Here is a 115,343-nt window from a genome sequence, read left to right as displayed (position 1 = left end):
TCTGTGTAGTCCAAGATACAAATCAAGCTGTTGTAGCAGTTGTGATTTAGGCAGTGCAAACTGCTCATTACTCAGCAAAATTGTCGCAAGTAAATTAACTGAATTCAGTGCTGCTGAGTTATTTATCTCAGTCATGATGACATCAGCGAGATCGGCAACTTGCTTGTTCAGCCAAGCAGGCTTTTGAGTTTCGGTAGGGTGAATAGAACCACGCCAATCTGGTTGATGCTCATTTAAAAATTGGTTGACTGATATCGGATCGCCGAAATTTAAATACCCTCTACCATAGTTTTTAAGGTTCTTAATCGCCTTAAAAATACCAAAAATAGACTCATTTTTCTTACTGTTGCCAGCCAGCTCTTTGAGGTAGGTGTTGATCTCCATAACATGTTCGTAGCCGAGATAAACGGGCACTAATGATATAGGTCTATCAATGCCGCGAAGCATAGATTGCAGTGTCATTGCCAGCATCCCCGTTTTTGGTGGTAGAAGACGACCGGTACGACTGCGACCACCTTCGGTATAAAACTTAACGGAATATCCTTTGATAAATAACTGACTTAAATATTCCTTGAATACCGCGGAATAGAGTTTGTTACCCGAAAAAGAACGGCGAATAAAGAAGGCACCACTACGACGGAAAATCGGGCCCGCAGGGAAAAAGTTGAGATTAACGCCAGCTGCGATATGCGGTGGTACTAAACCCTGATGGTAAATCACATAAGTTAGAAGCAAGTAATCCATATGGCTACGATGACATGGCACGTAAATGATCTCGTGTCCTTTGTCTGCAAGCGCTTGTACTTTGTCTGAGTTATTAACTTCAATACCATTATAAAGCTTGTTCCACAGCCAAGTGAGGGCCCTGTCAGCTACGCGCACCATGGCGTCTGAATAGTTTGCGGCTATTTCGTCTAATAACCTAAGTGCTTGTAATCTTGCTTCTTCTTGACTTAGACCTTTTGCCTTTGCTTCGTCAGCAATGGCCTTTTTAATGCTTTGCGACGCTAAGATAGAATTAAATAGCTGCTCACGTGATGGCAATTTGGGGCCCGTAGCAGCCAATTTTTGACGACGGAAGTGCACGCGTGCAACGCGCAGCAGCTTATGTGGCAGTTCGTCAACGTCGGCTTTATCATTTAACAATTGATTGAGTTCAATCGGGCGGGAAAATCGAACAAAGTTATCCCTGCCTGAAAACAAGACCACAAAGCATTTGCGTAGCCAGCTTGGAGTTAATGAGTTGGATAATAAAGTTCCCACACCTGGCTTTTCTTTACCTGGATTACGACCCCACAATATGGTGACCGGAATAACTTGCGCATCGGTATTGTCGTCATCTTTTAAGGCTTCAAAAATTGCTTTGCTATGTTCAAGCGCATCACTTGGTTTATGACTATTACCAAAGACACTTGGCGGAGTCTGGATCCCAACAAAACGATTGAGCTCTTTATTGCCAATTCGCGCTTTTTGAGATGGTCTTGGTAAACCAAGCTTTTTACACATAACGTCTAGCGCTATCATGTCTGATACCGAGTCGAGTCTCGCTACATAGAATGTGGGAATGCTGGGATCTAGCTCGTAATCCTCGATGGGATGCTCTGGCAATACTTTACTTTTAACAAAAAGCCAGTTGCTACAGCGAGCGATGGTTGTAAGCAAATAAGAAAAAATCTGCATGGGAATACCGAACAATTATCATTAGCCATAGAATACCAAGATTTAACTGGACTGACCATTTACAAAGGCGTCATCCATGTTTTCTTGTCACAATATTTCTTTATAGAAGACTAACAGAAGCGAATGCTTGAGTAGAGTGAATTTTGTTCTATATGCTTTGTGTGAGTGAAATATTATGTATGTTCAATGTGCTTTATCTGCGCGACAGCGCCCACGGATCCGAGCGATAAAATTACTTTGTATTAGTTGTTGCATTTATCACCAATATCACTATAATATGCAGACTTTCTTGACCATAGCGTCTAGGAAAGTAAATGAAAGGTCTGGATTTCAGGCCCTATGAACAGGAACTCCAATTGTGAGTTCAACGGTAGAAATAAATTAACAACCGACTTCTCAGGAATAATTGAGTTAGTCTCGGTCGTTTTTTTATGCTCTTTTTAAATGCTCTTTTTATTTTGAGGTTTAAGAATGTCAAATCAACGCATTCGTATTCGCCTAAAAGCTTTTGACCACCGTTTGATTGACCAATCAACGGCGGAAATCGTGGAAACAGCGAAGCGCACTGGTGCACAGGTTCGTGGTCCAATCCCACTACCTACGCGCAAAGAACGTTTCACAGTATTGATCTCTCCGCACGTAAACAAAGACGCGCGTGATCAGTATGAAATCCGCACCCACAAACGTCTGATCGACATCGTAGAACCAACTGACAAGACTGTAGACGCTCTAATGCGCCTAGACCTTGCTGCTGGTGTTGATGTTCAAATCAGCCTGGGTTAATCGGAAGATTAGAGAGGTTTTAGGAAAATGGCATTAGGTCTAGTCGGTCGTAAAGTGGGTATGACACGTATCTTCACTGAAGATGGTGTATCTATCCCTGTGACAGTTATCGAAGCGACTCCTAACCGTGTTACGCAGATCAAATCTGACGCAACTGACGGTTATAACGCGCTTCAAGTTACTGCAGGCGAGAAAAAAGCAAGCCGTGTAAACAAACCAGCAGCGGGTCACTTCGCTAAAGCTGGCGTTGAAGCGGGTCGCGGCCTGTGGGAATTCCGTCTTAACGGCGGTGAAGGTGAATTTGAAGTAGGTTCAGAGCTAACTGTTGAACTTTTCACTGAAGTGAAAAAAGTAGACGTTACTGGTACTTCAAAAGGTAAAGGTTTCCAAGGTGGTGTTAAGCGCTGGAACTTCAGCATGCAAGACGCAACTCACGGTAACTCTCTATCTCACCGTGCTCCTGGTTCAATCGGTCAAAACCAGTCTCCTGGTAAAGTTTTCAAAGGTAAGAAAATGGCCGGTCAAATGGGTAATGTTCGTTCAACGACACAGAACCTTGAACTAGTACGTGTTGACGCAGAGCGTAACTTGCTTTTAGTTAAAGGTGCAGTACCTGGCGCTATCGGCGGTGACGTTATCGTTAAACCAGCTGTTAAAGCATAAGTCCTGGAGATTTAGTGATGGAATTAGCAATTAAAGGCGCTGGTGCGCTTGAAGTTTCCGAAGCTACTTTTGGACGTGAGTTTAACGAAGCATTGGTACACCAAGTAGTTGTTGCTTATGCAGCAGGTGCTCGCCAAGGTACTCGTGCTCAATTGACACGTTCTGAAGTACGCGGTGGTGGTAAGAAACCATTCCGCCAAAAAGGTACTGGCCGTGCACGTGCTGGTACAATCCGCAGCCCAATCTGGCGCAGCGGTGGTGTGAGCTTTGCAGCTAAGCCGCAAGATCACAGCCAAAAAGTTAACCGTAAAATGTATCGCGGTGCGATCAAGAGCATTCTTTCTGAGCTTGTTCGTCAAGATCGTCTAGTAGTTGTTGAAAACTTTGGTCTAGAAGCACCAAAGACTAAAGAACTAGTAGCTAAGCTTAAAGAACTTGAGCTTAAAGACGTACTAATCGTGACTGAAGAAGTAGATGAGAATCTATTCCTTTCTGCACGTAACCTGTACAAGGTTGACACGCGTGACGTAGCTGGCATCGACCCAGTAAGCCTAATCGCTTTCGATAAGGTTCTGATTACTGCTGCTGCTGTTAAGCAACTTGAGGAGGCGCTAGCATGATCCGTGAAGAACGTCTTTTAAAAGTAATCCTTGCTCCACACATCTCTGAGAAGAGCACTGTATCTGCTGAAGAAAACAACACTATCGTTTTCAAAGTAGCTAAAGATGCAACTAAAGCTGAAGTTAAAGCAGCTGTAGAAAAGCTTTTCGAAGTAGAAGTAACTGGTGTTCGCACTCTAAATGTTAAGGGTAAGACAAAGCGTACTGGTATGCGTTTTGGCCGTCGTAGCGATTGGAAAAAAGCATACGTTACTCTTAAAGAAGGTAGCGAGCTAGACTTTGTCGGCGGCGCCGAGTAATAAGGGGAGTTAGAATTATGGCACTTCAAAAGTGTAAACCAACTTCTGCGGGTCGTCGTCACGTCGTTAAAGTGGTTAACCCTGATCTACACAAGGGTAAGCCTTACGCTCCGCTATTAGAGAAAAACTCTAAATCAGGTGGTCGTAACAACAACGGTCGTATCACGGTTCGTCACATCGGTGGTGGTCATAAGCAACACTACCGTGTAATCGACTTTACACGCACAAAAGATGGCATTCCAGCTAAAGTTGAGCGTCTAGAGTACGATCCAAACCGTAGCGCAAACATCGCTCTTGTATTATATGCAGACGGTGAGCGTCGTTACATTATTGCACCTAAGGGTCTTAAAGCAGGTGATGCAATCCAATCTGGTGTTGATGCACCAATCAAGGTTGGTAACACACTACCTATGCGTAATATCCCTGTAGGTTCTACTGTACACAACGTTGAACTTAAACCTGGCAAAGGTGCACAAATTGCACGTTCTGCTGGTGCTTACGTACAGATCCTTGCTCGTGAAGGTCAATACGTAACACTACGTCTTCGCTCTGGCGAAGTTCGTAAGGTTGAGTCTGATTGTCGTGCGACTCTTGGCGAAGTAGGTAACGCAGAACACATGCTACGTTCACTAGGTAAAGCTGGTGCAAATCGTTGGCGTGGTATCCGTCCTACAGTTCGTGGTGTTGCCATGAACCCGATTGACCACCCACACGGTGGTGGTGAAGGTCGTACTTCTGGTGGTCGTCACCCTGTATCTCCATGGGGCGTACCTACTAAAGGTTACAAGACTCGTAAGAACAAGCGTACTGATAAGTTTATCGTACGTCGTCGTACTAAATAATAGTTGAGGAATTGCCATGCCACGTTCTCTCAAGAAAGGTCCATTTATTGACCTACACTTGCTGAAGAAGGTAGAGAAAGCGTTGGAAAGCGGTGACAAGAAGCCAATTAAAACTTGGAGCCGTCGTTCAATGATCATACCTAACATGATCGGATTGACCATCGCTGTCCATAATGGTCGTCAGCACGTTCCTGTGTTCATCACAGACGAAATGATCGGTCACAAACTGGGTGAATTTGCACCTACACGTACTTACCGCGGTCACGCTGCGGATAAGAAAGCTAAGAAGCGTTAATCGGAGGGTATGATGGAAGCATTAGCTAAACACAAATTCGCCTCTGGTTCGGCGCAGAAAGCACGTCTAGTGGCAGATCAGATCCGTGGACTTCCGGTTGATCGCGCGCTAGAAATCCTGGCGTACAGCCCGAAGAAAGCGGCTGTATTAGTTAAAAAAGTACTTGAGTCTGCTATCGCGAACGCGGAGCACAACGAAGGTGCTGACATTGATGAGCTTAAAGTGGCTAAAGTATTTGTAGACGAAGGTCCTACAATGAAACGTATTATGCCACGTGCTAAAGGACGCGCAGACCGCATCCTTAAGCGTACAAGCCACATCACTGTTGTGGTATCGGATAGCTAGGAGATATAAGTAATGGGACAAAAAGTTCATCCTACTGGTATTCGCCTAGGTATCTCAAAGCCTTGGGTATCTACTTGGTACGCGAATACAAAAGATTTCTCTGAACAGCTTTTTGGCGATCACAAAGTACGTCAATACCTTACTAAGGAATTGAAAAGTGCTTCTGTAGCTAAGATCGTTATCGAGCGTCCAGCTAAATCAATCCGTGTAACAATTCACACAGCTCGTCCTGGTGTTGTTATCGGTAAAAAAGGTGAAGATGTTGAAAAGCTTCGCCAAGCTGTAACTAAGCTTGCTGGTGTACCTGCGCAAATCAACATCGCAGAAGTACGTAAGCCAGAGCTAGATGCACAGTTAGTTGCTGACGGTATCTCTTCTCAGCTAGAGCGTCGTGTTATGTTCCGTCGTGCTATGAAGCGCGCAGTACAAAACGCAATGCGTCTAGGCGCGAAGGGTATCAAAGTTGAAGTAAGCGGCCGTCTTGGCGGTGCTGAAATCGCACGTTCTGAGTGGTACCGTGAAGGTCGTGTACCTCTACACACTCTACGTGCTGATATCGACTACGCAACTTCAGAAGCTTTGACCACTTACGGTATCATCGGTGTTAAGGTTTGGATCTTCAAAGGCGAAGTAATTGGTGGTCTTCCACTAGTTCAAGAGCAAGAGAAGCCAGCTAAACGTGCGCCGAAGAAAGCTAAAAAAAGTGCTAAGTAAGAGGTAGCGACTAATGTTACAGCCAAAACGTACAAAATTCCGTAAGGTACACAAAGGCCGCAACCGTGGTCTGGCTACCAGCGGTAACAAAGTTAGCTTCGGTTCTTTCGGCTTGAAAGCGACTGGCCGTGGCCGTATGACTGCTCGTCAAATCGAAGCAGCTCGTCGTGCTATGACACGTCACGTCAAGCGTCAAGGTAAAATCTGGATCCGTGTATTCCCAGATAAGCCAATTACAGAGAAACCGCTTGAAGTTCGTATGGGTAAAGGTAAAGGTTCTGTTGAATACTGGGTTGCTGAAATTCAGCCTGGTAAAGTACTTTACGAGATGGAAGGTGTTTCAGAAGAGCTTGCTCGCGAAGCATTCGACCTAGCTGCTCGTAAATTACCTTTCAAAACAACATTTGTAACTCGGACGGTAATGTAATGAAAGCTAGCGAACTTAAAGACAAAAGCGTAGAAGAGCTAAATGCTGAACTTCTAGAGCTTCTTCGTGAGCAGTTCAACCTGCGCATGCAAGCGAGCACTGGTCAGCTAGCTCAAACTCACGAGCTTAAGAAAGTACGTCGCAATATTGCGCGTGTGAAAACGGTTATTAACCAGAAGGCAGGTGCATAATGAGCGATAAGATCCGTACTGTACAAGGTCGTGTAATTAGCGACAAAATGGACAAGTCAATCGTTGTTGCTATCGAGCGTCAGGTTAAACACCCGATCTACGGTAAGTTCATCAAGCGTACAACTAAGTTGCACGCACACGATGAAAACAACACAGCACTAGCAGGTGACGTCGTGACTATTCGCGAATGTGCGCCAATCTCTAAGAAAAAATCTTGGACGCTAGTTGACGTGATTGAACGTCCTAAGAAAGCTTAATTTTAGTTTTTAACTAAATTAGACTTTTATAAAGCCCCAGCATCTGCTGGGGCTTTTGCGTTTCTGGATAATTTTTATAAATAGCTATCGAACGTCAGATTAAACACCCGATCTACGGTACTCTTTATAGAAAGAAAGCATCAAGCGTACAACTAAGTTGCACGCACACGATGAAAACAACACAGCTACTCACAGGTGACGTCGTGACTATTCGCGAATGTGCGCCAATCTCTAAGAAAAAATCTTGGACGCTAGTTGACGTGATTGAACGTCCTAAGAAAGCTTAATTTTAGTTTTTAACTAAATTAGACTTTTGTGTTTTAAAGAGAATAAATAATAGCACTCTCTCGGTCATAGCGAATTTTTGTCGTGTAATAAGCTCTATCCCGTTCTAACTAATATTACCCATTAACAAATCTCTGCGCCTTTTAAATGCAATAAGCGCGATATATCGGCATCCCCAAAGTTGTTTTTTAATCGGTACATACCTTTACTAAATGGTGAACAACGTCAATTATTATTGTATTAAACACAAGTACCATCTGTTCGTGCGTCTCGTGCAATGGCTACTAGACTATCCGTGAAGACGACGTTTAGGGTTGTTATATGCTTACAAAGTTAAAGTTAGGTCAGCAATTATCGGTTTCATTTGGAATTATGATTGTACTTATGATCATGCTATCTGGTGTGGCTTATGTTGGGTTAAGTGGTGGCTTTGGTAACTTTGTCGAATATCGCAGCTTGGCCAGGGCAAGTAACCTAGCGAGTAGTTTAGAAGCAAACTTATTGTCAACCAGAGTCAACGTCTTAAATTTTCTCAAGCAGCAGTCTCAAGAAGATGTACGCCAATTTGAACAAAAGACTGAGCAATTACATAAAGATTTCCTCGAAGCGAGAAAGGTCCTAACCACACCAGAGTTAGTAGCGCTAGTAGAGAAAAGTGAGGAGGCTTTAGTCGAATATGAAGCAACCTTTAAACAGATCCTAACGCTTTACCGTCGCAGAGATACAGTTGTTAACGACACATTGGATCAAATAGGTCCTCAAATGCGAAAAAATGTCACTCAGTTAATGGAGTTAAGTGTCGAACGTAATGACTTTCAAGGATTAAATGTTGCTGCTCATATGCAGGAAAAGTTGCTACTAGGGCGATTATTTGTCAGCAAGTTTTTAGTTAGTAACCAGCCTGAAGACTATGAAAGAGCAATGAAAGAACTTAAGCAAGAAAAGGACTTACTAAACCAATCTAGATTGGAATTTACCGATGACACAGCCAAGCAACTACTAGCAGATACTGAGTCACTTGGGGATCGTTACTCTCCGGGGGTAAACGAAGTTCAGCGAATTATCACAGAGAGGAATCAGTTAATAGCCGAATCACTAAATAAAAATGGTCAAACTATTGCAGATTATTTAGCACGTATTAAAGAATCGATAAAAGATAAACAAGACGAATTGGGGCCAGTTGCTCAAGCGCAAAGTGAAAACACCGTGAATACAATTATTGTTGTTGCACTTGCGGTGATCTTTTTAGGCTGCTTTCTGAGTTGGTATATCACCCGTATAATCAAAACCCCAATTGGTGGGGAGCCAAAAGAAATCGCGGAAGTGGCATCAAGGATTGCCAGTGGCGACCTCACTATACAATTTGACAGAGGGGAATCAGTCAGCGGTATTTATTTGGCAATGCGTGATATGGCTGACAAACTAAAAGCCATCATTGCAGAAATTCAAAGCTCTACACATGCATTATCTTCCTCGTCGGAAACACTTAGTGCTATCACTGCTCAGTCTAAACAGGGGGCGGACAACCAAATGGAGCAACTCAGTCATAGTGCTGTTTCGATGAATGAAATGGCTGCCACGATTGCTGAGATAACCCAAAGTGCTCAACTCGCAGCGGATGCCGCAACCGATGCGGATTCTCAATCTAATTCAGGTGTTCAAGTTGTCGTTGCAACACAGCAAGCAATGGAAGGTCTAGTGGGTAAAATAGAAAATGTGAGCCAGACCATTGAGAATCTTGAACAAGAAACAGAGTCGGTAGGCTCTATTTTGGATGTCATCAGGGGTATAGCGGAGCAAACTAATCTGTTAGCGCTCAACGCAGCAATTGAAGCCGCAAGAGCTGGCGAACAAGGAAGAGGCTTTGCCGTAGTGGCCGACGAGGTAAGAAGCCTTGCGAGTCGCACCCAAAAGAGTACAGACGAAATTCAAGAGATGATCTCTAAGTTGCAAAATGAAGCGAAGCGCTCCGTTGGCATGATGCGAGAGAACGTTAAAGATGCTAAAGATACAGCGGACAAGTCGGCGAAAACGGATGAAGTGTTACAAGCGATTTCTTCATCTGTGAGTACGATTAAAGATATGAATCTGCAAATAGCCAGTGCTTCTGAGGAGCAAAACACGGTTACACAGCAACTTTCGCAAAGTGTGACAGAAATCAGCGAAACCGCGCAAGAGACAGCAACGGGAGCCGAGCGCGCGTCAGATGAAGCATTGTCGCTGCTGTCTTTATCCCGTGCACTGGATAAATCGGTGAGCAGTTTTAGGTTATAAGTGGTGATAGGCTGTAGCACTAAAGTGTGCTGTCTTTTTACAGTACAGCCGTTATGCTAGAGTAAACAATAAAAAATCATCACAGTTATGTTTTCTATCGGGCTGATCAGTCTTATTGCGCTGCTGTATTTAGCGCTTTTATTTACCATTGCATGGGGCGCAGATAGGGCGAGTACTAAGTTTAGGTCTTATCGTGCCAAGCAAGTTACCTATGCCTTGTCACTTGGGGTGTATTGCACCTCTTGGGCGTTTTTTGGTACTACCGCGCAAGCTGCAAATAATGGTTGGTGGCTTGCCCCAACTTATGTTGGCACGATTTTACTATTTATATTTGGTTGGCAAGTCTACACACGAATTGCTGAAATATGCCGCCAGCAGCAACTCACTTCCATGGCGGACTTTATTGCCACTCGTTACGGTAATTCTTCTAGTCTGTCTGGACTCATCTCTCTGATCTCTGTCATTGCGGTTGTGCCCTATATTGCCCTTCAGCTTAATGCTACTAGCGCCAGTATCGGTATGCTAACAAGCGACACCCAGCGGGTGAGTGTCGCGTTTTGGCAGGATAGTACTTTTTATATCACCTTGCTGTTAGCCCTTTTTGCTATTTTGTTCGGCACGCGTAGGCTGAGACCCAGTGAGCATAACCCAGGGTTGATGACTGCAATCGCCTTTGAGTCATTAGTTAAGTTACTGGCGTTTATTGCCGTTGGTGTCTATGTCTGTTTTGTGCTCTTTGAGTCACCCTCTCACTTATTTAACCAAGCGGAGCTGCAGGGAATTACCAAGCAAATAGAGGCATCGGCTAGCCCAACCTATGTTTATTTAGTCCATGTTCTTTTAGGGGTATTGGCAACGCTTTGTTTACCGAGGCAGTTTCATACCTCTTTTATTGAATATGATGAACAAAACCAGTTTAAGACCGCACGCTGGTTGTTTCCTGTTTATTTATTGCTAATTAATTTGTTTATTTTGCCAATCGCCTACGCCGGGCTGGTGTATTTTAATGGTCAAGATGTTGGCTACGATACGTTTGTGCTCGCCTTACCACTGGGATCTGATGCGCCTGTAGTCGCTTTGATAGCCTTTTTAGGAGGGTTCTCTGCGGCGACGAGCATGGTGATAGTCTCAGCCATCGTGCTATCTATCATGATCACCAATGACTTTATCAATCAATTTTTGTTGCGCCGCTCGCAGTTAAATTCGAGCCATAGAGGTTTATCTAAGTTTAATCTGCTCAATGCTCGACGGGTGGTTATTGTTGGCATTTTATTACTGAGTTATGCCAGTCATCGCGTGCTTGCTGAGGGCAACACGTTGGCCAATATGGGGCTCATGTCATTTGCTTTGGTTGCGCAGTTTGCGCCTGCGATGGTGGTTGGTTTGTGGTGGCGTGGGGCATCATGCTTAGGTGCACAATTGGGGATTGTGACAGGTTTTGCAATTTGGTTTTACACGCTATTGTTACCGAGCCTCATTAGTGGCTTTAACTACGAAATTCAATGGCTGAGCGCGGGGCCTATGAATATCACATGGTTAGCGCCTTTAGACTTTTTGGGCCTGGGGTTAGACAGTACGAGTCAGTCCGTGCTGATCTCTTTAAGTGCAAATTTGTTGGTTTATTTGCTGGTGCCGTTTATTTCATCTGCACGTCTTGCTGAGCGCTTACAAAGCAATAAATTTGTAATGCCGTCCAAATCTGCACAATCCGCAAACACGGTATTGAGTTACCAAGACTTGGCAACATTACTGCAGCGCTTTAGCGAGCAAGCACGTGCGCAGCAGCTTGTTGAGCTTCATTTTCCTAAAGAGCCTGCAAACTGGAAACAGGCAGCGCCATTGCAAGTTGAAAATATGATCGAGCGGGAGATGTCGACGCTCGTTGGAGGGGCATCTGCGAAACTGATTTTAGATGTCGCCAAAGATGAAAAACGCCAGCCTTTAGAGCAAGTTGCAGAATTTGTCGATGAAGCGTCACAGGTGCTACGTTTTAATCGCGACTTACTGCAGTCGACGATAGAAAACGTCAGTCAGGGGATAAGTGTAGTAGATAGCCAACTGCAATTGGTCGCTTGGAACCAGCGCTACGCAGAAATGTTTAATTATCCAGACAATGCGTTGTTTATCGGGCGTCCTGTGGCTGAGCTTATTCGTTACAATGCGCAGCGTGGACTATTTGGTGATGCCGATGTCGAGCAGCAAGTAGAGAAGCGTCTATCACATTTACGACGAGGCAATGCGTATCGCTACCGCCGCGAGCATCACGATGGTCGAGTGTTTGAAATGCAAGGTAACCCATTGCCTGGAGGTGGATTTGTAACGACCTATACAGATATCACCGAGTTTGTAAAACAACAATCCTTACTAGAGCAAGTTAATGTCAATCTAGAAGAAACGGTTGCGGCAAGGACCAAAGAGTTGATAGACGCCAACCGTGCTTTATCTTCTGCGAAACGCCAAGCGGAACATGCAACGGAGAGTAAGACCCGCTTTTTCGCTGCAGCGAGTCATGATCTGTTACAGCCATTTAACGCAGCGAGCCTGTTTTGCTCATTGATGAGTGAAAAGGCCCAAGGGACCGACTTAGCTGAGCTTTCGCAAAGCATCAAAAGTTCATTGGCAAGTGCTGAAGAACTGTTGTCGAGCATTCTTGAACTCACAAAATTAGAGGCTGGGGCGTTTAAGGTTAACCGCTCGCGCTTTGCATTGTCGTCACTGCTGGAACCATTGGAAAATGAATATGGGGCGGTTGCGAAAGACAAAGGGTTAGCGTTTGCGGTGCAGGTTTGTGATGTCATGCTCTACACCGATAAAGCTCTCCTAAAAAGGGTATTGGGGAACTTACTGAGTAACGCTATCCGTTACACTGAGTCTGGTACGGTAAGACTTATCGCTGAATGTCAGGGGGAGAGTGTTTCTATCATTGTTGAAGACACTGGCGTGGGCATTGCAAAGCAAGATCAGGACGCCATATTTCAAGAGTTTAAACAGCTGCATAGTAAAGAGCTGGCGCAGGGGTTAGGACTTGGACTTGCGATCAGTAAACGAATTTGCGAAGTGTTGGAAATACCCATCACCCTTGGCTCACAACTTAATAAAGGCACGCAATTTACCTTAACACTGCCAAGTTATGGAATGCAGACGGATCAAAAGACCGAAGTAACCGCTGACAAGCCCAGCGGTGATTCGCAATTATCGGGTCTGTCTATTTGGTTGCTAGATAATGATGCCAACGCGCTTAATGCACTATCTCAAGTATTACTGAGCTGGGGGTGTCAGGTGGCCGTAGCGCGAGATGAGGCAGAGCTTAGCGCGCTGCAAGCAACGAGCCGGGCTGATATGCTGATCGCGGATTATCAGCTTGATCATGGTGTCACTGGACTTGAGGTAATAGCAGCGCTTGCGCTTGATGATATGGCAATCATTATTAACACAGCTAACCACGACGAGGCTATTCGAGAGCGAGTGAGTGATGCAGGGATCCCATTACTCTATAAGCCACTCAAAACGCCTGCCCTAAAGCGCATGATTAAGCGACTAATCTAGTTGTTTATGTGCTCGCTTCATCGTCGAGATGTACATCCGTAGCCAGCTGATTAAAGAGGATCCCAGCTTGGGTGCGGTTATACACATTGAGCTTTTTTAAAATAGCTGAAACATGCTGTTTGATGGTGGTCTCTTGAATCGACATTGCATACGCAATCTGCTTATTCAAAAGGCCGTCGGCAATCATGGTTAATACTCGATATTGCTGGGGAGTTAGCTTTTCTAAATTACGCGCAAATTGCGCTTGTTCGCTGTCATTTTCAGGTGCGATATCCACGATTTCGGGTAACCAGGTTTCTCCTTCAATAACGAGCTTGATGGCACCACTGATCACCTCTAGTGAGGAAGACTTGGGAATATAAGCGCTTGCCCCGAGGGCAACGCATTGGCTAATAATGGCTGCCGATTCGTTGGCTGAAACCATGATCACCAATATGTCTGGATACTGATTTCTTAACCGGGCAAGACCCTCGAGACCTTTCGCACCAGGAATAGATAAGTCCAAAAATACTAGCTCTGTCTCAGGATGCGCGAGCAACATCTCGAATAAGCTGTCTAAGGTACTGGCTTCTTTGATGGGATCATGACCAATCGCTTGTGCAGCGGCTTGTTTGAGTGCGCTGCGAAATAATGGGTGGTCATCAGCGATGATTGCTTGCACCTGAGACATCCTTAACTAACTCCTAGTATCCGTTGTTATAGGGTATTTCCAAAACTACATCAAGTGATTGAGATAGCGAGGCTCCCTTGCAGCCTCGCTTGCGGTGCTAAAAACGATAACCCACGGTAAGCGAAACGGTTCTTGGGTCGCCAAAGTAGCCTATCAAGGTATTATCACCACCAAGCCCCGGCGTGTACTTACTCACATTACTCGGATCGCTCGGGTCTGGTGTCACGAACTGATAGCCTCCTATCATATATTCTTCATCGGTCAGGTTTTTCCCATGAAGACCAACACGCCAATTGCCATCTGTGCTATACCAATTAATACTCAGATTGACTAAACCATAGCTATCCTGCGTCAGTAGGCTATCTTCCTCAAATAAGACATAATCACCACGATGGTAGTAGCTAGCATTGAATACCCAATCGCCAATATCACTGTAGAGTTTGTATGTCGCCCCAAGGTTAAAAGTTAAATCAGGGGTGTTAGAAATACTAAAGCGGTCTGATTTGTCAAATGTCGCGCCTGTGTCTGGGTTAGTATCGAGTACCTCTTCGAAGTCGCTGTCTATATATCCTATCGCGGCGTCAAAACTCAGCGCCTCTGTAGCGACATAGCTCAGTTCGGCTTCAATACCATTTGCTGTAGACTTACCGATGTTGCCAAGTCGTTGGTTTAGATCGGCAGAGGTTGCACCGGGCAATACGGAAATATATTGGCGGTCTTTGTGATCTAACGTGAATAGCGTGATATTGGCTCTTAGATTATCGTTCCACTCGCTTTTCATACCGATTTCGAATGAATCTACGATTTCAGGATCTGCAGCAGGCTCTGCGGTGCTGGCTCTGGGGTTGAAGGTGCCGGATTTAAATCCTTGAGCATAGCTGGCAAAGAACATAATATCGCGGTTGTATTGATATTCCACTCCCACTCTTGGCGTAAACCGTGACCAATCTTCTTCATCATCAAGCACTGACGGTACTAGCTCACCTGCAGGGCGTGTATAACCTGGGATCCAATTTGATTCGGGATACACGACATCAAAGACCAAACCGTTGCTGACTTGTGCCTCTTTGCTGTCTTTAGTGTAACGAGCGCCCAGTGTGAGCGACCACTGCTCTGCTAAATCAATGGTGCCTTGAATATAGGCGGCTTTACTATTTGAGTTGTTACAGCCACTAACTTCTCGCGTAAGACCGGAGGCACCTAAGCTTTGTCCTAACACTTCCAAAATTGCTTGGAATTGGCCGCATGACTCGCCATCGTAATAATATAGACCTGAGACAAATTTGTAGCCGTTACCTGCATGGCTTAGCTGTATCTCATGCGTGGTTTGCTCGTCATCATAAATGGCGGGTACATCAAAGATCCGCAGTGGCGTATTATCAAAGTCGATATTGGTCGGGGAGTAACTATCTCGGCTAGCACCGATGTATTTTATTGTGGTGGCGTCAGAAAGATCCCAGCGAGCGGTCAAACTATATCCCTCAAGTTCGACTTTATTCCAGGTTGGCATACTGGTGTAAGAATCAAATACGCTGTCAGGCACGGGGGCGTCAGTCAGTAAGCTCGGCAACAAGCGATAACCTCCTTTAGAGTTGGAGTCATCGTCGGTTTTATCCCATGCTAAACGGAAGAACAAATCATCGCTTGGACGATATTCCAAGGTTAACCGTGCAGCTTGAATTTCTTTATTGTAGTTTTCCTTATCTTGGCCGGGTAGCGTTGAAACCTTGAATTCACCAAAGCCATCTCGATTCAAAGTGGCAAAGCCATAACCTAAGTAGAGTGTGTCTTCTACGAGCGGCAGTTGACCTGTGATCTTAAGATCGCGTTGATTATAACTACCAACCGTCCCCTCCACGTTAAATGTCGCATCGCCAGACATTTCTTTAGTGACATATTTGATTGCGCCACCAATGGTGTTTTTGCCGTATAGCGTTCCTTGCGGTCCTCGTAGTACTTCAATCTGTTGTACATCAAGCAGATCGAGTACAGCCCCTTGCGGCCTTGCCAAATAAATGTCATCGACGTAAATACCGACACCGGGTTCATAACCCCATAATGGATCTTGTTGCCCGACACCACGAATAAAAGCAGTGAGGGTAGAGTTAGTGCCACGGCTAGCTTGAAGTGTGGTATTGGGTGAAAACTGTTGGACTTCAGAGAGGACCGAAATGCCATTTTCGAGTAGATCGGTTTCACCGATAGAAGTCACTGCAACTGGAACGGTTTGAAGGTTTTCTACCGTCTTACGCGCCGTGACTTCAATGCGTTCTAGCTTGCCTTCTGATTGTGTTGCTTGTTCTGCTGCCGCTGGGCTGACTTGAGTTGCGAGTGTAATAGCCAACGCGATAGCTGAATATCTAGGTTGGTAAATGTTCATCCTGTGGTCCCTATTATTGTCATTTTGGGTGCTTGTTGTCACACCAAAGCATAGGGGAGTTGTAAAGTTTTTCTATTAGTACCTTAGTACTAATGCCTTGATACGCTAGGATTAACACGGGGTGTAGGGCTTCTATAACCTTAGTACTATGGTTTTTATTGCGCCTGCACGCCACACTGATATTCATCAACAGTATGCCCAACACATCAACTTATAACGGGCATTAATAACAATAAAAGGAAGCCCTTATGCTCAGTATGCTTGGACTGGCAGGAGGACTTGGCCTGCTTATTTGGCTAACTCTCCGTGGCGTAAACTTGTTTATCGCAGCTCCTCTGTGCGCTTTATTGGTCGCATTAACGAGTGGCGTTGCGCTATTTCCCACAGAAGCTGTAGAAAGCAGCTTTCTTACACTCTATATGGATGGCTTTGCTGGCTTTTTGAGTGCTTGGTTTTTCATGTTTTTGCTTGGCTCTTTGTTCGGTAAGTTCATGGAAGACAGCGGTGCTGCCGACAGCGTGGCACGCTATATTGTCGACAAGTTAGGTATGAAGCATGCGGTATTAGCGGTGGTGATTGCCTGTGCTGTGTTAACGTATGGTGGTGTGAGTGTTTTTATTGTCGCTTTCTCTGTCTATCCTATGGCGCTCAGCTTATTTAAAGATGCCAATTTACCAAGGCGCTTTATTCCCGCAACTCTGGCCTTCGGCTCAGTCACCTTTACCATGACTTCGGCAGGCTCCCCTGAAATCCAAAACTGGATCCCAATAAAATATTTAGGCACTTCGCCTTATGCGGCTTGGGAAGTCAGTCTAGTGGTCGCCACATTTATGGCCATTACGGGTTATTGGTGGTTGAAAAAGATGATAGCCAAAGCGGTGGCAAATGGTGAGCACTTTGAGGCGAAAGAAGATGACCCTGAAATCCATGAACGTAACTATCCTCATCCAATCACTGGTGTACTGCCTTTAATCGTGGTGTTAATTTTATCTTTTACACTTCATGATGTGCTGCAGCAAAGTGCACTCATTGTAGCGTTGCTAGGCGGTGTACTCAGTATTGTCGCGATTAACTTTAAGCATTTTCACAACATGGGAGCCGCGATTAACCTAGGTACAACAGGTGCGCTAGTTGCTATCGGTAATACCAGTGCCGTAGTGGGTTTTGGTGCGGTAGCAAAAAACACCGAGGCATTTCAATTAGCGGTCGAGATGATGACACAGATGCCGGGTAATGAGTTACTTGGCGCCGCGGTGGCGGTAAGTGTAATAGCCGGTTTAACCGGTTCGGCATCCGGTGGGCAAGCCATTGCGTTACCTTTAGTGGCACCGCACTACATTGATGCGGGTGTCAATCCAGAACAATTACATCGTGTTGTCGCTATTAGCTCAGGCGCTTTGGATACCTTACCGCACAATGGCTATGTGGTCACAACCATTCGTGCCATCTGTAAAGAAACACATCAACGAGCATATTGGTCCATGGCTGCGTTGACTGCGGTCGTACCGCTGGTGGGGGTTGCCCTCGCATTAACCCTATTCATCTTATTTTAACGGAGAGATACAGCAATGAAGCGGATTTTCCTGTTACTTTTGTTCGTTGCCAGCAATATTGTCTATGGCAGTGAGACAAACAAACCTATGCTGGTTGAAAAGCGGGCATTTACACTCGCGCACTTTACTACAGAGTCTGGAGTCAGCATTCCTGACGTTAAGGTCGGCTGGGAAAGCTATGGCAAGTTAAATACCGACAAAAGCAATGCAATTTTGATCACGCATTTCTTTTCTGGCACATCTCACGCCGCGGGCAAGTATCGAGAATCTGACGTATTGGCAGGTTACTGGGATGCCATTATCGGCCCGGGCAAAGCGATAGATACTAACAAATACTTCGTGATAAGTTCAGATACTTTGGTCAACGCAAATTGGCATAATAAAGATGTGATCACAACGGGCCCTGCATCCATTAATCCAAAGACGGGCAAACCTTATGGCTTGGATTTTCCCGTGGTGACCATCGGTGATTTTGTTGAAGTGCAAAAGCAACTACTGGATAGCTTAGGTATCGACAAACTACATGCGGTGATGGGCGCGTCTATGGGGTCTTTCCAAGCGTTAGAATGGTCAGTGCGTTATCCGGAAAAAGTGTCACGTTTAATTCATGTGATTGGCGCGGCAAAGATGGATGCTTGGACCGTTGCGGCGTTAGAGAAATGGGCTTTACCTATCCGACTTGATCCAAATTGGCAGGGCGGGGACTACTACGACGGGGAAAGGCCGCTTGCTGGACTCACGGCCACGATGCTTAATATTACTCAAGACGCGATGCACCCCGCTATTTACAACGCCAGTTTTCCAGGCTTTATTGTGCTTGATCCCAAAGCAAAACAAGATATTCGTCAGCTTCCTAAACTCAGCCAAACGCTAGCCACGCGCGCACGAGCGAGAGCTGAAACGCAAGATGCGAATTCAATCTTGTATTTAGTCCGCGCCTCGCAATTATACACCGCAGGCATGCAAGGTAATTTTGATAGCGCTATCGATAAAATCACAGCAAAGGTTTTATTGATGCCTGCAAGCAATGACTTGTTATTAAGGCCTGAGCCCATTCGTAAGCTAGCAGAAACCCTAAAAGCCAAGAATAAAGACGTGCAGATCACAGAGATAGAAGGTGTTTGGGGACATTTAGACGGTATTTTTTCAATTCAATCACAGGCTGACACCATTGCTCAGTTCTTAGCAAAATAATCAAGGAGCGACGATGAAGACGGCGTTGATCACAGGGGCTGCAAGTGGCATTGGTCGCTATATCGCGATGGCCCTGAGCAAACAAGGTTACAGCTTAGTGCTCGTAGACTTGAACTTAGCGCAAGCACAGACGGTAGCCGAGTCTATCGTCAGTGACGGAGGAAATGCACAAGCGTTTGCGCTCAATATCGCTAATAAGCAAGACATCGCTGACTTTATCCGTCAGCACGATAACATTGATGTGCTTATCAATAACGCAGGTGTGCAACATGTTGAAGCTCTGGAGCATTATCCAGAAGATAAATGGCAATTGCTGCAAGACGTGATGCTAACTGGCCCTGCCATGTTGTGTAAGGCAGTATTGCCGCATATGCGCAGAGGAGGCTTTGGCCGCATCGTCAATATTGGTTCTATCCACGCTTTAGTCGCTTCTAAATATAAGTCTGCTTATGTCGCTGCAAAACATGGGTTAATGGGATTTGGCAAAGTATTGGCGCTTGAAACCGCGGACTGCGATATCACCGTGAACACTATTTGCCCCGCTTATGTAAAAACCCCATTGGTAGAACTGCAAATTACCGCGCAAGCGAAACAGCATGGGATTAGTGAAGATGAAGTGATAAACAATATTATGTTGGCGCCAATGCCGAAAAAGGCCTTTATAGGGTTGGATGAGATTGCCCATGCTGTCAATTTTTTACTCGCAAATGAGTCACGCAACATTACTGGCCAAGCCATTGTGCTGGACGGCGGCTGGACAGTGCAATAGGAGGAATGATGGCTGGATTTGATAAGGTAGTCGTAAGCTACGAAGAAGCAATGGCAGGACTTTGCGATGGCATGACCGTGATTGCGGGGGGCTTCGGTTTGTGCGGGATCCCTGAAGGTTTGATAAGCCAAATACGCCACATGGGCACAAAGGACTTAACCGTGGTTTCTAATAACTGCGGAGTAGACGGGTTTGGTTTAGGGGTTTTGCTTGAGGACAAGCAGATCCGTAAAATGGTGGCTTCCTACGTGGGAGAAAACGCCTTGTTTGAGCAGCAGTTATTGAGCGGTGGATTGGAAGTTGAATTAACTCCACAAGGGACACTTGCAGAAAAGATGCGCGCAGGTGGAGCTGGGATCCCCGCTTTTTATACCGCAACAGGCGTTGGTACACCCGTTGCTGAGGGCAAAGAGGTAAAAACGTTTGGTGATAGAGAATATATTTTAGAGCCGAGTATTACGGGAGACTTTGCCATTGTAAAAGCGTGGAAAGCAGACCGTTTTGGCAATTGTGTTTATCGCCACACCGCCATGAACTTTAATCCAATGGCTGCAACGGCTGGAAAAATTACCGTCGTTGAAGTGGAAGAAATTGTAGAGCCCGGCGAAATCGAACCGAGCCAAATTCATACCCCCGGAATTTATATCGACAGAGTGATTCTAGGACAGTTCGAAAAACGCATCGAAAAACGTACTGTGAAGGAGCAAGCATAATGGCATTAACCAGAGAGCAAATGGCCATGCGAGTGGCGCAGGAATTAAGAGATGGGTTTTATGTCAACCTTGGCATTGGGATCCCCACGCTGGTGGCCAATTATGTGCCACAGGGCATGGATGTGATGCTGCAATCGGAAAATGGCTTATTAGGCATGGGCGCTTATCCGACCGAGCAGGAAGTGGATGCGGATATGATCAATGCAGGTAAGGAAACCGTTACGGCCCGTACGGGAGCCGCCATTTTTAGTTCGGCAGAAAGCTTTGCAATGATCCGTGGCGGTCATGTGGACCTGACGGTGCTTGGCGCTTTTGAGGTAGATCAGCAAGGTAATCTTGCCAGCTGGATGATCCCAGGTAAGCTTATCAAGGGCATGGGTGGCGCGATGGATCTTGTCGCTGGGGCTAAAAATATAATTTGCACCATGACGCATGCGAATAAACAAGGCGAGTCCAAGCTGCTACAGCACTGCAGTTTACCGCTCACCGGCGTAAACTGTATCAATAAGATAGTAACCGATCTTGCGCTGCTTGAAGTCAAAGAGGGTGCATTTCATTTACTTGAGCGAGCTCCAGGTGTTAGCGCCTCGGAAATTCAAGCCAAAACCGCAGGCATGTTGATTTGCCCAGATGACGTACCGGAGATGGTGTTTAGTTAGGATTGAGCTAAAGCTGAGTTACCACGCTATGCATGCAGCTGGCTGTAACGCGAGCTGCGCTACATTTGTCATTCTGCGCTGCTGTCACAAGGTGGCTTGTAATCAACATACCTTCTCAGTTATCTAAAAGTCCTATTTTTCCCCTTAATTATCGCTCAGCTGCTTAGTATGAAGAAAATGCACTTTTATCTAGGGCCTGTTGACCTTTGCTGTTTGATTTTTGTTCTCCTGAGTGTGTTTTGGTCGCGACGCTCGACTTGCCGCCTAGTGATCTAGGCAAAAGTTGAGCAACAATGAACAAAGCGCACTCAGGTGAACCCAAAGGGCAGCGCTTGATTGGCATTTCTTCTGTGTTGCCCCACAAGGATGTGGGGTAAGGTGACTTTGCAGGAGCACAAAGTCTTTATCGCCTGACTCACATAGAACAACTATGCTACGCAGGCTCTGCCTTGTATAAATACCAATCAAACTGCTGCAAAAACAAACTTGAAAGATAAACAGGCCCTAGTACTTTATTATTGATTGTGGTTACGATTTGTCACATAATTTGCGCCGCGTTTCAACGCGCTCTCAGCTGGGTTGTCGAGAGTTAATAATCACGTAAAGGAACTATATAATGACAAAAAATATCGTGCGTTTAGCACTAGCCTCTCTATTTACTATCTCTTTGACTGCTTGTGTTTCAACTTCTACTGAGGTTAAACAAAATATGGCATATGAATTTCCAATCACACTCTCAGCTCAACAACCTGTATTGATATTCCCGGTTTCGCTACATGGTGTTCCAGGAAACGACCGTGAAGTGGGTTTAGCAATTACCGCTGGCGTAACGGGAAAACATGGTGCGTCTGTTGTTTCAAGTCAACAGTTATATGATGTGGTTGGTAACTTGTCTTGGACTGTGGGTGAAAACATGCGTAGACATGTTAATCAAGGTAATTATGCACTTACAGGTTCGGCTCAGCGCATTGCAGATGATCTTACAGGTGCAATACAAAAGCTGACTAAGACGCTAAAGTCGACAGGAGTGATCAAAGATAATGGGTTTAACTTTAACAGAGTGATCGTACTGCATGTTGATAGTTCTGGTGGGATCCCAGTACCGGGTGTAAATCGTGTAACGGCATTTGGCGGGATCATTGATTTGGAGAATCAAGCTGTAGTGTCTTACATAGAAAAAGACTTGGTACTGGCTGATGGATATGATGCTGTATTGGCGCAAATGCCAATGGAAATGAATGGCATCATTGAAGATCTTATCAATAAAGGTTAAGCGTCTGGCTTTACAAACAAAATGACCACGATATCAGGAGGCAATTTCCTGATATCGTGAGATTTATCCTCGCTGATGCTATCTGTTACGCTCTACGTGCATTCATCTCAGCAATAAACTTGTTCGAATCTTCAATAGAACGGTTCATATCTGCGATTAGGGCGCTAATATCACGCTTTAACCCCGTAAACTCACCTTTAATAGCGCTTACCGCTTGTGCATTTAAGTTGTGTTTAAGGTACAGCACATTATCTTGTAGTGAGTCGAGCACGGGCTGCATTTTGGCTTCACTGCTGCGCATTGAGCGAAGTAAGCGTTCAAATTGGCGTTGTGTTTGGCTTAATTGCTTAGCACTCTCGCGTTTTAAGTTTGCACTCGAATATTGCTCAAGTTCATCTTGCCATTCGTCAAATAGCGCATTAGCCACGTCTTCCACTTTGTCTATATTGCTACTTACTTCAGCAGCAGCGGCAAGGGATGATTGGTAGTCATCGTTAAGCAGGTTATAGGCTTCTTGTAATTCACCACCGTTAAAATTAATTAAGGTGGTGAGTCTTTCCAATGCCGATTGAAACTCTTTTTGTGATTCCTCTTGGGACTCCTTGGTTTCTTCGACACGATCAACCAATATCTCGCGTTTATGCACACCAAACTTTTCCATGGTGGCGTAATAGGCACTTTGGCAGCCAGTAACGAGTAAAAGTAACACTGCGCTTAAGGTGAGTTTCTTCATTTGCACTCCCGGGCTCTAGAAGGTCAATAATCAGTAAGTGGCCACGTGACCATTTAGCACTATAAATTATGGCGGGGATTGTTATGATGTGTAAAGTGATCCATGAATATTAACTTGATTATGATGCAAAGAATAACCGAAATGAAGGTCGTAGCACTGCGATTCTTACATTCTCAGCCTAGCTGGTGGCGCCGCTATAGTAAGCGGTGTATTGAGGACCAGATCACGGTCAACGCGGGCTATTTAGCGTATGTCACACTGTTATCGTTAGTCCCCTTAGTTGCGGTTGGTGTAGCAATTTTTTCGGCGTTTCCTGGATTTGAAGATACGCGTTTTGCAATTGAAAACTTTGTGTTCAATAACTTTGTGCCAACATCGACGGACACCATTAAAGAGCACATCAGTGCGTTTACTGGCAACGCGAATAAGATGACAGCTGTAGGGGTGAGCTTCTTGGCCGTCGTGGCTTTGTTACTTATTCGTAATGTTGACACCACACTCAACCGAATTTGGCGAGTGAAGCAAAAGCGCCCATTGATGATTTCGTTTGCGATTTATTGGATGGTGCTCACGCTTGGCCCTGTGCTATTGGGCGCGAGTATTGGTATGACATCTTATATCGTTTCTTTAGTGACATTTGCCGATCAAGGGATCCCAGGATTTAGTGGTGCACTAATTAAGATGTTGCCCTATTTAATTTCTATGGTTGGCTTCATCATGCTCTATACTTTAGTACCAAATACCAGTGTGTCATTTCGAGCCGCGGTTCCTGGCGCTTTGTTTGCAGCTTTGTTATTCGAGCTAACGAAAAAAGGCTTTGCATTATACATTAGCCATTTTCCCTCATACGAAGTTATCTATGGGGCGCTCGCAACAGTACCTATTCTTTTTGTTTGGGTATATTTATCTTGGATAGTGGTGTTGTTAGGCGCAGAGTTTACTGTGTGCTTAACCCAAGATATGGAAGCCGCAGGACTAGATACAAGCTCGGAGTTTGACCCACCAGACGCGCAGGGACTTTAGCTTTTACCGATAGCGGTTAGCTTAAGCCCCCAAGGGGGAATTATGAGCTTATTGTATCAACATGGCGATGCATTGCGTCGCTTTCATCTCGCGGTAGGTGAAGGACATCAATTGGGCATAGAGGAATATGGCTGCAGTGATGGCACACCACTTATCATGCTGCATGGTGGCCCAGGTCAGGGCCATTGTCGTAATGTACTTGGTTATTTCAATCCGCAAAAATACCGCATCATCCTGTTTAGTCAGCGAGGCTGTGGCAACTCAACCCCAACTGACTTTAACAATATAAATACCGCGAATCTGCTGAAAGACATTCACACCATTCGTGCGCATTTAGGACTGCAAAAGGTTGTACTCGCCGGAGAGTCTTTCGGTGCCATGTTGGCACTTCTTTATGCTGAGCAACATCGTGAAGATGTCTTGGGGATAGTGTTGTGGTCGAGTTTTTTGGGTAATGAGGCGGATCTTCATTGGCTTTATGGTAGCCAAGGTGCCCCCGCACAAATTTATCCAGAGCAGTATCTTGCCTTTGCACAGGGAGCGCAAACCATAGAATCCTTGCTAGACCATTATCATTCGGCACTTTTTGGCGAGGATGAGTTACTCAAAAGAAAAGCAGCACAGCGCTGGTGTGAGTGGGATAACCTGATCACAACGGATAGCGATACGCAAGGTATTAGGCTCTGCAAAGCAGACAAACAGCTCAGTAAAGCACAGCATATGGTGCATTTTTTTAGTCACCAGTGCTTTATCAAAAAAGAGCAAATTACAGCCGATGCACATCAGCTCAATCACTTACCTATCTGGTTTATTCACAGTCGGCATGATTTAATGTGTCGATACGCACCGGTTCATCAGTTAGCACAAAGCATTAAGGCGCAGTTGTTGATTTTGAATGGAGTTGGGCATTGTAGTGCTAACCCCGTTTATGCAGAAGCAATAAGGCGAGCGGCTGATCTATTACTGTGCAAAATTCAGCATCATTAGCAGTCACAAGAGGTAGGTAGTGCAGGGACTAATTCAAAGGGTCAGCGAAGCAAAGGTAGAAGTAGAAGGTGAGGTTGTAGGCCAAATTGCTCAGGGGATATTGTTACTATTAGGCGTTGAAAAGTCGGATACGGAGCAAACGGCGGATAAGTTACTGCACAAGGTAAGTAACTACCGTATTTTTACTGACGACAAGGGGAAAATGAATTTAAGTTTAAAAGACATTGAAGGCGAACTATTAGTTGTATCGCAATTCACCTTGGCGGCAGACACCAAAAAAGGCATGAGGCCAAGTTTTTCGAGCGCAGGAACGCCTGAGCAAGCGAATACACTCTACGAATACTTTGTGGCTAGAGCCAAGGCCGCAGGGTTGAAAGTCGCGACAGGGCAATTTGCTGCGGATATGAAGGTGAGTTTACTGAATGACGGCCCAGTGACTTTTAACTTTAATGTTGAATAGTGATTTGACGTAAAAACTAGGGCCAGCCAGTGTTAGCGCTTAACCTCGATAATCATATTGGCGTAGTCCGGCACCTTTTCGATAAAGGGCTTTTTACCAAAGTTGGTAATTAATAAGTGTTGAAGTTGCTTGAGCTGCGACTCATGCTCAGTTAAAAAGTTGATATACAGTCTGCCCCCATCATTAATAGCAGCTCTGAGTAGGCGATAAAACTGGTGTTGAAACAAGAAGATGGGAGGCTCAAGTTCGCTAAATAAATCGAGCACAATCCAATCGTAGCGTTTGCCTTGTTGCAAGGCTTTAAATACATCAACACAATTAACATCGCACAAAGGGTCGCCACCAAAGTAGCGTTTGTAACAATGGATCACATCTGGGTTGTTATCTATTGTAGTAATGTGACAATTTGGATAAGTGGCATTGAGGTAATCACGGATGGCACCTGCGCCAAGACCCAGCTCCAGTACGCTAGTTGGCGGGGCGACTTGCTGCCAGCGACTCGCGAATGTTTTTAAATGAGGAAATAACAAGTGCTCCGGGTGGTTTAACTCCACAACGGATTGTAATGTGTTGTTTATCAGAAGCCATCTTAACGATTTCTCTTGCCGCACTTGGATGCTATTTCTGCCTTGTTTATGCCAATATAGCAAGTGTCCTAGCTGGTGGCTTCGGTCCACAAAATCGTTGCTGATAGTGCCTGAATGCGTAATAAATTCTCCCATGATAACATCATCATAGACGAGGATTTTGTGAATGCCAGCTTGTCCACCAGTTTTTACACTAAAGGATAAGTGTTTTGGCGCATTTTATTCCCTACACTTAGCTTATCTTGTAGGGTGTATCCGTACGAGATTCAAAGTCATTTAACAGGCTAATAACAAAACAGGAGTCAGTGATGTTTGAGGTAACTTCACCACAAAGCAGCGAAGATTGGCAAGCCTATTACCAGTTACGCTGGCAGGTGTTAAGAGCGCCATGGGATCAACCTCGTGGCAGCGAACAGGATGATTTAGAACAAGAAGCTGAACATCGCTACATTAAAAATAATGATGGTGAAGTGCTAGGCGTAGCTAGGCTCCATTTTAACAATCATAAGCAAGCACAAGTACGTTATATGGCCGTTGCAGAAGGGCATCGAGGTCATCACTTAGGTAGCCGTTTGCTACATGAGCTTGAGGTTATTGCTTGGACGCAAAAAGCAGAAGAGCTGGTTTTGTATGCTCGAGAGCGCGCGTTATCATTTTACGAGCGTCATGGCTACGAAGTGGTTGAAAAGGCACACTTAGCCTATGGCGATGTGCAGCACTGGAAGATGGTAAAACAACGTCCTACGGAGCCGGGCTGGTTCAGGCAGCCAGATTGGACCCATGTATTACAAAATACTTGGCGCGAGTCTATTCCAATCAGTGATGCGATGGGGATTAAAGTCGAAAGCTATACCGACTGGCAGTTTTCCACTAAGGCTGATTTAAAAGCGAACCTCAATTTACACAACTCGATGTTTGCAGGCTCTATATATAGCATGGCGACGCTAACGGGCTGGGGGGCGACTTATTTAGCACTTAAAGAGCTTGGTTTAGAGGGAGATATTGTGTTGGCTGACGCCAATATTAAATACCTTAAACCTTTAACCACGGCACCAGCGGCAACGGTTACCATTGCGGACTGTGAAGGTGAATTAAAAGCGCTAGAGACGGCTGGCAAAGCAAAATATGTGGTGCCAGTGAATGTCTATGATGGCGATATGCTAGTTGCTAAATTTGAGGGACAATTTGTGGTGATTAAACCGCAATAAGCAGAGAATTATTCTCAGCTTCCCATACAAAAAAGCTCTGAGTGTTCAGAGCTTTTTTGTATTCGAATGTGCTTAAAGAATATCAGTGAGCAATACGCCAATACCAAGCCTTTGGGTATGCGTGTTGTAGTCTATTAAGCTTTCGCCGTAGCCATTAAAGTACTGTGCGTAGCCACGCAACCTTCCCCAAATCGGGAATGACCAGTCTAGCTGAATTGCACCGCGATTATCGCTGTTTAAGTTATTGCGCCACATAAAGCCAAACTCATGCTCTTCGTGGCGATATACCCCACTAAACTCAAAGTGACCTAAGTACTCATCGATATTTGGATTGTCGTCTCCACGCGGATCTAATGCATCGTCCTTATCATTTTCCGGTAAGCGGTACCAGGGTTTAAAGCTGAATACAAAGCCTCGGTTTTCCCAAATAAAATTCGCATAGATACGATTCCAAGAGCGGGAGTTTGGTTGACTGCGACCGTTAGATTGATGAGAAATCCCAAGCACAAAGGCCATCTCATCGCCCCACAGCACGTTTTCATCATCTAAAAAGTTAATCCAAAAGATTTCTGGTTCATAGTTGGTTTCACGAAATGGCGAAGACACATCTTTGTTGTACAGCTGCCAATATGATTGCAGCGTAAAAGCAAAATAGATTGCCTGATCTTTATCCGAAAAATTTTTATAAATAGGCGCTTTTAACGAGATTTGGTATTTGGCTTCAAAGTTGTCGATTGGCTCGCCGTCTTCATCGTCAATGGCTTTTAGACCGTCGAATGGTCTGCTGTTGACGTTGGTCATATAAGAAACTGGCAAAATATAGTTACGCTTATGTGGTGTTAATACATTACGGTTTTTTTCCGTTACACGTTCACGCGCCATGCGTTTATCTAATTGGCTTAAGGTATTATCTGCATCAGCCTCGGCACATTCGGTACGTACCTGCTCTATGGTTTTATCTTTTTCTCCAGTTAACACCGCGTTTAGCACGCACTGTTTGACTAAATCGATTTCATCTTCCTGTTGGGCTTCTTGAGCGTAAAGTGGCAAGGTAAGCAAGGCCAAAGCCGGTATTGATAAGTGTGTAAGTTTCATCCTATATGCGCCGAGAGTAAGTACAATTGATTACATTATTAACCAATGATAATGAAAGGGAAATGAATCTCGAAGGTCAAAAATGTCAGAAAGAAAAATACGGTCGAATAAGAAAAAGGTGGCGGCTATCGCCGCCATACCTTAGTAAGCGTTAAGCTAAACAAGCAGAGCTTATTTGCTTTGACTTACTCTCACGCAATAAAAGTACTCAAGTTAAAGCGTTTCAACTTGAGTAAAAAACTTATAAAGCTCAGTACCTTGATTCACACTAGCAGAGGCAAAGTGCAAAATGGCGATGGCATCTTCGTCTAACTTGATCTCATTTAAGGGCGTTTCTGATAAATAGCGCTCCATTCTGAGAATTTTGGCGATGGTTTGACCCGCCTTGATATGCTCTCCAAGCTTTGCCGTGTACTCCACCATGCCTCCCATCGGGGCATAAAAGGCGCGATAATTTTCTAGTCGACAGACGTAACGGGTGATGTCTTGTGGCATAAAGTGCGCGTCTTGAAAGGCCTGTTTATGGTTTAGGTAGCTCAAAATGCTATTAGCGTCATTCAATGCTTCCGCTAAATCAATTTTTTCTTGAGAGCCAAGCTCAACCGTAAACGCTTCGGTTAATACTGGGATCTCTCGGCCTATAGCCTGATAGGCTTGCTGCAAGTTCCACCATGGACAAAAACTTGCTTCATCCATTGCTCCATCAAAGTCACTTGGAATAAGTAACACATGTGGAATATCAAAATATCGAGCGCTGTCTTTTGCATACTCAGGACAATACAGGTGTTTTGCTGAAATTGGTCCAGTGTGTAGGTCTAAAACAATGTCAGCTTCATGAGCTAGGCGCTGTAAACTCAAGGCGATGCGCTTACCTGTTGTCAACCTATCTAAGGGCCCATCAAGTAGTGCCTGGGTACGCTCAACTAATCGTTGGCGAAATTGCTGAGCGATTTCTGTTATTGAAAGCGTCGGATTTTGCTCCACAAACTCGGCAACCAGCGCGGAATGGTTGATGTACATTCGATTCCAATTAGTACCCGTAATTGGATCGAAACGCCCTAAGGTAAACTCACCAGATTTCTGATTACAACCAATCGGGTTTGCGTAAGGCACTAAGGTGATGTTCGCTTTTAATGACAATTGCTTCAACTGTTCCAGCAGTTGATAAATCACTGCATTACCTTGCACTTCGGCACCATGCATATTTGCTTGGATATACACCTTAGGCCCACTGCCATCGCCTTTGATGCGATAGACCGGAATAGTCAAAGGCAAGCCATTGGCAATTTCACCAACCTGAATATGTTGTTGTGTAATGGTATTCATGTTTACCTCAAATAACTTGAAGCGGGCTCTGCTTCACGGACACAGCTGATTTCTCCACCTGAGATGATGTACTCTGCTGGGAGCTCATGACATAAAAAGAACGGCATACTTTCGGTGTAGCCGTAAGCGCCACACTGACTGAAAACAAGCCAATCGCCATCGGCACTGTCGCTTGGTAAGACTAGGGTGCCTAATTTATCCAATGCAGTGCAAAGTGGGCCATGAATATGAAAGTCTGTGGCCTCAGCTTGAGACTGGCGTAACAATTCAGCGGGGAAAGCTTGTCCGGTAACGGCTGGGCGCAGCAGGTGATTGACACCGCCTGCGACAATCAGTTGTTGTTCTCCGTAGTTTTGCTTTTGTTCCACCACAGGGTTGAGATAAAAACCACATTCGCCAACCGCATAGCGGCCTAACTCCATCCATAATTCTTGCACTTGCGTGGCGGTTTTTATTAATGCGAGCGTGTCTAATAATTTCTGCCAATCGAGAGAAGGGCTTTGCCTATCATAGGGAATGCCAAGGCCGCCACCTAAGTCGAGCACCTTTAGAGTAATCCCTAAATCTGCAGCGAGCTGAACTAAAGGTGCAACCATTGCCTGCCAAAGTTCAGCGAGCGTATCGCTGCAGAGCATATTGCCCCACTGGAAAATATGCAGTCCGACAAAGTCTAGGTAGGTGTAGTCACTTAAAGTTAGGGCTTGCCACTGCTCTGCGCCAAGACCAAAAGGAGTCAGCGTATTGCCACCAAGTGGATTGTGCTCTGCTTTATCAAAGCGTAACTGCACCCGCAGTAAAACTTCAAATTGAAGCTCAAACTCTTCGGCCACTTGATTTAACCAGCGTACTTGATTGTGACTTTCAGCCACGAAAATACGTACGCCTTGTGTGGCAAAATGACGGATCTGCTTTAGCGATTTGGCAGGACCTGTGTTGAGCACGCGTTCAGGTGCGATCCCTTGAGATAACACCTGATCAAGCTCGCCGCTAGATGCCACATCAAAGTTAAACCCTGCGTTATCTAGGGTTTTAATGATATGTGATAACGGATTCGCTTTTACGGCATACCAAAGCTTAACGATTTGCTGATCAACTAAGGGCTTAACATGCGCACTTAGCTTATCTAAATCGTAGCAAAAGAATGGCGTATCTTGTTGCTGGATCAATGCCTCAGCTGCAATTCGCTGTGACGTGCTCAACCAAGTCATTAGCGTAGAACCTCTTCCAGCGCCAGTGATGCATCACTTTGTTCATCACGGTATTTTACGATAAGTGCGCATGACATACTTAGTCCTTGCTCGCGCGCCCACTCACTTGAGGCTGGACGAGAGCCTGGGATCACTATCGCGTTTTCAGGGATGGCTTCACCTTTGTCAAGCAAGCGCTCGTTCACGCAGTCATAGACAGGAATACTTGCTGAAAGGCGCACACCCGGTGCTAATACGGCACCGCGTTTAACAACAACCCCTTCAACCAATACACAGCCTGCACCAATAAAGGCATCGTCTTCAACAACAACAGGACTGGCTCCAACCGGCTCTAATACACCGCCCACTTGTACTGCTGCGCTAAGGTGGACATTTTTACCAATTTGCGCGCAAGAACCAACCAACGCATGACTATCTACCATAGTACCTGAATCAATATAGGCACCAATGTTGACATAAGCCGGTGGCATAATGATTGTGCCCGCTGCGACGTAAGCGCCACGTCTCACACTGCTTCCGCCAGGAACCATACGAACGCCATCTTGGGCAGCAAATCCGCGTGGTGCTAAGTTGTCTTTATCAACAAATCCACCCGGGAATTCCGTATTTACGCCATTTCTAAATGCTTCAAGGATCCCTTGTTTTACTTCTACATTAGCATGCCAATGGCCTTGCTCATCCTGTGTTGCAGCACGTACTGTGCCATTTTCTAAATCGTTTAGTAGGGTTAACCAGCTCATGTTTACTGCCTTAATTCCAAGATAAAATCGTTTCGTTCGCGCGAGTGATCGCATCGGTATGGGTGAGTTCCAAATGTGTCAGTGGCGGGCGCAAGTTTGGACTTGTGAGCTTCCCTTGCAAGTGCATTAACACTTTGACTGGTATGGGATTTGCCACTGCAAATAAGCTATTTGCAGCTTCTGACCAAGTGGTAAATAAATTAGGAGAGGTGCCGCTTAACGAGCGCCTTACAAATTCTGCGGTTTGCTGTGGCCATGCATTTGCCGCAACAGACACTAGCCCCGTTGCACCTGCTTGTGCAAAGTAGGGCATTAAGCCATCGTCGCCGCTATAGATGGCGACATCAGGTGCTGCCTGACGAAATGCTTCAAAGGTGGCAATATCACCACTGGCTTCTTTTAGTGCCCACAGATTAGGGTGGCAAGCTAGTTCGCCGAGTAGGTCAGGGGCGATAGCAACGGCACTGCGACCAGGTACATTGTAGAGCATGCAAGGGTTGTGGCTCTCATCGAGTAGTGTGCTAAACCAATGCGTCAGACCAACTTTGCCGGGCTTTGCGTAGATTGGTGAGCCAAGTAAGAGTGCATCAATGGGCTGCGTATTACAAAAGCGCACCCATTGTGTTTGCTGCTCAAGATTACTGCCGCCAACGGCAACCATGAGTGGTACGCTTGGGGCGAGCTGGCAAACAAACTCAACGATTTGTTGCTGCTCTTGTTGGGTAAGCGCAAGGCCTTCGCCGGTACTGCCTAGTAAAAGAATACCGTTACGAGCTTGCTCTTGATCGCGTACAAGCGTCGTTAATGCGCCAAAATCAACCTGATTTTCAGCATCAAAAGGCGTTACTAAAGCAGTCCACAACGGATAGTCAGATAAATTGAATTGTGATTTCATCTCTACCGAACTTAAATCATGTTCGGAGTTAGGAGGGTGTCCAAACTTCGAACTGTTAAAATTCGAAGAGCAATGGACTTAAAAAGGATAAGGCAGCCAATGGCCTTATTTTTCTAAGACCAGAAGCTCTCCACCAAGTATGTTGGTGACAGTCGCTGGGATTCAGCCCAGTCGCCCGAAATGAGTATTAGCAAACAATAACTCAATTTCTCGGCGTATATTCCCCTCACTAAGCTGCAACGGAGTTTGCTCTCCTTCACTTAGTTACCTGAATAACGCACCTCTTCCAGCCCTCAGTTTGACGCCGTAGCATCAAACTATCTAAATAGGGTGAACGCGCATTGAAACATTTTGGCCGTCTAGGTGTCAAGCATCAGACTGTAAATAATACGATTGTTAACTACACTTAGCATTGCAGCTGAGACAATGCGATGAGATGAAAAACAAAAAATATGCCGTTAATAAATAAAGTTAAAAATCGTTATATCGGGGCATTACTAGCTATGGCTATATTGCTGTCGATGGCGATGGGGATTATGCAGTATTTACTGTATCAGCAGAGCCAAGACGCGCACGTAATTAATATTGCGGGTATGCAGCGGATGTTGTCCCAGCGTATCGCGCTTTATAGTGCGCAAGGTAATCATCGAGATAGTGAGGGCCTCCGTCAAGCCATTAATAAATTTGAGATTAATCATGAGTTTTTAACTAAAACAGAAAGTGGTGAGGCCATTTATCTGAATGAAGCCCTTACAGCGCTTTACTACCAAGAGCCGGTGCAGTTGGATTTGCAAAGCAATACTTTCGTCACTTTATCAAGGTCTCAGTTACAGCAATCCACTCCTCAACTGGTGGAACAAATCTTTACTGCATCTCAGCATTTACTCCCAAAACTGAATGAGGCCGTTTCACTATTCGAGCAGCAAGCGCGAAGTAAGACAGAGATGGTGAGGAAAATTGAATTGTTAATTTGGCTGCTCGGACTGTTGCTGCTGTTTATAGAAGCGAAATTTGTATTTCGTCCAATGGCGCGAGAAATTGCTGAAGCACTTAATAAATTAGAGGCGGCAAGAAAGCTTGCCGACGATGCACTACACTCAAAATCACGATTTTTAGCACGCGTTAGTCACGAGCTAAGAACGCCATTGCAGGCTATTCATGGGTATTTAGATGAATATCTGAGTAACAAAGAAATCCAACAGTTACAGCATGTGAAAAGCGCGGTAAGTCAATTGGATGTATTACTTTATTCGGTTCAAGATTTTAATAACCTTTCCGAGCAAGAAGTGGTAATTGAGCGTCATCAAGTCGCGTTGCGAGAAGTAATAAAATCAGCCTGTATTGCCTTTCAACTAACCGCACACAAGAAATCTCTCGCTTTTAATTTGGCATTGAGCAATGAGTTAGATGTGACCTGTTATTGTGATTGTAAGCGTGTTGGTTGGTTGATCAGTGAATTGGTCAATAATGCAATTAAATTTACTGAGCGTGGCAGCATTCAAGTATTTGCGGATCTGGTTGTAGATGAAGATACGCCATATTTAGAATTTGTTGTTGAAGATACTGGGCCTGGGTTCGACTATCAGCAGCTACGAGAAGCTGTGCATAGCGAACATTTTCAAGGGGCGCAGTTAGGGCTTAAACGTTGCCAATTACTCACCTCAGCGCTTGGGGGACGATTAGATTTTATTGAGAGGGAGCCAACGGGTACAAGAGCAACCTTGAGAGTTCCCATTGAAATTGACAACCAACAGACATTGGCTCGTAAAATGAAGCCGGTGTCAGCTCGCATTTTGCTAGTGGAAGATAACTTACTAAATGCGCGCGTGATTGAAAAAATGCTTCAGCCCGTAGCCAAACAAGTAACGCATGTTGAACATGGTGAAGGTGCCCTTGAAGTATATGAGGTGGGTAAGTTCGATATCGTACTAATGGATTTAAATATGCCTGTGATGGATGGCTTTGAAGCCACTGAGCGTTTGAGAGTGCTAGATCCGGCCGTGCCTATTTTGGTCGTGACCGCAAATACTAATGCGGAGGATTTGGATAAGGTCTACGCACTTGGTGCAACGGCTCATTTGTATAAGCCGTTGCACCCGGATGTGCTGCATAGCAAAGTGGCGCTATTACTGAATGAGTGTGGAGACTTAGTCTCGTCTTAAACGAATATTTCCAACCCCGACTTCTGCATCGATGGAATACTGGCCTTGACCACGATAGTCTGTTGTTGAGCCAACCATACTCTTTTCAGAAGTTTCTATGTTGCCAAAACCTGACATTGCCGTTTTACCAACACCTGAATCTAAAGACACCTTTTTGAAATCGGTGGTGGTAGTCTCAATTTTAATTTTTCCTACGCCTACCTCTAAATCAGCAGAGTTATTAAGATCTTGAATATCAATTTTGCCAACACCAACCTCAACATCTAAGGCCAAATTAACAGGCACCTTAACTTGCCAAGATAGTTCATAATCATCCGAATTGATTTCAAGTGAAAGCTTATCCCCCGATGTGTTGCTGTTTAGGGTAGCTTCACTTACATCTGGTTTACCAAACCAACTGTCTGACTCTTTCGGTTCAACCAAAATTTCGACCTCTATGGTGTTGCCGTTGTAAGTTTGTAGATCGATTTTACCTACGGCAATATCCACTTCTAACTCGGCTAGGCTATTGCTTGGGAATGATGCTGTAATGGTTTTTGAATCTTTTGCTTGTGCAGTCATTGCCGCTGCACTTAATGCTAAAACTAACGCTAACTTTTTCATTATTTTTTACCTTTAACGAGAGTGTTTGAAAGGTAAGTCGCAAATAAAAATGAAAAGGTTTAAAAAGATTTTTATTTTTTTAGGGCATGTTGATGGAAGTACTTGTTTAACACGCCCACAAAGTAAACTACTTACCTCTTAGCAAGATAACGCTGAGCGTTATAGTCGGGTGACTGAATAGCCGTTATTTTTAAGTTGCTCAACAAGGCCATATTTTTCAACAAGGTGTAATGCACCAACGGCAATAAACGTTGATTCATTAGGGAGTTGCTTTTTAAGCATTTGCACCCAGTTATTATTGCGTTCAATGATCATCAGTTGCTCGGCTAATTTGCCGTATTTGTCATCCGAAAAACTTACCTGGTAGTAATGCGATAACTTCTCCAAATCGCCGCTTCGCCATGCGGAAACTAAATCCAAGAAGTAGGTATTCAAATCAGACATCTGTGCAAATGTTTCCTTGAGCATAGCGTCACTATGAATACTCAGCTGACTGAACATTTCAAGCTGATATTCTAAGGTTTCAAATTCACCAATTGGGATCTTCTTTTCGTTTGCATAGGCTATTACTTGTTTATCGATGCCATTAGTATCGGTAAATCCAAGCTTTTGATATTCCAGTTGTAGCATAGTTACCATCACGGCCCATGGCGCATAGCGTTCAAATAAGGCGATATCTATTTGCTTTTTCGAAAAGTAGTCTTGTAGCTTCTGATAGACTTCTGCAGAGAGTTGGTCTTTTAGAGTTTGGTTGTTTTTTAACAGCATAAATGGCATGGAGCGCTGTTGGATCGCAAATGGAGAGAGCGCCTCTAAGTTCACTTCAACCATGACTCTATCACTGCTCGCAATGGCGCTTTTTACCTTGGCAGGTAAACCATGCATTTGTTCGTCACCGACGTGGACGGTACCAAATAAGTACGACGTTTTGTTGTCCTTTTCTATTTTCCACAGGCCAACTTCTGCGTTGGCGAGATTGCTGAAAAGGCTTAAGCAAAGATAAATAAATAACAATGGTGAAAATACTTTAACCATAGTAATGATCCCTGTTGGTTTTAAAGGGTCAGTCTGCGATATCGAAATGTGAATGTCACTAAAAAATGAAGTGCGCTTAGGCGGTAGAAAAAATTTCATATAGGGAAATCGAGAAAGTAAATTTTTCGTTATATCGAAACTGAACCAATAGAAAATTCGCATTTTAAAATGTGTGGTTGTTTTAATTCTTTAGTTCTTGGTTTTTTGGTTTTTTTATGCGTTAAACTCAGGTTTTTAATTTTAAATAGCATAGTTTTTTGTGTTGACTTCAGTGTGTAAGGCGCGGTATTAATAGAAAAAGAGGCAGCACAGTGCTTACACTGAATGATTGCCAAGTTTAAATTTACGGAATTCAAGCAATGTTACTAACAGCAACTCTACTAGTCGTGATTATCAACGTGGTGATTATTATTACCGCGGGGGCTGGTTAGTGCTGTAAGAAAAGTATCAGCATAAACGCCCCCCGCACCAAAAGGTTCGGGGGGCGTTTTCGTTTTAGGGCATAAAAAAGGCAACTGAGAGCAGATCATGAGCAATCCAACAACCGGCGCACAACTTGTTATCAAGGTGCTAGAAGAGCAAGGCGTTAAACACGTATTTGGTTACCCAGGTGGTGCCATCATGCCCATTTATGACGCTTTGTATGGCGCGCCAGTTAAGCATTATTTGACTCGTCATGAGCAAGGTGCTGGTTTTGCTGCTGTTGGGTATGCTCGTAGCACTGGCAAGCTTGGGGTTTGTTTCGCCACTTCTGGACCCGGCGCGACGAATCTTATCACCGCACTTGCTGATGCCATGATGGATTCAGTTCCGCTACTGGCTATCACTGGGCAAGTGCCGACCGCTGCTATCGGTTCGGATGCCTTTCAAGAGGTGGATGTACTGGGCATGTCTCTGTCATGTACCAAGCACAGCTACATGGTTGAGCGAGCGGAAGACTTGGCTGAGGTATTACAAGAAGCCATGTACTTAGCGCAGTCTGGCCGACCCGGTCCTGTGTTGGTCGATATTCCTAAAGATATCCAGTTAGCTAAAGTACCTTTTCATCCTTTTGCTGCGCCACAAGACGAACAGCCGAAGGTTTCGCAAACTGAAGTAGCAAAAGCCAATCAATTATTATGTGATGCTAAACGACCCGTTGCCTACATTGGTGGTGGCGTGCAAAGCGCCGATGCGCAGTCACAGCTGATGCAATTTTTAGAAAAGACCCATATGCCGGCCGTATCGACGCTAAAAGCTTTGGGCAGCGTAACCCCAGATTATGATTATGACTTAGGAATGCTCGGTATGCACGGTACTCAAGCGGCGAATCTGGCGGTTCAGCAATGTGACTTGTTGGTATGTATCGGGGCGCGATTTGATGACCGTGTAACGGGGAATTTGGCAAAGTTTGCTGCAGGGGCAAAGGTGATCCATTTAGATATCGACCCTGCAGAAGTGGGTAAACGTAAACCCGCGGCCGCTTCGCTTATTGCAGATTTAAAACAGTCATTGCCGCAACTTGAATGTGTGGTTACGAATAGCGAATGGCTAGAGACCATCGAAGCACTGCAACGTCAACATGCGTGGCGTTATGACTATCCTGGCGAAAAAGTATTTGCACCGTATTTGTTAAATCAACTGAGCCAAAAGCTACCCAATACAGCGGTAGTGTGCTGCGATGTAGGCCAACATCAAATGTGGGTGGCACAGCACATGAAATTCAGTCATCCAAGCAATCATTTAAGTAGTGGCGGTGCAGGCACGATGGGATTTGGCTTACCAGCTGCAATTGGTGCACAGATAGCACGTCCAGATAACACAGTGATCACGGTATCTGGCGACGGCTCCATCATGATGAATATTCAAGAGTTGGCAACTATCCGCCGTAATAACCTGCCAGTTAAAATATTGATATTAGACAACCAAAGGCTGGGTATGGTGAGACAGTGGCAGCAACTCTTTTTTGACGGTCGTTACAGTGAAACCGACCTGTCAGACAATCCAGACTTTGTCTCATTGGCTGCCGTATTCGGTATTCCTGGGCAGACAATTACTCATGCAAACCAAGTAGATGATGCCGTTGACGCCATAGTAAATGCGCAAGGGCCATATATTTTACATGCTTGTATCGACGATAAAGAAAACGTATGGCCGCTTGTTCCACCTGGTGCTGCCAATGATGAAATGATGACGGAGAGCCTTTCATGAAACACCATTTAACCGTTGCAGTAAAACAACAGAGCATCGCAGTGGAGCGCTTTTTACGCGTAGCCAGACATCGCGGATTTCGCTTAACGAATTTGGAATTACAAGGTCAAGATGACTTATTCCACGTCAAAATGACCGTAGATAGTGACAAACCTATCTATTTATTAACCTCACAACTGAGTAAGCTAGTAGAAGTGCAAGCGGTTGACTTGCATACACTACAGAAACAGGCAATTTAGAAGAATTAAGGTAGTTAATAATGACACAAACATCAGAAGTAATTTGGCATAACGGTGAAATGGTTCCTTATTTTCAAGCAACCACCCATGTGCTTAGTCATGCTTTACATTATGGCAGCTCAGTTTTTGAAGGGATCCGTGCTTACGATACGCCAAATGGTCCAGCTGTTTTTCGCTTAACCGATCATATTCAACGCCTCTTTGATTCCGCGAAGATCTACCGTATGGAAATTCCTTTTACCAAAGAGGAAGTAATCGCAGCGTGTAAAGAGACTATCCGCGCAAATGACTTTACCAATGCTTACCTTCGTCCATTTGCATTTTTAGGTCATGTGGGTCTTGGTTTAAATCCGAAATCGCACCGTGCAGACATGACAGTCGCTGCGATGGAATGGGGTGCATACCTTGGTGAAGAAGGCTTAGCGCAAGGTGTTGATGTGTGTGTTTCTTCTTGGAGTCGCCTCGCACCAAATACCATGCCTACTGCGGCTAAAGCGGGTGGTAACTATTTATCTTCACAGCTTATTTCAGGTGAGGCGAAGCGTAATGGTTATGTTGAAGGGATCGCGCTTGATGTTAATGGTTACCTGAGCGAAGGTGCTGGTGAGAACTTATTTGTTGTGAAAAAAGGCGTGCTTTATACCCCGCCAACCACAGCTTGTATTCTACCCGGGCTCACGCGCGACACTATCATCCATTTGGCGAAAAAACGCGGTTATGAAGTACGTGAAGAGCCGATTGCTCGTGAAGCGCTTTATCTTGCTGATGAGTTCTTTATGGTTGGTACCGCAGCGGAAGTAGTACCTGTTCGCAGCGTAGACAAAATTACCGTGGGTAATGGTGGTAGAGGTCCAATTACGGAAGAGTTACAGCAGGCCTATTTCGCTTTGGTTAAAGGTCAAGCTGATGACGAAAATGGCTGGTTAGAGTACGTAAACGAATAATTTTATTGGTATCGGGGCCAAGCGTCCCGAACAAAAGCGCATTGTAAATTGTGGGAATGAGGAACTCGGCAAAGCCGAGAAAAAGGTGAAGCATGGCTAAATTACGGAGCAAGACAACTACTGAGGGCAGACAACGCGCGGGTGCTCGTGCATTGTGGCGAGCAACGGGAATGACGGACAGTGATTTCCATAAACCGATCGTTGCGGTCGTGAATTCATATACCCAATTTGTTCCGGGTCATGTTCACCTCAATCAGCTTAGTGCATTGATGGCTGATGCGATAACAGAAGCAGGCGGCGTACCTCGCGAATTTAATACCATTGCTATTGATGATGGTATCGCCATGGGTCACGGCGGCATGCTTTACTCGCTTCCGTCTCGAGACTTAATTGCAGATTCGGTAGAGTACATGGTGAACGCTCATTGTGCTGATGCCATGGTCTGCATTTCTAACTGCGATAAAATCACCCCAGGCATGCTACTTGCTGCACTGCGGTTGAATATTCCGGTGATCTTTGTTTCCGGCGGCCCGATGGAAGCGGGAAAAACTCGCTTAGCGGATATCGATCTGAAATTGGATCTTGTCGACGCTATGGTGAAAGGCGCAGATCCAACTGTGAGTGATGAAGATTCTGAGCAAGTTGAGCGCTCTGCCTGTCCTACTTGTGGTTCGTGTTCAGGTATGTTTACTGCCAACTCCATGAACTGTCTACTAGAAGCGCTGGGCTTAGCGTTGCCTGGAAATGGTACGACACTTGCGACACACAAAGACCGCCAACAGCTGTATTTGGGCGCAGCAAATCGTATCATGGCTTTGTGCGACGAATACTATGGTAAAGATAACGAGCAAGTGCTGCCACGCAACATTGCTAACCAAGCCGCGTTTATGAACGCCATGACATTAGATATCGCGATGGGCGGTTCATCTAATACCGTGCTGCATTTATTGGCGGCAGCGCAAGAAGGCTTTGTCGAATTTGATATGAACGACATAGACCGCTTATCTCGCAGCACACCATTTTTATGTAAGGTTGCTCCGGCAACACAACAGTATCACATTGAAGACGTTCACCGTGCTGGCGGCATTATGGCCATTCTCAACGAGCTGGCCAGAGGCAATAAATTGGACTTGTCGGTGGGGCACGTTGCTGGCGGAAATCTAGGTGAAGTTATAGCGCGCTGGAATGCCGCAGACAGTGATAACGAGCGGGCACAAACTTTCTATCGCGCGGGGCCTGCTGGGATCCGCACTACCCAAGCTATGAGCCAAGAGTATCGCTGGGATGAGCTTGATTTAGACCGTGAAGGCGGCTGTATTCGCTCCATCAAGCATGCCTTTAGGCAAGATGGCGGCCTTGCAGTATTGAAAGGTAACTTAGCGCCTGATGGTTGTATCGTGAAAAGTGCCGGGGTGGCCGATGAAATGCTGCGCTTTACAGGGCCTGCTGTAGTATTTGAATCTCAAGACGATGCCGTCGAGGGGATATTGGGTGGCCAAGTTAAGAAAGGTGATGTAGTGATCATTCGCTACGAAGGGCCTAAAGGTGGTCCGGGTATGCAAGAAATGCTGTACCCAACTAGTTATCTTAAATCGATGGGGCTAGATAAAGACTGCGCTTTACTTACCGATGGTCGTTTTTCTGGCGGTACTTCTGGACTTTCTATTGGCCATGCGTCTCCAGAGGCTGCCAGTGGTGGCAATCTGGCGCTGGTTGAAAACGGCGATGTTGTCGCTATCGACATCTATAACCGCAGTATTGACGTTAAACTGGACGACGCCGAGTTAGCGCTGCGTCATGAAAAGCAAGTCGCTCGTGGCAAAGAAGCGTACAAACCAGTTAACAGAGAGCGCTATGTGAGTCCCGCGCTAAAAGCCTACGCACTGCTTGCAACGAGTGCAGACAAGGGCGCAGTACGTGACTTACAAAAACTAGAGGAGTTAGGCTAGCGATGGTTTCCCAAGAGCTTGATTACTTTAGAGCCATTATTCAGGCGAATGTGGCACCGCTCGTTGAGGTAACGCAAGTTAATCAATTAGAGCAAATGTCAGCCCAGCTTGGTAACCAAATTTGGCTGAAAAGAGAGGACCAACAGCCGGTCTATTCTTTCAAATTGCGTGGTGCGTATAACAAGCTACGTCAGTTGCCGAAAGGATCGCGGGTGTATACCGCTTCTGCGGGTAATCATGCTCAAGGGGTTGCACTAAGTGCAACGCATCTAGGTCAGCACGCCACGATTGTTATGCCTGTGACTACGCCAGAGATCAAGGTCAACGCGGTTCGTAAGCTCGGTGGTGAAGTGATCTTACACGGCCATCATTTTGATGCGGCAAAGCAGTACGCGCTAGATCTTTGTGAAGCGCAAAATGGTGTTTTTGTCCCACCATTTGATGATAAAGATGTGATCATCGGCCAAGGTACGGTGGCGCGAGAGTTAATTCAGCAACTTGATGAACTAGACGTCGTATTTATTCCCGTAGGAGGAGGTGGTTTGCTTGCGGGAATGGCGGTGTATTTGAAGTCACTTCGCCCTGATATCCGTGTTATTGGGGTAGAAGCTGAGGACAGCGCATGCCTTAAAGCCGCGTTAGAAGCCGGAAAACCCGTGGAGCTTGAGCGAGTCGGTGGTTTTGCGGATGGTGTAGCGGTGAAGCTTATTGGCACTGAAACTTTTCGATTAGCACAAAAGTTTTGTGATGAAGTCGTGACGGTTAATGCCGATGAAATTTGTGCGGCGGTTCAAGATATTTTTGTGGAGACGAGAGCAACTGCAGAGCCTTCCGGCGCGTTATCAACCGCGGGTTTGAAGAAGTGGCTCACGCAAACGGGTGAAAAGGGGCTGAGTGTTGCGGCTATCTTGTCAGGCGCTAATTTAAACTTCGATCGGTTGAGATATATCGCCGAAAGAACGGCGCTAGGTGCTAAACATGAAGCATTGCTCGGGGTGACTATCCCTGAAGAAAAAGGCAGCTTTAAGCGTTTTTGTCACTCTCTTGGTGGCCGAGCGATCACTGAGTTTAATTATCGCTATGCTGGCTGTGGCGAAGCGCAAATTTTTGTTGGTGTTGGGCTTAGAAATGGCCAACAAGAGCTAACTGAGTTAACCGCCTCGTTGCATCAAAATGGCTATCTGTTTGATGACTTATCAGATAACGAACTGGCAAAGTTACATGTGCGATATATGGTAGGCGGCAAACCGCCGAGCGTCATGAATGAACGTTTATTGCGGTTTGAATTTCCTGAATATCCAGGCGCATTAGCACGCTTTTTAGACATGCTCGGCTGTAATTGGAATATTACTTTATTTCATTATCGCAATCACGGTGCGGCACAAGGCAATGTGTTAGCCGCTTTTGAAGTTGAGCCCAGTGATTATGAGCGCTTTGATGAACATCTTGCAAAGTTAGCGTATCAGTTTCAAGAAGAAACAGATAACCCGTGTTTTACACGCTTTTTGCATGGCGAGCAGTTAGCAAAGCAAAAGGCTGGATAATAAGTACTGAATTAGGTACGCTGGTCATGAAAGTATCTAATTTTATCAGTGGATTACATGATTAGAAAAAGAAAAAACAAGGACATCTTCATAACGTTAGTTACAAGGCTTGTATTACTTGCGGGCTTATATTTTGGTGCGAGTGCACTTTGGCCAGATCTGATCGAACACACACTTTTCTTGCCAATTGCGTTTGCAATTACAGTGATATCGGTCGTACTCCAAGGTGATATCGGTACCAACAGACGCCCAGAGCAAATGTTATTAAAAGAGGGCGAGAAGTTAATGCTCATCTACGGGACAAATAAAATTATGATGCCAATAGCGCAAGTTGAGTCTGTCGCTATTGATGATAATTACCTTGGGATCATCGAGAAGAATAATGGTAATGGCTATGACATTATGTGCAAAGGTAGCCAAGATCAGATCTATCATCACCTTAAGAACATACTAGGTACACATATAGAGAATTGCAACGTACAGCTGCTTTGAACCTTAGTCAGTTAAAGTAGTACTTAACTCACTGTCATATTCAATACTTACCCAATCTTAATGGCAGCCTGAGCACCGTAAACTATAGTTAGCTATTATCAGTTGAAAAACGCAAGGATATGATGTTTAGGTACTATGTTGCGTTATTACTTTTATTTTTGAGCACTCAGATTGCAGCCCTTGAAAAAGTCACATTACAGTTAAAGTGGACGCATCAATTTCAGTTTGCTGGTTACTATATGGCAAAGGAAAAAGGGTTTTATCATAGGGAAGGGTTAGACGTTCAGATCCTTCCTGCCGATCCCAATAATCCTAACGTTGATTTTCGCGTGCTATACGGGCAAGCACAGTTCGGTGTGTTTCACTCAGGCCTTTTAAAACAAAAGCTCAACGGTAAGCCATTCGTGGCGCTTGCTGCGATACTACAGTCTTCTCCTTATTGTTGGATGGTAAGAGCCGACAGTGATATTTATGTTCCCCGTGATTTTCAGGGGAAACGCCTCAGTCATTTAGGACACACAGAAAACGGTGAGTTGCTCATGATGTTGCAACGTGCAGGCGTCAATACACAAAATATGCGCTTGTATTCAGGCAGTGAGCCACTGAAAGACTTTATCGCGGGTAAATTTGATGCGATGCAAGTTTATAGCACCAATGAGCCCTATACCGTGCAGCAAAGCGGTCTATCAACCCGTGAAATTTGCCCTAAGCAGTTTGGTTTAAACGTTTATGCTGACGTGCTCTTTACTACGGAAAGCGTACTAGAAAACCGCCCTGAGCTTGTTAAACGCTTTCGTCGTGCGAGCCTTAAAGGTTGGCGGTACGCTATGTTACATCTAGAAGAAACCTTAGCGATAACTAAACAGCAATACGCTACCCAAAAACCCCTAGAACAGCTCGCATTTGAGGCAGAGAAGTTAAGGGAGTTCATAAAGGTGGCTAATATTCCAATTGGAACAATGTCGACGGCAAAATGGCAATGGATAGCACAGCTATATCACTTAGATGTGAGTCAATTTCATGAACACAAATCGCGCTTTATTTATTCAGAAGTGAAGAATGAACAACCTAAGCTATCTTGGGTGTTGATTATTGCAGCGATTTTGACATTGGTTTGTATCCCAATGTATATCCACTTAATTTTTTCTCGTAAATATCATCAACAATTACGCTAGAATAAGGGTATTGTTTCCCTGACAACCGTGGCCATTGTGGAACTGAGCAAACGCTTTCAACTTCTAGATAAATTATTATTCGATACCCGACAATATTGGCAAGTCGTTGCTTTTGAGCATCTCACTATTCCCTGGCCACAACTGCAATCTGAATTACTGCGGTTAAGCGACGATGCAGTATCAACATTAGACAGTGACACTGATGCCCTTTTTACTTTTTTTAGTCGCTATATTCCCGAACTTGAACAACTTACGGTCTTAAGTGCTTTACCGCAAAAAGTGGGCCGTAGAGATGAGTTACCATTTTGGCTGAGTAATGGCATAAAAGGGCGTAAATTAGAGCAACTTCAAGACTTTGTTGCCGCAGTAAATGAAACCAAGGCATCGGTACTAGAGTGGTGCGCAGGTAAAGGTCATTTAGGTCGATTACTTTCTTATCATGGCGCGCCTGAAGTGAACAGTATTGAGCTTCAAGCGGATCTGTGTCAACAAGGAGAGGAAAGCGCGAAGCGGCAAAATCTAAACTTGCATTTTCATTGTGCCGACGTGCTGAAAGATGACATACATCACCACTTCGTTGAAAATCGCCATGGTATTGCACTGCATGCATGTGGTGAATTACATCGTGTATTTATGCACCAAGCGGTGGCGAATGGTATGAAAAAGCTATCGCTCTCTCCGTGCTGCTATCACTTATTTACACCACCTGATTATCAAGCCATGAGTGTTGAAGCACAGCAGAGTCAGCTCAATTTGTCTCATCACGATATGAAGCTTGCGCTGCAAGAGACAGTTACAGCGCCCGGGAGAGTGGCACAAGTACGTAAAAAAGAGGTAAGTTGGCGCCTAGGGTTTGATGCGCTTCGTAGAGAACTTACCGCAGATAAACATTACGTGAGTGTGCCTTCGGTCAATAAGGCTATTTTTTCTGGGTCGTTTAGTGAATTCTGTTATTGGGCAGCTGAGCAGAAGCAGCTTGCCCTGCCTGATGGAATTGATTTTGACCAATATGAACGTATTGGGCGTGAACGAAAACAAGTAACGGACAGAATTGAGCTAGTACGACACGTGTTTCGTCGTGCGATTGAGATCTGGTTGGTCCTAGATAGGGTTTTATATCTGCAAGCAGCTGGGTATGATGTCACCCTTAGTACTTTTTGCGAAAAGTCACTCACCCCAAGGAATATTTTGATACAGGCTGAACGTCAGTCGGAGAACCATTAATGTGTAAAACGAGCCCAAGTCCGCTGAGTCACTTACTCGATAATAATAAACAGTGGGCAGATCGCACCAATGCCAGTGATCCTGAGTTTTTCAAAAAACTGTCGCAACAACAGAATCCAGATTATTTATGGATTGGCTGCTCTGACTCTCGTGTGCCTGCCAACGAGATTGTTGATTTAATGCCTGGAGAATTGTTTGTTCACCGCAATGTTGCCAATGTCGTGGTGCATACCGATCACAACTGTTTGTCGGTCATGCAGTACGCGGTTGAGGTGCTCAAAGTGGATCACATTATGGTGGTTGGTCACTACGGTTGCGGTGGAGTGCAAGCGGTGCTCGATAATGCTAAGTTTGGCCTTATTGATAACTGGCTGCGTCATGTCGCTGATGTGAAAGAGAAACACCAAGCGATTATTGAACAAGTGAGCAAAGAAAAGCAGTGTGCGGCGCTTTGTGAGCTAAATGTGGTTGAACAGGTGCGCAACGTGTGTCAGAGCAATATTGTTCAAGATGCTTGGCAGCGAGGTCAAACTTTGACGGTACATGGGTGGGTCTATGGTCTAGCTGATGGTCTCTTGAATGAGGTGGTGAACGCCGTAGAAGATATGGAGCAACTGTCGCTTTGCTATGAAAAGTCTCTGCTTGGCGTGAACCAGCGCTATTGCTAGGGTCAACATAGTTTAGAGATTGCGTGCGCCACAAGCGCACGCTTTACTTTCCAAAGCTTTGGTTGCTTATTCCTGCGAGTCGGATGCTTGGCTGGCAAGTTGTGCTTCTAACTGCGCCACTTTTTCTTCAAGTTCAACCAATTTTTCACGCGTGCGGATCAGCACTTTGCTTTGAATATCAAACTCTTCTCTGCTAACAAAATCCATTTCTGATAATTTGCTCTGGATCGCCTGTTTCGTTCTTGCTTCAAATGTTTCAGCAAGATTCTTTACGCCCTGTGGCATGTTACTGGAAATTTGCTTAGCAATTTCTTCAATTTTGGCTGGATTAATCATCTTCTTACCTTAGCTTGCGAGTCAGTATACACAGTCCATCTTACCTTATGCGCCGCAGACGGAAAAGGTTCGCTTCATAGTTTTACATGAATACGGTAAACTAGCATGCTTAGTTTATAAGAATGCCTCAACCCCTCAGCACTGACAGTTGTTGCCAACATTGTGCCAAGCGAGAAGATAACCGGATTAGTTGCATGAAGCTCAACCCAAAACAAGACGAAGCGGTAAAATATATCAGTGGTCCATGCCTTGTATTGGCAGGGGCGGGCTCAGGTAAAACCCGGGTTATTACCAATAAAATTGCCTACCTAGTGCAGCAGTGTGAATACAAAGCCAAGAATATCGCAGCGGTCACCTTTACCAACAAAGCGGCGAAAGAAATGCGAGAACGGGTGGCACAAACTTTGGGCAAGCAAGAAGCTAAGGGTTTATGGGTGTCGACATTCCATACATTAGGGCTGGAAATCATCAAAAAAGAGGTCAAGACCTTGGGTTATAAACCCGGCTTTTCCTTGTTTGATGATCAAGACACCAATCAGTTGTTAAGTGAACTCACTGAAAAAGAGCTTGAGCGTGATAAAGACTTACTCAACTTGCTAAAAATGCAGATTGGTAACTGGAAGAATGAGCTTATTTTGCCAGAGCGTGCTATTCGAGAGGCGCGAGAGCCACAAAAAGCGCTATTCGCTCAGCTTTATGCGCGTTATCAAACACAGCTGCGTGCTTACAATGCTTTAGACTTTGATGATCTTATTATGATCCCAACTTTGCTTTTGAATCAGTCGGTTGATGTGAGAGAGCGCTGGCAGCAACGATTCCGCTATTTGCTGGTGGATGAGTATCAAGATACCAATACCAGCCAGTATCAGTTAGTGAAACTGCTCGTTGGTGAGCGCGCACGTTTTACTGTGGTTGGTGATGATGATCAGTCTATCTATTCATGGCGTGGCGCTAAACCGCAAAACTTAGTGCTGTTGAGCAAAGACTTTCCGGGCCTAAGACTTATCAAGTTGGAACAAAACTACCGTAGTGCAGGTCGGATTCTAAAAGCCGCGAATATTCTTATCGCCAACAATCCCCATGAATTTGATAAACAACTGTTCAGTGAGCTGGGGTATGGCGACCCGATCCGTGTGATAGCGACTCGTGACGAAGAGCATGAAGCGGAGCGTGTGGTCGCGGAGATCATTTCACACAAGTTTATGAAACGTACCAGCTATCGCGACTATGCATTGCTCTATCGCGGTAATCATCAAGCTCGAGTGTTTGAAAAGGCACTCATGACCAACCGTATTCCATACAAAATCAGTGGCGGTATGTCGTTCTTTGCACGCAGTGAAATCAAAGACATCATGGCTTATTTACGATTCTTAGTGAACCAAGATGATGACAACGCATTTTTACGTATCGTCAATACCCCACGACGCGAGATTGGCCCGGTGACACTAGAAAAGCTAGGTAGCTTTGCCAACGAGCGCCATATCAGTCTATTTGCGGCGTGTTTTGAGTCAGAGCTCTCAGATCGCTTGGCGGGTCGTGGCTTAAATGCATTGATGGGATTTGCGCGCTGGGTGGTTGAGCTTTCCGACCGAGCAACCCGCGGAGATACCTTGGAAGCGGTAAAAGATATGATCCGTGAAATTAATTACGAAGCGTATCTGTACGAGTCATCTCCCAGTGCAAAAGCTGCGGAAATGCGGATGAAAAACGTATCAGAATTATACCGTTGGATAAGTGATATGCTCACGGGAGATGCTGATAACCCCGCCATGACACTGCCAGAAGTGGTAAGCAAACTCACATTAAGAGATATGCTTGAGCGCAATGAAGAGGAAGATGACTCAGATGCAGTACAGTTATTAACGCTGCATGCGTCCAAAGGTTTGGAATATCCACACGTATTTATGGTGGGGATGGAAGAAGGCTTACTACCTCACCAAACGAGTATTGATGAAGATAATGTCGAAGAGGAAAGGCGTTTGGCCTACGTTGGTATAACTCGAGCTCAGCAAACCTTAACATTGACTTATACCAAAAGTCGTCGTCAATTTGGTGAGCAGATCACCCCAGAGCTGAGTCGCTTTGTACAAGAATTGCCGCAAGATGATTTACAAATTGAAGGGAAAAAGCCTGTGGCGACACAGGCAGAACGAATGGAAAAAGGTAAGTCTAACGTTGCGAATTTACGGGCAATGCTAAGACGGGACTGATTCGTTATCAAAACTCTGGATAAAGGCTACACGTTCGTTGCCCTTATCCAGCATTTGCTGTTTGCCAAAAAACAGCTGCAAGCCATGCTTTTCCAGCAAGCTTCTAAAGTTTAAAATCGCAGGACCCCGGGCGATGACCTTAATACTCTTCACCTTAGTAACGGCTAAAATACCTTGTAATTGAACCTCATAACTCGTTTGCTGTAAGACGCGTTTACTAAACGTCGAGCTTAATAAGACATAGGTAAAGTCAACTTGGCTGATTAGGGTTAGATCGCAGCGATCTTTACCAAAATTATTCAAGCCAATAGGGATCCCCATATCGGCTAAGGCTCTGAGATTTAATACCTGTTGACTAGAAGCAAAGCGAATTTCGCTTTCTTCGAAGAGCAAACAAAGTGGTTTGTCTTGCCGCTTAAGCTGCTGCTTTAGCGCGTCAAAATGTGCGCTTTCTAGTAACATTGCAGAGCAACCAAATAGCATATCTTCATCGCGGCTAAGGGCTATTTCTTGCGCTTTGTTAAGCAGATGCAATTCAATTTCAAGCAGTTGAGATTTTTCTGCGGCAAACTTTTTCAGAATATCAAAACTGGTGCTGCCTAACACTGGATGCTCGCCAAAGGCTTCCAAAAAGCCAATTGGTTGGGCGTTATCAGACCAGTTCACGATTTCAGTACAGCGGAAGTGGGTAGGGAGCTTATCTAAGTGATGCTGCTCTTGCTGCTTTTGAGCATTTGAGCTTGCGGTTAGCAATGGATGATAAAATTCATAGCGACCACGGCCAGCGTTTTTAGCATAGTACATTGCCGCATCGGCATCTCTGATGATTTCATCGGTGTTACGGTATAGCTTATTACTGTAGGTGATCCCTATGCTGGCACCGCTTTGCATGCATACCCCCTTCAAACAGAAAGGTTGCTGCATGACTTTGATAATGCGCTTGGCGACATCTTCCGCTTGCTGACGATCGGTTAGGTGATCAAGTAAGATCACGAATTCATCACCAGCAAGTCGAGCTAATAAATCGTGTTCACGAATACACTCTAAGAATGACTGTGCCACCCACACCAAAAACTGATCACCAGCTTGGTGACCTAATTCATCATTAATGTCTTTAAACTTATCTAAGTCGATAAACAGAACGGCAAAATTATCTTCGGGATAACGATGATGTTTCTTTAGCGTCTTTTCGAGCTGAGTTAAAAACAAACTACGGTTTGGAAGACCCGTGAGTGAATCATGATGAGCATCATGATAAAGCTGTTGCTCAATCTTTTTGCGTTCTTCCATCTGCATTTGCAGGTGTAAATTGGCTTGCTGTAACTCTTTGGTTTTTTCCGCAACTCGATGTTCTAGCTGCTGGTGACTGATCTTAAGTGCTTGGTTCGCTAGATGCGTTTGTAGTACAGAGGCAATCTGATTAGATACAAAAGAGATCAGCTCTACATCATCATAATTAAACTCGTGTTTGTGCTCATAAGCCTGACATGCGATCAGGCCGATGACGCCAGTAGCGGTTTTTAATGGTGCACCAAGCCAGCTGGTTGCTGCAAGCTTGTGGTTATAGCCTGCTGGGCGCTCTACTGTTCCCTCTAGTGCTAAGGATTTGGCGCGGGTACTGTCTATTAACTGGCTTTGCTCAGTACGAATGACCAGCTCACTATACCCTTTTGCAAATGGGCGAGGGTTATAATTGGTTTTTTCATCAACGCTATACGGGAAGGTAAGCCAATTCGTCTCTTTATCGTAAAGCGCTATGTAGAGGTTGTCGGCAAAAGTAATAGAACGAATAATGTCGTGAACTTGTTGGTAAACATCGTCAATATCGGAGAACTGGGTTGCTAATTCAGAAATCTTGAATAAGATTTGCTGTCTTTCTAGCGCACGCTTGCGGTTTTCTATCTCTTTATTAAGTGCTTCATTACTTTGCATTAGTGCCCGCGTGCGAATTTTCACTTCAGACTCTAATAACTCACGCTTTTTAACGCGTTCAATTGCTGTGGCCAGATACAGTGACATGACTTCAAGCAACTCAACTTGATGATCGCTGTAGGATTGCTCTGCTTCGTAGCTTTGCGATACCATCACGCCAATAATTGCGCCGTCGCGATAGATAGGTACACCCACCCAATGCTCTGCTTGACTGCCCATTATCTTAAACTCGCCAGCATTGGCTCGCGATAGCATGTCATCTTTAGTGAGATAAACGGTTTCGCCGGTTTTAAATACAAAGCCAGTCACACCATCTTTAAAGTGATGTGCTTCATGAAGTGGGACAGAAATACCGTCTTTTTCATCAACAAAATACGATAGCTCAAGCGCTTGAGTAAAGCGATTTTGCAGGACAACATAAAAGCTTTTGCTGGGTAAATATTGAGATAGAATATTGTGGATTGCGGGATACAACAGGGTAAGCTCAGCAACAGTACTAGCCTGTTCTGATAACTGAATTAATGTGTATTGAAGTTGAGACTTTCTTTTATACTTTTTGAGTAAAGACTCTAATCTGGCGGTTCGCCGAGATAGTCTCCTAACCTGCTGTTGTGGCTCTTCCAATGACGAAACCAGTTCTTATTGTTGTTTAATTATTGAGCTTAATAGTTTCACTTTTAGCCGAGACGGTCAAGTGTAAATTTCTCATTCCTGTTCGCTTTATAAAGCGATATCAAACCAGTGTTAATCACGGCTTTGATGACACTATATTGAGACGAAAATGCAGCGATAAACGCTGCACTGTCCAATAAGTCTTTCTACCCTAAATACAGAAGTTGAAATACTTATTTACTTGTCATGAAATCGATTGCTGCTGCAATCTCATCATCCGAGCAGTTCATACAAGTACCGCGAGGAGGCATTGCATTGAAGCCATTGATCGCATGATCTAGTAATACGTCTTTACCTTTCGCTAGGCGCGGTGCCCAATCGTCGGCTGTTTTTGGTGCACCTAATGCGCCGGTGCCGTGACAAGCGAAACATGCCGCTTGATAAACCTGCTCACCTGAACGAGGTCCTGATGGCTCGGCTTCTGCTGCACTTTCAGCACCAGCTAAATATACTGAGCCGATAGGCTGAAGACGTTTCTTAATCGCTTCTTCAGTTAAAGAATTGTCGTATGGTTGCGCAACTGCGGCTGTTGATAGCAATAAAAGTGCTGCTGAAAGTTTTTTCATTTACCTTGCTCACTTCGTTTGAACGTGTTCAATCACGATAATGGATGACGGAATTATTGGGATTATAACGTCACCTGTTCATTTATAAAACGTAAACTTGAGTATAAATGGTTAAAACCATTAATTTATTGCGTTAGGGCAAGCTTTTCTGCCTAAATTTGCAATCGTTCAAGGCCGAAATGCGAATTGCTCGGCCTTGACGTTTTTCTTTACTAATACGAATGGATGGGGGGAAGTGATCGCCTCTATGCCATTTCGATGAGTTTAATCACCGCCTTTTCGATGCCTGTCGCGGCTTCAAGGATGGATGATGCTAGCATATATGCCGGTGTACTAATAACTTTTTCATTGTCATCAACGACGATCTCGGTCACTTCACAATCCACGTGCTTTGCACCAAGCGTATTAATTGCCGCTGCGGTATCAACATCATTACCTATGGTTGCGAGTGTACCCGGTGTATGGATATGGGCGATGAGTGCTGGCGCAATACATAAATAAGCAATAGGCTTTTGCTGATGATTGAACTCACGACATACGCGCTTTACGCTTTCAAGGATCGTAGAGTCTGCGCCTTTAAAAGCAAAATCGGAAAGGTTCTTTGCTACACCAAAACCTCCTGGTAATACCAAAGCATCGAATTCGTCAGCACTTAATGTTTCCAGATCTGCAATTTCTCCGCGTGCAATGCGGGCGGCTTCAACAAGAACATTACGACGTTCATCTTGTTCTTCACCGGTGATGTGATTGATCACATGGAATTGATCAATATTAGGTGCAAAGCACTGATAGCTTGCCCCTGCTTTTTCAAGATTGAGTAGTGTTAATACTGACTCGTGGATCTCGGCACCGTCGAATACACCACAGCCACTTAAAATTACCGCTACTTTTTTCATTCATTTCTCCCTTCAATGTCACATCATGCGCGCTATATGCATAAAAAGAATTATGCACGAATTAAAAAATTATAAAGGATCTTCTATGATCTTTGATCAATTGTGTTAGTATACTCCTCCGCTTGAGAAAATCAGGCTATTTTTTACTCACCCAGTTTGTTAAGCGTGACTAAAAAAATTCTTTATCCACAAAGCGGTAAAGATAATAACAATAAAAAAGGCACAAAAAACGCAAGTAAATCAAAGTTTTAGTTTGCACTCTGACTTTTAAAACAAAGTTCCGGAGCGATTTTTCGTGTTTGTCTACAAAGTTATCCACAGGTGCAGCACGATTTATCTAAATGATGAGATAACGCGAAACTCGTTTTATCTTGTGCCTTGTGGCATCCTTACATTCTACTCCACAAAAGACTAATTTAGGATCCAATATTTATGTCTCAGATCCCTCAAAATCCGTTGATCTTGGTTGATGGTTCTTCCTATTTATTTCGTGCTTATCATGCGCCACCACATTTAACAAATTCAAAAGGTGAAGCAACTGGTGCGATCTACGGTGTGATCAATATGCTTAAGAGTTTGCTTAAGCAATATCAACCAAGTCATATGGTAGTAGTCTTTGACGCTAAAGGGCCGACTTTTCGCAACGAAATGTATAGCGAATATAAAGCGCATCGCCCACCTATGCCGGATGATCTGAGAACGCAAATTGAGCCGATCCACGAAATAATTAAAGCAATGGGCCTACCACTGGTAAGTATAAGTGGTGTTGAGGCTGATGACGTGATCGGTACATTCTCTAAAATAGCGTCAGAGCAAAGTCGCCATGTGCTAATCAGCACTGGTGATAAGGATATGGCGCAATTGGTCAATGAACATGTCACGTTGATCAACACAATGACGAATACGATCTTAGACCCTGAAGGGGTAGTGGATAAATTTGGTATTGGTCCTGACTTGATCATCGACTATCTCGCGTTAATGGGAGATAAGGTCGATAATATTCCGGGCGTACCTGGTGTTGGTGAAAAAACGGCATTGGCGATGCTTCAGGGGTTAGGCTCTATTGATTCGCTCTACGAAAACTTAGACAAAATTGCTGATTTAGGTTTTCGTGGCTCAAAAACCATGGCGAAAAAACTAGAGGAACACCAAGCGCAGCTAAAATTGTCATATGAATTAGCCACCATTAAGCTGGATTGTGAAGTAGAGCAAGACTTAGAGCAATTTAAGATAGCTGAGATGGACAAAGATCGCTTAATCGAGCTATATGGTCAGTGTGAATTTAAGCGTTGGTTAGCTGAATTGCTGGATGGTCAGTCACAAGCTGATATCGTTGATGTGGAGGCTGAAGGGTCGGCGCCTGCGGCGGCGCAGGTCGACACCCAATACGAGACTATTTTGACAAAAGCACAGCTTGATGACTGGGTAACTAAGTTAAAAGCAGCCCAACTCATCGCTTTTGATACTGAAACCACCAGTGTTAACTATATGCAGGCGGATCTAGTAGGAATGAGCTTTGCGGTTGCACCGGGCGAAGCGGCTTACTTACCAATCAATCACGATTATGTGGGAGCGCCCGAGCAGCTTTCTCAAGATATGGTGTTTGAGATCATGGCACCACTACTTGCAGATCCTCAGATCAAAAAAGTGGGTCAAAATTTAAAATATGATCAAAGTGTGCTTGCTCGTGCAGGGCTTGAACTGCAGGGGATCGCTTTTGATACCATGTTGGAGTCTTACGTATTTAACAGTGTTGGAACTCGTCACGATATGGACTCCTTGGCGCTAAAATATTTAGGCCATAAAACCATTAGCTTTGAAGACATCGCTGGTAAAGGTAAGAACCAACTGACCTTTAACCAAATTGAGCTAGAAAAGGCGGCACCTTATGCCGCGGAAGACGCTGATATTACGCTGAGGTTACATCAACACCTTTGGCCGCTAATTGAAAAAGAAAATCGCCTTAAGCAAGTATTTACAGAAATTGAATTACCGCTGCTGAGTGTACTTTCTCGCATTGAACGTACTGGTGTGCACATCGATGGTGATATGCTCGCGAAGCAAAGTATTGAGATTGAAAAACGCTTAGGTGAGCTTGAACAACAGGCCTTTGAAATTGCTGGTGAGGAGTTCAACCTGAGTTCAACAAAGCAATTGCAAGCGATATTGTTCGACAAACTTGAGCTGCCAGTGATTAAGAAAACGCCAAAAGGCGCGCCTTCAACGGCTGAAGAAGTGCTACAAGAGTTGGCGCATGATTATCCACTGCCAAAACTTATTATTGAGCATCGTGGCTTAGCTAAGCTGAAATCAACCTATACCGATAAACTACCAAAATTGGTTAATGCGGATACTGGTCGTGTGCACACCTCTTATCATCAAGCCGTTACCGCAACGGGCCGTCTAAGCTCAAGCGATCCTAACTTGCAAAATATTCCAATCCGTAATGAAGCGGGACGTCGTATTCGTCAGGCATTTGTTGCCGACAATAATAAACAAATCGTTGCGGCGGATTACAGCCAAATCGAGCTTAGGATCATGGCACATTTGTCACAAGACAAAGGGTTGTTGAGTGCCTTTGCTGAAGGTAAAGATGTACACAGTGCAACAGCGTCTGAAGTGTTTTCCGTGCCGCTAGAGGAAGTGACTTCTGATATGCGCCGAAAAGCCAAAGCGGTTAACTTTGGTCTGATCTATGGCATGAGTGCGTTTGGTCTGTCACGTCAGTTAGATATTCCAAGAAATGAAGCGCAACATTATATGGATATGTACTTTGAACGCTTCCCTGGTGTATTAGAGTATATGGAGCGTACGCGTGAAGAGGCTGCTGATAAAGGGTATGTAGAAACCTTATTCGGTCGCCGCTTGTATCTACCGGATATCAATGCGCGTAATGGCGCTCGCAGAAAAGCAGCAGAGCGTGCAGCCATCAATGCACCGATGCAGGGCACTGCGGCGGACATCATCAAAAAAGCGATGATTAAAGTGGATGAATGGCTACAAAGCTGTGATAGCAATGATATCCAGTTGCTCATGCAAGTGCACGATGAATTAGTGTTTGAAGTACACAGTGATAAAGTTGCTGAATACAGTGAAAAGATCTGCGAGTTGATGAGCGCAGCGGCAACACTTGATGTTCCGTTATTAGTTGAAGCCGACAGTGGTGACAACTGGGAACAAGCCCACTAGTCAATATTAAAATCTACCCGAGTTGCACTAGTCGATTAGACTAGTGCAACTTCATTCATCTTTGTTTGCAAGTATACACTAGCAGCATAGCGTCTTAATTTTGTAGCTCCTGTTAATCTCCAGTAACAAAAAACAAATTAACGTTGAAAGTTTATCAAATTGGCTCAAGTTTTGCTTTTTGGTGTTTATTTCTGGACGTCTATTTGTTATTGTTCGCGCCGTCCTCATCCTGTAGGACATCCTGTTGATGATGTATCTCTCGAAAGAGGATACAGTGTATTGATAGCTTCTCCCCAGATTGCTATAGCGGCTCGTAACTTTTACGGGCCGTCTTTTTCTTCTCTTGAACAAATCAATTTCTAGTCTTAGATCAAGAATAATATCTAGTCTTAGCCATCAGTTTTAGATTAAAGGTTTATTTAATTTGCACTGCGTTTTACACTGAGCGCTCAAATGCAATTCACTCTCATTTCATAAGGAAGTCGTCATGCTAAAGTACCTTCTTTTAGGTAGTGCACTTATTTCTTCTCAGGCGTTCGCAGCTTGGCAATTTAATCAACAACAAAGCGATGTTAGTTTTGTGTCTGTAAAACAGACTAGCGTTGCAGAAGTACATCATTTTAAAACGATAGATGGTACATTATCTGCTAAAGGTGAGCTTGAGGTTAATATTGATTTAGCAAGCGTTGAAACGATGATCCCGATCCGTAATGAACGCATGCAAAAGATGCTGTTCAATGTAGCGCAACACCCAAAGGCGAAAGTTAACGCTGATGTTTCTGAAGTGCTTGCTAAACTTAAAGCTGGTACACAAAAAATCAATGATGTGACAGCAACATTGACACTGCATGGTCAGATCCAAAAGATCAGCCTAGACTTACTGATAACGAAAAGTGCTAATGGCTTGGTGGTTACACCGGTACATGCATTTATTCTCGATTCTAAGCAGTTTGGGTTAGATAAAGGGATTGAAGCGCTACGAGAAATTGCGGGTCTGAAGACTATCGCGACTAGCGTGCCTGTTAGCTTCAACTTGGTTTTTGATGAACAAAATTGATGCGTTAATCAAACAGTATGTTACGACTCATGCGCCGACCGAAAATTGGTCGGCGCCGTCGTGCGGTTTTTCTGACATAAAAATTGCAGCGGATGGTCGTTGGTTTCATCAAGGGCGTGAAATTAAACGGCAATCACTTGTTGCCTTGTTTGCTAGTGTTTTAACCTTTGATGGTCAGCAGTATTGGTTAAAAACACCAGCTGAAAGTTGTGAGATAGAGGTGCTTGCTCATCCGTTTATTATCGAGCAATGGCGTTATTGTGATGAAGCATCGGCTTTGGAGTTATCACCTTGTATTATTGCTGTAGATAATTTAGGCCGTGAGTGGCCCATTTGTGATGTGTTTCCACTAGCCCTTGAGCATGTTAATGGGGGAGATATTCCATTTCTCACACTCAATTATGGTTTAACCGCTAGAATTTCACGAAATGTCTATTATCAGTGGGCTGAACTGCTCGAGGAAGATGAAAAAGGGTTTTATCTGATGTCGGCAAAGACGCGCTTTTATCTTAGCTAGGCGCGCCCTGCGTTTTGATTATTCGCTCGCTTCTTCTTGAGCTTCTTTAACAAACGGACCTAAGTACCAATCATCCAGTTTCCACGCTAATTCGTTCAATCCGATGCCTTTCAAAGAAGAAAATGCGTGAACGGTGATATCACCGTCTATTTCAGCTAGCGCACGACGTACTTGAAGTACTTCTGCTTTGCGCTTACCTTGTTTTAGCTTATCGGCTTTAGTCAACAACGCCAATACCGGTATATTGCTGCCAGTCGCCCAGTTGATGAGATCCATATCGAGATCTTTAAGAGGGTGACGAATATCCATTAATACCACAATCCCTTTAAGACATTTTCGGCGTTGTAAATATTCACCTAATGCTTTTTGCCATTTCTTTTTCATCTCTAATGGGACTTTTGCAAAGCCATAGCCAGGTAAATCAATCAAACGCTGATCTTCACCTAGAGAAAAAGTATTAATAAGCTGAGTCCGGCCAGGTGTTTTACTGGTGCGTGCCAGCTTTTGGTCTGTAAGCGTATTGAGTGCGCTCGACTTACCAGCGTTAGAGCGACCCGCAAAAGCAACTTCAATTCCAGTGTCTGGTGGCAGTTTACTGATATCTGGTGCACTTGTGATAAATTGTGCCTGATTGTATTTAACGCGAGATTTTAGCACGCTGACTCCTAACTGATTAAACTTTCGCGGATGGAATTGCGTATTTTATAACAGTATGACGGAAACCAAAAGCATTGTGAGGTTTGTTCTAAATGCCGCTTTTGTTGCTAATTGGCCGAAGCGTCGTCCCAATATTAATTAATCTAGGTCAAGTCCCTATAAATTATAAGCTTAATATGGGCAGAAAACGTGCCAGAGAAAGTAATATCGTGTAGAATGTAGAAATTGCAATGTCAATCTAAAGTGTATACCTATCAGTAGTCACTACTGAGCAAGGCGTATTTAGATGGATCGGTGCTGTTTGGCGTTATATTTGCTAAGTTTGCATGTATGATTCATCTGATTAACATAACAACCTAATTAGTACTGATTGGTATTATTTGCCCGAGCAATAAAGAGAGCGACTTTGTTCGCGAGGGTACAAATTACAGGGTCGGAAACAGAGAATTTACCATGAAAAAAATAGCATTAACTTTAACAATGTTGCTTGGTACGTTGTCAGCAAGCAACGCATCGGCATTCGATGGTGACGCGGAAGCAGGTAAAGCAAAGTCTGCAACGTGTGCAGCATGTCACGGTCCAGATGGCAATGCCCCTGTGACTATGTATCCTAAAATCGCAGGTCAGCATGCAGATTATATCTATAAGCAGCTACAAGAGTTTAAGCTAGGTATGACGTCTGGTGGTAAAGAAGGGCGTATGGATCCTGTGATGAGTGGTATGGCTATGCCGCTGTCAGATCAAGATATGAAAGATTTAGCCGCATACTTCTCTTCTTTATCTATGTCTGCTGGTTCAACGCCGGAAGATGTTGTTGCTGTAGGTCAGAAGCTATATAAAGCCGGTGATGCTGAGCGTGGTATTCCAGCTTGCGCTGCGTGTCACGGTCCTCGTGGTAACGGTACTTCTTTAGCTAAGTTCCCTAAAGTGTCATTCCAGCACCCTGAGTACATCAAATCACAGCTTGAGAAGTTCCGTGATGGCACTCGTAACAATGACATGAATGGTATGATGCGTGATATCGCGCAGAAGCTTACAGACAAAGACATCGAAGTATTATCTAAGTACTTAGGTGGTCTACACTAAAGTCGTATAGTGAGTTTACCTCTCTCAGTGTAAACTCTTACTATTGAAAAAAGGGCAGCATAGGCTGCCTTTTTTTGTTGTTGAGGTTGTGAGATATATCTCACTTTTAATGTGAGATATTTGCTTGTGCAACATGTGAGTTTTAGCTTATTTTTAAGCTCTTGTTCAGTGTAAGTTTATGTAATTCATCTTTTTTCTGTTTAATTAAAAAAATTAAGGTAAGAAATTTGTTATTAAACAGTTGTAACTCAAGCTCAGGAGCGTAGATTATTCGTTGTCGCCAAGCAATACAAAAAAAGGGACAATTCGATACGGAAGCGTAGGTGGCAAAGTTATGTATCTAGTTGGATACGAAGGACTATCAAGAAAGCGTCAGGAAGACCGAGAATAAGAAAATCACGGAAGTCTCATAATAAAAACAATATGGAAAGTGTCACGGAAGTCTAAAATAAAAACAATACGGACGACAATAAAATAAAAAGAATAATAATAAGACTTAAAAGTCGAAGGGAGAAGTGTCCAGTTGTGACGCTCAGATTAGTAGGCGGTAGAGAGTGATCTCTGCCGCCTTTTTATTTGGTTGCCTCTATTATACCTGATACAATAGCCGCCTTATTAAGCAATCACTGTTGACCATTGCAAGATTCAACTCTATTCAGTTGTGGCCTGTGCCAAGGTAATCAGCTTGAAGCCTACCATCAAGACAAGTATCGACAGTACTGGCAATGTCAAACCTGCCAGTTGGTGATGGTTGATCCCAAGTCGAGATTAACACCAGCTCAAGAAAAGGCCATTTATGATAGCCATGAAAACGATCTGGCCGATGAAGGCTATCGTCGCTTTCTAGCACGAGTGGCGGATCCACTGTTGGCGCGTTTGGTGACGCCAAGCCAAGGTTTAGACTTTGGCTGTGGGCCAGGCCCGCTGCTTGCGAAAATGCTCGAAGAAGCTGGGCATCAGGTGGCTTTGTTTGACCTGTACTATGCTAATGATACCAGTGTACTGACTCGTCAGTATGACTTTGTCGTGAGCACAGAAGTGGTGGAACATTTAGCAGAACCTGCAAAAGTATTAACGCAATTGTTAGCATGCTTAAATGTGGGAAAGCCGCTGGCATTGATGACTAAGCTCGTCATTGATAAAGCACGCTTTGCGAATTGGCACTATAAAAATGACCTAACGCATATTTCATTTTTTAGCCGGGAAAGCTTTGTGTATTTTGCCGCGCAGCAGGATTGTGAATTAGAATTTATTGGGAATGATGTCATCATTCTCACCAAGCGTAGTTAACGCGAGAATTTTGGATAACCAATTATGACCAGAAAGAAAAAGACACGTAAAGTTGCAGCCAATGGAACACCAAGGCTGAGTAAAGAAAAGCTCCAAGCATTACGTGCACTCAAAGAGCAGCGTAGCAAAAAAACCAAGGGTAAAAAGCCGGGTTCTAGAAATGCACCAGAGATCCTAGTGAAAGAGCAATCAAACACGACGACCAATAAAGATCCGCGTGTTGGTAGTAAAAAGCCCATTTCTTTGGTTGCAGAGCCACAATCGGCTGAGTCGAATACACAGCCTGAGATGAAGCGCCATCTACAGCCACAAGTTAAGTTAACTACAGCGGTAGAGACGTTAACTCCAGAGCAAGAGCTTGAGCAGTTAGAAAATGACGAACGCTTGATGGCGCTACTTGAACGCCATGAACGCGGTGAACTGCTAACAGGTAAAGATGCGAAATACTTCAATCGCGGCATTGCACGTCATCAGGAACTATGTGAGATCTTAGGAATTGATGATGAGTTTGAAGAAGGCGATATGCTAGATGATGATCCAATGGATCAGTTTATGAGTAATGATCTAGCAAATGAATGGTTAGACGACGACTTTGAGGAAGATGATAAGTAATGAATACTGCATGGATCATCGCAATCATTATTGGTGCCCTGATTATTGCTGGACTGGCGTTTTACGCGGGTAAATTACTATGGCAGCTGAAGGTACAAAAAGAGCAGATTGCCAAACATCGCGAGCAAAAGGCTGCTGAGCTTGAAAAGTCACGGCAGCAGCGCAATGGAAAAATTGCGGATAGCGTTAACTTGATCGCGCGTGCGATGAAGGAAAAACAATGTGAATATTCTGAAGGGTGTTTACGAGTTTGGGTACTCATCTCGCAATATAGCTTTGACGAGGAAGTTGACTTACAACAGAGTTATCCTGGTGTTTATCAGATGTATGATGAAGTCAAAGAAATGCCAACTCATGACGCGCGTAAAAAGTATTCTAAAAAAGAGATTTTCAAAATGGATAGCCAGCGTTGGCGTGCTGAAGAGCGCCTAGAAGCGGAGATCTTACAGGACTGTGAAAAGCTGATAGCGCGCTTTAAAGCGGCTGCTGGCAGTGAAAATGTCGTGTTTCAGTAAGTTGTCTTTTGAAAATGGGTAAGTGAATCCTTATCCAAACTTCAGATTAAACGCCCCAAGTGGGCGTTTTTAATTATAAATAAGAAACTTTTAACGCAGCTAGCGTCAGATTTATTCCTTCAAACTGAGCAAGAATTAAGACTAATTGCTATAAGTATTAAGTCAAACAGGTATGATTTTACTCTGCAATGTATTCACACTCGGTCAGCACTAAGGCGTCTTTGCATTGGTAATATACTTCCACTTGTTGTCCTTCGCCTAAATCCTTGTGTAGCGTTTCCACCAAAGTGAAAATAAGTTTCTTGTCATCAAACTGAGTCAGCTTGACGGCATCAAAGCCAAAGAATTTTTGCACCGTGCTATAAAGTGCCTTAAATATGCTTTCTTTGGCCGAGAAAATAACAGTCAATGGGCAGTGCACTTGCTCGCCGAACAGCGCAAAAATTTCAGCTTCTTCAGGATGTAGAATTTGTCGTTGTAGTTCGACTTCTTGCTTCGGTTTCATATCTCTTTCGATATCAATGCCTAAGCCTTTCACGGCAATATCATCTGTAGCAATCGCAGCCGCGATCCCTCGAGTATGCGTAATACTGGCAACAATATTAGCAGGCCAGATAGGCGCCCGATCGGAGCCGTTAAGCAGCGTAAAGTCACCTTGTCCAAATTGCGCTAGGCAAGTCTTGGCACATATTCGTCCTGCTAAAAACTCGGCTCGCCTTTTCGCTACCGATTTATCAAGTGAAGCGGGCAGGAGTATATTTTGCTGTTCAAAGGAAAGCGCGTCAAAGCTGTCAGGATCAAACTGAATGCAATGAAAATGGTGTGAGAGATAGGGGGTAAATAGGTGACTCTGAGTGCTTTGCAAAGCTGACTCCCGTTTTCGTATCCATTATTACAAGGCTGATATTGCGCCTCTAATTCGCTTTGGACGCTTAGTGTGCATGAGCTAAGCGTCCATAGCAAGATATGAACGAGAGATTAAAAGTTATTTTAACTTACTTGCAACGGACACCAGTTGCAGAGCGAGGCTTGATACTTTCTCAGCAAGTTCTGGGTCTTTAATTTTACCTTGGTCATCAAATACATTAAATGCGCCAGGTACAGCCAATTGGTCTGCGAGTACTAAACTGCCAATGCCAGACAACACATCACGGACATGGTTTAGGCCGCGTAATCCACCTAAGCCGCCTGGTGAGGCTGCATAGAGCGCCACTACCTTGTTTCTAAATGCTGGCACTGCACCTTGTTCTGTTCTAGACGCCCAGTCTATTGCATTTTTGAGCACCGCAGTGAAAGAACCATTGTATTCTGGGCTTGCTAATAGAATACCATCGGCATCGCGCAGCTTGTCTTTTAAAAGTTGAGCACCTTTTGGTGTGCCTTGCGCTTCAAGATCTTCATCGAACATTGGAATATCTAAATCTTGTAACTTGATCACTTCTACTTCTGCGCCACTTTCTAGTGCAAAGTTTGCCGCGGCTTGGATGAGTAATTGGTTGTAGCTGTCTTTTCTTAAACTGCCTGCTAGTGCGATAATTTTTGCTGTAGTCATCTTGCTGATACCTTATTTTGTTTCGTTAAAGTGATAGTAGCAAAATTTTACTTGCACAAAACCGAAATAAACGCAAAGCTTGTGTGCATATATGCACAGAGGTGGTTATGGATAAATTCACAGATTGGCAGGATCTTAAGGTCGCTTACACGGTTGCCAAGCTTGGCACCTTATCAGCGGCGGCTGAGCATTTAGAGATCCACCACAGTACGGTACTGAGACGAATAAATAGCTTAGAAGAAGCATTGGGAACGCGGTTATTTCACCGTCATGCCCGAGGTTATCAGGTAACACAGGCAGGAGAAAAGCTACTTGCGACGGCGAGTCAAATAGACGAGCGCTTGATGGAGTTGAGTACTTCTATTGTTGCCTCGGACAGTCAGCTTAGAGGTAAGCTTTTGGTGACAACGGTCAGTGGCTTTATGGATATGCTCTCGGAGCCTTGTTTGACTTTTCAGCAATTACACCCACAGGTACAACTTGAAGTCATTCTCGACCAAAAGCGTTTACGCTTAGATCACGGACAGGCGCATGTAGCGGTGAGGGCAGGACCAAAGCCCGATGAGCCCGACTACATAGTGCAGCATCTAAATACTTTAGAAGCAGGCTTGTATGCGTCTTCAAGCTATATCAAGCGTATGGGGATCCCTAAAACACTTGAAGCGTTACAGGCGCATTACTTTGTCTCTGGTGTGGCCGGATTTAATGCAAGAGTGCCATATTTCGCTTGGGTAGATGAACATATCCCTGAGACACAAGTGACGCTTAGGGTATCTGAAACGTCAGATGCGTCGCGTGCCATTGTTAATGGCTTAGGTATTGGTGGGCTACAGCACGATGTAGCAAAACGTTACCCAGATTTACAGCCGGTGTTGCGTGATGAGTTAAAATGGCTAAGCCAAGTTTGGCTAGTTACCCATGTACTGGTCCACCGAACGGCCAAAGTACAGGCATTATGTGACGTGTTAAAGCGCCATTTTGCTAATTTGAGTTGAGGCTAATAGATTGAGCTCAGGCGTTATTTTTCCAGCTTTTTGCAGCTAACTTTACTGAGCACGACATAAGTATCCTTTTTCGGATAGTAGAGCACACACTGGGTGTCACGAAGCTGCAAGATGAAACTCTCATAAGCGAGATTATGGGCGCCTAAAATTGGACTGCCATTACCATCTAGGCTTTGGCCATGCTCAAGCAGTAGTGTTGGACTACGTTGAAAAACGGTGCTTGCGAGCGTCGGTGGTAAACCGCCTTTGAGTTTTACTATAGCTTGCTTGAGTTGTGATAACATTTCGGGCGAAGATGTCGAGAGTACAGCTTCATTAACCGAAGTTGATGCAGGCGCGCTATTGCACGCTTGCATCAATAAAGCCAAAGCGGTGATTTTCACCGCTTTTAGCAGCGCCATTATTGCGGCTCCTTGGGCTTCATTAAAATTGCATTTTCTCGCAGTGGATAGACTGGGAGCGTAACCGCATGCTCCTTATTTTGATACTGTGGCTGAGCAGTAGGCGCAAATTGCGCTACATTTGGGCAACGACCGGTATCTATATGCGTCAGTGCTGCGGCGAAAAGATCTTCTTCTTGACTGCCTAGCGGTGCTGAGAAGTCATCTGCGACAATACAACCTGGCACTTGTGCGCTCAGACCAATTTCACCGCTGCTTGACGCTCCTGAAGGGGTAAAGCCATCAGCATAAGCATCAAAGCCCTTGGCATTTTCTGAACCAAACTGAATGGTATAGTAAACCGTGCCGCAGTTTTGCGCGGGCACAAAGCCATAGGGCTTACCTCGAGTGGTACCACCGATCAAAAAGACTTCAACATCAATGCCGCGCAGGCCATTAATTACATTTTCACTGGCAGAGGCCGTGCCTCGTGTCGAGAGGATATAAACTCTAGGTAAGGTTACGGTGGGCAAAGTGGTGGATGTAAACTTGTTTTCAGCCCAGTTAATAGCTCTAGACTCAAATTCTGTTCGTTCTTCTTCAGCAGTACGCTTGTCATTTAAGGTGCTATAAGTGAAGGTTTTATTTAGGCTGCTGTTGCCTGCAACCATATAGCCTAGTTGTGCTGCCATAATGACGCGACCACCGCCGTTGTAACGCATGTCGAGTACTAAATCGTCTATTTCTTGTGTTTTAAATAGAGTAAAGGCTTCAACCAACCCTTCTTGGGCTGTTGGAATAAATTGATTGAACTGCACATAACCAACCTGCTTACCGCCATAACTAATGACTTTAGCGTTTTGCACCGGTGAGGTTTCAATATCGACTGAAGTCAGGGTAATGGATTTTTCGTTGCCTGATTTATCTTCAAATACAAAGTTATGTGGCTCGCTTTGCTCTGGTGATAGGCCAGCATTTAGCGCAGCGGTATTATCACTTGAAATAAAGTCGACGCCATCTATCGAGAGGATCTTATCTCCACGTACGATCCCTGCATTCGCGGCTGGTGAATTAGGCTCTACTGCGGCGACAGTAAAATTACGTGGTGGTGATGTGGATATGGCCGCCCAACGAATGCCATAACCGGTTGCAACACCCGATTGCGCTTCTTTTTGGAAGCTTTCATAAGATTCGTAGAAATGAAATTGATCTTTGGCATTACCCGACGCCGTTGTTTGGCTTGTTTTTAATTGCTCGAAGTAATCAATAACGGTATCGAATTGTGTTGGGTCGTTATCTAGTACTTCGTCGTACCAAAGGTAGGTTTCGTTGGTAAAAGAGCGGAGCCACATTTTTTCATGCATCGCCGTACCACCCTTATCAGGATAAGGTTGGTTGTTGTTATATTTGTCTGTACCCGTTCTTGGCGAGGCACAATAGTTAATAAACTGACTTGACGCAGGAAATTGATTAAACGTCCAAGTTGGCGGCTCGGTTTGTCCCGTGTTATTACCTGGATTATCGGTGCCTAATGAATCGCTGCCACCGCCACCACAAGCGGCTAATAACAAGCTCATTGCTGTTGATGCGAAAACTAGAGTAATACGTTGCATCGTATTCACGTTCCTGTTTTAGTTGTATGACTAAAAACTAGCACTGCTTGGGTTATCTCGCAATCACTGTTTCTGCCAAGCCGTGAATAATTTCCGCTGTTGTGGGGAGATTTTTAGCCCGTAGGTTTTTTCCATATAAAAATACGCCTCAGCGATGCGTTTTCTTGCATATTCTGGAGGTTCAATTCGGCGTAATTTAAAGTCTATCTTGACTGGACACGCACCATAATTTGCTTCAGTACTAGGTAACATACCAAAACGGAAATTAGATCGATCCCCATTGATTTCGCCAATCGCTGGAGCAAGATTGTGAATATCAGCTTCCATCCTCCTAAATTGCTCACTGACTTTACGGCAGTGCTTTCTTCCGCCATCTTGCCAGCACTGCAACTGATGTCCAAATTCCCACGCAGGCACGATATGCTCCCACTCAATGCGCTGAGCACGGGCGTTTTCTTTGCCATTGCGAGTGTAAGGTAACCTCGGGGTATAACCACAACTTGCGGGATCCGGTACCAGCTTTTTGCCTTGCTTTTTGATATTACAATTACAATAAAGCGTGCGGGTATTGTCGGTAACTTGTTGTGATAAATGTTTCTTTGCTTTTGAGAAAGACGTGAATTCTTGAGCGTTAGCTGTTAATACAAATAAGCTAAGCGCTAAGATATAGCAATATCGTGACATAACCTCTCACCAAATGGTGGAATACAGGGAATGTCACTATATCAAAAAAATCATCAATACCAACAAGCGTATACGGTAAACCCCTTTATTTATTAAGTGCAGGGCGGCGTTTTCGCCAAGGTGGAGATTGCAATAATAACAATATCCCTGTTAGACAAAAGAGCACACTCGTAGCGGCGAAGGAAATGAGCAAGGGGTTATTAAAATCCTCACGTTCGTCGTAATCCATAATGTGTAACATCCAAAAAAAATCAAAGATGCGCCACAACGTACTACGAACCGTCACAACTTCACCGCTGGCTGCACTTAGATACAGCGTAGTGGAGAGGGTATCGTTATACTCGACTCGCCAAACATCCTCCTTGTAACCTGCTTCTCTGGGAGCTGTGGCAAGTCGTTCAATATGACTCACATCCGCTACAATTAATAGGTGTTGATTGGCCTGTTGTATTATTTGCTGTTGATTTGGTGTGGTAAAAGGTGCGCCTGTTACCCCGTTGAAAATGAGCTTTTCATCTTGGTTGAGTTTGATGATGGGAGTATCGAGAAAATGGCCGAACTGGATTTGACGTACTTGCACTGTGTTTTGTACTAACTGATTGAGATCAGCTTGGTACGCAGCAGTGGGAAAGGGGTTGTCTAAGCTTCTATGCGCTAAGTGTTTACCATGGATCTTTTCCAATGGGAGCGCGCTCATGACCAGCCCGCCTAATAGCCAAGCAAAGATCTGTAAAAACAGTAAATAGCCAAGGTATTTGTGGAGTTTACGTGCGGGTTTTAGCAGTTTTTTAATCATCACAATATGTTATTCTAGTTGTTCGTGAGTATGATAACTATAACGCACGGTGCGTAGAATGTGACAAATTGTCGCATTGTCCAATAAGTAATGTCCTTATCACTCTGATAAATAAGTCATTACTAGATTTAGCTTTACAAGGTAGCTTTTAATACATGTCTGAAATTCAATTTTTAAATGTCGATTTGGAACTGGAGTCAAAGCAGGATATCAGTGCGCTAGTTTCGGATTTAAAGAAAAATGCTATCGTGCTGCATTACGATCAAGATGACTATCGTCAATTGGCTCGCATCGAAGCAAATACCAATGAATTAACCCCTGACAAAGCGATTAATCAACTGTGTGAGTTAATTGAGTCTTGCTCTAAAGCGGCACTTAAGCAATGGCTAGGTTGTACCAAGCGAACTTTTGATATTGGCTTTAACTCAGGCAAGTCACCCAAGTGCTTTTCGCAAGCACTACAGGCAGATACGTTGCTTAGGATCTCTGCAATAGGTGCCGGTATAGAAATTACTATCTATCCAGTAGAAGAATAAAAACTCTAAAAGCTAGATTAAATTGTTTTATATGTTAACCATGTTAATGTGTTGATAATTTATTTTTGTTGTTTTATCTTGTTTATTCCATAACACGGATTATTTCTAGGAACGCAAGATGAAACAACATGTAACCCTTTCTACCCTAATGATAGCCATGCTCGGCGGAATGTCTTTCGCAAGTTTTGCGGCAGACAAGGCTAGCCTTAATACCTACAGTTCACTTAAGCAGCTTGATAAATTTAACGCTGCATCAGTTCAAGTAGCTGATATAAAGAAGAAAATTGCGAAAAAATTAGCGCTATCACTTAATCACGTAGGCCCCCAAGTTCAAACTCAACTTAGCCAGTATCAGGATGCAGTTTCACTGGATCAGCTACAAGTTCAGGGGGCGACTAAGCAGCTCATGACAGAAGCGAACCAGTATACTCGTTCATTAAAAGGTCTGACTGACTATAGCTCTAATCTGTATCAGCTGCGTATTGCTTCTAGCGAAATGCTAACAAAGTGGCAACAAGGTGAAGCGCCATTAATTGCTTTTGCGCCTAAAGGTGATGATAAGCACTGGCAATATGTAGAGGCCTTTGATGAGCATGGCCAATTGCATTTACTTGACGCACATACAATGCCAGAGCGACCTGTGCTAATCGTTGAACTTGATAGTGACAAGGTAAAACAAGAAGGCATTCAGGTAATGAAGCAAGTGTTTGCCAAGCAAGGCTTAGCAATGCCATCAACAGCTGTGCAGAGCAACGATGATGCTGAACCGATTTCAACCAGTGTATTGAAGAAAATCAGACTAAATGACGATGAAGAGCCTTGGGTATCTGGGGCTGCGGAAGTTTACGGCATTGTAACAGGTGTCAACCCATCCCGAGATGAGCCCGTTCTGGATATTGTGGATATGCCATATTTGGACCACGATGGTACGGACTATACGCCTAATCAAATTATCATTCATTGGGAGCGATATCGTTGGCAAGCGGCAGATCTATTGCTGATGGAGCAAGACGACAATACTAACTATCAAGACTTAGCAACAACACTTTTGGATATTGTGACTCAAGTGATGCGCGCTATTCCTGATCCTAATGTTCAAGGTTATGCGATTATCCCGCAACTGACGAATCAATTGATCAAAGCGATGCCAAGCCATTGGTTTACTAACGATGATGACTACGTTGATGTGTTTTACACCTTGTTTGAAGGACAAACTTACAACGGGCATATGGGCGCAAGTGGTAATGCGAAAGTGACGATTGAGCCACTTACAATTAACCCTCGCTAAATATTAGCCAAAATGATGTTATTGAAAAAAGGCCAGTTACTGGCCTTTTTTATTTATAGTTACCAAATTGCTTCGACGAACTCTGGATGGTCTACAAATGGATTTCGGTTACCCTGAAATTCATAAGCTGCTTGGTTGCGCGCTTGCTCAAGGGCATCGACAGGATCTTCGTTATGCCATCTTTTTAGCATGTTGACGACCCAAGTTTCGAAGACTTGCTGCTGGGTGCCATTGAGTACCGCATTACTGTAGCTGGTATTATTTTGCCAATTTGCAATCACATCTTGATAACGCGTTGCCATATAGAAGTAGGCACGAGCAAAATCTCCTTTGAAACTATCAATAGGCTCAAATACGGTACCGCTGTAATTAATACCAGATGCAGAACCTAAGCGACTACCATTACTTGAGGTATAAGAAGCGCTTCCTACTTCACCAAATGGATAGTTACTGCGCTTTGAATTTACATAGCCATCGGAAGCAAAAATATGATGGATATCTGAATTCATCGGTTCTACTTGGCCACCAAACCAAGATTTAGGGAATGAGTGTTCACGATTATAGCAATCGCCCTCGCTGCTGTAACTGCCGCATTGTGAGCCAGTAGAGACATAAGTAACACTATCATTTGCCGTTGGCTTTTCAGAGTAGCGATCTAATATACTGTTATCTTTTTCAAAATAGCGGTCGCGCTCGTTCTGATCGATAAAACTCCAAATAGCAGAATAACCTTGTGATTGGTGATTACGAATAATCTGGTGTAACTCTGTTTTCAGTGCATAACCGCTAAGTCCAGCAGCTGAGGCATAGTAACCATCGCCTGAAGGGGGCGGTGTGGCTGTGCCAAGCGTAAAGGCATGCTCTTGACGATTGCTGAACTGGCCGCCGGAAGCGAGCGTTGTACCAGCGTGCGTTAAGGCATACTGGCCATTACCATTGGTGCAACAAATTCCGTCGCCATAGCTGTCTAAAATCGTAAACGTATAACTACCGTCGTTAAGGCATAGATTTTCGTTTACCGATTGATTATTGCTATAGCCACTACCACTAGCCACTATTGTGTTTGCTGTATTAGTGATTTGCCAGCTTGTTTCGCTACCATAATTATCGGTCATCAAAGCGAGAGTGACACTATTATTTTGACAGCTCTGAGGCGGCTCTGGTGTGGTAGAAGTTGGACCAAAGCCGTCAACGTAGACAGTTTCATTACCGTCAAAACCACTGCCATCGTAAAAACGTAAGCCAACGTTAATTGCTGTGGTTGCAGTTGCGGTGTAGGTATAGCTAAGTTGTTGCCACTGCCCGACATTGAACTGATCTGAATAGCCATGATAGCCATCCACCACTAATCGTGCTTTGACACCACCTTCCGTGTGATAGACCCAAGTGCTAAATTGATAGCTTTTACCAGCTTCAACGTTTACTTGCTGTTGTAAGTCTGTGCTACTTTGTGTAGCAGTGGTTACCTGTACCGCTGCGGCACGATTACCGTCTTTTATTGGTGTCGTAACCGAGCTAAGTGTGATGCCTGAGTCTATCGTCGTCCATCCACTAGGGACTTGACCGCTCCAGCTCTCAAAACTGCCATTTGTAACTTCTGCAACAGCGCTTAAGCTGAGTATTGAGCAATAAGAACTGAGTATTAGGTTTATATATTTCCCGTGTTTCATTTTTAGTCTCATTATTATGATTATCTGTATTATTGATTTGTCTGTGTATGACAGTTTGATTTTGCATCAAAACTGTTACGGCAATGTTAAACTTTTTGACGGTTAAATATCGAACTTCTTTTAATCTGTTTTCTTTGGACTTTTCAATCTTCAATAACTAAAAGGAATATAAAAGCAGATTCTATTCTTTTTGATCTCTCAATTTGCCACGTATGCTTCACGCTAATAAAAGTAGGCTACGCTGCGTGCGAGCCAGTTATGCAATGAGCAAGAAAAACCTTTTGGGTACGGGGATCCATGATGTTGTTAAGTCAACTTAATGCTGCAGCAAGTCCGCTGACACATGAACAACTGCAAAAACTACAAGGCTTAGTTGGAGAGTTAAATCCAATCCAACAGGCATGGGTAAGTGGCTATTTAGCTGCAACCGCAAATTCAGCTGCATTATCAGGTATTGCTGGACAAGCAACAGCGGGCGCTGACGAGTCTACACCTCTGACTATTTTATTTGGTTCACAAACTGGTAACGCAAAAGGGGTTGCAAACCAAATTAAAGCTCAGGCGGAAGCGCGTGGCTTGACGACTAAGTTGGTCAATATGGCTGACTACAAACCTGCCAACCTGAAGAAAGAGAAGTTCTTAGTGATTGCTGTCTCTACTTACGGTGAGGGTGAGCCACCAGAAGATGCAGAAGCATTGCATGAATTCTTAGGCGGTAAGAAGGCGCCTAAACTGGAAGGTGTAAAGCAAGCAGTGATTGGCCTTGGTGATTCAAGTTATGAATTCTTCTGCCAAACAGCAAAGGATTTTGAAGCGCGCTTGGCTGCCCTTGGTGCTGAAATTGTTGTGCCGCGTGCTGACTTAGATGTGGATTATGAAGCTGAAGCCGAGGCGTGGATCGCACAGGCGCTAGATGCGTTGGAGCCTGCGCTTAAAGCTCAGCAGCAAGCAGGTGGTGGTAACGTTATCAGCATGCCATTTGGTGCTCCTCAGGCTGCAGCGAGCCAATATACAAAGCAAAACCCATTCGCGGCCGAGCTGAGTGTGGTACAAAAGATCACTGGCAGAAACTCAAGTAAAGATGTGCGTCACATTGAAATTTCGCTTGAAGGTTCCGATATCACGTATCAGCCGGGTGATTCACTTGGCGTGTATTTTTTAAATGACCCACAAGAAGTGGCGGCGGTGATCGATGTCTTAAAACTCGACAACGCACAAACCGTAAAAATAGGTGAACTCACCGTTTCATTAGAAACGGCGTTGATTGAACATCTTGAGCTAACACAGTCGTATCCTGGCTTTGTTGAAAAGTATGCGATTGCGACTGGGAATGAGGAACTAAGCGCACTTGCAAACGATAAAGCGGCATTGCGTGCTTATATTGAAGAGCGCCAAATCTTCGATGTGATAAAGCAAAACCCTGCCAACATTGAGGCGCAAGCACTAGTTGATTGCTGTCGAAAATTACAAGCGCGCCTGTACTCTATCGCGTCAAGCCAAGCTGAGGTGGAAGAAGAGGTGCATTTAACCGTAGGTTTAGTTGAATTTGATACCTTTGGTGAAAAGCATTTTGGCGGCTGCTCAGGTTATTTAGCGAATCGTGCTGAAGAAGGCACGAAAGTGAAAGTATTCAGTGAGCACAACGATAACTTTAGATTACCTGTCGACAATGCTACACCTGTGATCATGGTTGGCCCAGGTACAGGTATCGCACCGTTCAGAGCCTTTTTGCAAGAGCGTGAGGCGCGTGATGCAGAGGGTGAAAACTGGCTGTTCTTTGGTAATCCACACTTTACAGAAGATTTCCTTTATCAAGTTGAAATTCAAAAGTATGTAAAGTCGGGCTTATTAACACATGTAGATTTGGCATTTAGTCGTGATCAGGCAGAAAAGATTTACGTGCAAGATAGACTGCGCGAGAAGGGCGAAGCTGTATTTGCATGGCTTGAAAAGGGCGCTCATTTTTATGTCTGTGGTGACGCTAGCAGAATGGCCAAAGATGTACACCAAGCACTTATCGACATCATTAAAACCCATGGAGGGAAAGATGATGAACAAGCTGAGCAATATCTTAAAGCATTGCGTAGCGCAAACCGTTATCAGAAAGACGTTTACTAACGCGTCTTGTTATACCGTCAGCCAATTTTAATGTAGGAAAGACAATGAGCAACTCTGAAATCAAACCGAATAGTAAGCTCGATGCAAACGCAAAGTTTTCTGATAATGAGCGTTTGAAGTCACAAAGTGCCCACTTACGTGGCACAATTTCAACGGATCTGACCGATCAACTAACCGGCGGCTTTACTGCGGATAACTTCCAATTGATCCGTTTCCACGGTATGTATCAGCAAGACGACCGCGATATCCGCCCAGAGCGTACTAAGCAACGCCTTGAGCCACTGCATAACGTGATGCTTCGTGCTCGTATGCCAGGCGGTATCATAAAACCACATCAGTGGCTGGCGATTGACGAGTTTGCAGCGGATAAAACCATGTATGGCAGCATTCGTCTGACAACGCGCCAAACTTTCCAGTTCCACGGTGTATTGAAGCCAAACATCAAAGGGATGCACCAACTGCTGAATAGCGTAGGTATCGATTCTATTGCGACGGCGGGGGATGTAAACCGCAACGTATTATGCACAACTAACCCGGTCGAGTCTGAGTTACACCAAGAAGCGTACGAGTGGGCGGCTAAAATTTCAGAGCACTTACTACCTAAAACCAAAGCTTACGCTGAAATCTGGTTGAACGGTGAAAAAACCGAGACAACGGCAGAGCCGATTTTGGGTGATACGTATCTACCACGTAAATTCAAAACCACCGTTACTATTCCTCCGAATAATGAAGTCGATGTGCATGCCAATGATCTCAACTTTGTTGCTATCGCAGATGAAGGCAAGCTAGTTGGCTTTAACGTGCTTGTGGGTGGTGGTTTGGCGATGACCCATGGTGACGTTAATACCTATCCACGTAAAGCAGATGACCTTGGCTTTATTCCGCTTGAGCATACACTTGCCGTTGCTGAGCATGTGGTTTCTGTGCAACGTGACTGGGGTAACCGAGTAAACCGTAAAAATGCAAAAACTAAATATACGCTAGATACATTTGGCACAGAGGCGTTTAAAGCGGAAGTTGAAAACCGTGCCGGTATGACGTTTGAGCCAAGCCGTCCTTATGAATTCACCCACCGTGGTGACCGCTTTGGTTGGGTTGAAGGTATTGATGGTAAGCATCACTTAACGGTGTTTATCGAAAATGGCCGTATTTTAGATTTCCCAGATAAACCACTTAAAACAGGTTGTCGCAAAATTGCAGAAATCCACAAAGGGGATTTCCGCATGACAGCAAACCAAAACTTAATTATTGCTGGAGTTGCAGCTGAGGATAAAGCACAAATCGAACAAATTGCCCGCGAGCATGGTTTGATAGATAGCGAGCATTCAGAGCAGCGTAAAAACTCGATGGCATGTGTATCGCTACCGACGTGTCCACTTGCGATGGCTGAGGCGGAGCGCTATTTACCTGAGCTTGTGACAAAGGTAGAAGGGTTGCTCGCCAAGCATGAGGTTGCTGAAGAGAATATTATCCTTCGTGTAGTTGGCTGTCCTAACGGCTGTGGCCGAGCGATGCTAGCTGAGGTTGGATTCGTGGGTAAAGGACCTGGCAAATACAATATGTATTTAGGTGGTAACCGTGCAGGTACTCGCATTCCTAAGTTGTATTTGGAGAATGTCGGCGAAGACGTCTTCCTGCCAGCGCTAGATGAGTTAATTGGTCAGTGGGTCAGTGAGCGCAGCGAAGATGAATGTTTTGGTGACTATGTCATCCGCAAAGAAATCGTTGCGGAAGTAAAAGTGTCAAAAACTGATTTCCACGCTTGATTTAGAACGGGCAGCTAGGCTGCCCATTGGATGAGAAAATGAGTGATTTTAAGCAAATATTGACTCTGGACAGCGCAACTCAGCAGATGCTACTCGCGGATGCTAATGTCCTACTGAGTGATAAAACTGCCGAGCAGAGAGTGGCTTGGGCACTGGAAAACTTACCGGATACTCACTTTTTGTCTTCTAGTTTCGGTATTCAAGCTGCGGTTATGTTACATCTTTTGACTCAGCAGCAGCCTGATATTCCCGTGGTACTTACTGATACGGGTTATTTGTTTCCTGAGACATATCAATTTATTGAATCACTGTCAGAGCGTTTGGCACTCAATCTTAAAATATACCGTGCTAAGCAGAGTCCTGCTTGGCAAGAAGCGGTGTATGGTAAGTTATGGGAGCAAGGCGAAGAAGGGATTAAAAAATACAATACCCTAAACAAAGTTGAGCCGATGACTCAAGCGTTACGTGAACTTAGCGCAGGTACTTGGTTCAGTGGCTTACGTCGTCAACAGTCTTCAACGCGTGCGGATAAGCCAATCGTTGAGCTCAGTCGCGGCACGGTCAAGTTTTACCCTATTATTGACTGGCATAATCGTGATGTGTATCAATATCTTACAAAGTTTGATTTGCCTTATCACCCACTCTGGGAACAAGGTTATGTTTCTATGGGGGATGTTCACACCACCCGTAAGCTTGAACCTGGTATGACAGAGGAAGAAACACGCTTCTTCGGTCTAAATCGTGAGTGTGGGTTGCATATTGATGGTGATGGTATTTAGATCCGCAATGTTCATTTAGTAGATTTGAGTGTGGCTGGTTTTTTGACTTGGAAAATCCCTGCGATCGGTCATACTTAGTCTATTATTTGTTCAAGGTCTTGGAGGTGGCTTTGATCTACTTTCCAAAGACGATGTTATTATTGCTACTTAGTTGTACCTTGTCTTTTGCTGGCCACGCTAATACAGCGGAAGAAAGCAAAACGTTTATCAACTTTGCAGTGCAGTATTATCCTCCCTTTATTATCGAACATGCCCAAGAGCAGGGTGTGCTTATTGATATTTTCGAGCTGTTTGCAGCACAATATCATTACCAACCAAATTACCCTGTTTATCCAGAAAAGCGTTCGTCTGTAGAAATCGAGCGAGGGAATGTTGATGTGCGGATGGAGTCTGAACATTGGTATCGTGGCACAATGCAAATGTGTTGGAGCGCGCCAATTTACACAATTGAAGATGTCTTTGTTACACACAAGCAGGCTGAACACTTTGATGTAAACGGCTTAAATGAGCATCTATTTTTAGGTCGATTTGGCTATACCTACCCTCAGTTAGAGCCGTATTTTGACAGTAATTTGCTGCAGCGCAAAGACTACTACTCAGAATTTGATATCTTGTCCGTGCTTGCGGGCGGAAGTGACAAAAGTCTTGCTTTTTCTATTGTTGGCGTACCAACACTGCGTTGGTTACAGCTGAAATATCCAGTATTAAAAAGTACCATCAGCGTGCGCGGCGTTTCGGATGTGGCACCGTTACAATTGCAGTTTGGTCGCACTCAAAGAGCGAAAAAATTGTGTGATGACTTCAATCGCTTTTATGCTGACTTTAAAAAAACGGAGCAATTTAAGCTGATACTGTTAAAGTATGGGCTCTAAGGAAAGTCAGAGTATGAAGATGAAAGCCGCAAGTTACTTGATGATTATGATAATGCTGGTGGCGTTAGCCAGTTTGTTTGTATTGAAGCGCCCTGATGGAAAGCCATGGTTAAATGTAAATTCGTTGACCAACAAGGTTGAGCAGCAGGTAACAGAATTAACGTATCAAGGTGTGACAGCGCTTGATAAAGTGAAAACGCACACGAAGGAGCTTGTGAGTGACGATACTCAACAACCTACATCAGGTGTACAAGTGTATCGTTGGCAGGACGCCAAAGGACAATGGCACTACTCTGATAAACCCAATCCAAACGGCGAGTCGCAGCACTATCAATTAGACGAGCGCAAAATTACCGTGATAGCAGCCGAAGACACGAGCATTCTGAATAAACAGCCAGAGCAAGCCGTAAGTAAAGAAGCTGCTTCGGCATTACCAACGGCATTAAATCCAAAAGCGGTAAAACAGGTGATGGAAGATGCGAAAAACATCCAACAGCTGATGGATGATAGAACGAAACAGCTTGAAAAGGCGCTGGAGGAAAACCAGCGTTAAAGTCGTTGTTCAATATATTCTGCAATGGCGAGGCTTGCGGTCAATCCCGGTGACTCAATCGCCATTAAGTTAACAAAGCCTGATATTCCATGGGTTGCCTCGAACTGAATTACAAAGTCGCTTTGCTTTTCTTTGCTTAATTTAGGTCTTATCCCAGTGTAATCCGCTGTGAGCCTACTCTCATCCAAAGTTGGCCAGTATCGCTTTATTGCCGCGACAAAGCGCGCTTTTTGGGAGTCATCAAACTGATAATCAATGTTTTCAATATAGTCGGTATCAGGGCCAAACTTGAGTTGCCCAGCTAAATCTAATGTCGCGTGTACGCCCAATCCATGCGTGTTAGGTAGAGGGTAGATGAGCTGTTGAAAAGGGTGCTTACCTTGATAGCGATAGTAACGGCCACGACAATAATAGGCGATGGCTTTGTTGCTATCACCGGTAATTTTATTGAGCACATCGGGGGCGTTCAGCCCAGCGCTGTTTATCAGCTGGCTACAGCCCATTTCGAACTGCTCGCCATTGCAGCGCAACGCAACAATAAAATCACTGTCTAATTGCTGTGCGTGCATAAACTCACTTTGCGTCGCAACAATCCCCCCATTACTTTCAATCTCAGCGATGAGTGACAGCATAAATTGGTGACTGTCTAAAATACCGGTGGAGGGAGAGAATAGTGCGCTATGTATTTTCAAATGGCTGAGCTGTTGAACGATGGTCTTGGATGAAGCAAAGTCAATATCCGTGACAGAGTTAGCATGGGCACGAGTCTTTATTTGTTCTAGGCTTTGCGCTTCCTCTGCGTTTGTCGCAACAATGAATTTACCGAGTCGATGAAAGGGGATGTTTAGCTGTTCACAGTGTGTGTAAAGGAGTGCTTTTCCTCGAACGCAGAGCTGGTGCTTTAAGCTACCATAAGGATAGTAAATGCCCGCATGGATCACTTCACTATTACGGCTACTTGTATGCTCACCAACACGAGATTCTTTATCGATAACAATAACGCTGCGGCTATGGCTGAGTTTTGCTGCTATTGCTAAGCCTACAACGCCAGCGCCAATAATTAGAGTGTCGACCTTTTCCACAAACTGAGTACCTTCATAAACCTAGACGCTCAGGGTGCAGTAAAACCAACCCAATATCAAGCTGGTATACGCTAATCTCGGTGCTCTCGACGCATTAGTAAAATGGTCAGATATATTTTAGTCGGTAAAGAACAAATGAGACCGAGCGCGACACAGCTCGCACCAATTATAAAACCGCTCGGACCGAGATCATTCAACCAGTCGCTCGTTAACATGGTGTGGCCCGTAAAAATTAAAATCAATCCCGCTACGATGAGCATATGCAGAGGCCAAAGCTTTTGAGTTGACACAGTACCACCTCACTATTTTGCGTGTTGCAATAATGATGAGGTGGTTTTGCGTTTTTGTAGTTGTGATAGATCAAGTTTTAGCGTGATACTACGGCGGCGGTCATTCGGGAAATACAGCATAGTTCATTGCGACTGTTAGTGATGCGGATCTCCCATACAGATGAACGTTTACCGAGATGTACAGGTTTAGCAATAGCTGTGAGTATGCCTGTTCTTGATGCTTTTAAGTGATTAGCATTGATCTCCTGCCCTACACAGTAGAATTGTTCGGTATCTACAACAAAGTTTGCTGCGTAACTTGCAACGGTTTCCGCTAAAGCAACGTTTGCGCCGCCATGGACCATACCCATAGGGTTATGGTGTTCAGGAATGGCTGGCATAGTAGCAACTAAGTAGTCGTCACCCACCTCGCTGATTTCTATCCCTAACGTTTTCATGAGCGTACCTTTACCCGTCATGCCGTCTTCCAGCTTTTTGCACAACTCTACACTTACGGGTTTGAACCAGATTGCCATGCTTGTCTCTCTTTTGAATACATATGCTTACATTTTTTTACTATGGCGATTTTTTTTCATAGTTACAATCGTTTCATTAACATAAAGGGGAAAGTATGAAAGCATTATCGCTGATAGGACTGTTATTTTATTCAGGCTTCAGTATAGCCAACTCTCATGAAGTAAGTGTTGGCTTCGGAGAGTTTTTAGAGATTGAGGATGGATTCTTAGGTGTTCAGTATCGACACTATCTTACTGAGTTAAAGAATGATGGCACACCCTATGGTTTACAGGGGTACCTGCAAAAGAGTAACAACTTCTCTGTAGGTGGTTTTAAAAATGATGATTGGCACCTTTACCAAGCCGATGCTGAATTCTTTATTGGGCGAGACTGGCGAGTTGCTGTAGATGTAACCCAATTTAGAGATGACTCTGCACTTTTTACTGCGACGCGAGATACGATAGCGCTGGTCCAAGTGGGACGTTTTGTTAGTGATAATATGCAGCTTGGGGTTACGCTCATCGGTGAGCGCTCAGAATTTGATAACTACGGAGTGGATGAACGAGATACAGAAACGGCAATTGCGCCATTTTTTCGTTATACAGAGATTGATAATGGCGTTGGATGGGATGTAAAAATGCAAAAAGTCGCAGCAGACATCGACTTTTGGCAGATCCATGCTGGCTATTATTTGGCTAAGAATTGGCAGATATCTGCATCAGCTCGATTACGAGAAGATGATTTTGATCAATCGGTAGTGGAGTTACAGACTGATTATTGGTTTAGTTCACAATCGGCGCTGAAGTTTGGAATTGGCAGTGCGTTTGATGATGGTGGCATCAATACCATTACGCTGATTTACACTCGCAGGTTCTAAAAAAGACGGCCGGTGCCGTCTTTTCCATTAAAGTATTGCCAAAAGAGGCCTATAGCATTTGTCTTAAGACGTACTGTAAAATTCCCCCATGTTGGTAGTACTCCCACTCTTTAGGGGTATCGATCCGGATATCCGCCGAAAACTTGATTTCTTTGCCATCCGCATTCGTTGCCGTGACTATCACTTCGGTTGATGTGTCGTATATCCCTTCAATTTCAAACTCTTCTTCGCCAGTTAATCCTAGCTCTTCGTGGCCATCATCTGGTTTAAATTGTAGCGGCAACACTCCCATACCAATGAGGTTCGAACGGTGAATACGTTCGTAGCTTTTAGCAAGTACGGCCTTAATCCCAAGTAGTAAAGACCCTTTAGCGGCCCAGTCTCGTGATGAGCCCGTGCCGTACTCACTGCCCGCGAGTACAACGAGTGGCGTATTGCGCTGCTGATATTGCTCTGCCGCATCGAAAATATTCATAAGTTCGCCCTCAGGTAACAGGCGAGTAATACCACCCTCGGTACCTGGAGCCAATTGATTGCGTAAGCGTACGTTTGCAAACGTACCTCGCATCATGATTTCGTGGTTACCACGACGCGAACCATAAGAGTTAAAATCAGCTTGCTTCACTCCTTGCGCTTGTAAATACTCCCCAGCTGGTGCCGAAGCTTTAATATTACCCGCTGGAGAAATGTGGTCAGTCGTCACTGAGTCGCCCAGTTTAGCGAGACAGCGTGCGCCTTTGATACTTGGGATCCCTGGTGGCTCTTTACTCATATCATCAAAGAAAGGGGCTTTTCGAATATAAGTAGAGCTATCTTGCCAATCATAGCGCTCACTCTGATTTACCGCGATTTGTTGCCAATGTTGGTCGCCTTGGTAAACGTCTGCATAGTTCTTCTCAAACATGGCTTGTGTGACTGTCTGAGACACAAGTTCACTGACTTCAGAGACCGATGGCCAAATGTCTTTTAAAAACACATCTTGGCCATCATCGGTTTGGCACAATGGCTCATTGTAGACATCGATATCAGTGCGACCTGCAAGCGCATACGCAACGACAAGTGGCGGCGAGGCGAGGAAGTTCATTTTTACATCTTGGTGGATCCGCCCCTCAAAGTTGCGGTTTCCTGATAAGATGGAACTGACAACCAGCTGATGTTTAACGATGGCTTCATTAATTTCTTTTGGTAAGGGACCTGAATTGCCGATACAAGTCGTACAGCCATAGCCCACTAAATCAAAACCCAGCTCTGCAAGTGGTTCCAATAGGTCGGCTTGTTTTAGGTAATCGGTAACTACTTTTGAGCCAGGAGCCAATGAGGTTTTCACCCAGGGCTTAGGTTTTAAGCCAAGTGCCTTGGCTTTTTGTGCAACAAGGCCTGCGGCAAGAATAACACTTGGATTAGAGGTGTTTGTGCAACTTGTGATAGCGGCAATAACACAGGCGCCATCGACCAATTCAAACTCTTGATCTTTAAATTTAACCTTACCGACGCCAAGCGTTGCGGGCTCATCTTGATCGACTCGAGAAGTCCCGCCTTCACCAACAGTACGAGCTTCATCTTGATCTGACACGGCATTTTTTTCACTGCGCTCATGTTGGAATTCACCCAAATGGGCTTGAATTGTTTTGCCTGCGTCATTGAGAGGAATTCTATCTTGTGGGCGCTTAGGACCTGCAAGACTAGGAACCACTGTCGCTAAGTCTAGTGTTAATACGTCGGTGTAAAGTGGTTCATCTCCAGGTTCTCGCCACATGCCTTGATGCTTGGCATAACCTTCGATTAATGCAATTTTTTCTTCATCACGATTGGTTAGTCGTAGATACTCCAAGGTTTCGTTATCAATGGGGAAGATACCGCAGGTTGCCCCGTATTCAGGTGCCATGTTGGCGATAGTGGCACGATCGGCAAGTGGTAAGTCAGCTAAACCATCCCCAAAGAATTCGACAAACTTACCCACTACGCCGTGTTCACGTAGCATTTGTGTCACGGTGAGTACCAGATCGGTTGCGGTTGTGCCTTCAGGCAACTGTCCTTCAAGTTTAAAACCAACGACCTGAGGAATGAGCAGTGAAATTGGCTGACCAAGCATAGCGGCTTCGGCCTCGATACCGCCTACGCCCCAACCTAAAATGCCAAGGCCGTTGATCATTGTTGTATGAGAGTCAGTACCCACTAATGTATCAGGGTAGGCGAATGGCATACCATCGATTTCTTTTTCGAATACGACACGTGCTAAATACTCTAGGTTAACTTGGTGCACGATCCCGGTTGCGGGTGGCACCACTTTTAGATTGTCAAACGCGCCTTGCCCCCAGCGCAAAAATTCATAGCGCTCTTTGTTGCGTTGGTATTCTAACTTAGCATTAAGATCAAAGGCGCCATCGTGACCATATTCGTCTACTTGTACTGAGTGGTCTATGACCATTTCAGCGGGTGATAAAGGGTTGATTTTGTTGGGATCACCACCGAGTTTTGCCATGGCATCACGCATTGCTGCAAGGTCCACGATAGCTGGTACGCCTGTAAAATCTTGCATCACGACGCGCGCGGGCGTGAAAGCAACTTCTTTACTTGGTTTATCTTCCGGCTTCCAGTTGAGTAAGGCATCGATGTCTTGAGCAGTCACGTTTTTGCCATCTTCATGACGCAGTAAATTTTCTAATAAAATTTTAAGCGAAAACGGTAATCTTCTTGCCCTATCGCTTAAAGCTGGAAGTGAGTGAATATGGACCTGACGCTCGCCGACGGTAAGCTGAGTCAGGGTGTTATATGAATTATTCATGCTTGACCCTTTCCTTATACCAACTGCACTTAAGATTTGCTCTATATAAGAGGGAAGTAGAGCATCCAATTAAATGAATTGGTTTTGTTCTAAAAATGCAAAACAAGGTGCATAGAATGTACCAGTTGCAGACTTGCCGTTTTTTTGTACTGCTATAGTCCTAGTGTTGATTGGGGACTTTTTCAAGGGGGAAGTGCACTTTCGCGAGGCATCGGTGCACTAAAAAGGTGAGCATTTTTGTAATTAAATACGTCAGCGTCTGGGGTTGCTAGCCAAAGGAAATGGGTTTTCGGCCTGTATTTTTGTCCACTTGTGTGTAAGATTTTCCTGACTTTTGTCGTTTTTTCTTACTCGGCGTTGGTGCTGTTTCGGCGCGTGGAGTGGCAACTGCTCGCGGTTGCGGCGTAGCATCAGGTGCTAAGGTTAAATGAAATTCATCACCATCAAAATGCAAAATATCGCCTGAATAAATCTTTTTACGTTTTTGTGTACATATTTCATCGTTGACTGCTACATAACCTTCAGTGATCAATAACTTAGCATGTCCGCCTGTTTCTGCTAAGTCGAGCACTTTCAAAAGGTTACACAATTCTATCGGCTCTTCTTCGAGCTCAATTTCAATAAACCCATCTTGCATTTTAATAACCTCAACGTGCCGTATTTACCTAACACAGCCAGTGTCTTATTGCCTTATACGACAGTATATAAAATTACTATGGTGAATGACGAAACTTTTTCGTTAAATCCGAGGTCTTTAACATTATTGAAGCATTTGGTGTGTATCTTGCAAGCCGACCACGCGATTTGTTTTTATCAGTATTTTATGGAGGCAACGATGGGTATTCGCACAGCATTAAGAAAAGAGCTTATGAACGTTGATAAGACTGATCTAATGACCGCGGATGATGTACGTCACTATGTCAATGAATCTCTCACGCAAGCCACGGATAAGCTTTCTGTCATCTCTCGATTTAATGAGCATCATAGTCAGGTGCAAGCCGGGCTGCCAAGTCAGGAGCGGCATCTACGTCATCAACAGCATCGATTGTTTAAAGATATTCTCTACCCAAAAGCTTCTGTTGAAAATTGGTTGTCTAGGTGTTAATTTGAAGTATTAATAAGACTGAGGTAGAAGTGTACTTCCCAGATTAGGTGCCCTTCAAACCGAGGCGTAACACCAAGGATGACAATGCAACGTATTTTCGCAATTGCTACTTTACTGTTGAGTGGCTGTAGCACCCAAACCTTACATATCTTTGAATCTGGTCTCGATGAAGGTACTAGAGCTAACTTAGTTCAAGCGTTAGAAAAGCGAGATATTCATTATCGTTTTACCGAGCTTCCCGTACCGCTACAATATGAGAGCGCACAATTAAATATTCCACCGATGACTTCAGGCGACAAGTGGCTTAGGGATATCGAATATGTGGTGAAAAAGATTGGTTTTGATACGCTGACAATTTCAGAATTTAATATGGAAGGGCACCGTTATACACCGAATAACGCGGGGTTGTATCTGGTGCAAAACAGAGCTGCTCAAGCATTGCCAGATCTATTGTTTGCCCACCAATGTAAAGATGATTCTATCCAATTGCAGCTGAAACCCAATGGTCATTGGCTGCAGGTTGGCACTGAGTATCGGGGGCGTTGGATCTATAAAAGTAATTCTCTTACGCTCACGTGGCATGAGAAGCCTGAGCAGCACCCCTACCAGCAAGTGTATGCCGAGCGTGAACATACAGTGCAGACATTACAGGGGCCCAAGCCTGCAAAAACATTTACCCGCCAGCAGCTTTTCGATGGACCAGTGCCGGTCTTTAACTGTGACTTACAAGTGATCTTTGCTGAGTGAGTTGATAACTCGCTGGGCTCGTGACACTTGCTGCAGGCCGAGTTTCACCTGTTTCGTGGCGGGGGAAAACGGAGCCGGAGACGTTTGCGAGCTCTGGATCACAGGATATTCATGAAGCAAATTAGCATACATGGACTGAGTACTCGGTTTCAGCAAGAAATCAATAAATAGCTCGGCATTGTGTGCATTGGGTGAGTGCTTTGCTATCGCAACCGTGGTGGTAGAAATAGGCGTTTTTCCTGAGTGCATTTTCAGAAAGTGGATCTCTAGCTGTTCGGCAAGTGCCTTATCGCGCTTATTTTCGGAGTGCTGCATCATGCTCCAATAATAGTGATTCGCCAGCGCAAATTCACATTGGCCTTGTGCAAGCGCTCGCAGTTGATCTCTATCTCCTCCCACAGGGCGTTTTGCTAATAGCGTATTAGCGTGGTTGAGCCACGAGGAGTCATTGCTATTCGAAGAAGCATAGAGGCTCGATGCTAACGTCAAATTATAACTATGAGACCACTGGCGAATGCAAAACTTACCCTTGTAAAGCGTTTTATCTAAATCCGAAAAGTGCACGGGCAAGGGTGTAGAAACGCCTTTTTTACGGAATAATGCGCGTGTTCTTATCGAAACACTGATCCACCGCTTATCATCATCCTTGAGCTCATGATTTACTGCTTGCCAATTTGTGATCTTATCGATAGGACGCAGTAGTGCTTTGTAATCATGCAACTGAATTAGATCGGAGGTGAGCAACACATCGGCCTTTGAGTCGGCGCCATCGCTTTTGAGACGCTCAAGCAGTTGTGCTGATTTACCATTTACTAGGTTTACGGTGATCCCAGTCTCTTTTTCAAATGCTTGGAGGACAGGTTGAATTAATTCATATTTTCTAAATGAATAGACGTTTACTTGCGAGGTGTGGGGCTGCTTCGCAACCGCTTGACCAAAATGTACCCAAAAGAGCAAAAAAAGGAAAAGTTTACTTTTATTCATTGCAAATAAGAATTATTATCGAATGGGTGTAGCATACAATGTTCGATGAAGATGTCCAGAATTAAACGACGCGTTTTTACAAATGCCATTCTCCAGAGTGCTCAACAGGTTGTTAAGCGAAGGCTTCCTGTTTTGGGGTTGATATTGTTGTTCGCCTGTTTTATATATGTTGGCTTGATAGCGAATGTTTACTACCAAAACCAATCAGAAAGCAAAAGTGCGCAGGAATTGACACGATTAGAATACATACTGGATAGTAAGTTGCAACACGTTGCTCACCTACTGTATTCGATAGACGCCTACCTCAACACCCATCAAGATGCAGACTTTTATGAGATAGCGCAGTCACAACTTACCACGGCGAATTTAGGGTTGAGTATGGAAACATACGCAGTGGTTTCACCTGAACAATTCTCCATATTAGAGAAAGTGCAGCGAGAAAGAGGCTATTTTGACTTTAAAGTTAGAGGCAATCTAGATAAGCAGGCTAACCAATGGTTGGTGGTTACCCGTGCAGCACCTGTGTCTGAAGTTGGTCAGACCGTCGGGCAGGCGGAGGTACTTGAGAGAGATATTTTTGCAGAGCGGGATGAGAATGACTTAACGACCTATGTCTGGCCAAATAGGCAAAAACTCAGTGTATTGATTGAACAACCGCGTTTTGGAGAGTTTAAAACGCTACTGGGATTAAGTTTTGAGTTACCTTTTTTATTGGATTCACTATTTGGCCAATTATATCAGCAGCGTAAGCAACACTTATTGGTCTCTTCAAAAAATGAAATTATTTATAGCTCCGATTGGCAAAAACGCTTCGACCTTCAGAATTTAACGCCAAGTGCGGTACACACCATTAATTTTTATGGTTTGCCCATTACCATGCAGTTGTATGACGAGGCGTGTTTACATCCAAGTTGGTTAAATAACCATAGCGTACTGATTGTACTGTTTTTAGGTATTTTGGCCACCTGTATTTTATTGGTGTGGCTCCAGCTAAGGCAACTGAAAAACCGCAATGACACCGTCAATAATTTAGTTGTTGAAAGAACAAAAAGCCTAGAGGTGTCTAATCACAGATTACAAGTCGAATCTAATAAGCGGTTAGGGGCTTTGCAGCAACAGGTCGCTGCAGAGCGTAAGTATAAAAGTTTATTCGTTAATAGCCATGAAGGTTTATTTGTACTAGACCGCCTAGGCTACATCATTGACTCCAACCCCGCTTTCAATGCGTTACTTTTTGGTGGGCGTATTCCTTCGCCAAATACAGACTTTAGTGCGCTTATGCAAGACGCTGAGTGTCATGAGCAGTGGAACCAGATTGTTGCCACTAAGCAAGCTCACCAAGAAATGGAGTGGTTAGCAAAAGCAGAATCAGGAGAGCATATCTGGCTTAGGCATTCTGGGCATTGGCTGCATCAACCGGATAGTTGCTTGTATGAGGGGAGAGTGACGGACATTACTCAGGCTAAACTGTTCCAAGAACAATTGCGATATAAAGCCCAACATGACAGCTTGACCGATCTGCTAAATCGTCAGAGCTTTGTGTCTTTGGTTGATAAGCTCCGTGAGCGTAAACGCGCCAAGTTTACTTTGCTATATATTGACTTAGACCGCTTTAAGCTAATAAACGATACCTTAGGCCATCAAGCCGGAGATAAGCTGCTTATTGAATTTGCAACAAGAATGCGTATGCTGCTTAGTAGCTATGCCGATATTGCCCGGCTTGGCGGTGATGAATTCGCCGTCCTTATTTACGATGAGCATCTACATGAACCAATTGAGGGGGGGCTTGAAGATATTCTTGCGCGGATCCGAGCGCCATTTCTGTATCAGGGTAACAGCCACTGTGTAAGTGGTAGCGTTGGCGTACGTCACTTTACCGTTCCGTGCCTACATTGCGATGCTGAGAAGCTATTACATGATGCGGATATTGCAATGTATGAGGCAAAGAAGCGAGGTAAGAATACTTATCATATATTCACGAATGCTATCGCTTGCGAAGCAGGTCGAAAGATCCAGATTGAGCAAGCGCTACAGGCAATAGTGATGTCTCGCGAACTAAGCCTGAATTTGCAACCCGTTTATTGTCAAAAAGGGCAGAATTTAAAAGGGTTCGAAGCGCTACTACGCTGGAATAGCCCAACGCTCGGAGAAGTAAGTCCTGCGGAATTTATTCCCATTGCAGAACAATGCGCGAAGATTTCAGAGCTTGGTCGCTGGGTATTTGATCAGGCGCTTAATTTTATCAATGTCGTAGGAGACAGCACCCTTTTTGTTGCGGTTAATGTTTCTCCGTTGCAACTCCAGTCGCAGGAATTTATCGATTGGTTAGTGTCTCGCTGTGAGGATGAAAATGTTGCGATGAAACAAATTAAGCTTGAGTTGACAGAATCCGCCATGATGGCAGAGGAAAACATGCTTATAGGGCCGCTGGAACAACTTCATCAAGCGGGATTTGGCATCTATATTGATGACTTTGGCACAGGTTATAGCAGCCTTGCCCGGCTCAATCACCTTCCCGTAGATGGCATTAAAATAGATAGAGCTTTTATGTCCGGCATTGAGCTGGGCGGTAAGGCGACGCAACTCATTGAAGCGATTTGTGCGATTGCGCACAGTTTTAACCTTGTCGTGACAGCCGAGGGTATTGAAACAGCAGCGCAGCTTGATACGTTATCAAGGCTTTATTGTCATCAAACACAAGGCTATTTTATGTCGAAGCCGCTTGTTGTGGCAGAAGCTAAACGCCTCGCTTTGCCGAACAAAAAAGTGCATCAGTTATTTGCTTAGCTAAATAACCTGAGCTGTGGATAATTAATGCCTTTCTAGCAGCCAGTTTTAGTGCTAACTGCGTTGAATTCACTTCCAATAGCCAGCTATTGGCGCGTAAATTCGCCTTGTTTTCCCTAAAACTCTCTGGCTAGACAAGGAAAAACTAAGTTGTGCTTTAGCAACAATGAGTTGGAACATTCCTTATCCAAACCTCAGGTTAAATAAATAACCAGAGGTTTGGATAACAAAGTGACATCTTGTTATGTGATAGAAATAATGGCTGAAAAAGTAAAAATACCTATTGACCTTAACATGGGTTGAGGTTTTAACCTGCCTCCATCAACTTTAGGAGTCAGTCATGGAATTAGAAGCGAATATCAATCAATATCTTAGCAGCTTATCGTTACAGCACTTTGCTGGGATTGAGCTAGTCACTGAGTTACAACAAAAACACCTTTCTCGCTACGCCTTCTCAAGTATTAATGCCATGTATGGTGAGCGTCTGTTGCTTGACCCATTACCACTATTTAGCCGTTTAGTGACCAACAAACAAGGTGGCTACTGCTTTGAGCATAACAAGGTGGCATTTTTAGCGCTGCAACAGCTTGGGTTTACAGTAAGGCCGGTTCTTGCGAGAGTAATGCTAAATGGTAGCTCCTCCAATCCTCGTTCTCACCGGATGACATTGCTTAATTTGGATGGTGAGCAGTACTTGGTTGATGTAGGATTTGGAGTGAAGTCGCCTCGTGTACCGATTAACATTAATCAGGCCTTAACTATCCAAGGTCGGCAGACTTATCAGGTACAAAAGACAGCAGACACAGTCAAAGTGACTCTGTTAGAGGAAGGAGAAGCACCGCTTACTTTATATCATGTCGACCTTGCTGAAGTGTTCGAATCCGATTGTGAAGTGGCACACTTTTATTCCCATCAACATCCTGAAGCGGCGTTTGTGAATAACTTAGTGGTCTCTCGAATTACAGATTGCCACCGTTATTTAATGCGTAATCAGAGTTATTTCGAATGGCATGAATGCGATGGCAGTGTTACTGAAACTAAAGTGGAGAGCTTTGCTCAGCTAGAGCAGTTAGTAAAAGAGACATTTTTGCTTGAAACGCCAAGAGCAGTTTTAAAAAGCGTATACGATAAAGTCCTAACTCGCGCCGCAAATAAACCAGTCGAGCGTTAATTCGACTGGTTTTACGTGAATTAGTTTACGGTATTACCACCTTCTAGCTTAGTCTTCCAACCTAGAAACCACAAAATAGGGGTTAAGATACTCGGCTTTTTGATTATAGCGCAGAGGCTCGCCATTCACTTGGCTGACCTTTGCCCCAGCGATACTCGCCACCGCGTGTCCGGCCCCGGTATCCCACTCTGAAGTTGGGCCAAGACGAGGGTAAACATCGGCTTTACTTTCGGCTACTAAACATAACTTAAGTGAACTGCCTTTAGGCACCATGTCGACTTGCTCGAAGCGGGTAAGGTACTCGGCTAAATCTGGTGAAGGATGTGAGCGCGAGCCAACTACTTTGATTAAACCTTGATTGGGCTTTGTGGTGACTTTGAGCTCTATGCGAGCTTCACCCGTTTGCTTGAACGCGCCAATACTTTTTTCTGCAAGGTAGCTTTCATTAAGTGCTGGAGCATGAACAACACCAAGAATGGGTTCACCGTTATTAATAAGTGCAATATTTACCGTAAATTCGCCATTTTTCTTGATGAATTCCTTAGTGCCATCAATGGGGTCAACCAGCCAATATTCTTGCCATTGTTGGCGCTCTTGCCAATCTATTCCTGCGCTTTCCTCACTTAATATCGGCATTTCGGGAGTGAGGGTTTTAAGGCCTGCAACAATAATTTTATGTGCAGCGAGATCTGCCTCAGTGACGGGACTTTCATCTTCTTTATATTCAACATTAAAGTCCTTGGCATAAATCTCCATAATCGCTTCACCAGCGCGAATACTCAGATTTAATACTTCTTCCAGCAGATCCGTATGATTCATGACTTACCCTATTAAATTTTTTGACAGTAGATAGTGTATTAGCTGCTGGACAGATTCTTCCAGCGACTGCTCGGAAGTATTTAAACATATTTCTGGACTAATTGGGGGCTCATACGCCGAATCAATACCAGTAAAATGTTTTATTTCTCCTGCGCGCGCTTTTTTATACAAACCTTTAGGGTCTCGTTGCTCGCAAATTGCAAGCGGCGTATCGAGATATACTTCAATAAACTCGCCGCTTGCGACTAAGTTACGCACCATGTCTCGTTCTGCTTGAAAAGGAGAGATAAAAGCAGTGAGTACCATTAGTCCTGCATCGACCATGAGTTTGCTGAGTTCACCCACTCGACGAATGTTTTCGACGCGGTCTTCATCGCTGAACCCTAAGTCTTTACACAGTCCATGCCTGACATTATCGCCATCAAGGAGGTAGGTATGTATGCCTTTAGCTTGCAGTGCATGCTCAAGTGCATTGGCCACTGTGCTTTTGCCTGAACCTGAAAAGCCTGTAAACCAAAGCACGCAAGGCTTATGACCTTTTAATTCGCTACGTTTTGTTTTATCTACGGCATAGTTATGCCAAACAATATTTTCGTCCATACTTTGCTCTATTAAAATGGAAAGACAAATGGAATAACAGTCAGTACCGTCGCTGAATAAATCAATGACAAGGGCAGTCCCATGGTGACGTAATCACGAATTCGATAGTTGCCTGCGCTATACACCATGAGGTTAGTTTGATAGCCAAAAGGTGAGATAAAGCTCGCGGATGCGCCAAAGGCTACCGCCATTACAAAGGGTAGTGGATTTACATCAAAGCCACTTGCCAGCGCATAAGCCACTGGGAATGAAAGTGCTGCCGCGGCATTGTTAGTGATGAGCTCGGTAAATATCACAGTCATCACAAAAATGGCGATAAATGCGCCGTAAGGACCAAAATCCCCTAACAACCACAATAAGCTCGAGGAAATCTCTGCCGCTAGTCCGGTTTCAATCATTAACTTAGCCAGCCCTATCGCACTGCCAACAATAGCGACAAGCTCAATAGGAAAGCGACGTTTCATCTCAGGGACTTTGATTGTACCGAGCACCACAAGGGCGGCGAGTAACACAATTAACCCTTTTACCAACGGTACAACCCCAAAGATGCTAAGGCCAACCACTGTCGCAAAACTTGCAAGTACCGTGTTGGACTTATTACGAGATAGATGTGTTTGTAAATCTAGGCCTGAAATATACACAAATTCGCGTTTGAGATTGGGGAGTGCATAAAAATCGCTGCTTGGGGCAAGTATTAAAGAGTCGCCCGCTTGTAATTCGACCTGACCGATTCCACCTTGTAGGCGATCATGACCACGACGTATCGCAATAATAGCGGCATGAAACTGCTCCCTAAAGCGGATCTCTTTAATAGTTTTTCCAAGAAAGCGCGAAGACTGACTTACGACCACTTCCACCAAGTGCTCAACGTCTTTCTCGTGTTTATCATGGACTATCTTTAATCCATCGAAACGCTGTAACAGTGGCACTGAGTTGATGTCGCCCACAAATAGCAGAACATCACCAGCAAGAATTTCTTGTTGTGGCGTTACGGCGCATATCCGTCGTTCACCACGAATGATTTCAGCAAGAAATAAGTCTTTGAGGTCGCGCAGGCCGTTTTCTTCAACCGTGCGACCAACTAGCTTGGAGCTTGGCTCAACTTTTCCTTCTAAATAAAACGGCACGACCTCATCATTATTTTTGCCGTTGTCGGGCAAATATTTGAGCATAATCGTGATGGTCAATAAACCAACACTCAGGACGGCGAGACCAACTAAGGTAAAGTCAAAAAAGCCCAGCGGCGCCATACCTGCTTCTACGGCAAAGCCATTAACAATAAGATTGGTAGAAGTACCTATCAGCGTTAACGTACCACCTAAAATAGCGGTATAAGAAAGTGGTAATAATAGCTTAGAAGGCGCATGTGTTTTGCTCTCTTTAACGGTGGTGATAAGCGAAGCAACCACCGCCGTGTTATTGGTAAAAGATGACAAAAAGGCGGTGGATAAACCCAGTTTAATCACCGCTTTTGCGAGACTACCTTGTGCCATTGAGTGGGCGAGTTTTTTGACTAAGGTTGTTTTTTCAATCGCAATAGAAACTAGGATAAGTAGCACAAGTGTGATTAAAGACGGATTCGCATAGTTCACCAACATCGATTCAAGATCGATGAGGCCAGTCAAATAACTGGTGGCGATTGCACCTGTGAAAAGCCATGCAGCGTTAATACGTGTGGCAAAAAGACACACCACTAACGCTAGCATAATGCCTGTTAAAATGACTTGTTCCATAATGACGTCATACCTCGACTAACAGGCTAAATTGCATTATTTTAGCTTCGAAATATCAAGCGCTTGCCAATGAGGGAAGTGCTTGCGAACTAATGCATTAAACTCAATCTCAAATTCACTAAACTGACTTGAGGACGTTGCTGTTGCTGCTTCAACCGTTTCCACCATACCCGCACCTATGGTTAGGTTTGATAGGCGATCAATTAAGATAAACGAGCCAGTTTCACGATTATTTAAATACTCATCCGCAACGACATTTTCTGTCAGCTCGATGGTCACGATAGCAATTTCATTTAATGACAATGAATCGGCTTGACCGTGCTCAAGTGTATTCACATCGATAGTGTGCTCGATATTTTTCACGATTGCCGCGGTTTTCTTGCTACCCAATTTAAGGTTATAACTTTTACCCAATTGTAGTGGTGTTTCGTGCATCCATACCAGCTTAGCTGTGATCTGATTCGTCACCTGAGCAGTCGACTCTGCAGGCACAATCACATCGCCACGACTCACATCGACTTCATCTGCTAGGGTGATAGTGAATGCTTGTCCGGTTTCCACTTGAGTTAGATTGCCATCAAAAGTCACGAGTTCTTTAATGGTTGAAGTCTTACCTGATGGCAATACTTTAACCGCTTGGCCAACGCTTAAGCTACCAGAGGTTAATGTGCCTTGGAAACCACGAAAGTCTAGATTAGGACGCACAACATATTGCACCGGGAAGCGCGCTTCAAAACCATGATTAGGTTCTGCCGCAGGAGAGTCTTCCAGCAGTTCCAGCAATGGTTTGTCTTGATAATAAGGCGTTTTTTCTGAGCGATTTACAACATTGTCGCCTTTAAGTGCTGACATTGGCACAAAGCGAATATCTCGTACGTTCAGTTGTTCAGCAAATTTCAAATAGTCGGCCTTTATGCGCTCAAATACGGCCTCATCAAAATCAACAATATCCATCTTGTTTATCGCGACAACGAACTGTTTGATACCCAATGAATCACAGATAAAGCTATGGCGTTTTGTCTGAACTTGTACACCATAACGGGCATCGACAAGAATAATGGCCAAATCACTGGTCGAAGCACCCGTAACCATATTACGTGTGTATTGCTCGTGTCCCGGCGTATCGGCAATAATAAATTTACGCTTCGCTGTCGAGAAATAGCGGTAAGCCACATCAATCGTAATACCTTGCTCACGCTCCGCTTGTAAGCCATCAACGAGTAACGCTAAATCTAGATCTTCCCCCGCATTGCCGACTTTTTCATTGTCTTTGTGTAGCGCAGCTAATTGGTCTTCATAGATTTGATGGCTATCGTGTAGCAAACGGCCGATCAGCGTTGATTTACCGTCATCTACGCTGCCGCAGGTCATCATGCGCAACAAGCTCTTGTCTTGCTGACGCGCTAAGTAGGTTTCAATGCCTAATTCTTTCACTTCATTTGCTGTTGACATTAGAAATACCCCTCGCGCTTTTTCTTCTCCATTGATCCTGATGAATCATGATCAATCACTCGTCCTTCACGTTCTGATGACGTAGATAACAACATTTCTTCGATAATTCCAGTGAGCGTATCGGCCTCTGATTCAACTGCCCCCGTTAGTGGGTAACAGCCGAGTGTTCTGAAGCGTACAGATTTCATTTCTGGCACTTCACCTTCGGCAAGTGGCATGCGGTCGTCATCGACCATAATTAACGTCCCGTTACGTTCAACAACTGGTCTTGGCTTTGAGAGGTAAAGTGGCACTATCTCAATACCTTCTTGGTAGATATATTGCCAAATATCGAGCTCTGTCCAGTTTGATAATGGGAAAACACGAATGCTTTCGCCAGGGTTCACTTGACCGTTATACGTATTCCATAACTCCGGACGTTGGTTTTTAGGATCCCAGCGGTGGTGCTTATCTCTAAATGAATAAACTCGTTCTTTTGCGCGAGATTTTTCTTCATCACGGCGGGCACCACCAAAAGCCGCATCAAAGCCATATTGATCTAGCGCTTGCTTCAGGCCTTGTGTTTTCATGATATCGGTATGCTTAGATGAACCATGAACAAATGGACTGATGTTCATCTCTAGTCCTTCTGGATTTTTGTGCACAAGCAGTTCAAATCCATACTCTTTTGCTAATCTATCGCGAAACTCGATCATTTCTCTAAATTTCCAATTGGTATCAACGTGGAGTAGAGGAAAAGGGATCTTCGCAGGGTAGAAAGCCTTACGAGCAAGGTGAAGCAGTACCGACGAGTCTTTACCAATCGAGTACAGCATTACCGGGTTTTCAAACTCTGCGGCAACCTCTCGGATGATCTTTATGCTCTCAGCTTCGAGTTGCTGGAGATGGGTTAAAGCCATGATTAATGTCCTACTTATAAATTTAACTATCTGTGACGGTTATTACGCGACTTGCGTAATGGGTTGAGCAAAGCTACTGATTTGATTGTTCTTATTAAACCAAGCTAATTGCTCATGTAATGCTGCTACTTCACCAATAATCAATAGTGCTGGCGACTGAATATCATGCGCAGTAATAGTCTGTGCAAGTTGATCTAATTGTGTTCTTACTACACGCTGAGATTTGCGTGTGCCATTCTCAACAATTGCTACAGGTGTACTCGGCGAGCGCCCATGAGTGAGTAATTGCGCCTGAATGTGCGGCGATTTAATCACTCCCATGTATACAGCAAGCGTTTGATTCGCTTTAGCCAAGCCTTCCCAGTCGAGTTCTTGTCCATCTTGCTTACAATGCCCAGTCACAAATTGAATAGCTTGGGCATGATCTCTATGAGTTAATGGAATACCAGCGTATGCGCTACATCCAGCTGCAGCAGTAATGCCAGGAACAATTTGATATTTCACGTTATTTTCGGCCAATACTTGCACTTCTTCGCCACCGCGACCATAAATAAATGGGTCGCCACCTTTTATTCTACAAACCTTTTTACCTTGTTTGGCTAAATCAACCAAAATCTCGTTGGTGTGCTCTTGTTTAACGCTATGATTACCGGCTTTTTTGCCCACGCAGATTAAATCAGCGTCACGACGTACAAGATCCATGATTTCGTCTGAAACGAGGTAGTCATAAACCACAACATCGGCTTGTTGCATTAGTTGTAATGCTTTAAGCGTCAGTAGCTCTGGGTCGCCAGGACCTGCACCGACGACATAAACTTCGCCTTCGGGTGAGGGAGTGCTTTCTAGCATGGCTTCAAGTTGAATTTGTGCATTTTCATTGTTACCAGCTTGTACTTCACTTACCACATTTGAATCAAAGACGGATTCCCAAAACTGACGGCGGTCTGCAAAGTGTTTAAAGCGCGCTTTCACTTTATGTCTGAATTGACCAACAAGCGTTGCCAGCGGACCAATATGTTGTGGAATAAGAGTTTCTAACTTCTCTCGTAATCGTCTTGCAAGGACGGGCGCAGTTCCTGCACTAGATATGGCAATCGTTATCGGGTTTCTATCCACGATTGAAGGAAAAATAAAATTACACTTTGGTTGGTCATCGACTACGTTAACGAAAAGGTTGCGCGCTTCAGCAAGCTCTGCCACCTCTGCATTTACTGCTTCAATATCCGTTGCCGCAACGACTAACATGGCATTGTCTAAGTCTGATGCATCAAATGGCTTATGTCGAAGTACAACGCTTGCATCCGCTGCTAGTGATAAAAGCTCATTGCAAAACTCAGGTGAAACCAAAGTGACTGCTGCATTGGCTTTTAAAAAGGCGCGGCACTTTCTCAGCGCAACCTCACCACCACCTACAATCAATACAGGTTTATTTTCTAGTTTGGTAAAAATTGGCAAGTATTGCACGATAACCTCTGCTAAACATCACGACGGTAGATATCAATATTGATTGATATCAGTAATAGAGCGCAGCATATAGAGTTGCAAATGTGGGAAAAAATAATTTAAACCGACTCAATATAACCAAAAGTTATAAAGAAAGCGGTTAAATTTTACTTTCTTTATATTTCATTGGGTTAACTTAAGTTTTTGCTGTGATTTGACGATTATAGTGTTTGGTTATGAGATATTCATTTAATGAACAATAGTGAAAACCGTATCCGACAGCTAATTGTGAGCGGACATTTGTCCTATTGTTGGTGCTGCTGTATGCATTTAACTAGGGCCTGTTGACCTTTGCTGTTTGATTTTTGTTCTCCTGAGTGGGTTTTGGTCGCGGCGCTCGATTTGCCGCCTAGTAATCTAGGCAAAAGTGGAGCAACAATGAACAAAGCGCACTCAGGTGAACCCAAAGGGCAGCACTTGATTGGCATTTCTACTGTGTTATCGCCTGACTCACATAGAACGACTATGCTACGCAGGCTCTGCCTTGTATAAATACCAATCAAGCCGCCGCAAAAACAAACTTGAAAGATAAACAGGCCCTAGGCTTATTACATAGAATGAAAAGGAACACGGTAATGACTTTACAATCTGATGCTCGGTTGTCGCTGAGTTTAATGGATTTGACCTCTTTGAAAGAGGACGATACGCCGGCAAGTATTCTCGCGTTATTGAATAGCATTAACCCTGATATTGGACTACCAGCGGCTATTTGTGTGTATCCGCAGTTTGTGACGTTAGTAAAAGAAGAGTTGGAAAAGCGTGAGTGGTCGCAGATAAAAGTAGCAACGGTGACCAACTTCCCATCGGGAGAGCAAAAGCTCCAGCAGGTCGTTGCACAAACTCATTTAGCAATCGCAGATGGTGCCGACGAAATTGATCTCGTGCTTCCTTATCAGCAGCTGATGGCGGGTGATCCAGATACACCTTGGCAATATGTGCATTCAAGCAAGCTTGCTTGTCAAGGTAAAGCAAAGCTCAAGGTCATCATCGAAAGTGGCGTATTGGCCAAACCAAAGCTCATTGCGGAGGCCGCGCAGCTTGCCATTATGGCGGGCGCGGACTTTGTTAAAACAAGTACAGGAAAGGTTGCTGTCAATGCTACACCAGAAGCGGCTGAAGTTATCCTTAAGACAATCAAAAGCAGTGGTAAATCGGTTGGATTTAAAGCGGCCGGTGGAGTAAAGTCAGTAGTAGAAGCGCAGCGATATTTACGATTGGCCGAAGAAATTATGGGGGCCGAGTGGCTCAATGCCAAGAATTTTAGATTCGGTGCTTCAAGCCTATTGAGTGATGTAGCAGTGGTTGTGAATGGACAGAGCGAGTGAAGCAGAAAAGATAAAACTTGAGCATGACGCGGCTAAACTGTTTTTACGCAGTTATGAAAAGCAGTTTGCAGTGCATATGCGCCATATTTGGCACAATGAGCCCAATAAACCGGATGTCAGTTGTTATCAGGGAAAAACACAGCTTGATATCGAAATAGCCCATTTTTATGCCAGTGAGAAAGAAGCGATGGCTGTGCTTGGGCGTCCGCTATCTCTCTCCACGCAAAGAGAGCTGGCTGTAATGAGCCAAGCCGCTGACTCCGATCAACTGAGTATCGGTTTGCAGCGGCTGCTCAATCAAAAAGCCAAAAAACACTATGATTCACAACGTGTTTGGTTGTTAATTCGAAACGCCAGCCCCATTTATCATCTTGACGATTTTAAGCGCTTAAAAGCCACTTGGGAGATCCCTGATTGTCACCCATTTGAGCAAGTTTGGGTGCTTTGTGATTTTTATCACGGAGATTTATTGCGTCTTTTCTGAAGACGTCGCAAAACCAAGTTTAGATTAAATGTTACTTTGCATATCTTTTACACTTGTTTTCGTTTGCTTCGTCAGTATAATGGGCATCCACTTTGCAGGGGCGTAGTTCCAATTGGTAGAACAGCGGTCTCCAAAACCGATGGTTGCGGGTTCGAGTCCTGCCGCCCCTGCCAATTCAGCAACAAGTCCACATTTAAAATAACGTGACCCAAAACCACTTAAGTCGCTTATTTGTAAATTTGGATTGAATGGATTTACCCTGTTCTATGCAGGGTTGTTGTGTCTGTATTTAAGGTAAAATTGATTATGAGCACTAATGTTGAAAACTCGTCGAGCTCGATGGACACGGTAAAGTGGCTAGCTGCTATTGCACTTCTAACTGGTGCCGTAGTTGGTAATTATCTATATGCCGATTTATCTGTTTTAGTACGCGCTGTTGGCGTAGTTGCAGCTATCGCTGCGGCTTTGGGCATTTTGGTAACGACTGAAAAAGGCCGTACCTTTATCGCTTTTGCTAAAGAATCACGTATTGAAGTACGTAAAGTTATCTGGCCAACGCGTCAGGAAGCGACTCACACTACTTTCATCGTGATCATTGCAACGGTGATTATGGCATTAATCCTATGGGGATTAGATGGTATACTTTTCCGTGCAGTAGGCTTTTTAACTGGATTGGAGATCTGATCCCATGTCGGATGAGAACAAAGAAAAGAAATTACGTTGGTACGTGATCCAAGCGTTTTCAGGTTTTGAAAAACGCGTAGCACAAACCATTATCGAGCATATTAAAATCGAAGGGTTAGAAGACCTATTCGGTGAGATCCTTGTGCCGACTGAAGAAGTGGTTGAAATGCGTGCAGGTCAGAAACGTAAATCTGAGCGTAAATTCTTCCCTGGCTATGTATTAGTTCAAATGGTAATGGACGATGCGTCTTGGCACTTGGTGAATAGCACACCGCGTGTAATGGGCTTTGTTGGTGGTACGTCAGACCGTCCAGCACCAATCAGTCAAAAAGAAGCGGATCGTATTCTTAACCGTCTGCAAGAAAATGCTGAAGCACCGAAACCTGCTACTTTATTTGAGCCGGGTGAAGTGGTTCGTGTTACAGATGGTCCATTTGCTGACTTCAACGGTGTGGTTGAAGAAGTGGATTACGAAAAGAGTCGCCTGAAAGTATCGGTACTTATTTTCGGTCGTTCAACGCCTGTAGACCTAGAATTTGGTCAGGTTGAGAAAGACAAATAAATTCTAACTTGAAAAAGTTGTCAAAGGCCGCTGATTAATCTATAATCAGCGGCCTTTTTGTTGTACGCAAAAATATGCGGCAAAAAGACTGAATTTTTTAACTGGGAAGCCGTTTGAGTACGCGTCCTCGCGCGCACGAGGCAAAGACCCACAATTGAGGTATTATCATGGCTAAGAAAGTTGAAGCTCTAATCAAGCTACAAGTTGCTGCTGGTATGGCTAACCCTAGTCCTCCAGTAGGTCCTGCACTAGGTCAACACGGTGTAAACATCATGGAATTCTGTAAAGCGTTCAACGCACGTACAGAGTCTATCGAAAAAGGCGCACCTGTTCCTGTTGTTATTTCTGTTTACAGTGACCGTTCTTTCACTTTTGAAATGAAGACTCCACCTGCGGCATACCTTCTTAAGAAGGCTGCTGGTATCAAGTCTGGTTCTGGTCGTCCTAACACTGAAAAAGTTGGTACAGTTACTCGTGCTCAACTTGAAGAGATCGTTGAGACGAAACGTCCAGATCTTACTGCTGCTGATATGGACGCAGCTGTACGCACGATTGCAGGTTCTGCACGTGCAATGGGCTTGAACGTAGAGGAGTAATTGAGAATGGCTAAATTAACTAAGCGTATGCGTACTATCCGCGAAAAAGTGGATGCGACTAAAGAGTACGAAATCAACGAAGCTGTTGCTCTTCTAAAAGAACTTGCTACTGCTAAGTTCGTTGAAAGTGTTGACGTTGCTGTAAACCTAGGTATCGATGCTCGTAAATCTGACCAAAACGTACGTGGTGCAACTGTACTACCTCACGGTACTGGTCGTGATGTACGCGTAGCGGTATTCACTCAAGGTGCAAATGCTGAAGCTGCTAAAGAAGCTGGTGCTGATTTAGTAGGTATGGAAGACCTTGCAGAGCAAGTTAAAAAAGGCGAAATGAACTTTGACGTTGTTGTTGCTTCTCCAGATGCAATGCGCGTTGTTGGTCAACTAGGTCAAATCCTAGGTCCACGTGGTCTTATGCCTAACCCTAAGACAGGTACTGTAACGCCTAACGTTGCAGAAGCTGTTAAGAACGCTAAAGCTGGTCAGGTTCGTTACCGTAACGATAAGAACGGTATCATCCACACTACTATCGGTAAAGTAGACTTTGACGCTAACCAACTTCAAGAAAACCTTGAAGCGCTAATCATCGCGCTTAAGAAGGCTAAGCCTTCTACTGCAAAAGGTACTTTCGTGAAGAAAGTAAGCATCTCTACTACGATGGGTGCTGGTGTTGCTTTAGACCAAGCTACTCTAAATACTCAAGTAGTATAATTTAGAGTTTAGCGTTTACATGGCGTAAAAATTAGACTATAATTTTGCGCCATTTTGTAGAGAAGTGTACTTCTTTACAAAGCAAAGAATTCGGGTTGAAGCGCATAATTTCGAAAATTGTTTCCATCATGGTCTACAATGAATCGATAAATTGCGCTTCCGTCCAAGACCGTAGGTGGCTTCGGCCTTAATCGTCCTACGTAGACGGTGTGAATCCCAGCTAGATTTTCCTAATCTTCTGGCTCTCGCCGTAAAAAGCATCTCTGCTAAAGTTTTTAGCAGGGTAGAGTAGAACTGAAAAACATGTTTGTTTTTCTATAAACCAGGAGTAACACCCATGGCTTTAAATCTTCAAGACAAAAAAGCAATTGTTGCTGAAGTCAACGAAGCTGCCAAAGGTGCTCTTTCAGCAGTTGTTGCTGATTCTCGTGGTGTAACAGTAGGTGCAATCACTGCTCTTCGTAAAGAAGCTCGTGAAGCTGGTGTATGGATGAAAGTTGTTCGTAACACCCTAGCTAGACGTGCGGTTGAAGGCACTGATTACGAATGCCTTAATGAATCACTAGTTGGTCCAAGCCTAATCGCTTTCTCTTCAGAGCACCCTGGTGCTGCTGCGCGTATCTTTGCAGATTTCGCGAAAAAGAACGAAGCATTTGAGCTTAAAACTGCTGCATTCGAAGGCAAAATCGTTGACGTAGATATGCTTGCTAAGCTACCTACTTACGACGAAGCTGTTGCACGCTTAATGAGCGCTATGAAAGAAGCGTCTGCTGGCAAATTGTGTAAAACAATTGAAGCGGTACGTGTACAGAAAGCTGAGCAAGCTGCTTAATTTAAGCAACGCTCCTTTCTTTAATAAATTTTTTGAACCGCATGGGTTCGTAAATAATTAGGAAATTTGAAATGTCTGTAACTAAAGACCAAATCCTTGACGCTATTGCTGAAATGTCAGTAATGGAAGTTGTTGAACTAGTTGAAGCTATGGAAGAGAAGTTCGGTGTAACTGCAGCTGCTGCTGTTGTTGCTGCTGGTCCTGCTGAAGCTGCTGAAGAAAAGACTGAGTTCGACGTAATCCTAGCTGCTGCTGGCGGTAACAAAGTTGCTGCAATCAAAGCGGTACGTGGCGCAACAGGTCTAGGCCTTAAAGAAGCTAAAGCTCTAGTTGAGTCTGCTCCTGCACCTATCAAAGAAGGTGTATCTAAGGAAGAAGCTGAAGCTCTTAAGAAAGATCTTGAAGAAGCTGGTGCTCAAGTTGAGATCAAGTAATCTAGCTCCCGCTAGGTTCGCTGCCTGAGAAATCAGGCAAGGGCTGGTGATTATTTAATCACCGGCCCTTTTGCGCTATAGAGATATGCATTTCTATCGTGCATAAATCTTCGAATTTCACTGTAATTTTCAATAACTTAGAAGTTTTTGTTGAAAATCGCAATGGCATTTGAAGTAACACTGATTTGATGACATTAACGATTTGAATATAGCCTGAATTGTGCTCATTTAAGCCGTTAGTTAAGCAAGTTAGTGTGACAATTTAGATGTTGTTATCATGGCTTAGATGCCAGTGAAGTCTGTTCAATTTTGGACAGGTTGGGTCAAAGATCAGCAAGCTGAGGAACCCCATGGCTTACTCTTATTCTGAAAAGAAACGTATCCGTAAGGATTTTGGTAAACGTCCACAGGTTTTGGACATACCTTTCCTACTGCAAATGCAGTTGGAATCGTTCGATAAGTTCATTGCGCCTGATGCCGATGGCGATACTGGATTGGAAGCTGCTTTCCGTTCTGTATTCCCTATCAAGAGCTACTCGGGCAACTCTGAACTTCAATACGTCAGTTATCGTATTGGCGAGCCAGTATTTGACGTTAAAGAATGTCAAATTCGCGGTGTGACATATTCTGCTCCACTTCGCGTTAAACTACGTCTTGTGCTAATGGACAAAGATGCACCTGGCACAGTCAAAGACATAAAAGAGCAAGAAGTTTACATGGGCGAAATCCCGCTCATGACAGACACCGGTACTTTTGTAATCAATGGTACTGAGCGTGTTATCGTTTCTCAGCTACACCGTTCACCTGGTGTATTCTTTGATAACGACCGTGGTAAATCACACTCATCTGGTAAAGTGTTATATAACGCACGTGTGATCCCTTACCGTGGTTCATGGCTTGACTTTGAATTCGACGTTAAAGATAACCTTTACGTTCGTATTGACCGTCGCCGTAAACTACCAGCATCTATCATCTTACGTGCACTAGAGTTCACTTCAGAAGAAATCTTGGCACTATTCTTTGAAACGACAAGTTTCGAAGTAAAAGATGGCAAAGTGTTGATGGAACTTGTGCCTTCACGCCTACGTGGTGAAACCGCTGCATTTGATATTAAAGATGCAAACGGTGACGTATTGGTTGAAAAAGGCCGTCGTATTACTGCACGCCACATTAAGAGCATCGAAAAGCAAGGCATCGACACTCTTGAAGTACCGCATGAGTACATCATCGGTCGTGTTGTTGCTAAAAACTATATCGACGAATCAACAGGCGAAGTGATTGCAGAAGCGAACACTGAACTATCACTAGAGCTTATGGCTGAATTGGTGAAAGCGGGTCACTCAAAGATCGATACGCTTTACATCAACGAAGTAGACAGCGGTGCGTACATGTCAGAGACATTACGTGTTGATTCTACTAACAATCGCCTAGAAGCATTGGTAGAAATCTATCGCATGATGCGCCCTGGTGAGCCACCAACAAAAGAAGCTGCAGAAGCGTTATTTGATAACCTATTCTTCTCTGAAGAGCGCTACGACCTCTCAACGGTTGGTCGTATGAAGTTCAATAGCCGTGTTGGTTATGATTCAGATGAAGGTAACGGTACGCTATCTAAAGAAGATATCGTGAGCGTGATGAAGGTATTGATCGACATCCGTAACGGTAAAGGCGATGTTGATGACATCGACCACTTAGGTAACCGTCGTATCCGTTCTGTAGGTGAAATGGCTGAAAACCAATTCCGTGTAGGTCTTGTACGTGTTGAACGTGCAGTACGTGAGCGTCTAAGTCTTGGTGACCTAGATAACGTTATGCCACAGGATTTGATCAACGCTAAGCCAATCTCTGCAGCAGTAAAAGAATTCTTTGGTTCTTCACAGCTTTCACAATTTATGGACCAGAACAACCCGCTTTCAGAAGTAACGCACAAACGTCGTATTTCTGCATTAGGTCCGGGTGGTCTAACTCGTGAGCGTGCTGGCTTCGAAGTACGTGACGTACACGTAACGCACTACGGTCGTGTTTGTCCTATCGAAACGCCTGAAGGTCCAAACATCGGTCTAATCAACTCGCTATCTACTTACGCGCGTACAAACGACTATGGTTTCTTAGAGACTCCATACCGCAAAGTAGTAGACGGTATCGTTACTGACGATGTTGATTACCTATCAGCAATTGAAGAAGGTCAGTTCGTTATCGCACAGGCGAATACAACGCTAACTGATGACAACCAATTTGCTGAAGAATTGATTCCATGTCGTTTTAAAGGTGAATCAACCTTTATGCCAAGCGACAGCATCCAGTATATGGACGTATCTCCACAGCAGGTAATCTCTGTGGCTGCAGCGCTTATCCCATTCCTAGAACACGATGACGCGAACCGCGCATTGATGGGATCGAACATGCAACGTCAAGCTGTACCTACACTACGTGCTGATAAGCCGCTAGTTGGTACTGGTATTGAGCGTACACTAGCGAAAGACTCTGGTGTAACAATCGTTGCTAAACGTGGCGGTATCGTTAAGTACGCTGATGCGAGCCGTATTGTTGTTAACGTTAATGAAGATGAGCGCATCCAAGGTGAAGCGGGCATCGACATCTATAACTTAACTAAGTACACACGTTCAAACCAAAACACGTGTATCAACCAGAAACCAACTTGTATGGTTGGTGAGCCGGTGGTACGTGGTGACGTGCTTGCTGATGGTCCTTCAACAGACCTAGGTGACTTAGCACTTGGTCAGAACCTACGCGTAGCGTTCATGCCTTGGAATGGTTACAACTTCGAGGATTCAATCCTACTTTCAGAGAATGTTGTAAAAGAAGATCGTCTAACGACTATCCACATTCAAGAGCTTCAGTGTATTGCTCGTGATACTAAGCTTGGTCCAGAAGAAATCACTGCGGATATTCCAAACGTAGGTGAGTCTGCACTAGGTAAGCTTGACGAATCAGGCGTTGTATATATCGGTGCTGAAGTGAAAGGCGGCGACATCCTTGTAGGTAAAGTAACGCCTAAAGGTGAAACGCAGCTAACACCTGAAGAAAAGCTACTACGTGCTATCTTCGGTGAAAAAGCGTCTGATGTTAAAGACAGCTCACTACGTGTACCTAACTCTGTATCTGGTACGGTTATCGACGTACAAGTGTTTACGCGTGATGGTGTTGAAAAAGACAAACGTGCACTAGAAGTTGAAGATATGCAGCTTCGCGAAGCGAAGAAAGACTTCAACGAAGAGTTCAGAATCCTTGAAGGCGGTATCCTGACTCACGCTCGTAACCTACTGATTAAATCAGGTATGAGTGAAGAGCAGCTTGCTGGCTTTAACACTGAGAAGCTACTAACACAAAGCCTTGCTGATGAAGAGCATCAAGCAGAGCTTGAGCAACTAGCTGCACAGTATGACGAGCTTAAAGCTGACTACGATAAGCGTTTCGAGAACAAGCGTCGTAAGATCACTCAAGGTGATGACCTAGCACCTGGCGTACTTAAGATTGTTAAAGTATACCTAGCTGTTAAACGTCGTATCCAACCTGGTGATAAGATGGCGGGTCGTCACGGTAACAAGGGTGTAATCTCAACTATCGTTCCTGTTGAAGACATGCCTTACGATGATAAAGGTCGTACTGTAGATATCGTACTTAACCCGCTGGGTGTACCATCACGTATGAACATCGGTCAGATCCTAGAAACTCACATGGGTCTAGCTGCTCGTGGTATCGGTGAACGTCTTGAAGAAATGATGAAAGAGCAACGTGAAATTCACGAGCTACGCGAATTCATCAAGAAAGCTTACGAAATCGGTGACTGCCGTCAGAAAGTAGATATTGCTAACTTCTCTGATGATGAAATCCGTCGCTTGGCAGATAACCTTAAAGGTGGTCTTCCAATCGCAACACCAGCATTTGATGGTGCACGTGAAGCTGAAATCAAAGACATGCTAGAGCTTGGTGGTTATCCAAGAAGTGGTCAGGTAACGTTATATGATGGTCGTACTGGTGATGCATTTGAGCGTCAAGTAACAGTAGGCTACATGTACATGCTGAAACTGAACCACCTTGTTGATGACAAGATGCACGCGCGTTCAACAGGTTCTTACAGCCTAGTTACTCAGCAGCCGCTGGGTGGTAAGGCACAGTTCGGTGGTCAGCGTTTCGGTGAGATGGAGGTATGGGCACTAGAAGCATACGGTGCTGCCTACACGCTACAAGAAATGTTGACAGTGAAGTCGGATGACGTTAACGGTCGTACTAAGATGTATAAGAACATCGTAGACGGTAACCACAAGATGGAACCGGGTATGCCTGAGTCGTTCAACGTACTGTTGAAAGAAATCCGCTCGCTAGGTATCAACATCGAGTTGGAAGAAATTTAATCCGACCGCCGCAGTGCGCTGCGGCGTTGCATAACTGCAACCGGACTGAAAAGAATGTAGGGGTGAGCATGGCTTGCCCTCAAGATTAACCTCCGACAGGAGAGCTAAGGTGAAAGACTTACTTAAGTTTCTGAAGCAACAAAATAAGACCGAAGAATTCGATGCAATTCGCATTGGTCTTGCTTCGCCAGACATGGTGCGTTCATGGTCTTACGGTGAAGTAAAGAAACCTGAGACAATCAACTACCGTACTTTCAAGCCTGAGCGTGATGGCTTATTCTGTGCCCGTATCTTCGGCCCAGTAAAAGATTACGAGTGTTTGTGTGGTAAATACAAGCGCTTGAAGCACCGTGGTGTTATCTGTGAAAAGTGTGGCGTTGAAGTAACGCTAACAAAAGTACGTCGTGACCGTATGGGTCACATAGAGCTGGCTAGCCCAGTTGCGCATATTTGGTTCTTGAAATCACTTCCGTCACGTATCGGCCTAATGCTAGACATGACGCTTCGTGATATCGAGCGCGTACTTTATTTCGAATCATTCGTGGTTACTGAGCCAGGTATGACTACGCTTGAGCGCGGTCAGCTACTAGGTGAAGAAGAATACCTAGATGCACTTGAAGAGCACGGTGATGAGTTCGAAGCGAAGATGGGTGCAGAAGCTGTACTTGATCTACTTCGTGACCTAGACCTTGGTCAGTTAATCGCTGAAATGCGTGAAGAGTTGCCAACAATCAACTCTGAAACTAAGCGTAAGAAAATCACTAAGCGCCTTAAACTAATGGAAGCGTTCCACCAATCAGGTAACAACCCTGAGTGGATGGTAATGAGCGTGCTACCGGTTCTTCCACCAGATCTACGTCCACTAGTACCACTAGACGGCGGTCGCTTTGCGACTTCAGATCTGAACGACCTTTACCGTCGTGTGATCAACCGTAACAACCGTTTGAAGCGTCTTCTAGACCTAGCTGCACCAGATATCATCGTACGTAACGAAAAGCGTATGCTTCAAGAAGCGGTTGATGCGCTACTTGATAATGGTCGTCGTGGCCGTGCAATTACAGGTTCTAACAAGCGTCCACTGAAGTCGCTTGCTGACATGATCAAAGGTAAGCAAGGTCGTTTCCGTCAAAACCTTCTAGGTAAGCGTGTTGACTACTCAGGCCGTTCTGTTATCACCGTTGGTCCTACGCTGAAACTACATCAGTGTGGTCTACCTAAGAAGATGGCACTTGAGCTATTCAAGCCATTTATCTACGGTAAACTAGAGCGCCGTGGTATGGCGACAACCATCAAAGCTGCGAAGAAGATGGTTGAGCGTGAAGTACCAGAGGTTTGGGACGTACTAGACGAAGTTATCCGTGAGCACCCAGTTTTACTTAACCGTGCGCCAACACTTCACCGTCTAGGTATCCAAGCATTCGAACCTGTACTTATCGAAGGTAAAGCGATTCACCTGCACCCGCTAGTGTGTGCGGCGTATAACGCTGACTTCGATGGTGACCAAATGGCTGTTCACGTACCACTGACGCTTGAAGCGCAGTTGGAAGCGCGTGCATTGATGATGTCTACCAACAACATCCTAGCACCAGCTAACGGTGAACCAATCATCGTTCCTTCACAGGACGTTGTACTAGGTCTTTACTACATGACTCGCGATCGTATCAACGGTAAAGGTGAAGGTTTAGTATTTAAAGATGCTAAAGAAGCTGAAAAAGCATACCGTGTAGGTGCTGCTGAGCTTCACGCTCGTGTTAAAGTGCGTATCACAGAAGTGACTATCGACGAAGAAACACGTGAGCGCGGCACGTTAACTCACCTAGTAGATACGACAGTAGGTCGTGCAATCCTTTCATTGAATATCCCTGAAGGCTTGCCGTTTGAACTGATCAACAAACCACTAGGTAAGAAACAAATTTCTGGTCTTCTTAACGAGTGTTACCGTCGTCTAGGTCTTAAAGATACAGTTATCTTTGCTGACCAAGTGATGTATACCGGTTTCCACTACGCGATGAAGTCAGGTGTTTCTATCGGTATCAATGACATGGTAATCCCACCAACGAAAGGTGAGATCATCGATCGTGCGGAAGCTGAAGTTGCAGAAATCAACCAACAGTTCCAATCAGGTCTTGTAACTGCCGGTGAGAAATACAACAAAGTTATCGATATCTGGTCACGTGTAAACGAAAACCTTTCTCGCGAGATGATGGCTAACCTTTCAAAAGAAACGGTTATCAACGCTGAAGGTAACGAAGAAGAGCAACCGTCATTTAACTCTGTGTTTATGATGGCAGACTCAGGCGCTCGTGGTAGTGCTGCTCAGATCCGTCAGCTAGCGGGTATGCGTGGTCTAATGGCACGTCCAGATGGTTCAATCATCGAAACGCCAATTACAGCGAACTTCCGTGAAGGTCTAAACGTACTACAGTACTTTATCTCGACGCACGGTGCGCGTAAGGGTCTAGCGGATACGGCACTTAAGACAGCGAACTCGGGTTACCTAACTCGTCGTCTAGTAGACGTAGCACAAGATTTGGTTATCAATGAATCAGACTGTGGTACTGAAGAAGGTCTAGTAATGAAGCCGCTAATTGAAGGTGGTGACGTTGTAGAGCCGCTTCGTGAGCGTGTATTAGGTCGTGTTGTTGCTGAAGACGTGGTTAAGCCAGGTACAACAGAAGTATTGGTTGAACGTAACGTAATGATTGACGAAAAACTGTGTGACCTTCTAGAAGAGCACTCAGTAGACGAAGTTAAAGTACGTTCTGTAATCACCTGTCAAAACGACTTTGGTGTGTGTGCACACTGTTATGGTCGTGACTTGGCACGTGGCCACATCATCAACCCTGGTGAAGCAGTTGGTGTAATCGCGGCACAGTCAATCGGTGAGCCGGGTACACAGCTTACGATGCGTACATTCCACATCGGTGGTGCGGCATCACGAGCTTCTGCAGAGAACAGTGTTCAAGTTAAGAACAATGGTAATCTGAAACTTCACAATGCGAAGTTTGTAATCAATGCTGATGGCAAAATCGTTATCACCTCTCGTTCAACTGAGATCACGATAATCGATGAGCACGGTCGTGAGAAAGAGCGTTATAAAGTTCCTTACGGTGCAGTATTAACTGTACAAGATGGTGCTGACGTTAAAGGTAACGACATTGTTGCTACTTGGGACCCGCATAGCCACCCAATCATCATTGAACATGAGTCAAAAGTATCGTTTAGCGATATCGATGATTCAAACACTGAAGCACAGACTGATGAATTAACTGGTCTAACACGTGTGGTTGTTAAGGATCTTGCGAAAGTAAACGCGAAAGAGCCTAAACTAATCATTGAGAACGAAGAACGTGGTCTTCAAGAGATCCGTCTACCTTCATTCACAACGATTGAAATCACAGATGGTGCAACAGTATTACCTGGTTCGGTATTGGCTCGTATTCCACAAGAAGGTTCGAAGACTCGTGACATCACGGGTGGTCTACCTCGAGTTGCTGACCTATTCGAAGCGCGTAAGCCAAAAGATCCTGCAATTCTTGCAGAAATCACAGGTACCGTTAGCTTCGGTAAAGAGACTAAAGGTAAGAAACGTCTTGTGATCACACCGGAAGAGGGTGATGCATACGAAGAGATGATCCCGAAATGGCGTCAGCTTAACGTGTTCGAAGGTGAGCAAGTGGCTAAAGGTGAAGTAATCGCCGATGGTCCAGAGTCTCCGCACGACATCCTACGTCTACGTGGTGTTACTGATGTATCTAACTACATCACTAACGAAGTACAAGAAGTATACCGTCTACAGGGCGTAAAGATTAACGATAAGCACATTGAGACTATCGTTCGTCAGATGCTTCGTAAGTGTATCATCCTTGATGGTGGTGACAGTGAATTCCTAGTAGGCGAGCAAGCTGAAGTTGCACGTGTAAACATCGCTAACCGTGAACTAGAAATGCAAGGTAAGATCCCAGCTAAGTTTGAAATCCAACTAATGGGTATTACTAAAGCGTCACTTGCGACTGAATCGTTTATTTCTGCGGCATCGTTCCAGGAAACAACACGTGTTCTAACCGAAGCTGCGGTTAACGGTAAGAGCGATGAGCTACGTGGTCTGAAAGAAAACGTAATCGTGGGTCGTTTGATCCCAGCGGGTACAGGTTTCGCATACCATGAAGAGCGCATCAACCGTCGTAAGCAAGGTGAAGCAGCTGTTGAAGAGCAAACAGTAAGTGCTGAAGAGGCGACTCAAGCGCTAACAGATGCACTAAACGCTGATTTACTAGGTGGCAACGAGTAATCCTCGCCATTTAGCGAATTAATTGAAAAACCGCTGTGTGAATACAGCGGTTTTTTTATGCCTTTTTAACTCGCTGGTCGAATTGCCATCAAAGCGTCACATCAATATGTATACTGCAACAAAGGTTTTTCAATGCAATCGCTAACTTTTGTTAACTTTCAATAGCTTCGCAGACAAAACCATCCGAATTGCATGCATTTACTTAGCGCTGATGACGACTTTTGGTTGACAGGTTAAACTTTGGTCATTAAAATTCGGCCACCCATTTTAGTCGTTCAAGAAAATTGGATTTGACCTAAATGGTAAGATTTTATTTTTCAGTAGTAATTTATTAATTCAGGAGCTATTTAATGGCAACTATTAACCAGCTAGTGCGTAAGCCACGTCGTAGCAAGGTTACAAAGAGCAACTCTGCTGCTCTTAAAGCTTGTCCACAAAAGCGTGGTGTATGTACTCGTGTATATACAACAACACCTAAGAAACCAAACTCTGCATTACGTAAAGTAGCGCGTGTACGTTTAACTAACGGTTTCGAAGTAACTTCATACATTGGTGGTGAAGGTCACAACCTACAAGAGCACAGTGTAATCCTAATCCGTGGTGGTCGTGTTAAAGACTTACCAGGTGTGCGTTTCCACACTGTTCGTGGTGCACTTGACTGTGCAGGCGTAAACGACCGTAGACAGGCTCGTTCTAAGTACGGTGCAAAACGTCCTAAGGGCTAATGGTTCTCCGTTAGTAAGGCCAAGCACTTAAGTTTTAAATTTTTATATATTGTTTTGGGAATCCGTGTTTAGCACGGACCTGAAGATACCGGAGAAAGAAAATGCCTAGAAGACGCGTAATAGGTCAACGTAAAATTCTTCCAGATCCGAAGTTCGGATCAGAGCTTCTTGCTAAATTCGTTAACGTAGTAATGCTTGACGGCAAGAAATCTACTGCTGAAAAAATCGTATATGGTGCGCTAGACGTGGCTGCTGAAAAATCAGGCAAGTCGCACCTAGAAATCTTTGAATCTGCACTTGATAACGTTCGCCCACAGGTAGAGGTTAAATCTCGCCGTGTTGGTGGTTCAACGTACCAAGTACCAGTTGAAGTACGTCCAGTGCGTCGTAACGCACTAGGTATGCGTTGGTTGGTTGAAGCTGCACGTAAGCGTGGCGAAAAATCAATGGGTCTTCGTCTTGCTCAAGAGATGATCGACGCTGCTGAAAACAAAGGCACTGCGGTTAAGAAACGTGAAGACGTTCACCGTATGGCTGAAGCGAACAAAGCATTCGCTCACTACCGTTGGTAATCTGCTAACACCCTTTAAGAGGATATTATGGCACGGACAACTCCGATTGAGCGCTACCGTAACATTGGTATATGTGCTCACGTAGATGCGGGTAAAACAACTACGACCGAGCGCGTACTTTTCTATACTGGTCTTTCTCATAAGATTGGTGAGGTACATGACGGTGCCGCAACTATGGACTGGATGGAGCAGGAGCAAGAGCGTGGTATCACGATCACTTCTGCTGCAACGACGTGTTTCTGGAAAGGGATGGATGCTCAGTTTGATGAGCATCGTGTAAACATCATCGATACTCCAGGACACGTAGATTTTACTATCGAAGTAGAGCGTTCATTGCGCGTACTTGATGGTGCTGTTGTTGTGTTATGTGCTTCATCAGGTGTGCAACCGCAAACTGAGACCGTTTGGCGTCAGGCAAATAAATACGAAGTACCACGTATGATTTTCGTCAATAAGATGGATCGTACGGGTGCTAATTTCTTGTCTGTTGTTGAACAAGTTAAAAAACGTCTCGGTGCTACACCTGTGCCTATTCAGCTACCAATTGGTGCTGAAGATGAATTTAAAGGTGTTATTGACCTTATCAAGATGAAAGCGATTAACTGGAATGAAGAAGACCAGGGGATGACTTTCAACTATGAAGAGGTCCCTGCAGATCTTCTTGAGCTTGCTGAAGAATGGCGTTCTCATCTAATTGAGAGCGCTGCAGAAGCTTCTGAAGAGCTAATGGAAAAATATCTTGAAGATGGTGAGTTGAGCGAAGAAGAGATTAAATCAGCCCTTCGCCAACGCACATTGGCCAATGAAATTGTGCCAATGACGACAGGTAGTGCATTCAAGAACAAAGGTGTTCAGGCTGTGCTTGACGCTGTGATTGAATTCATGCCTTCGCCTACTGAAGTAAAAGCTATCCAAGGTGTCTTAGAAGACGAATCCGAAGATACGCGTGAAGCTGACGATAATGCACCGTTTGCGGCGCTTGCATTTAAGATCGCAACCGATCCATTCGTTGGCACACTTACTTTCTTCCGAGTTTACTCTGGTAAAGTTAGCCAAGGTGATTCGGTACTAAATCCTGTTAAAGGTAAAAAAGAGCGTTTTGGACGTATTGTTCAAATGCACTCTAACTCGCGTGAAGAGATTAAAGAAGTTCATGCGGGTGACATCGCGGCTGCTATCGGCCTAAAAGATGTGACTACTGGTGATACACTTTGTGCTCAAGATGCCCCAATTACGTTAGAACGTATGGAGTTCCCTGAGCCTGTAATCTCGGTCGCAGTAGAACCTAAAACAGTAGCTGACCAAGAAAAAATGGGCGTTGCGCTTGGTAAACTTGCAGCAGAAGATCCTTCATTCCGTGTAGAAACGGACGAAGAATCTGGTCAGACGATTATCTCTGGTATGGGTGAACTTCACTTAGATATCATTGTCGATCGTATGAAGCGTGAGTTTAACGTTGTGTGTAACGTTGGTAAGCCTCAGGTTGCATACCGCGAAACTATCCGAGCTTCTGTTGAAGCTGAAGGTAAGTTTGTGCGTCAATCTGGTGGTCGTGGTCAATATGGTCACGTTTGGTTGAAGCTAGAACCAATGGATGTCTCTGATGATGATGCGCCAATATACGAATTCGTTAACGAAATCGTAGGTGGTACAGTACCAAAAGAGTATATCCCAGCGGTTGATAAAGGTATTCAAGAGCAGATGAAGCAAGGTGTTCTTGCCGGTTATCCGCTATTGGGTGTTAAAGCTACCCTGTTTGATGGCTCGTTCCACGATGTTGACTCAAACGAGATGGCGTTTAAGATCGCAGGTTCGATGGGCTTTAGAAAGGGCGCGCTAGAAGCAAGTCCGGTTCTACTTGAGCCTGTCATGAAAGTAGAAGTAATCACCCCTGAAGAAAACATGGGTGATGTAGTAGGCGACTTAAATCGTCGTCGTGGCATAATTGAAGGCATGGAAGAAGCATTTGGTGGCTCGAAGCAAATTAATGCTCAGGTCCCGCTTTCTGAAATGTTTGGTTATGCAACAGACTTACGCTCCGCTACACAAGGGCGCGCATCGTACTCTATGGAATTCCTAAAGTATGCTGAAGCGGCTAAAAACGTAGCTGATGCAATAATTGCAGCTCGCGCTGTTAAGTAATTTTAGTTCGGTCCGGTCTTAGGGCTGGACTTTAATTTCTTTATAGGAAATTTGAAAATGGCAAAAGAAAAGTTTGAACGCGTAAAACCGCACGTAAACGTTGGTACTATCGGCCACGTTGACCACGGTAAAACTACACTAACTGCAGCAATCACTAACGTACTTGCAAAAGTATACGGTGGTACAGCAAAAGACTTCGCATCAATCGATAACGC

At 44.4% G+C, this 115,343-nt stretch carries 106 protein-coding genes, 1 tRNA gene and 1 riboswitch (1 of these 108 running past the window's edge); of the genes, 70 read left to right on the top strand and 37 right to left on the bottom strand.

Going from position 1 to position 115,343, the window contains the following annotated elements; genetic code table 11:
• On the bottom strand, nucleotides 1-1,680 hold the 5' portion of the coding sequence (plsB, locus tag NO992_RS16615) for a glycerol-3-phosphate 1-O-acyltransferase PlsB (protein WP_010376392.1). Its footprint begins 747 nt before the window's first position; 1,680 of the gene's 2,427 nt are visible here — the first part of the coding sequence; its start codon is at nucleotides 1,678-1,680; the stop codon falls past the left edge of the window.
• Nucleotides 1,681-2,151: 471 nt separating this feature from the next.
• On the opposite strand from plsB, the gene rpsJ reads away from it, so the two are divergent.
• The 14 genes from rpsJ to NO992_RS16545 all read left to right on the top strand — a co-directional run bounded on the left by rpsJ (nucleotide 2,152) and on the right by NO992_RS16545 (nucleotide 13,221).
• A complete protein-coding gene (rpsJ, locus tag NO992_RS16610) occupies nucleotides 2,152-2,463 on the top strand; it encodes a 30S ribosomal protein S10 (RefSeq protein WP_010376390.1) in 312 nt (103 codons plus the stop codon).
• 27 nt (nucleotides 2,464-2,490) lie between these two features.
• Nucleotides 2,491-3,126 (top strand): 50S ribosomal protein L3, encoded by a 636-nt coding sequence (rplC, locus tag NO992_RS16605; protein WP_010376387.1) that lies wholly within the window; start codon nucleotides 2,491-2,493, stop codon nucleotides 3,124-3,126.
• A 17-nt stretch (nucleotides 3,127-3,143) separates the two neighbouring features.
• Nucleotides 3,144-3,746: a 50S ribosomal protein L4 gene (gene rplD, locus NO992_RS16600; RefSeq protein WP_010376385.1), complete on the top strand. Its 603-nt coding sequence runs from the start codon at nucleotides 3,144-3,146 to the stop codon at nucleotides 3,744-3,746.
• Nucleotides 3,743-4,045 (top strand): 50S ribosomal protein L23, encoded by a 303-nt coding sequence (gene rplW, locus NO992_RS16595; RefSeq protein WP_010376382.1) that lies wholly within the window; start codon nucleotides 3,743-3,745, stop codon nucleotides 4,043-4,045. Before rplD ends, rplW begins: the two co-directional genes overlap by 4 nt.
• 17 nt (nucleotides 4,046-4,062) lie before the next feature.
• Complete coding sequence (rplB, locus tag NO992_RS16590; RefSeq protein WP_010607737.1) at nucleotides 4,063-4,887, top strand: 50S ribosomal protein L2; 825 nt, start codon at nucleotides 4,063-4,065, stop codon at nucleotides 4,885-4,887.
• A gap of 16 nt (nucleotides 4,888-4,903) precedes the next feature.
• Nucleotides 4,904-5,182, top strand: coding sequence for a 30S ribosomal protein S19 (gene rpsS / locus NO992_RS16585; RefSeq protein ID WP_010376377.1), 279 nt, complete (start codon nucleotides 4,904-4,906; stop codon nucleotides 5,180-5,182).
• Between the two features lie 12 nt (nucleotides 5,183-5,194).
• Nucleotides 5,195-5,527: a 50S ribosomal protein L22 gene (gene rplV, locus NO992_RS16580; protein WP_010376375.1), complete on the top strand. Its 333-nt coding sequence runs from the start codon at nucleotides 5,195-5,197 to the stop codon at nucleotides 5,525-5,527.
• Between the two features lie 12 nt (nucleotides 5,528-5,539).
• Nucleotides 5,540-6,241, top strand: a complete 702-nt coding sequence (gene rpsC / locus NO992_RS16575) for a 30S ribosomal protein S3 (RefSeq protein WP_010376374.1) — start codon at nucleotides 5,540-5,542, stop codon at nucleotides 6,239-6,241.
• Between the two features lie 13 nt (nucleotides 6,242-6,254).
• On the top strand, nucleotides 6,255-6,668 hold the full coding sequence (gene rplP / locus NO992_RS16570) for a 50S ribosomal protein L16 (RefSeq protein WP_010376373.1): 414 nt from the start codon (nucleotides 6,255-6,257) through the stop codon (nucleotides 6,666-6,668).
• Complete coding sequence (gene rpmC, locus NO992_RS16565) at nucleotides 6,668-6,859, top strand: 50S ribosomal protein L29 (protein ID WP_010376372.1); 192 nt, start codon at nucleotides 6,668-6,670, stop codon at nucleotides 6,857-6,859. The genes rplP and rpmC overlap by 1 nt, the downstream gene beginning before the upstream one ends.
• Nucleotides 6,859-7,116 (top strand): 30S ribosomal protein S17, encoded by a 258-nt coding sequence (rpsQ, locus tag NO992_RS16560; RefSeq protein ID WP_010607740.1) that lies wholly within the window; start codon nucleotides 6,859-6,861, stop codon nucleotides 7,114-7,116. The genes rpmC and rpsQ (NO992_RS16560) overlap by 1 nt, the downstream gene beginning before the upstream one ends.
• A gap of 80 nt (nucleotides 7,117-7,196) precedes the next feature.
• Entirely contained in the window at nucleotides 7,197-7,403 is a 207-nt protein-coding gene (gene rpsQ / locus NO992_RS16555; protein WP_371379087.1) for a 30S ribosomal protein S17, read from the top strand.
• A gap of 319 nt (nucleotides 7,404-7,722) precedes the next feature.
• Nucleotides 7,723-9,675, top strand: a complete 1,953-nt coding sequence (locus NO992_RS16550) for a methyl-accepting chemotaxis protein (RefSeq protein WP_371379054.1) — start codon at nucleotides 7,723-7,725, stop codon at nucleotides 9,673-9,675.
• 87 nt (nucleotides 9,676-9,762) lie between these two features.
• A complete protein-coding gene (locus NO992_RS16545; RefSeq protein WP_371379051.1) occupies nucleotides 9,763-13,221 on the top strand; it encodes a PAS-domain containing protein in 3,459 nt (1,152 codons plus the stop codon).
• A 4-nt stretch (nucleotides 13,222-13,225) separates the two neighbouring features.
• On the opposite strand, the gene NO992_RS16540 is transcribed toward NO992_RS16545, so the two are convergent.
• Together NO992_RS16540 and NO992_RS16535 are read right to left on the bottom strand one after the other, a co-directional pair.
• Nucleotides 13,226-13,891 (bottom strand): response regulator, encoded by a 666-nt coding sequence (locus NO992_RS16540; protein WP_371379048.1) that lies wholly within the window; start codon nucleotides 13,889-13,891, stop codon nucleotides 13,226-13,228.
• A 97-nt stretch (nucleotides 13,892-13,988) separates the two neighbouring features.
• Nucleotides 13,989-16,271, bottom strand: coding sequence for a TonB-dependent receptor (locus NO992_RS16535; RefSeq protein WP_371379045.1), 2,283 nt, complete (start codon nucleotides 16,269-16,271; stop codon nucleotides 13,989-13,991).
• Nucleotides 16,272-16,519: 248 nt separating this feature from the next.
• Here NO992_RS16535 and NO992_RS16530 point away from each other — a divergent pair, with 248 nt between their 5' ends.
• From NO992_RS16530 to NO992_RS16505, 6 genes are all read left to right on the top strand, one after another.
• Nucleotides 16,520-17,824 (top strand): GntP family permease, encoded by a 1,305-nt coding sequence (locus tag NO992_RS16530; protein WP_099031119.1) that lies wholly within the window; start codon nucleotides 16,520-16,522, stop codon nucleotides 17,822-17,824.
• A gap of 15 nt (nucleotides 17,825-17,839) precedes the next feature.
• Nucleotides 17,840-19,018 (top strand): homoserine O-acetyltransferase, encoded by a 1,179-nt coding sequence (locus NO992_RS16525; RefSeq protein ID WP_371379041.1) that lies wholly within the window; start codon nucleotides 17,840-17,842, stop codon nucleotides 19,016-19,018.
• A gap of 13 nt (nucleotides 19,019-19,031) precedes the next feature.
• On the top strand, nucleotides 19,032-19,787 hold the full coding sequence (locus NO992_RS16520; RefSeq protein WP_371379038.1) for a 3-hydroxybutyrate dehydrogenase: 756 nt from the start codon (nucleotides 19,032-19,034) through the stop codon (nucleotides 19,785-19,787).
• 8 nt (nucleotides 19,788-19,795) lie between these two features.
• Nucleotides 19,796-20,500, top strand: a complete 705-nt coding sequence (locus tag NO992_RS16515) for a CoA transferase subunit A (RefSeq protein ID WP_305777500.1) — start codon at nucleotides 19,796-19,798, stop codon at nucleotides 20,498-20,500.
• A complete protein-coding gene (locus NO992_RS16510) occupies nucleotides 20,500-21,159 on the top strand; it encodes a 3-oxoacid CoA-transferase subunit B (RefSeq protein ID WP_305777501.1) in 660 nt (219 codons plus the stop codon). Before NO992_RS16515 ends, NO992_RS16510 begins: the two co-directional genes overlap by 1 nt.
• 616 nt (nucleotides 21,160-21,775) lie before the next feature.
• On the top strand, nucleotides 21,776-22,432 hold the full coding sequence (locus NO992_RS16505; RefSeq protein ID WP_371379035.1) for a hypothetical protein: 657 nt from the start codon (nucleotides 21,776-21,778) through the stop codon (nucleotides 22,430-22,432).
• An 85-nt stretch (nucleotides 22,433-22,517) separates the two neighbouring features.
• Here NO992_RS16505 and NO992_RS16500 read toward each other — a convergent pair whose 3' ends face one another.
• On the bottom strand, nucleotides 22,518-23,165 hold the full coding sequence (locus NO992_RS16500) for a DUF2959 domain-containing protein (RefSeq protein ID WP_010376354.1): 648 nt from the start codon (nucleotides 23,163-23,165) through the stop codon (nucleotides 22,518-22,520).
• Nucleotides 23,166-23,306: 141 nt separating this feature from the next.
• Between NO992_RS16500 and NO992_RS16495 the strand changes: the two genes are divergently transcribed.
• From NO992_RS16495 to dtd, 3 genes are read left to right on the top strand one after another with little or no spacing between them, the layout of a single operon-like run.
• Complete coding sequence (locus NO992_RS16495) at nucleotides 23,307-24,188, top strand: virulence factor BrkB family protein (protein ID WP_010607752.1); 882 nt, start codon at nucleotides 23,307-23,309, stop codon at nucleotides 24,186-24,188.
• A 42-nt stretch (nucleotides 24,189-24,230) separates the two neighbouring features.
• The gene (locus NO992_RS16490; protein ID WP_305777504.1) at nucleotides 24,231-25,175 is read left to right on the top strand and encodes an alpha/beta fold hydrolase; all 945 of its coding nucleotides are present in this window, start codon (nucleotides 24,231-24,233) and stop codon (nucleotides 25,173-25,175) included.
• 19 nt (nucleotides 25,176-25,194) lie between these two features.
• Nucleotides 25,195-25,635 (top strand): D-aminoacyl-tRNA deacylase, encoded by a 441-nt coding sequence (gene dtd / locus NO992_RS16485; protein WP_371379032.1) that lies wholly within the window; start codon nucleotides 25,195-25,197, stop codon nucleotides 25,633-25,635.
• Nucleotides 25,636-25,667: 32 nt separating this feature from the next.
• Here dtd and NO992_RS16480 read toward each other — a convergent pair whose 3' ends face one another.
• Entirely contained in the window at nucleotides 25,668-26,357 is a 690-nt protein-coding gene (locus tag NO992_RS16480) for a spermidine synthase (protein ID WP_010376350.1), read from the bottom strand.
• Nucleotides 26,358-26,530: 173 nt separating this feature from the next.
• Here NO992_RS16480 and NO992_RS16475 point away from each other — a divergent pair, with 173 nt between their 5' ends.
• Nucleotides 26,531-27,430, top strand: a complete 900-nt coding sequence (locus NO992_RS16475) for a bifunctional GNAT family N-acetyltransferase/hotdog fold thioesterase (protein WP_010376349.1) — start codon at nucleotides 26,531-26,533, stop codon at nucleotides 27,428-27,430.
• A 72-nt stretch (nucleotides 27,431-27,502) separates the two neighbouring features.
• On the opposite strand, the gene NO992_RS16470 is transcribed toward NO992_RS16475, so the two are convergent.
• From NO992_RS16470 to dapA, 5 genes are all read right to left on the bottom strand, one after another.
• Nucleotides 27,503-28,525 (bottom strand): phospholipase A, encoded by a 1,023-nt coding sequence (locus tag NO992_RS16470; RefSeq protein ID WP_371379027.1) that lies wholly within the window; start codon nucleotides 28,523-28,525, stop codon nucleotides 27,503-27,505.
• 213 nt (nucleotides 28,526-28,738) lie between these two features.
• Nucleotides 28,739-29,851, bottom strand: a complete 1,113-nt coding sequence (locus tag NO992_RS16465; RefSeq protein WP_371379024.1) for a succinylglutamate desuccinylase/aspartoacylase family protein — start codon at nucleotides 29,849-29,851, stop codon at nucleotides 28,739-28,741.
• A 2-nt stretch (nucleotides 29,852-29,853) separates the two neighbouring features.
• Complete coding sequence (locus tag NO992_RS16460) at nucleotides 29,854-31,059, bottom strand: PLP-dependent decarboxylase (RefSeq protein WP_010376346.1); 1,206 nt, start codon at nucleotides 31,057-31,059, stop codon at nucleotides 29,854-29,856.
• Entirely contained in the window at nucleotides 31,059-31,799 is a 741-nt protein-coding gene (locus tag NO992_RS16455; protein WP_010376345.1) for a 2,3,4,5-tetrahydropyridine-2,6-dicarboxylate N-succinyltransferase, read from the bottom strand. Before NO992_RS16455 ends, NO992_RS16460 begins: the two co-directional genes overlap by 1 nt.
• Nucleotides 31,800-31,809: 10 nt before the next feature.
• Entirely contained in the window at nucleotides 31,810-32,694 is an 885-nt protein-coding gene (gene dapA / locus NO992_RS16450) for a 4-hydroxy-tetrahydrodipicolinate synthase (RefSeq protein WP_010376342.1), read from the bottom strand.
• Between the two features lie 115 nt (nucleotides 32,695-32,809).
• Nucleotides 32,810-32,988, bottom strand: a riboswitch (Lysine riboswitch).
• A 158-nt stretch (nucleotides 32,989-33,146) separates the two neighbouring features.
• Between dapA and NO992_RS16445 the strand changes: the two genes are divergently transcribed.
• Entirely contained in the window at nucleotides 33,147-34,856 is a 1,710-nt protein-coding gene (locus NO992_RS16445; protein WP_371379020.1) for a response regulator, read from the top strand.
• Here NO992_RS16445 and NO992_RS16440 read toward each other — a convergent pair.
• Nucleotides 34,842-35,459 (bottom strand): hypothetical protein, encoded by a 618-nt coding sequence (locus NO992_RS16440; RefSeq protein WP_371379017.1) that lies wholly within the window; start codon nucleotides 35,457-35,459, stop codon nucleotides 34,842-34,844. The two genes, NO992_RS16445 and NO992_RS16440, sit on opposite strands and share 15 nt — an antisense overlap.
• 159 nt (nucleotides 35,460-35,618) lie before the next feature.
• Nucleotides 35,619-36,494, bottom strand: coding sequence for a TraB/GumN family protein (locus NO992_RS16435; protein WP_010376336.1), 876 nt, complete (start codon nucleotides 36,492-36,494; stop codon nucleotides 35,619-35,621).
• Between the two features lie 528 nt (nucleotides 36,495-37,022).
• On the opposite strand from NO992_RS16435, the gene ilvG reads away from it, so the two are divergent.
• The 9 genes from ilvG to can all read left to right on the top strand — a co-directional run bounded on the left by ilvG (nucleotide 37,023) and on the right by can (nucleotide 46,919).
• Nucleotides 37,023-38,684, top strand: a complete 1,662-nt coding sequence (gene ilvG / locus NO992_RS16430; protein WP_308374362.1) for an acetolactate synthase 2 catalytic subunit — start codon at nucleotides 37,023-37,025, stop codon at nucleotides 38,682-38,684.
• Nucleotides 38,681-38,923, top strand: coding sequence for an acetolactate synthase 2 small subunit (ilvM, locus tag NO992_RS16425; protein WP_010376329.1), 243 nt, complete (start codon nucleotides 38,681-38,683; stop codon nucleotides 38,921-38,923). The genes ilvG and ilvM overlap by 4 nt, the downstream gene beginning before the upstream one ends.
• A gap of 20 nt (nucleotides 38,924-38,943) precedes the next feature.
• Nucleotides 38,944-39,867: a branched-chain amino acid transaminase gene (locus NO992_RS16420; RefSeq protein ID WP_010607766.1), complete on the top strand. Its 924-nt coding sequence runs from the start codon at nucleotides 38,944-38,946 to the stop codon at nucleotides 39,865-39,867.
• A 92-nt stretch (nucleotides 39,868-39,959) separates the two neighbouring features.
• Nucleotides 39,960-41,816, top strand: a complete 1,857-nt coding sequence (gene ilvD, locus NO992_RS16415) for a dihydroxy-acid dehydratase (RefSeq protein WP_371379012.1) — start codon at nucleotides 39,960-39,962, stop codon at nucleotides 41,814-41,816.
• A gap of 2 nt (nucleotides 41,817-41,818) precedes the next feature.
• A complete protein-coding gene (gene ilvA / locus NO992_RS16410) occupies nucleotides 41,819-43,360 on the top strand; it encodes a threonine ammonia-lyase, biosynthetic (protein ID WP_239979680.1) in 1,542 nt (513 codons plus the stop codon).
• 57 nt (nucleotides 43,361-43,417) lie between these two features.
• The gene (locus NO992_RS16405; protein ID WP_371379009.1) at nucleotides 43,418-43,852 is read left to right on the top strand and encodes a hypothetical protein; all 435 of its coding nucleotides are present in this window, start codon (nucleotides 43,418-43,420) and stop codon (nucleotides 43,850-43,852) included.
• Between the two features lie 122 nt (nucleotides 43,853-43,974).
• The gene (locus NO992_RS16400) at nucleotides 43,975-45,027 is read left to right on the top strand and encodes an ABC transporter substrate-binding protein (RefSeq protein ID WP_371379081.1); all 1,053 of its coding nucleotides are present in this window, start codon (nucleotides 43,975-43,977) and stop codon (nucleotides 45,025-45,027) included.
• A gap of 27 nt (nucleotides 45,028-45,054) precedes the next feature.
• Nucleotides 45,055-46,251 (top strand): methyltransferase, encoded by a 1,197-nt coding sequence (locus NO992_RS16395; protein WP_371379006.1) that lies wholly within the window; start codon nucleotides 45,055-45,057, stop codon nucleotides 46,249-46,251.
• Nucleotides 46,251-46,919, top strand: a complete 669-nt coding sequence (can, locus tag NO992_RS16390) for a carbonate dehydratase (protein ID WP_010376314.1) — start codon at nucleotides 46,251-46,253, stop codon at nucleotides 46,917-46,919. The genes NO992_RS16395 and can overlap by 1 nt, the downstream gene beginning before the upstream one ends.
• Nucleotides 46,920-46,985: 66 nt before the next feature.
• On the opposite strand, the gene NO992_RS16385 is transcribed toward can, so the two are convergent.
• Entirely contained in the window at nucleotides 46,986-47,255 is a 270-nt protein-coding gene (locus NO992_RS16385; RefSeq protein WP_010376312.1) for an accessory factor UbiK family protein, read from the bottom strand.
• Between the two features lie 194 nt (nucleotides 47,256-47,449).
• Here NO992_RS16385 and rep point away from each other — a divergent pair, with 194 nt between their 5' ends.
• On the top strand, nucleotides 47,450-49,465 hold the full coding sequence (rep, locus tag NO992_RS16380; protein WP_017219184.1) for a DNA helicase Rep: 2,016 nt from the start codon (nucleotides 47,450-47,452) through the stop codon (nucleotides 49,463-49,465).
• Here the strand turns inward: rep and NO992_RS16375 are convergent.
• From NO992_RS16375 to elbB, 3 genes are all read right to left on the bottom strand, one after another.
• A complete protein-coding gene (locus tag NO992_RS16375) occupies nucleotides 49,451-52,021 on the bottom strand; it encodes a diguanylate cyclase domain-containing protein (protein ID WP_371379000.1) in 2,571 nt (856 codons plus the stop codon). The two genes, rep and NO992_RS16375, sit on opposite strands and share 15 nt — an antisense overlap.
• Nucleotides 52,022-52,242: 221 nt before the next feature.
• Complete coding sequence (locus tag NO992_RS16370) at nucleotides 52,243-52,635, bottom strand: cytochrome c5 family protein (protein WP_010376308.1); 393 nt, start codon at nucleotides 52,633-52,635, stop codon at nucleotides 52,243-52,245.
• 245 nt (nucleotides 52,636-52,880) lie between these two features.
• Nucleotides 52,881-53,531 (bottom strand): isoprenoid biosynthesis glyoxalase ElbB, encoded by a 651-nt coding sequence (gene elbB / locus NO992_RS16365; protein WP_371378997.1) that lies wholly within the window; start codon nucleotides 53,529-53,531, stop codon nucleotides 52,881-52,883.
• A gap of 432 nt (nucleotides 53,532-53,963) precedes the next feature.
• Here elbB and polA point away from each other — a divergent pair, with 432 nt between their 5' ends.
• The 3 genes from polA to NO992_RS16350 all read left to right on the top strand — a co-directional run bounded on the left by polA (nucleotide 53,964) and on the right by NO992_RS16350 (nucleotide 58,294).
• Nucleotides 53,964-56,720: a DNA polymerase I gene (gene polA / locus NO992_RS16360; protein ID WP_253106408.1), complete on the top strand. Its 2,757-nt coding sequence runs from the start codon at nucleotides 53,964-53,966 to the stop codon at nucleotides 56,718-56,720.
• A gap of 487 nt (nucleotides 56,721-57,207) precedes the next feature.
• Nucleotides 57,208-57,777 carry a YceI family protein gene (locus tag NO992_RS16355; RefSeq protein WP_010376305.1) on the top strand — a complete coding sequence of 190 codons (570 nt, stop codon included), beginning with the start codon at nucleotides 57,208-57,210 and terminating at the stop codon, nucleotides 57,775-57,777.
• The gene (locus NO992_RS16350; protein WP_308374358.1) at nucleotides 57,764-58,294 is read left to right on the top strand and encodes a DUF1285 domain-containing protein; all 531 of its coding nucleotides are present in this window, start codon (nucleotides 57,764-57,766) and stop codon (nucleotides 58,292-58,294) included. Before NO992_RS16355 ends, NO992_RS16350 begins: the two co-directional genes overlap by 14 nt.
• A gap of 18 nt (nucleotides 58,295-58,312) precedes the next feature.
• On the opposite strand, the gene yihA is transcribed toward NO992_RS16350, so the two are convergent.
• Nucleotides 58,313-58,951: a ribosome biogenesis GTP-binding protein YihA/YsxC gene (yihA, locus tag NO992_RS16345; RefSeq protein ID WP_010607781.1), complete on the bottom strand. Its 639-nt coding sequence runs from the start codon at nucleotides 58,949-58,951 to the stop codon at nucleotides 58,313-58,315.
• A gap of 453 nt (nucleotides 58,952-59,404) precedes the next feature.
• Between yihA and NO992_RS16340 the strand changes: the two genes are divergently transcribed.
• The 4 genes from NO992_RS16340 (at nucleotide 59,405) to NO992_RS16325 (ending at nucleotide 62,454) form a co-directional block, all read left to right on the top strand.
• Nucleotides 59,405-60,037 carry a cytochrome c gene (locus NO992_RS16340; protein ID WP_039494612.1) on the top strand — a complete coding sequence of 211 codons (633 nt, stop codon included), beginning with the start codon at nucleotides 59,405-59,407 and terminating at the stop codon, nucleotides 60,035-60,037.
• Nucleotides 60,038-60,673: 636 nt separating this feature from the next.
• The gene (locus tag NO992_RS16335) at nucleotides 60,674-61,327 is read left to right on the top strand and encodes a class I SAM-dependent methyltransferase (protein ID WP_371378992.1); all 654 of its coding nucleotides are present in this window, start codon (nucleotides 60,674-60,676) and stop codon (nucleotides 61,325-61,327) included.
• Nucleotides 61,328-61,351: 24 nt separating this feature from the next.
• Nucleotides 61,352-61,939, top strand: coding sequence for a Der GTPase-activating protein YihI (gene yihI / locus NO992_RS16330; protein ID WP_017219192.1), 588 nt, complete (start codon nucleotides 61,352-61,354; stop codon nucleotides 61,937-61,939).
• The gene (locus tag NO992_RS16325; RefSeq protein WP_010376294.1) at nucleotides 61,939-62,454 is read left to right on the top strand and encodes a DUF2489 domain-containing protein; all 516 of its coding nucleotides are present in this window, start codon (nucleotides 61,939-61,941) and stop codon (nucleotides 62,452-62,454) included. Before yihI ends, NO992_RS16325 begins: the two co-directional genes overlap by 1 nt.
• Nucleotides 62,455-62,632: 178 nt before the next feature.
• Here NO992_RS16325 and NO992_RS16320 read toward each other — a convergent pair whose 3' ends face one another.
• Both NO992_RS16320 and NO992_RS16315 read right to left on the bottom strand, forming a co-directional pair.
• Entirely contained in the window at nucleotides 62,633-63,319 is a 687-nt protein-coding gene (locus tag NO992_RS16320; protein ID WP_371378988.1) for a 4'-phosphopantetheinyl transferase, read from the bottom strand.
• 120 nt (nucleotides 63,320-63,439) lie between these two features.
• Entirely contained in the window at nucleotides 63,440-64,006 is a 567-nt protein-coding gene (locus NO992_RS16315; RefSeq protein WP_010376288.1) for an NADPH-dependent FMN reductase, read from the bottom strand.
• Nucleotides 64,007-64,113: 107 nt separating this feature from the next.
• On the opposite strand from NO992_RS16315, the gene NO992_RS16310 reads away from it, so the two are divergent.
• Nucleotides 64,114-65,001 (top strand): LysR family transcriptional regulator, encoded by an 888-nt coding sequence (locus NO992_RS16310; protein ID WP_239979687.1) that lies wholly within the window; start codon nucleotides 64,114-64,116, stop codon nucleotides 64,999-65,001.
• Between the two features lie 23 nt (nucleotides 65,002-65,024).
• Here the strand turns inward: NO992_RS16310 and NO992_RS16305 are convergent, their stop codons facing one another.
• The 4 genes from NO992_RS16305 to NO992_RS16290 all read right to left on the bottom strand — a co-directional run bounded on the left by NO992_RS16305 (nucleotide 65,025) and on the right by NO992_RS16290 (nucleotide 68,483).
• The gene (locus NO992_RS16305) at nucleotides 65,025-65,411 is read right to left on the bottom strand and encodes a hypothetical protein (protein ID WP_371378979.1); all 387 of its coding nucleotides are present in this window, start codon (nucleotides 65,409-65,411) and stop codon (nucleotides 65,025-65,027) included.
• Nucleotides 65,411-67,003, bottom strand: a complete 1,593-nt coding sequence (locus NO992_RS16300; RefSeq protein ID WP_371378976.1) for a S41 family peptidase — start codon at nucleotides 67,001-67,003, stop codon at nucleotides 65,411-65,413. The genes NO992_RS16305 and NO992_RS16300 overlap by 1 nt, the downstream gene beginning before the upstream one ends.
• 63 nt (nucleotides 67,004-67,066) lie before the next feature.
• Complete coding sequence (locus NO992_RS16295) at nucleotides 67,067-67,687, bottom strand: endonuclease (RefSeq protein ID WP_010376279.1); 621 nt, start codon at nucleotides 67,685-67,687, stop codon at nucleotides 67,067-67,069.
• Between the two features lie 85 nt (nucleotides 67,688-67,772).
• A complete protein-coding gene (locus NO992_RS16290; RefSeq protein WP_371379077.1) occupies nucleotides 67,773-68,483 on the bottom strand; it encodes a hypothetical protein in 711 nt (236 codons plus the stop codon).
• A 155-nt stretch (nucleotides 68,484-68,638) separates the two neighbouring features.
• Here NO992_RS16290 and NO992_RS16285 point away from each other — a divergent pair, with 155 nt between their 5' ends.
• Together NO992_RS16285 and NO992_RS16280 are read left to right on the top strand one after the other, a co-directional pair.
• Nucleotides 68,639-69,019, top strand: coding sequence for a hypothetical protein (locus tag NO992_RS16285; RefSeq protein ID WP_010376275.1), 381 nt, complete (start codon nucleotides 68,639-68,641; stop codon nucleotides 69,017-69,019).
• Between the two features lie 118 nt (nucleotides 69,020-69,137).
• Entirely contained in the window at nucleotides 69,138-70,307 is a 1,170-nt protein-coding gene (locus tag NO992_RS16280) for a DUF3103 family protein (protein ID WP_371378971.1), read from the top strand.
• A gap of 59 nt (nucleotides 70,308-70,366) precedes the next feature.
• On the opposite strand, the gene NO992_RS16275 is transcribed toward NO992_RS16280, so the two are convergent.
• Nucleotides 70,367-71,977 (bottom strand): endonuclease, encoded by a 1,611-nt coding sequence (locus NO992_RS16275; RefSeq protein ID WP_371378968.1) that lies wholly within the window; start codon nucleotides 71,975-71,977, stop codon nucleotides 70,367-70,369.
• A 300-nt stretch (nucleotides 71,978-72,277) separates the two neighbouring features.
• Here NO992_RS16275 and NO992_RS16270 point away from each other — a divergent pair, with 300 nt between their 5' ends.
• The 5 genes from NO992_RS16270 (at nucleotide 72,278) to NO992_RS16250 (ending at nucleotide 78,065) form a co-directional block, all read left to right on the top strand.
• Nucleotides 72,278-74,095, top strand: coding sequence for an assimilatory sulfite reductase (NADPH) flavoprotein subunit (locus tag NO992_RS16270; RefSeq protein WP_371379074.1), 1,818 nt, complete (start codon nucleotides 72,278-72,280; stop codon nucleotides 74,093-74,095).
• Between the two features lie 44 nt (nucleotides 74,096-74,139).
• Complete coding sequence (gene cysI / locus NO992_RS16265; RefSeq protein ID WP_017219201.1) at nucleotides 74,140-75,861, top strand: assimilatory sulfite reductase (NADPH) hemoprotein subunit; 1,722 nt, start codon at nucleotides 74,140-74,142, stop codon at nucleotides 75,859-75,861.
• Nucleotides 75,862-75,899: 38 nt separating this feature from the next.
• Entirely contained in the window at nucleotides 75,900-76,640 is a 741-nt protein-coding gene (locus tag NO992_RS16260; protein WP_253106418.1) for a phosphoadenylyl-sulfate reductase, read from the top strand.
• A gap of 104 nt (nucleotides 76,641-76,744) precedes the next feature.
• Complete coding sequence (locus NO992_RS16255) at nucleotides 76,745-77,512, top strand: amino acid ABC transporter substrate-binding protein (protein WP_371378965.1); 768 nt, start codon at nucleotides 76,745-76,747, stop codon at nucleotides 77,510-77,512.
• A 13-nt stretch (nucleotides 77,513-77,525) separates the two neighbouring features.
• Nucleotides 77,526-78,065, top strand: a complete 540-nt coding sequence (locus NO992_RS16250) for a DUF4124 domain-containing protein (protein ID WP_010376260.1) — start codon at nucleotides 77,526-77,528, stop codon at nucleotides 78,063-78,065.
• Here the strand turns inward: NO992_RS16250 and NO992_RS16245 are convergent.
• From NO992_RS16245 to NO992_RS16235, 3 genes are all read right to left on the bottom strand, one after another.
• Entirely contained in the window at nucleotides 78,062-79,147 is a 1,086-nt protein-coding gene (locus tag NO992_RS16245; protein ID WP_371378958.1) for an NAD(P)/FAD-dependent oxidoreductase, read from the bottom strand. The two genes, NO992_RS16250 and NO992_RS16245, sit on opposite strands and share 4 nt — an antisense overlap.
• 71 nt (nucleotides 79,148-79,218) lie before the next feature.
• The gene (locus NO992_RS16240; protein WP_010376257.1) at nucleotides 79,219-79,437 is read right to left on the bottom strand and encodes a hypothetical protein; all 219 of its coding nucleotides are present in this window, start codon (nucleotides 79,435-79,437) and stop codon (nucleotides 79,219-79,221) included.
• A gap of 77 nt (nucleotides 79,438-79,514) precedes the next feature.
• Entirely contained in the window at nucleotides 79,515-79,952 is a 438-nt protein-coding gene (locus tag NO992_RS16235; RefSeq protein ID WP_010376255.1) for a PaaI family thioesterase, read from the bottom strand.
• A 95-nt stretch (nucleotides 79,953-80,047) separates the two neighbouring features.
• Here NO992_RS16235 and NO992_RS16230 point away from each other — a divergent pair, with 95 nt between their 5' ends.
• Complete coding sequence (locus tag NO992_RS16230; protein WP_017219205.1) at nucleotides 80,048-80,809, top strand: hypothetical protein; 762 nt, start codon at nucleotides 80,048-80,050, stop codon at nucleotides 80,807-80,809.
• A 49-nt stretch (nucleotides 80,810-80,858) separates the two neighbouring features.
• On the opposite strand, the gene acnA is transcribed toward NO992_RS16230, so the two are convergent.
• Together acnA and NO992_RS16220 are read right to left on the bottom strand one after the other, a co-directional pair.
• Nucleotides 80,859-83,594 (bottom strand): aconitate hydratase AcnA, encoded by a 2,736-nt coding sequence (gene acnA, locus NO992_RS16225; RefSeq protein WP_371378953.1) that lies wholly within the window; start codon nucleotides 83,592-83,594, stop codon nucleotides 80,859-80,861.
• A 268-nt stretch (nucleotides 83,595-83,862) separates the two neighbouring features.
• Complete coding sequence (locus tag NO992_RS16220) at nucleotides 83,863-84,231, bottom strand: RNA-binding S4 domain-containing protein (protein ID WP_045962213.1); 369 nt, start codon at nucleotides 84,229-84,231, stop codon at nucleotides 83,863-83,865.
• Nucleotides 84,232-84,429: 198 nt separating this feature from the next.
• On the opposite strand from NO992_RS16220, the gene NO992_RS16215 reads away from it, so the two are divergent.
• The gene (locus NO992_RS16215) at nucleotides 84,430-84,699 is read left to right on the top strand and encodes a hypothetical protein (protein WP_371378949.1); all 270 of its coding nucleotides are present in this window, start codon (nucleotides 84,430-84,432) and stop codon (nucleotides 84,697-84,699) included.
• An 84-nt stretch (nucleotides 84,700-84,783) separates the two neighbouring features.
• Nucleotides 84,784-85,446, top strand: a complete 663-nt coding sequence (locus NO992_RS16210; protein WP_253106428.1) for a hypothetical protein — start codon at nucleotides 84,784-84,786, stop codon at nucleotides 85,444-85,446.
• Here NO992_RS16210 and NO992_RS16205 read toward each other — a convergent pair.
• Nucleotides 85,423-86,403: an extracellular solute-binding protein gene (locus tag NO992_RS16205; protein ID WP_371378945.1), complete on the bottom strand. Its 981-nt coding sequence runs from the start codon at nucleotides 86,401-86,403 to the stop codon at nucleotides 85,423-85,425. The two genes, NO992_RS16210 and NO992_RS16205, sit on opposite strands and share 24 nt — an antisense overlap.
• Nucleotides 86,404-86,658: 255 nt before the next feature.
• Here NO992_RS16205 and NO992_RS16200 point away from each other — a divergent pair, with 255 nt between their 5' ends.
• Together NO992_RS16200 and NO992_RS16195 are read left to right on the top strand one after the other, a co-directional pair.
• A complete protein-coding gene (locus NO992_RS16200) occupies nucleotides 86,659-89,217 on the top strand; it encodes a putative bifunctional diguanylate cyclase/phosphodiesterase (RefSeq protein ID WP_371378942.1) in 2,559 nt (852 codons plus the stop codon).
• Nucleotides 89,218-89,557: 340 nt separating this feature from the next.
• A complete protein-coding gene (locus NO992_RS16195; RefSeq protein ID WP_371378939.1) occupies nucleotides 89,558-90,388 on the top strand; it encodes an arylamine N-acetyltransferase in 831 nt (276 codons plus the stop codon).
• Between the two features lie 48 nt (nucleotides 90,389-90,436).
• Here the strand turns inward: NO992_RS16195 and cysQ are convergent, their stop codons facing one another.
• The 7 genes from cysQ to NO992_RS16160 form a co-directional block, all read right to left on the bottom strand.
• Nucleotides 90,437-91,207, bottom strand: coding sequence for a 3'(2'),5'-bisphosphate nucleotidase CysQ (gene cysQ, locus NO992_RS16190; protein ID WP_010376240.1), 771 nt, complete (start codon nucleotides 91,205-91,207; stop codon nucleotides 90,437-90,439).
• Between the two features lie 3 nt (nucleotides 91,208-91,210).
• On the bottom strand, nucleotides 91,211-91,807 hold the full coding sequence (gene cysC, locus NO992_RS16185; RefSeq protein WP_010376239.1) for an adenylyl-sulfate kinase: 597 nt from the start codon (nucleotides 91,805-91,807) through the stop codon (nucleotides 91,211-91,213).
• Nucleotides 91,808-91,818: 11 nt separating this feature from the next.
• A complete protein-coding gene (locus NO992_RS16180; protein ID WP_172439990.1) occupies nucleotides 91,819-93,543 on the bottom strand; it encodes an SLC13 family permease in 1,725 nt (574 codons plus the stop codon).
• A gap of 33 nt (nucleotides 93,544-93,576) precedes the next feature.
• Nucleotides 93,577-94,992: a sulfate adenylyltransferase subunit CysN gene (cysN, locus tag NO992_RS16175; protein ID WP_017219215.1), complete on the bottom strand. Its 1,416-nt coding sequence runs from the start codon at nucleotides 94,990-94,992 to the stop codon at nucleotides 93,577-93,579.
• Nucleotides 94,992-95,891 (bottom strand): sulfate adenylyltransferase subunit CysD, encoded by a 900-nt coding sequence (gene cysD, locus NO992_RS16170; RefSeq protein WP_010376235.1) that lies wholly within the window; start codon nucleotides 95,889-95,891, stop codon nucleotides 94,992-94,994. Before cysD ends, cysN begins: the two co-directional genes overlap by 1 nt.
• A 42-nt stretch (nucleotides 95,892-95,933) precedes the next feature.
• A complete protein-coding gene (cysG, locus tag NO992_RS16165) occupies nucleotides 95,934-97,355 on the bottom strand; it encodes a siroheme synthase CysG (RefSeq protein ID WP_371378932.1) in 1,422 nt (473 codons plus the stop codon).
• 284 nt (nucleotides 97,356-97,639) lie between these two features.
• The gene (locus tag NO992_RS16160; RefSeq protein ID WP_081629159.1) at nucleotides 97,640-97,822 is read right to left on the bottom strand and encodes a hypothetical protein; all 183 of its coding nucleotides are present in this window, start codon (nucleotides 97,820-97,822) and stop codon (nucleotides 97,640-97,642) included.
• Nucleotides 97,823-97,969: 147 nt separating this feature from the next.
• On the opposite strand from NO992_RS16160, the gene deoC reads away from it, so the two are divergent.
• From deoC to NO992_RS16085, 15 genes are all read left to right on the top strand, one after another.
• On the top strand, nucleotides 97,970-98,719 hold the full coding sequence (gene deoC / locus NO992_RS16155) for a deoxyribose-phosphate aldolase (protein ID WP_010376233.1): 750 nt from the start codon (nucleotides 97,970-97,972) through the stop codon (nucleotides 98,717-98,719).
• Entirely contained in the window at nucleotides 98,703-99,203 is a 501-nt protein-coding gene (locus NO992_RS16150) for a hypothetical protein (RefSeq protein ID WP_010376232.1), read from the top strand. The genes deoC and NO992_RS16150 overlap by 17 nt, the downstream gene beginning before the upstream one ends.
• A 96-nt stretch (nucleotides 99,204-99,299) precedes the next feature.
• Nucleotides 99,300-99,376 (top strand) — tRNA-Trp (locus NO992_RS16145).
• 133 nt (nucleotides 99,377-99,509) lie between these two features.
• The gene (secE, locus tag NO992_RS16140; RefSeq protein ID WP_010376231.1) at nucleotides 99,510-99,887 is read left to right on the top strand and encodes a preprotein translocase subunit SecE; all 378 of its coding nucleotides are present in this window, start codon (nucleotides 99,510-99,512) and stop codon (nucleotides 99,885-99,887) included.
• Between the two features lie 4 nt (nucleotides 99,888-99,891).
• Nucleotides 99,892-100,449: a transcription termination/antitermination protein NusG gene (nusG, locus tag NO992_RS16135; RefSeq protein WP_010376230.1), complete on the top strand. Its 558-nt coding sequence runs from the start codon at nucleotides 99,892-99,894 to the stop codon at nucleotides 100,447-100,449.
• 167 nt (nucleotides 100,450-100,616) lie between these two features.
• Entirely contained in the window at nucleotides 100,617-101,045 is a 429-nt protein-coding gene (gene rplK / locus NO992_RS16130; protein ID WP_010376229.1) for a 50S ribosomal protein L11, read from the top strand.
• 6 nt (nucleotides 101,046-101,051) lie between these two features.
• Complete coding sequence (rplA, locus tag NO992_RS16125; protein ID WP_010376228.1) at nucleotides 101,052-101,756, top strand: 50S ribosomal protein L1; 705 nt, start codon at nucleotides 101,052-101,054, stop codon at nucleotides 101,754-101,756.
• Between the two features lie 337 nt (nucleotides 101,757-102,093).
• Complete coding sequence (gene rplJ / locus NO992_RS16120) at nucleotides 102,094-102,588, top strand: 50S ribosomal protein L10 (protein WP_010376227.1); 495 nt, start codon at nucleotides 102,094-102,096, stop codon at nucleotides 102,586-102,588.
• A 71-nt stretch (nucleotides 102,589-102,659) separates the two neighbouring features.
• Nucleotides 102,660-103,022, top strand: a complete 363-nt coding sequence (gene rplL / locus NO992_RS16115) for a 50S ribosomal protein L7/L12 (RefSeq protein WP_010376226.1) — start codon at nucleotides 102,660-102,662, stop codon at nucleotides 103,020-103,022.
• A gap of 350 nt (nucleotides 103,023-103,372) precedes the next feature.
• Nucleotides 103,373-107,398, top strand: coding sequence for a DNA-directed RNA polymerase subunit beta (gene rpoB / locus NO992_RS16110; protein ID WP_017219219.1), 4,026 nt, complete (start codon nucleotides 103,373-103,375; stop codon nucleotides 107,396-107,398).
• 109 nt (nucleotides 107,399-107,507) lie between these two features.
• Nucleotides 107,508-111,689, top strand: coding sequence for a DNA-directed RNA polymerase subunit beta' (rpoC, locus tag NO992_RS16105; protein ID WP_010607820.1), 4,182 nt, complete (start codon nucleotides 107,508-107,510; stop codon nucleotides 111,687-111,689).
• Between the two features lie 350 nt (nucleotides 111,690-112,039).
• Nucleotides 112,040-112,414 carry a 30S ribosomal protein S12 gene (rpsL, locus tag NO992_RS16100; RefSeq protein WP_010367657.1) on the top strand — a complete coding sequence of 125 codons (375 nt, stop codon included), beginning with the start codon at nucleotides 112,040-112,042 and terminating at the stop codon, nucleotides 112,412-112,414.
• A gap of 101 nt (nucleotides 112,415-112,515) precedes the next feature.
• Nucleotides 112,516-112,986, top strand: coding sequence for a 30S ribosomal protein S7 (rpsG, locus tag NO992_RS16095; protein WP_010376219.1), 471 nt, complete (start codon nucleotides 112,516-112,518; stop codon nucleotides 112,984-112,986).
• 27 nt (nucleotides 112,987-113,013) lie between these two features.
• Complete coding sequence (fusA, locus tag NO992_RS16090) at nucleotides 113,014-115,128, top strand: elongation factor G (protein WP_017219221.1); 2,115 nt, start codon at nucleotides 113,014-113,016, stop codon at nucleotides 115,126-115,128.
• A gap of 57 nt (nucleotides 115,129-115,185) precedes the next feature.
• A partial coding sequence (locus NO992_RS16085) for a GTP-binding protein (protein ID WP_010374560.1) occupies nucleotides 115,186-115,343 on the top strand: 158 nt, incomplete at its 3' end.

It is taken from the genome of Pseudoalteromonas sp. DY56-GL79 (genome assembly GCF_041414765.1).
In the GTDB taxonomy this organism is placed as follows: domain Bacteria; phylum Pseudomonadota; class Gammaproteobacteria; order Enterobacterales; family Alteromonadaceae; genus Pseudoalteromonas; species Pseudoalteromonas piscicida.
Note: the sequence above shows the minus strand (reverse complement) of the source record. Positions and strands in the feature narration are given on the sequence as shown.

Coding starts and splice junctions, on each gene's coding strand:
- rpsJ (WP_010376390.1), top strand. CDS start 2,152: ATGTCAAATCAACGCATTCGTATTCGCCTAAAAGCTTTTGACCACCGT.
- rplC (WP_010376387.1), top strand. CDS start 2,491: ATGGCATTAGGTCTAGTCGGTCGTAAAGTGGGTATGACACGTATCTTC.
- rplD (WP_010376385.1), top strand. CDS start 3,144: ATGGAATTAGCAATTAAAGGCGCTGGTGCGCTTGAAGTTTCCGAAGCT.
- rplW (WP_010376382.1), top strand. CDS start 3,743: ATGATCCGTGAAGAACGTCTTTTAAAAGTAATCCTTGCTCCACACATC.
- rplB (WP_010607737.1), top strand. CDS start 4,063: ATGGCACTTCAAAAGTGTAAACCAACTTCTGCGGGTCGTCGTCACGTC.
- rpsS (WP_010376377.1), top strand. CDS start 4,904: ATGCCACGTTCTCTCAAGAAAGGTCCATTTATTGACCTACACTTGCTG.
- rplV (WP_010376375.1), top strand. CDS start 5,195: ATGGAAGCATTAGCTAAACACAAATTCGCCTCTGGTTCGGCGCAGAAA.
- rpsC (WP_010376374.1), top strand. CDS start 5,540: ATGGGACAAAAAGTTCATCCTACTGGTATTCGCCTAGGTATCTCAAAG.
- rplP (WP_010376373.1), top strand. CDS start 6,255: ATGTTACAGCCAAAACGTACAAAATTCCGTAAGGTACACAAAGGCCGC.
- rpmC (WP_010376372.1), top strand. CDS start 6,668: ATGAAAGCTAGCGAACTTAAAGACAAAAGCGTAGAAGAGCTAAATGCT.
- rpsQ (WP_010607740.1), top strand. CDS start 6,859: ATGAGCGATAAGATCCGTACTGTACAAGGTCGTGTAATTAGCGACAAA.
- NO992_RS16550 (WP_371379054.1), top strand. CDS start 7,723: ATGCTTACAAAGTTAAAGTTAGGTCAGCAATTATCGGTTTCATTTGGA.
- NO992_RS16545 (WP_371379051.1), top strand. CDS start 9,763: ATGTTTTCTATCGGGCTGATCAGTCTTATTGCGCTGCTGTATTTAGCG.
- NO992_RS16540 (WP_371379048.1), bottom strand. CDS start 13,891: ATGTCTCAGGTGCAAGCAATCATCGCTGATGACCACCCATTATTTCGC.
- NO992_RS16535 (WP_371379045.1), bottom strand. CDS start 16,271: ATGAACATTTACCAACCTAGATATTCAGCTATCGCGTTGGCTATTACA.
- NO992_RS16530 (WP_099031119.1), top strand. CDS start 16,520: ATGCTCAGTATGCTTGGACTGGCAGGAGGACTTGGCCTGCTTATTTGG.
- NO992_RS16525 (WP_371379041.1), top strand. CDS start 17,840: ATGAAGCGGATTTTCCTGTTACTTTTGTTCGTTGCCAGCAATATTGTC.
- NO992_RS16520 (WP_371379038.1), top strand. CDS start 19,032: ATGAAGACGGCGTTGATCACAGGGGCTGCAAGTGGCATTGGTCGCTAT.
- NO992_RS16515 (WP_305777500.1), top strand. CDS start 19,796: ATGGCTGGATTTGATAAGGTAGTCGTAAGCTACGAAGAAGCAATGGCA.
- NO992_RS16510 (WP_305777501.1), top strand. CDS start 20,500: ATGGCATTAACCAGAGAGCAAATGGCCATGCGAGTGGCGCAGGAATTA.
- NO992_RS16505 (WP_371379035.1), top strand. CDS start 21,776: ATGACAAAAAATATCGTGCGTTTAGCACTAGCCTCTCTATTTACTATC.
- NO992_RS16500 (WP_010376354.1), bottom strand. CDS start 23,165: ATGAAGAAACTCACCTTAAGCGCAGTGTTACTTTTACTCGTTACTGGC.
- NO992_RS16495 (WP_010607752.1), top strand. CDS start 23,307: ATGAAGGTCGTAGCACTGCGATTCTTACATTCTCAGCCTAGCTGGTGG.
- NO992_RS16490 (WP_305777504.1), top strand. CDS start 24,231: ATGAGCTTATTGTATCAACATGGCGATGCATTGCGTCGCTTTCATCTC.
- NO992_RS16480 (WP_010376350.1), bottom strand. CDS start 26,357: ATGGGAGAATTTATTACGCATTCAGGCACTATCAGCAACGATTTTGTG.
- NO992_RS16475 (WP_010376349.1), top strand. CDS start 26,531: ATGTTTGAGGTAACTTCACCACAAAGCAGCGAAGATTGGCAAGCCTAT.
- NO992_RS16470 (WP_371379027.1), bottom strand. CDS start 28,525: ATGAAACTTACACACTTATCAATACCGGCTTTGGCCTTGCTTACCTTG.
- NO992_RS16465 (WP_371379024.1), bottom strand. CDS start 29,851: ATGAATACCATTACACAACAACATATTCAGGTTGGTGAAATTGCCAAT.
- NO992_RS16460 (WP_010376346.1), bottom strand. CDS start 31,059: ATGACTTGGTTGAGCACGTCACAGCGAATTGCAGCTGAGGCATTGATC.
- NO992_RS16455 (WP_010376345.1), bottom strand. CDS start 31,799: ATGAGCTGGTTAACCCTACTAAACGATTTAGAAAATGGCACAGTACGT.
- dapA (WP_010376342.1), bottom strand. CDS start 32,694: ATGAAATCACAATTCAATTTATCTGACTATCCGTTGTGGACTGCTTTA.
- NO992_RS16445 (WP_371379020.1), top strand. CDS start 33,147: ATGCCGTTAATAAATAAAGTTAAAAATCGTTATATCGGGGCATTACTA.
- NO992_RS16440 (WP_371379017.1), bottom strand. CDS start 35,459: ATGAAAAAGTTAGCGTTAGTTTTAGCATTAAGTGCAGCGGCAATGACT.
- NO992_RS16435 (WP_010376336.1), bottom strand. CDS start 36,494: ATGGTTAAAGTATTTTCACCATTGTTATTTATTTATCTTTGCTTAAGC.
- ilvG (WP_308374362.1), top strand. CDS start 37,023: ATGAGCAATCCAACAACCGGCGCACAACTTGTTATCAAGGTGCTAGAA.
- ilvM (WP_010376329.1), top strand. CDS start 38,681: ATGAAACACCATTTAACCGTTGCAGTAAAACAACAGAGCATCGCAGTG.
- NO992_RS16420 (WP_010607766.1), top strand. CDS start 38,944: ATGACACAAACATCAGAAGTAATTTGGCATAACGGTGAAATGGTTCCT.
- ilvD (WP_371379012.1), top strand. CDS start 39,960: ATGGCTAAATTACGGAGCAAGACAACTACTGAGGGCAGACAACGCGCG.
- ilvA (WP_239979680.1), top strand. CDS start 41,819: ATGGTTTCCCAAGAGCTTGATTACTTTAGAGCCATTATTCAGGCGAAT.
- NO992_RS16405 (WP_371379009.1), top strand. CDS start 43,418: ATGATTAGAAAAAGAAAAAACAAGGACATCTTCATAACGTTAGTTACA.
- NO992_RS16400 (WP_371379081.1), top strand. CDS start 43,975: ATGTTTAGGTACTATGTTGCGTTATTACTTTTATTTTTGAGCACTCAG.
- can (WP_010376314.1), top strand. CDS start 46,251: ATGTGTAAAACGAGCCCAAGTCCGCTGAGTCACTTACTCGATAATAAT.
- NO992_RS16385 (WP_010376312.1), bottom strand. CDS start 47,255: ATGATTAATCCAGCCAAAATTGAAGAAATTGCTAAGCAAATTTCCAGT.
- rep (WP_017219184.1), top strand. CDS start 47,450: ATGAAGCTCAACCCAAAACAAGACGAAGCGGTAAAATATATCAGTGGT.
- NO992_RS16370 (WP_010376308.1), bottom strand. CDS start 52,635: ATGAAAAAACTTTCAGCAGCACTTTTATTGCTATCAACAGCCGCAGTT.
- elbB (WP_371378997.1), bottom strand. CDS start 53,531: ATGAAAAAAGTAGCGGTAATTTTAAGTGGCTGTGGTGTATTCGACGGT.
- polA (WP_253106408.1), top strand. CDS start 53,964: ATGTCTCAGATCCCTCAAAATCCGTTGATCTTGGTTGATGGTTCTTCC.
- NO992_RS16355 (WP_010376305.1), top strand. CDS start 57,208: ATGCTAAAGTACCTTCTTTTAGGTAGTGCACTTATTTCTTCTCAGGCG.
- NO992_RS16350 (WP_308374358.1), top strand. CDS start 57,764: ATGAACAAAATTGATGCGTTAATCAAACAGTATGTTACGACTCATGCG.
- NO992_RS16340 (WP_039494612.1), top strand. CDS start 59,405: ATGAAAAAAATAGCATTAACTTTAACAATGTTGCTTGGTACGTTGTCA.
- yihI (WP_017219192.1), top strand. CDS start 61,352: ATGACCAGAAAGAAAAAGACACGTAAAGTTGCAGCCAATGGAACACCA.
- NO992_RS16325 (WP_010376294.1), top strand. CDS start 61,939: ATGAATACTGCATGGATCATCGCAATCATTATTGGTGCCCTGATTATT.
- NO992_RS16315 (WP_010376288.1), bottom strand. CDS start 64,006: ATGACTACAGCAAAAATTATCGCACTAGCAGGCAGTTTAAGAAAAGAC.
- NO992_RS16310 (WP_239979687.1), top strand. CDS start 64,114: ATGGATAAATTCACAGATTGGCAGGATCTTAAGGTCGCTTACACGGTT.
- NO992_RS16305 (WP_371378979.1), bottom strand. CDS start 65,411: ATGGCGCTGCTAAAAGCGGTGAAAATCACCGCTTTGGCTTTATTGATG.
- NO992_RS16300 (WP_371378976.1), bottom strand. CDS start 67,003: ATGCAACGTATTACTCTAGTTTTCGCATCAACAGCAATGAGCTTGTTA.
- NO992_RS16295 (WP_010376279.1), bottom strand. CDS start 67,687: ATGTCACGATATTGCTATATCTTAGCGCTTAGCTTATTTGTATTAACA.
- NO992_RS16290 (WP_371379077.1), bottom strand. CDS start 68,483: ATGATTAAAAAACTGCTAAAACCCGCACGTAAACTCCACAAATACCTT.
- NO992_RS16285 (WP_010376275.1), top strand. CDS start 68,639: ATGTCTGAAATTCAATTTTTAAATGTCGATTTGGAACTGGAGTCAAAG.
- NO992_RS16280 (WP_371378971.1), top strand. CDS start 69,138: ATGAAACAACATGTAACCCTTTCTACCCTAATGATAGCCATGCTCGGC.
- NO992_RS16275 (WP_371378968.1), bottom strand. CDS start 71,977: ATGAAACACGGGAAATATATAAACCTAATACTCAGTTCTTATTGCTCA.
- NO992_RS16270 (WP_371379074.1), top strand. CDS start 72,278: ATGTTGTTAAGTCAACTTAATGCTGCAGCAAGTCCGCTGACACATGAA.
- cysI (WP_017219201.1), top strand. CDS start 74,140: ATGAGCAACTCTGAAATCAAACCGAATAGTAAGCTCGATGCAAACGCA.
- NO992_RS16260 (WP_253106418.1), top strand. CDS start 75,900: ATGAGTGATTTTAAGCAAATATTGACTCTGGACAGCGCAACTCAGCAG.
- NO992_RS16250 (WP_010376260.1), top strand. CDS start 77,526: ATGAAGATGAAAGCCGCAAGTTACTTGATGATTATGATAATGCTGGTG.
- NO992_RS16235 (WP_010376255.1), bottom strand. CDS start 79,952: ATGGCAATCTGGTTCAAACCCGTAAGTGTAGAGTTGTGCAAAAAGCTG.
- NO992_RS16230 (WP_017219205.1), top strand. CDS start 80,048: ATGAAAGCATTATCGCTGATAGGACTGTTATTTTATTCAGGCTTCAGT.
- acnA (WP_371378953.1), bottom strand. CDS start 83,594: ATGAATAATTCATATAACACCCTGACTCAGCTTACCGTCGGCGAGCGT.
- NO992_RS16220 (WP_045962213.1), bottom strand. CDS start 84,231: ATGCAAGATGGGTTTATTGAAATTGAGCTCGAAGAAGAGCCGATAGAA.
- NO992_RS16215 (WP_371378949.1), top strand. CDS start 84,430: ATGGGTATTCGCACAGCATTAAGAAAAGAGCTTATGAACGTTGATAAG.
- NO992_RS16210 (WP_253106428.1), top strand. CDS start 84,784: ATGCAACGTATTTTCGCAATTGCTACTTTACTGTTGAGTGGCTGTAGC.
- NO992_RS16195 (WP_371378939.1), top strand. CDS start 89,558: ATGGAATTAGAAGCGAATATCAATCAATATCTTAGCAGCTTATCGTTA.
- cysQ (WP_010376240.1), bottom strand. CDS start 91,207: ATGAATCATACGGATCTGCTGGAAGAAGTATTAAATCTGAGTATTCGC.
- cysC (WP_010376239.1), bottom strand. CDS start 91,807: ATGGACGAAAATATTGTTTGGCATAACTATGCCGTAGATAAAACAAAA.
- cysN (WP_017219215.1), bottom strand. CDS start 94,992: ATGTCAACAGCAAATGAAGTGAAAGAATTAGGCATTGAAACCTACTTA.
- cysD (WP_010376235.1), bottom strand. CDS start 95,891: ATGGCTTTAACCCATCTCCAGCAACTCGAAGCTGAGAGCATAAAGATC.
- NO992_RS16160 (WP_081629159.1), bottom strand. CDS start 97,822: ATGCCAATCAAGTGCTGCCCTTTGGGTTCACCTGAGTGCGCTTTGTTC.
- deoC (WP_010376233.1), top strand. CDS start 97,970: ATGACTTTACAATCTGATGCTCGGTTGTCGCTGAGTTTAATGGATTTG.
- NO992_RS16150 (WP_010376232.1), top strand. CDS start 98,703: ATGGACAGAGCGAGTGAAGCAGAAAAGATAAAACTTGAGCATGACGCG.
- secE (WP_010376231.1), top strand. CDS start 99,510: ATGAGCACTAATGTTGAAAACTCGTCGAGCTCGATGGACACGGTAAAG.
- nusG (WP_010376230.1), top strand. CDS start 99,892: ATGTCGGATGAGAACAAAGAAAAGAAATTACGTTGGTACGTGATCCAA.
- rplK (WP_010376229.1), top strand. CDS start 100,617: ATGGCTAAGAAAGTTGAAGCTCTAATCAAGCTACAAGTTGCTGCTGGT.
- rplA (WP_010376228.1), top strand. CDS start 101,052: ATGGCTAAATTAACTAAGCGTATGCGTACTATCCGCGAAAAAGTGGAT.
- rplJ (WP_010376227.1), top strand. CDS start 102,094: ATGGCTTTAAATCTTCAAGACAAAAAAGCAATTGTTGCTGAAGTCAAC.
- rplL (WP_010376226.1), top strand. CDS start 102,660: ATGTCTGTAACTAAAGACCAAATCCTTGACGCTATTGCTGAAATGTCA.
- rpoB (WP_017219219.1), top strand. CDS start 103,373: ATGGCTTACTCTTATTCTGAAAAGAAACGTATCCGTAAGGATTTTGGT.
- rpsL (WP_010367657.1), top strand. CDS start 112,040: ATGGCAACTATTAACCAGCTAGTGCGTAAGCCACGTCGTAGCAAGGTT.
- rpsG (WP_010376219.1), top strand. CDS start 112,516: ATGCCTAGAAGACGCGTAATAGGTCAACGTAAAATTCTTCCAGATCCG.
- fusA (WP_017219221.1), top strand. CDS start 113,014: ATGGCACGGACAACTCCGATTGAGCGCTACCGTAACATTGGTATATGT.